Source organism: Achromobacter sp. 77 (genome assembly GCF_020541125.1).
Lineage (GTDB): Bacteria > Pseudomonadota > Gammaproteobacteria > Burkholderiales > Burkholderiaceae_B > Achromobacter > Achromobacter mucicolens.
In genome coordinates, this window is sequence record NZ_CP059848.1 from 3,902,425 (window position 1) to 4,016,724 (window position 114,300).

Consider the following 114,300-nt stretch of genomic DNA (forward strand, 5'->3'; position numbering starts at 1 on the left):
GGCCGATTTCGGCCAGGTCGCGGCACAGGAGGGTGAGGTGATGACGTTCGTCCAGTCCGCGAAGGCGGCGCAGCCCGTCGGCGGCGCTTTTGTCGTCCAGGCGGGCGACGACGGCGTAACTGGAGTCGGTGGGCACGGCCACCAGGCCCCCGTCATTGAGCCATTGCGCGGCTTGCTTGAGCAGCCGCGGCTGGGGATTTGCGGGGTGGACAGAGAAATACAAAGCCATGGGTTTATCCTAACATCCTTGAAGGCCGCCCAATAGCGCGGCGATGCAAAATGGCGGTAATGACGATCCGCCCGGAGAACCAGTATGCGCCTCGATAATTCGCGCCAGAGCGACAATGTGGAAGACCGCCGTTCCAGCGGCCCACGAATCGGCGGCCGCGGGACCATTGGCATAGGCACGATAGTACTTGCCTTGGTGGCGATGTACTTCGGCGTCGATCCGCGCGTGGTCCTGGACATGGCGGAAGGCCCGGCCGTGCAGGAGCAGGCGCCCGCCTCGGCCCCGCCAGCCAACGATCCCCAGGCGGTCTTCGTGTCCAAGGTCCTGGGCGAAACCGAAGACGTGTGGACCGGCATCTTCCAGAAGGAACTGAACCGCCAGTACGTCGAGCCCAAGCTGGTGCTGTTTCGCGGCGCCACGCCCACGGCCTGCGGCACCGGCCAATCCGCCATGGGCCCCTTCTACTGCCCGGGCGACAGCAAGGTCTATATAGACCTGTCGTTCTTCGACGAACTGCAGAACCGGTTCAAGGCCCCCGGCGATTTCGCGCAGGCGTACGTGATTGCGCATGAAGTCGGCCATCATGTGCAGCACCTGCTGGGCATCTCGGACCAGGTGGACCAACTGCGCCGGCGCAACCCCTCGCAGGCCAATGCGTTGTCGGTTCGGCTGGAACTGCAGGCGGATTGCTTTGCCGGCCTCTGGGCGCAGCGCGCGGATGCCGCGCGCAACATCCTGGAAGGCGGCGACGTCGAAGAAGCGCTGGCGGCCGCCACCGCGATCGGCGATGACCGCCTGCAGAAGCAGAGCCAGGGATACGTCGTGCCCGATGCCTTCACGCACGGCAGCTCCGCGCAGCGTGTGCGCTGGTTCAAGCGTGGCCTGGAAAGCGGCAGCATCAAGCAGTGCGACACGTTTGGCGCGACGTCTCTGTGACGCCCGGCGCTGCGCGGCTCTCGCCCGCTCCGGGCCGCACGGCGCCAACACCTGTATATCCATCCAGGCCACAGACCCCGGCCGTCTTCATCTTGTAAGATTACGCCCCCTCGCAATGCTGCGCGCGCGTGTTTTCACCGCGGCGCGGCGGGGCGCCGCGCATGCCGCATGCACGTTTTGCTTCGCGCGCCCCCAGACCCTAGATTCGTTTCCATGGCCAACAAGTTCGAACCGCTAATCACCGTTGATGAGGTGCAAGAGATTCTTGCCGAACCCAAGGAAACCGCCAAGCCGATCCTCTGGCTGCCGAAACCCGCCGCGGGCAATGCCCAGTGGATGGAGTTCAGCTGTCCATGCAAGATCAAGGGCGAGGTGCGCGAAGACGTGATCTTCCGCGTCATGTACCGGGGCGCGCGCACGGCGGTGCATGGGCAGGCCACCATCTTCCTGACCGAGGCGTTCTGCGCCAGTCTCTTCGTGGGCCCGCACCGGGTGTATGGCGTCGATACCGACGATTCGTTCCACACCAGCCTGGTGGGCGCGGACCGGCCGCAATACCGCAAGCCGCTTGCCGACCGCAGCCATGAACACATCTGGGTCGAGGAAGGCGAAGGCTATGCCGAGCCCATCGTGCCCGCGCTGGACACCATCGGCGCGCTGATGCAGTATTTCCTGCCGCGAGCGAACCTGACGCTGGCCGGCGGCTTTGCGCATCCCCTCAAAGGCCGCCAAATCGAACTGATCCTATGAGCAATTTTCTGGAAGCCTCCGGCTGGACCGTCCTGCCGGCGGGCGAACACGCCATTCGCGCCGTCTCTCCCATGACGTTGGGCCTGGACGGCCAGCACGCCGCCTTTTTCATCGCGCATCCCGATGAGTCGTCGTTCTACCTGACCGACGCCTGTGAGACCGCCATGCATGCGTCCAGCTTTGGCATCGACGTGGCGGCCAAGCGCATCGACATCCTGAACGAAACGCCGGGCGTCACGCTCGCCCATTTCGACCGGTCCGGCGCCATCGTGGCCGAAGGTCCGATCGAGCAGTTGCAGGAAGCGCTGTGGGACGCGGTGAAGCTGGCGATGGCCTTGTCGTTCCAATGCGCGAAATGGATGCCGCGGTTCAGCCAGCTGCGATTCCGCGCGCAGGTGGGCCGCGCGCTGGCCGAAGGCGTGGGCGTGAACCGCATGGTCAAGGGCGCGCGCGCCAAGGGCAGCAGCGGTCACACGGCGGACTTCGCGTACGCGGTGCGCGCGGCGGGCAGCACCGCCCTCACCTACATCGAGCCGATCGCCCTGAAGGCGGGCAAGAAGATGGACTGGACGCAGGTCTACCAGACCCACGGCAAGATGTCGGATGTGAAGATGGCCGATGCGCGCAACTCGCGCATGGTGATTCTGGAAGACGGCGCATCGGCCGAGGAATTCAAGAAGGCCGTGACGATCCTGGAGCAGTCCGCCACCGTGCAGACGCTGGCCAAGACCCGTGACTGGCGAGAGGTGTTTTCGGCCTAGCCGTCTCAGGACGGCGTGTTGGTCAGGCCGTCGACGATTTCGCGGCCGTGCACGATGGCCGCATGCACGGCCTCGCGCGGACTGTAGACGAAGCCGCCGCCCGCAAACTGGGGCACGGGGTATTCGTCGCCGCCTTCGAGTATGGCGCCTGCCTGGACAACCATCACCGAGGCAGTGAAGACAGGGCCGCTGGCTTCGGGCGGGGGCTCGATAGCGCCGCCGCCCCGGGACACCTTGGCCGTGAGGCGGTATCCCTTGTAGATCAAGTTGTTCTGATGCACTTCGGTAGTCCTCTATCTGCCGACGAGCATACTCCGTGATTTCATGACAATCCGGATAAGTTTTGTAACTCAAGCAGAAAATAGAAACACTGTTGCGCCAACGCAGGCATGTCCCCGTTTCTCAAATGTTGAGAAGCGCATCCGCTTTCATGCCTGAAAGGTAGCGCCGGCGCGGCTTGCGAGCCGGCGCCTGCGCTGCACGCAATGGCGCCCACCGCCAATTCCGGGGGATTACCCTAGGGTCTGTTGCGAAAGCGCATCCTCGGACATATTCATCCCTGTCACGCGCATGTAGTCGTCCAACCGCCAGCCCTTGCCAAGCAGGATCATGCGGGTATGCAGGTCATCGCGCACGCGGGGCGCCACCTCGCGCCCCAGATAGGTGAGCTGCTTGCAGCGCAGGTCCACGTAACCAAGCGCATAGTGGCGCGACAGTCCCATCCACAGGCGGTGCGCCCCGACGGACTGGCGGGCGCCGCTAAGAATGCACAGGCCCGCGTCCAGCGCCCACCGGTACACCGCGGTGGCCAGGCCCATGCCTTGGTAGGGCGCTGCGTACTTCGAATGCGGCGCGCGCACGTAGGGATCGGCGCGCCGGCCCACTTCGATCAGCCGGTTGAACACCGTATAGCCCGCCAGCCGGTCCCGCCGCACGTCCACCACATACACGTAATACTCGCCGTCGGCCTCGCGATAGCGAAGCACGATGCCAGGAATGTCGGTCTTTACCTCCGGCAATCCATGCAGGCGGTCCATCGGACGATTCATGCGGTTGTGGATGGCATCGAGCTCCTTGTCCACTTCTTGGGGACTATGATTAACGTCGATGCGCAATTCCGTCACGATCGACATGACGTGACGGAACGCGTGCAAGGCCAGCGTAGGCAAGGCCACCTCCTGTACAGGGTTGAAGAACGGTCCGCGAGGGACGGGAGACGTAAAAAAAGCCGCATCCGCGGCTTGAAAAGTTGTGTGCGGGTGCACCGCCGGTCAGGGCGGTGAATGGGGCCAGGCGAGGAATCGGTCACGCGGCTGCATGCGCGTCCCTTTGGGCTGCGGGCTGGTCGCCCGCCAAGCCAAAAAATGCCGGGAATTGCCGCTCGCCCTTGGCCGTGATGCGCAATGCGCGCGAGTCCAGGTCCTTTGCGACCCAGCCGCGCGCGAGCAGCGCGTCGAGCAGCGCCGCGCCCAAGGCGCCGCCCAGATGAGAACGCCGTTCGCTCCAGTCCAGGCACGCGCAAGCGAAGCGGCGGCGGCGCTGGCGCGCCGGGGCCACGTCGACGCCGACTTGCGCGAGCGACGCTTCGCCCAGCGGCGTGAGCACATAGTCGCGCCCGTCCGGCGTCAGCCAATGCCGGCCCAGCATCGCGTCGTGGATGCGCACGGCCAGCGTGCCGGCCATGTGGTCGTAGCAGGTGCGGCTGTCGCGCAGCGCGGACGGCGTGGTCGGCTTGAACGGCGCGCGCTCGGCGCCCGCCACCACCAGCAGCGCCTCCAGCGCGTGGCCGACCTCGCCGCTGGCCAGGCGGTAGTAGCGGTGCTTGCCCTGCACGGCCATTTCCACCAGGCCCTGATCGCGCAGGCGCTGGAAATGGCTGCTGGCCGTGGACGCGCCGATGTCGGCGGCCGCGGCCAGTTCCGTGGCGGTGCGCGCGCGGCCGTCCAGCAACAGGCACAGCATGCGTGCGCGCGCGGGATCGGCGATGGCGCCTGCCACGGCGGACAGGTTGATGTCGGCGAACTCGGAATCCATGATTCGATATCGGCCAAAGTGTTGTGTGTAGGCCGTAAGCATACTTCGCCGCATCGAAACTCGCATCAATCGCCCAGACCATGTCCGCCTCCCCTCCCTTTTTTGGCTGGAAAGTCCTTTGCGCCACCTTCGTGCTCGCCGTCTTCGGTTGGGGCGTGGGTTTTTACGGTCCGCCGGTATTCCTGCACGCCGTCGTCCAGCGCACCGGCTGGAGCGTCGCGCTGGTATCGGGCGCGGTCACGCTGCACTTTTTGGCCGGCACGGTGGTGGTGGCCAACCTGCCGCGCCTTTACCGCCGCATCGGCGTCGCCCGCACGACCGCCGGCGGCGCGGCGCTGCTGGCCGTGGGCGTGGCCGGATGGGCGGTGGCGCAGACGCCCGCGCAGCTGTACGCCGCCGCGGCGTGCAGCGGGATGGGCTGGGTGACGTTGGGCGCCGCCGCGGTCAACGCCCTGATCGCCCCCTGGTTCGTGCGGCGGCGTCCGGCCGCCCTGGGCATGGCCTACAACGGCGCCAGCGTCGGCGGCGTCGTCTTTTCGCCGCTATGGGTGTTCCTGATCGCGCATGCCGGCTTTGCGCACGCGGCGCTGTGGGTCGGGCTGGCGATGGTCGTTGTCATCGGCGTACTGTCGCGCAAGGTGTTTTCGGTGACGCCGCGACAGCTTGGCCAGGCCCCGGACGGCGACGCGGGGGGCAAGCCGCCCACCGCCACCCAGACCGCGCCGGCGGCCGCCGGCCCGCTGCGCCGCGACCGCGCGTTCGTGACGCTGGCCGCAGGCATGGCGCTGGGCCTGTTCGCCCAGATCGGCCTGATCGCGCACCTGCTGTCTCTGCTGGCGCCGCTGCTGGGCGCGCAGACGGCGGGACTGGCAATGGGACTTGCCACCGCCAGCGCCATCGCCGGACGCTCGCTCGTCGGCTGGCTGATGCCTCCGGCGGCCGACCGCCGCCGGATCGCCTGCGCGGCCTATGCCGTGCAGATCGCCGGGTCGCTGGTGCTGATGTTGGCCGGGGACCACGCGTGGGCGGTGTGGGCGGGCGTGGTGCTCTTCGGGTCGGGCATCGGCAATGCCACGTCCCTGCCGCCCCTGATCGCGCAGGCGGAGTTCGCGCGCGAGGACGCGGCCCGGGTGGTGCCCCTGATCGTGGCGCTGTCGCAAGGCGCCTATGCCTTTGCGCCGGCCGCCTTCGGGGCGCTGCGGACCCTGTTGCAGCCGACGGGGCTGGCGCTGCCGGGTTTCCTGGCCGCCGCCGCCGTATTGCAGTTGGCCGCCATCCTGTGCTTTGCCGCGGGTCGTGGCGCCCACGCCAGGCGCGGCGCGCTCTGACGCCTCAGGCGCCGCCGCGCCGCGCCACCAGGCCGGCCATGACCGCGTCGTCGCGTTCGTTGACCAGCCCCTCTGCCACGCCCTCGCGATCGGCCGCGTTGCGGTTCTGGCTGACCTTCCATTTGCCTTCGATGCGCGCGATGGGAATTTCCACGCCGATGATGGCGCGCATCTGCGCGGCGATGAAATCGGCGGGCGCCTCGTCCACGCGCCACGGCTGGGCGCGCGCACGCTCCTGGCTGTCGGTCAGGGCCTCCAGCTGGGCGCGCAGCCACGCCGGATCGTCCTGGATGACAGGCGTGCCCCACACGTGGACAGCCACGAAATTCCAGGTGGGCACCACCTTGTGCGTCTCCGCCTTGGTCGCGTACCAGGACGGCGTGATGTAGGCCTGCGCCCCGTGAAAGGCCACCAGGCACTCGCGTCCCGAAGCCAGCTCGGCAAGCTGCGGATTGGCGCGTGCCACGTGCAGGCGCAGGACGCCATGCGGGCCTTCGGGATAAAGCAGACAGGGAATGTGATTGGCCATCAGCCCGCCGTCGCCGCTGGTGCAGACGACGCCCAGCGGGTGGGCGCGGATGAACTCGTGCTGGATATCCAGCGAATCTTCGCGAAAGGCGGACGGCAGGTACATGATGGCGGCGCGATGAAAAGGTCGGGAAAGCGACAACATACCGCGCGCGTGGCCCCACTGAAAGAGCCACACCCTCCGGGTTTCATGGAGCCAAGCACCTCGTGCGCCAACTGGCGCCGCCAATGCGTCTCGCTGCTATCGTCGGGATCGCGCGTAGGCGGCGTTCATGCGTTCGCGGGCCTCGGTTTCATGCGCAAAGGCGCGATCGTAGTTTTCAAGGCAGCCGGGCGTGGGACTGGGCCATTGGATCGCGGCGATCGCTTCGGTCAGTTCATCGCGGGCCCGCTGCCATTCCTTGACGGCGGCATACCATTCGTTGGCGGTGTCCATAGATGTCTCCTTCTATGTGCACATGCCCATCGTAGCGCTGGCCACAGCCGGCAAGACAGCGTTTTCGCATGGCCAGAAGGATGATGCGGCCAGGCGCGCAGCCGATGCCCGCAGCCAAAAAAATAGCCGCGGCAGCGCGAGTTTCGGGCAGATAATTGCCAGCATGAATCGTGCCGGTCGTGAGTCCGCCGCCGCGGACGCCGTTGCCTGAAAAGGAAAGCCCCCATGAAGCCCAACCTCGCACTGTGCGCGGCCTGCTGCGCACTCATCGGACTGGCCGGTTGCACCAATCTGCCCAAGGCCAAGGACTATTCCACCGCGCTTGGCGAACCCCAGAGCCAGCTCCAGCAGGACCCAAACTGGAGCGGCGGCCGCATCTGGGTCCGGCCGGGGCCGCCGATCGGCAGCCAGTTCGACAAGAAGCTGCTCTTGGAGAATGTGACCTACATTCCCGGCGACCGGCCTGACGAGTTGGACTTTCGCGACAATGCCGAACTGCGGCAGCGCGTGCTGGACTACATGAACGCCGCCTTGCGCCGGGAGTTTTCGCAGGCCGGATATCAGTTGATATCGGCGCCCGCGCCGCGCTCGGTGCGGCTGCGGGCCGCCATCACGGGCACCTTCCGCAACGATCGCGATCCGCGCCCGGGCGAATACGTGCCGATCGGCTACGTACTGGGCCAGACGGCCAAGGCCGCGGGCCTGCGCGATCAATCGGCGCGGCTGTTGATCGAAGCCTCCGCGCGCGATGCCACCACCAACCAGCTGCTGATCGCCTCGATGGGCGCCGTCACGGGCAGCAACCTGCCCGAGAGCCGCAAGCCCACGGCGGCCGACGTGCAAGGCGCCATCGACGACTGGGCGCGCCGGGTTCGCGAGCAATTCGACCGCATCTGGGTCGCGGAAATTCCCAAAACGCCGTGATGCGCGGGTGACCATTTTCCGCTGCATATCACGATGTGATGAATATTGACGTCAACCCTCACTTACCCAGGGACCACGGCTAATGCTACTGTTCCGCCTGTGCAAGGAGTACATGCAATGGATCAGAAAACAAAGCCCTGGGCATTTCCCAAACCCCACCCCGAAAACACGCCACGCGGCGAGCGCAACAAACAAGAGTTCGACACGCCGCCCAAAGAAGAAAAGCCCGCGGCCAAACCGCGCGCCAAAAAGCAGACGCCTGCGACAGGACGGGCTCGCCCGTGAGGCTGGCGGCAAAGGTCTGTGCGTCCGCCGGGGCAGCGCTTTGCGCGCTGTCCATGGCCGCCGCCGCAACGCCCGACCTGCAGACGGGCGACATGGTTTTCCAGCAGTCGCGATCGGCGCAAAGCCTGGCCATCCAACAGGCCACGCATTCGCCCTATAGCCACATGGGCATGATCGTGACGCGCCAAGGCCAGGCCTACGTGCTCGAGGCCGCGGCGCGCGTCAGCTACACCCCCCTCTCGCAATGGATCGCGCAAGGCGAGGGCGGCCATTACGTCGTCAAGCGGCTGCGCGACGCATCGCAGCTCACGCCCGACGCGCGCGCCCGCCTGGCCAAGGCGGGCGCCGCCTATGTAGGCAAGCCCTACGATCTGGTGTTCGCCTGGTCGGACGACCAGATCTATTGCTCCGAACTGGTCTGGAAGATCTACGAGCGCGTCCTCGGCGTGCAGATTGGCGCGCTGGCCCCGCTGAAAAGCTTCGATCTGGCCTCGCCCGCCGTGCAGGCCAAGATGCAGGAACGCTACGGCAAGCGCATTCCCTGGGAAGAACCCATCATCTCGCCGGCCGCCATGTTCGCGTCGGACCAACTGGTGACCGTCGGCACCTTCTGACGGCGGCGCCGCGCCGATAACGGCGCGCGCCGTGGGGCATCATGCCTGCGCCGCCCGCCTGAAACGCTCAGCGTACCGGCACGGTGTCCTTGTAGAGCACCCCGTCCTTCATGATGACCAGGAAGTTTTTCTCCGGGTCACCGATCAGCGAGATGTCTTCAATGGGGTTGCCATCGACCAGCAGCAGATCGGCAAGCGCTCCCTCGCGCACCACGCCCAGGTCGCCGCGGTAAGGATTGCGCTTGCCCGACAGCTTGAGCAATTCGGCGTTCGTGCCGGTCGCCATCATGAGCGTCTGTGCCGGCGTGTACCACCGCGTGAGGCTGGCAAGGATCCTGCCCTGCTGCGCCGCCAGCTGGCTGGAAAAAAGGATGTCGGTGCCGAACGCCGTCTTCAGTTTGTACTTGATCGCCAGCTGATAGGTCCGGTCGGTGCCGGCAAAGACCTCCTGCGCTTTTTGCCATTGGTCCGAGCCGCGGGGAAAGGCGTCCGCCAGTTCGTCCGGGAAGGGCTGCGTGCTGAGCCATGCGCCCGATCGGGCCATCAGCTGCGCCGTTTCCTCGTCCATCATGCTGCCGTGCTCGATGCTCTGCACGCCCGCCTTGATGGCCCGCTGGATGGCGGTGGGCGTGTAGGCGTGCACCGCCACGTAGGTACCCCAATCCGTCGCGGCCTCCACCGCCGCGCGAAGTTCGGGCTCGGTGAACGTCACGACGTCCAGCGGGCTGTGCGGCGACGACACGCCTCCGCCGCCGGTCAGTTTGATCTGCGTCGCGCCCTGCATGAGTTGCTCGCGCGTGCGCAGGCGCACTTCGTCGGGGCTGTCGGCAATGGTGCTGTCGCCGGCCAGATCGTGCCGCGACGCTGGCGCCCCTAGCGTGCGCGGCAGGTCCGCCATCGAACGGAAATCGCCATGCCCGCTGGTCACGCTGATCATCGCGCCGGACGGGTAGATGCGTGGGCCCGGGATCACGCCCTGGTCCACCGCCTGCTTCAGGCTGAACGCCGAGCCGCCCAGGTCCCGCACCGTGGTAAAGCCGCGCATCAGCGCCTTGCCCGCCTCCACGCCCGCGACAATGTTCAGGTAGGTCGGATCCTGGGTCATCGCCACGGCCAGCGGCACGCCGACGAACATGCTGTGCCAGTGCATGTCGATCAGCCCCGGCATCAGCGTGCGCCCGCCGCCGTCGATGACCCGCGCGCCGTCGGCCGGCACCTTGTCGCGGGACACCTTCTCGATGACGTTGCCGTGGACCAGCACGCTGCTCGCCGGACTCAGCTCGCCCGACACGCCGTCGAAGATGCGCACATTTTCGAAGAGGATCCGGGAATCGGCCGCGGCCTGCGCGCCCGGCGGCGGCGCCGCTTGGGCCGCGGGCAAGGAATGGGAATGCGCCGACCCAGCCCCGAAAATCAGCAATGCCGCCGTGAATGCAATACCAGTCCTGACAACCATGATCGCGCCTCTGGGTAAGTCATCCGCCCTCAGGACGGAAACAGGATCGGGATCAGCATCACGCTGACCACCAGGGAAAACAAGGTCAATGGCGTTCCGATCTTCAGATAGTCGGCAAAGCCAAAGCCCCCCGCCACGCTGACCAGCGCATTGGACGGCGTGGACACCGGCGACATGAACGCCGCGGACGACGCGATGGCCACCGTCATCGCAAACGCGTAGGGCGAAGCATGCAGGCTTTCGGCGATGCTGATCGCCACCGGGCCCATCAGCACGGCAGTGGCCGTGCCCGACACCACCACGCCCAACGTGACGGTCGCCACGAACACCAGCGCCAGCTGTCCGTAGATGCCCCAGTCGCCCGAATAGTGCAGCAGGAACTGCGCGGCCATATCGACGCCGCCGCTGCGCTTGAGCGCCAGCGCAAAAGGCAGCATGCCGACGATCAGGATCAGCGCGCGCCAGTTGATCGACCGGTACGCCACGTCCAGCGTCACGCAGCCGAACAGGCCCATCATCAGGCCGCCGATCAGTCCCGCCATCACGTTGGGCACCCAGTCGGTCAGCATCAGGAACACGACCGTCGCCAGCGAGAACAGCGCGTGAAGGGCGCGATTGGGCACCGGCACCAGCGAATCGGCTTCGACCGGCATGGCCAGGCTGACCAGATCGTGCTCTTCGGCCTGCAGCGAGAAAATGCCTGCCCACGGGCCGACCACCAGCAGCGTGTCGCCCACGCGCATCTTTACATTCGGCAGGTCGCGCATGGCCTCCTTGCCGCGCCACAGACCGACAACAAAGAGCCCGTGCCGCGCCAGCACCACGGACTCGCGGGCATTCGCGCCCTCCAGCCGCGACTCCGAGGGGATGATGACCTCCACCATGCCCACGTCGCGCGCCTGATCGGTGAAGTACACCCCGGACATCGCCAGCCGCTTGACCTGATGCCGGGCGCAGAATCCGTCGATGTCGAAACCCTCGGCGTCCATGTCCAGCAACAGGATGTCGCCCGCTTCCAGCACGTCGTCCGCCGTGGGGCGCATCACGGCCCGGGCGAAGCGCGAATGGCGTTCGATCGCGATGACGAACGCCGCCTTGCCCAGTTCGCCCGCCCACATGCCAAGCTGACGTCCGGCCAGATCGGAGTCGTCCTGCACCAGCAGGCGGCAGGCCCGGTTCTGCAGGGAATACTTGGTGGCCCAGTCGCCGAAGCTGGGCCGGTTCGCGGCGCGCGGCCCCTGGCCCGCGTCGATCAGATTGCGCGCAAACAGCATGTAGGCGATGCCGCCGGCCAAGACGACAATGCCGATCGGCGTGAAGTCAAAGAAGCGAAAGCCCTCGTAGCCCGCATAGCCCAGCGCGCTGTTGAGCACCAGGTTCGGCGTGGTTGCCACCAGCGTCAGCATGCCGCTCATGGCTGCCGCCGCGCCCATGGGCATCAGGATCCGGCGGCTGGCCATGCCGGACTTGCGCGCGATCCGCAGGACGATGGGAATGAAGATGGCGACCACAGCCGTAGAGCTCATCACCGCGCCCATCGAGCCGACGGCCCCCATCACCAGCAGCACCAGCCATCCCTCGCTCTTGCCGCCATGCCGCAGCAGCAGGTCGCCCACGGCCTGCGCGACGCCCGTGCGCACCAGCCCCTCGCCCACGACGAACAGGCAGGCGATCAGGATGATGTTGGGATTGGAGAACCCGTCCAGCGCCTCGCGGTAGGTCACCGTGCCGCTCAGGGGCAGCAGCAGCATGACCAGCAGCGCCACGGCATCGGACCGGGGCCGCCCGATGACAAACAGCACGACAGCCGCGCAGAGGATGGTGAGTACGATTGCCAGTTCGCTGACCATTGCCGTGCGGCTCCTTCGCGCGTCCCTAGAACGCCGTGTTGCCCGTGCTGATCGCCCACACGCCAATGCCGCACGACACCAGCACCAGAATCAGGATCGGCCATTCATACGGGGCAAAGATGTTGCCGCGCTGCTCCCGGCGGGAGATCAGAAAAAGGATCGTGCCAGGCGCATAGATGACGCAAGACAGGACGAAATACCGGAAACCGCCCGCGTACACCAGCCCGGCCGCATAGACCGTAGCGGCCACCGCCAGCGCCAGCTCGACCTTGCGCCGCCCGCTCCAGCCGTTATAGGTTTCGCCGCGCACGGTCAGCATCAGCCCAAACGCGGCCACGAAGAAATACGGCATCAGGCTCATCGAGCTGGCCATGTTCTTGAGCAGCACGAAGGTGTCTTCGGTAAAGAGTGTGACGATCAGAAAGAGCTGCACGATGCCGTTGCTGAGCCAGAGCGCGGCCGCCGGCACGCCGTGCCGGTTTTCGCGGCCCAGGAACGACGGCATGATGCCCGCGCCGGCCGCGGCGCGCAGCACTTCGGCCGCCAGCAGGATCCACGCCAGATAGGCGCCCGCCACCGACACCATCAGCCCCACGCTGACCAGCATGCTGCCCCACGGCCCGACCACCGCGCGCAACACGCCCGCCATGGACGGATTGCGCAGCGCCGCGATCTCCGCGCGCGGCAGCACGCCGTACGACAGCATCGTCACCATCACCAACAGCGCCAGCACCAGCAGAAAACCCACAATGGTCGCAACCGCCACGTCCTCGCGCCGCTTGGCGTAGCGCGAATAGACGCTGGCGCCCTCCACCCCCAGGAACACGAACACCGTGACCAGCATCGTGTTGCGCACCTGCTCGAAAAGACTGCCCTTGCCTTCACCGCTGAGCCCCTCGGCGATGTTCGCGCGCAGCACGTCCAGGTCGACGGCAAAGGCGGCAAAGACGATGAAGATCGCGATCGGGACGACCTTGGCGATGGTGACGACCGTGTTCATGCCGGCGGCCTGACGGATGCCGCGCAGGATCAGGAAATGGGTGGACCACAACAGCACCGAAGACACCAGCACGGCCGGCACGGTATCGCCGTCGCCGAAGAATGGCAGCACGGCGCCTAGCGTGCCCTTGAAGATGACGAAGTAGCTGACGTTGCCCAGGCAGGCGGCCGTCCAGTAGCCCAGCGCCGCCAGAAACCCCAGATACAGCCCGAAGCCGGCCTTGGCGTACGCGAAGATGCCCGTGTCCAGATCGGGACGCCGGCGCGCCAGGAACTGGAAGACCATCGCCAGCGTCAACATGCCCGTGCCGGCAATGGCCCAGGCCACCAAGCCGCCCACCGGACCGGTATTGCGCGCAAACACGCTGGGCAGCGAAAAGATCCCCGCCCCCACCATCGAGCCCACCACCATGGCGGCAAGCGCCATGCGAGAAAGTTTGGCAGTTTCCCCGCTCACGATCTTCTCCTGAAAAAGACCCAGTGCTTGCCCTGCCCGCGCGGCCGTCCCCCGCCGGGACGGCCGCGCGCGCCGATCCCTCGCTAGGCGGCATCCCGCGAGATCGGGCACGTCATGCAATGCCCGCCGCCGCGGCCCCGGCCCAGTTCCGCGCCGACGAAGGTGATGACCTCGATGCCCGCCTTGCGCAGCAGCGTGTTGGTGTAGACGTTCCGGTCATAGGCCAGCACCACCCCGGGCGAGATGCAGACCAGGTTGGCGCCGCTGTCCCACTGCGTGCGCTCGCGGACATAAGCGTTGCCGCCCGTCTCGACCACGCGCATCTTCTTGACGCCCAACGCCTCGCCGATCACGTCCACCAGCGAGCCCTTGTCCTTGTGCAGCTCCAGCGAGCCCGGGGTGTTGCCCGGCCGGTACGAGAACGCCTGGACGTTGTTGACGATGTCGGGATACATCAGCACGCAGTCGCGGTCCGCGAAGGTCAGCACGGTATCCAGGTGCATGGCCGCCCGCAGCTTGGGCATGGCAGCCACGATCACCCGGTCGGCCGCGTTCTTGGCAAAGAGCGTGGCCGCCAGCTGGCTGATGGCCTGGCGCGACGTGCGTTCGCTCATGCCGATCATCACCGTGCGGTTGCCGATCGGCATGACGTCGCCGCCTTCCAGCGTGGCCAGCCCGTGGTCGGCCGTGGGATCGCCCCACCAGACGTTCACCTTGCCGGCAAAGCGCGGATGGAACTTGTAGATGGACGACGTCAGGATCGTCTCTTCGTGCCGCGCGGGCCAGTAAAGCGGATTGAGCGTCACGCCGCCGTAGATCCAGCAGGTCGTGTCGCGCGTGTACAGCGTGTTGGGCAGCGGCGGCAGCAGATATTCCGTGACGCCTGCGGCCTCCTTGATCAGCATGAGCTGTTCGCCGCCCACCGACTCGGGAAACTCGTCGGTCGACAGCCCCCCGATCAGCGTCTCGGCCAGCTTGCGCGGCGCCAGCCCGTCCAGGTAGCTGCGAATCTCATCGAGCAATCCCAGCCCGACCTGGTTCGCCACGACCTGGTTGTCCAGGATCCACTTCTTTGCTTCGGGTATCGCGACCGTTTCGGCCAGCAGGTTGTGCATTTCCAGCACGTCCACGCCGCGGTCCCGCATCTTGGTCATGAAGTCGAAATGGTCCCGCTTGGCGTTGTCGACCCACATGACGTCGTCGAACAGCAACGCATCGCAATTGGAGGGCGTCAATCTTTCGTGGGCGCGTCCTGGCGCGCAGACCATCACCGTGCGCAATTGCCCGACTTCTGAATGGACTCCAAATTCCTCGGTATCAGCCATGACTAGCTCCCAGACGTTAAATGGCGATCCAGCCGTAGATCAGGCCGACAATGGCGGCCAGAGCTCCGACGCATGCCACGATGAATACGACCAACTCCCAACCAGTGAAGAACGACCTGCCCTGCTCGCGCCGGGCCCAGAAGTACAGGACAGACCCGGGCGCGTACAACAGCGCCGACAGCAGCAGGAATTTCAATCCGCCGGCGAGAATCATGAACACCGTGTAGACGGCCGCGATGCTGGCAAGCGTCAGGTCGCGCTTGCGGTCCTTGCCGTCGACATACGTCTCGCCGCGCTTGGCAAGCTGCCAGCCGAAGCCGGCGACCAGCAGGTAGGGAATCAACGACATCGCGCTGGTCAGGCTCAGCATCAGCGCAAAGGCGTCGCGGGACCAGTACGTGCTGATGACGAACAGCTGCACGATGATGTTGGTCACCCACAGGGCCACGACCGGCACGCCGTTCTTGTTCTCGCGGGCGAACGCGCGCGGCATGTCTTCGTTCTTGGAAGCCGCGTGCATCACTTCCGCGCAGATCAGCGACCAGGCCAGATAGGCGCCCAGCACCGAGATCAACAGGCCCACGCTGACGAACACCGCGCCCCACGGACCCACCACCGATTCCAGCACGCCGGCCATCGACGGCTGGCGCAGTCCGGCGATGTCGCTCTGCTGCATGACCGCATAGGGCAGCAGCGACACCAGCACCATCAGCAGCAGCGCCGTCACAAAGCCGATCAGCGTGGCCACCCCCACGTCCGAGCGCTTGGACGCGAACCGCGAGTACACGCTTGCGCCCTCGATCCCCAGAAATACGAAGACGGTCACCAGCATGGTTCTTCGCACCTGCTCGAACAGGCTGTAGCCGCTCATTTCGCCCCAGAAGTTGATGCGGAACAGGTCGACCTTGAACGCCACGAACAGCACGACGATGAACACCAGGATCGGAATGATCTTGGCGACCGTTACGACCGCGTTGATGAACGCCGCCTGCTGCACGCCGCGCAGGATCATGAAGTGAAACAGCCAGATCCCCACCGATGCCACCGCGATGGCGATGACCGTATTGCCGTCGCCGAAAACGGGAAAGAAGGCGCCGAGCGTGGACTTGATCAGCACCCAGTACGACACGTTGCCGATGCAACTGCCGATCCAGTAGCCAAACGCGGACAGAAAGCCCATATAGTTGCCGAAGCCCGCCTTGGCGTACGCAAAGACGCCCGCGTCCATGTCGGGCTTGCGCTCGGCCAGCGCCTGGAACACGCGCGCCAGCGTGTACATGCCCGCCCCCGCAATGATCCACGCGATCACCGCGCCGACGACGCCCGTCGCCCCGCCAAAGGTCCTGGGCAGCGAGAAGATCCCGGCGCCGATCATCGACCCCACCACCATGCCGGTCAAGGCAAGCAATCCAAGCTTCTTGGGAGTACTGCTTTCCATCATGCACCTCCAGTAATGAGCAAAGACGTGAGCGGGTCGGCCGATTTTCCGGGTGTGGCCCGGACCGGCCGGCTCAGCTGCGGGCAACGCGTGAACTGCGGCCTGCGCCGTACACGGTGGTCATCGTGATAAGTAGGGGCACGCCAATGAACGTGCCCGGAATGCCCCACACAAACCCCCAGAAAAAAACAGCAAACATCACCATCAGCGGCGACAGCGCAAACGCGCTGCCGGCAAGCCTGGGTTCCAGATAGCAGCCGTAGACGATCTGGATGCAGTTCAGGACGACGAGCACCGCAATGCTGGTCTGCAGCGATCCCACCTGCACGAACGCGAAGAACGCGGGAAACACCGTCGCCACCAGCGGCCCGAGGAAGGGGATGTAATTGAGCAGGAAGGCGAGCCCGCCCCAGGCGGTCGCCAGTTCCAGGCCGGCATAGATCGCAAACAGCCAGACCGTCACGCCCGTCAGCACGCTTGCGATCGTGCGGATCACCATGTACCAGCGCAGCTTGGCGGCAACCTCGCGCCCGATCGCCATCCAGCGCTGCGCCCGGGCTTCTCCCAGCAGGCGGATCAGCCGCGCCGGCGCCTCGTCCAGCTCGAACAGCCCCAGCGCAATGAAAACAAAGGCGATGAAGATCATGCCCAGCATGCTGTTGATCCGCAGCGCCACCTCCTGGATCGCCCGCACCAGCCACGACACGTTGAAGCTGTCCTGGAACATCTGGATCGCCATCGCCCCATGCGGGTGCAGCGTTTCGGTCTCGAGCGTGAACAGACGCTGAAAGCGCGCGGCGTTGGCCATGACCCACTGCGCGACCAGGCTGAAGCCCCAGGCCGCCAGCGACAGGAACACCACCGACACGACCACCGTGACCACCAGCGCAAGGATCGCGGCCAGCGGCGCCGGCATCCTGCGGCCCAGGTACTGGCGCAGCGGCGCAACCAGGCAGATGACGAACAACGCAAACGCCAACGGCACGAAGATCGGGCTGGCCAGATACAGCAGGCCGAGTAGCAGGAGGGCAAAGATGCCGGACATTGCGAAGGACGTCATCGTGGTATCACCCCATCAACGCGCTTGACCAGATAGGCATAGAACGGATTGGAGGTCAGCCGGGTCAGCGTGTCCATGCCGATCACGAAGGCGCCGACTTCGCCGCGCATGGACATGGCGCCCAGGCTGATGCCAAATTCTTCGATGTTGTCCGGATGCGTGCCGTACAGCGCGTCGTCGGTCGGGAACGGCAGTGCCACGTGCGACAGCGAATAGACCTCGCGCGGATAGTCCATGCCGATGGCCCGTTCCACGACGGCAGTGGCGTTCGGCTCAATGACGCGCTCGATCATGGCGCTGGACGTGGGGCTGGCGTTGGTGACGAGCGTCAGGCGATAGTTGCGCTTTTCGCCGGGCAACGTGCCCGCCAGCTGCCAGGCCACACCGCGCCGGAACAGCGGCCCAAGCTTGGTGGCCCGGTTCAGGTCGAACAGCACCAGGTCGCTGCCGTTGGCCGGCAGCCGCGCATACAGCGCGTTGATCAGCGCGCGCGTGCTGACGGTGAAATCCAGCACGGAGTGGAACGTGATGATGGGCGGCAACCGTTCCAGGCCGCCCGCGCGCTGCTGCGCGACCAGCCTGTCCTGCAGCGTCTGCGTCAGCTCGAACGACTGGCGGGCCGCGTGGACCGGGAACGAGTTGTACTTGAAGGGATTGAACTCCGGCACGATGCTCAGCCACGCGGCCTTGGCAAACGCAGGCAGGATGGCCGGCAGGCCCGCCAAGCCCGCGAAGCGCGCGAACGACGTGATGCCGACCATCGGCGAGATCAGCACCAGGCGGTCGGGCTTGTCGAGCTTGGGGTTGTCCAGCGCATCCAGCGCGTGCATCAGCGCCAACGCCCCGCCGTTGGAAAAGCCCACCATGTGCAGCGGTTTGGGCGCCGGCACGCGGCGGCGGGCTTCGCGCACGGCCAGGCGCGTGGCCGCCGCCCAGTCTTCCCAATGCGCATCCGTCAGCCCGCCGGGCACCGTGCCGTGGCCCGGCATCCGGATGGCGATCGCCACGTAGCCGACGGATTGGTAATGGGCGGCGACGTGACGCAGGCTGTAGGGCGAATCGGTCAGGCCATGCAGCAGCACGGCCACGCCCCGCGGTTCACCCGCCGGCAGCAGCATGAACGACCGGTTCCAGTCATGCGCGAAATGCTCGGGGTACACCTTCGCGTCCGCGAAATAGCGGTTGCTGTCCACCTTGTCCTCGGGCAGCAGCTTGTCGCCCACGTTCTGCCTGACCAGCGCAAAAAGCTGATCCTCATGCGCCAGGTAATCGTCCCAGGTGCTGCGGTCCAGCCGCTCGGCGTCCAGTTCCTGCGGCACATACGTGTGCCACGCCGCCAGCGGCGGCCCCTGCTGGATGTCGTACAGGCGCACGCCCATGAGCGTGAAGACGATCAGCAACGCCACCCCGGCCACGATGAACAAGGCCTTGCGCAGCCGGCGCCACCGCGGGCGCTGGACGGCGTCGGTGGGCTTGCCGGTGTTCACTGCGCGGCTCCCGAGGGGGAAGAACCTGTCCCCGCCGGCAGTACGGGCGTGGACGTGGGGGCCGGCGATCCCGCGGCGGGATCGCCCGCCGCGGGCGGCGCGTCCGCCATGACCACTTCCGGCTGCTCGTCCCCGCCGCCCAGCGCCACGTACAGCGACACGCCGTTCTGCAATTGCGAGGCCCGCAGCGTCAGCATCTGCTGCTCCGCGTTGAACAGGCCGCGCCGCGCATCGACGACTTCCAGATAGATGGAGATGCCGTTCATGTAGCGCAACTCGGCGGTTTCAGCCAGCCGGCGCTGCGCCTGGATCGCCGTCTCCTGCGCGGTGACCTGTTCCTGGAATCGCTTGCGGTTTTCCAGCGCGGTCGCCACTTCGCTGAACGCGGTCTGCACCGTCTTGCGGTAGTTGGCGACCAGCTCGTCGCGCTGCGCCGTGGCCAGGTCCACCGCCGCCCGCCGCTGCCCGTAGTCGAAGATCGGCCACCCGATCCCCGCGCCGATGTTCCAGATCTGGCTGGGCGATGAGAACAGGTCCGACAGCTCGGTGGACGCGTAGCCCAGCGATCCGGTCAGCGCAATGCGCGGAAAGAGTGCCGCGCGCGCCGCGCCGATGTTGGCATTGGCGCTGCGCAGGCGGTTTTCCGCCTGCCGGATGTCCGGCCTGACCACCAGCAGCGAAGACGGCAATCCGGGGCTAAGCGCATCAAACTGCCCCGCGGCCTCGATGGGCTGGCCAGCGGCCATCTCGTGCTGCAGGTCTTCGCCGACCAGCACCCAAAGCCGGTTCCAATGCCCCGCCGTGGCGCGCTGCCATTCGGCTAGCTGGGTCTGCGCCTGGGTCAGCAGGATGGCGGACTGCTCGAAGTCGACGCGCGACGTGACGCCGGCGTCCAGGCGGTCCTTGGCCACGCGAAGCGCATAGCTGCGCGTCTCCACCGTGCGCTGCGCCAGCGCGATGCCCTCTTCGCCCGCCTGGGCGTCGTAATAGGTCGAGGCCACGTTCGCGATCAGCGACAGGCGGAACGCGCGCCGGCCTTCCACCGTCGCCAGGTATTGCTGCAATGCCGAGGCGGTCATATTGCGCACCCGCCCCCAGAAGTCCAGCTCAAACGACGAGACCATCACCTGCGCGTTGAACTGATTGAATTGCACGGTCTGCCTTGACCCGGCCAGCGCCGGGTCCAGCACGGTCAGCGGCTGCTGGTTGCGCGACGCCGCCGCGCCGGCGTCCAGTTGCGGCAGCTGATTGGCGCGCTCGATGCGGTAGAAAGCGCGGGCCTGCTCGATCCGGGCCGTGGCCGCTGCCAGGTCCTGGTTCAGCTCCAGCGACCGTGCAATCAGGCGCTTGAGCTGCGCATCGCCAAAGAACTGCTCCCAGGTCACGTCCTGCGCCGCCTTGGCATCCGGGGGGACCTCGCCCGGGAACATGGCGGGCGTGGCCACTTCGGGCCGGCGGTGCTCGGGCGCAAAATTGCACGCGGACAGCCCACCGATAAGCAGCGCGGCGGCGGCAATGCGGGCGGGGGTCATGGATTCTCTCCCCGCTCTTCGGCCTTGGCCGGACCGCTATCGCCAGGCTTGGGCGCAGGTTTCCGGGGCCCGGACCAGCGCCGCGCCACCATGTAGAAAAGTGGCGTGAAGAACACCCCGAACAGCGTGGCAGTCAGCATGCTGCCCATCACGCTGGTGCCCACCGCCTGCCGGCTGGCGGCGCCCGCGCCGGTCGCCAGCACCAGCGGCAGCATGCCCAGCACGAACGTGACGCTGGTCATGATGATGGGACGCAGGCGCTGGCGGGCCGCGTCGACCACCGCTTCCTTGCGGTCGCGGCCTTCAAGCTCCTCCTTCAGCGCGAACTCCACGATCAGGATGCCGTTCTTGGCGGCCAGCCCGATGATGGTCACCAGCCCGATGTTGAAGTAAATGTCCGCCGACATGCCGCGCCCCAACGTGAACGCGGCGGCGCCCAGGATGCCGAAGGGCAGGATCAGCAGCACCGACACCGGCACGGACCAGCTTTCGTATAGCGCGGACAGCAGCAGGAACACCACGACCAGCGACAGGGCCAGCAGCAACGCCACCTGGTTGCCCGCCTGCTGTTCCTCGTACGCCGTCCCCGTCCACTCGTAGGTGATCCCTTGCGGCAGGACCCGCGCGGCGATGGCCTCCATTTCGGCCAGTGCCACGCCGCTGGAGCGGCCGGCGGCGGCCTCGCCCGAGATCGTGATGGAGGGAAAGCCGTTGTAGCGTTCCAGCTGCTGCGGACCGTCGATCCAGCGCATTCGCGAAAACGCCGAGAACGGCACCATCTCGCCCCGGTTGTTCGGCAACTGCAAGGCGGCGATGTCCTGCGGCTGCATGCGCTGATCGGCCTCAGCCTGGATGAACACCCGCTGCACCGAGCCATCGTGCAGGAAGTCGTTGACGTAGTTCGAGCCGAACGCCAGCGTCAGCGCCTGGTTGACCTGCGCCACCTGCAACCCCAGCGCGCGGGCATGCACGCGGTCGATCTCGACATACAACCGCGGTCCCGGCGGCATGCCGTCCAGCCGCACGCCGGTCAGCAGCGGACTGGCGGCGGCGGCCGCGATCATCGCCGCGCCCGTGGCGGCAAGACCCGCGCCGCCCTGCGCCGTGCGGTCCTGCACTTTCATGGAAAAGCCCGACGCGTTGCCCATCGACGGGATCGGCGGCGGATTCAGCGCAAAGATCATCGCCTGGGGGATCTGGCGGAAGGCCAGGTTGCTGCGCCCGACCAGCGCATCGACCGCCTTGCTGCGATCCGTGCGCTCGCTCCACGGGTACAGGTCCACGAACGACAGCGCGGCCGTCTGCCCCTGGCCGAAGAAGTTGAACCCGACCACCGACGCCACGTTGCGCACGGCAGGCTGCTCACGCAGCAGGCTTTCGGCCTGTTGCACGGCCACCTCGGTCTGGTCGGCCGTGGTGCCGGGCGCGCCGGTGTACGACACGAAGAAATAGCCCTGGTCTTCCAGCGGCAGGTAGCCGCCCGGCAAGCGCGAGAACAGAAAGATCGTCAGGCCGCACACGCCCAGGAAGATCAGCATCCAGCGCAGCGGCCGCACCAGCATGTGCTCGACCGCCCGCACGTACTGGCGCGTCATGGCGTCAAAGCCCGCGTTGAACTTGTCGAACACCCATTGCTTGGCCTTGGACACCCGTCCCTTCGGCGGTTTGCCGTCCGGCAGCTTGAGCAGCGTTGCGCACAACGCGGCGCCCAGCGACAGCGCCAGCACGGTGGACACGACGATGGCGACCGACAGGGTGATGGAGAACTGGCGGTAGATCGCGCCGCTGGACCCGGGAAACATCGCCATCGGCACGAACACCGCCACCAGCACCAGCGTGCTGGCGATGATCGGCCCCCATACCTGGCCGACCGCCTTGCGCGTGGCTTCCGGCGCGGAGAGCTTTTCGTCCTGCATGATGCGGGCGACATTCTCGGACACCACGATCGCGTCGTCGTTCAACACCCCGATCGCCACCACCATGCCAAACAGCGACAGCAGGTTGATGGATGCGCCAAACAGGAACAGGCCCGCGCAGGTGCCGATCAGCGCAATCGGCACGATCAGCGTCGGGATCAGCGTGCTGCGCCAGCTTTGCAGGAACAGGAACACCATTGCCGTGACCAGCAGCAGCGCCTCCACCATGGTGACCAGCACCGAACTGATCGAGGTCGTGATGAAGGGCGTGGTGTCGAACGGCACCGTCCAGCCGACGCCCGCCGGAAAGACCGATTCCAGCTCCGTCATGCGCTGGCGGACCTGGCGCGCGACATCCAGCGCATTCGCGTCATTGGCCAGCTGGATGGCGATGCCGGCGGCCTCCTTGCCGTTGACGCTGAGGCGGAAGTTGTAGCTTTCGTTGCCCAGCTCCACCCGCGCCACGTCGCCCAACCGCACGAGCGAGCCGTCGTTGTTCACGCGCAAGATGACCTGGCGGAACTGCTCGGGCGTGGAGAAACGGCTCTGCGCGACGATCTGCGCGTTGAAGTCCGCGCCGCGCGCCAGCGGCAGGTCGCCCAGCGAACCGCCGATCGTCTGCGCGTTCTGCTCCTGCACCGCGCGCATCGCGTCGCTGGCCGACATCTGAAAACTCGCCAGCTTGCGCTCATCCAGCCAGATCCGCATGGCGTAAGACGAGCCAAACAGCTGCACATCGCCCACGCCACGGATGCGGCGCAGCTCATTCAGGATGTTGTTGGACGCGAAATTGCCCATCTCGACGGCGCTGACGTTGCCGCTTTCGGACTGCAATGCCAGCAGCATCAGGAAGCCGGATGACGCCTTGGTCACGGCCACGCCCAACTGGCGCACCTCTTGCGGCAGCCGCGGCTCGACCCGGCTCAGGCGGTCCTGCACCTGGCTGCGCGCCACGTCCAAATCCGTGCCGGGCTCCAGCGTCACCGTAATCTGCGCCGTGCCGTTGGCGCGGCTGACCGACGCCATGTACAGGAAGTTGTCGACCCCGTTCATTTCCTCCTCGATGATGGAGGTGACGGTGCGATCGATGGTGGTGGTATCGGCGCCCCGGAAGGTCGCCTGAATGGTGATCGACGGCGGCGCGATGTTCGGGTACTGCTCGACGGGCAGCAGCACCACCGAGATCAGGCCGAACAACAGGACGAAAAGCGCCACTACCCAGGCGAATACCGGCCGCAACACGAAGAATGAACCCATGGCCGGCTCCGTCAGGGTTTCGCGGCTTGCTGTTCGACTGGATCGACCTGCTGACCGGGCCTGATTCTGTGCCAGCCGTCCACCACCACCCGCTCTCCGGGTTCAAGGCCGCTACGCACCAGCCAGTTGCCGGCGACCTGCTCGCCGACCTGGATTTGTTTAGGCACCGCCGTGTCGCCCGGCCCGATGACGAACACGGTGGCCGTGTCGCCGTTCAACCGCGCGGCCCGCGCCGGGATCAGGATGCCCTCCTTGCGCACGCCCACCAGGATCTGCCCGGTCACGAACTGGCCCGGCAGCAGTTCCCGCTTGGCGTTGTCAAAGCGGGCACGTATGGTCTGAGCGCCGGTCGTCCGGTCCACGCTCAGGTCCGCAAAGTCGACGACGCCCGTCTCGCCGAACTCGCGGCCATTGGCCAGCATGAGACGCACCGGAAATGTGTTGCCCGCCGTGGCCAGCGCGCCCGAGCGCGCGTAGTCGGTCAGGTCCATGATGGCGGTGTTGGATTTGGTGAACGTGGCGCTGATCGGCGAAAGCTGGTTGACCTGCGCAAGCAGCGTTGCGCCCGATGCGCTGACCAGCGCCCCTTCCGTGACCAGCGCGCGTCCCACCCGCCCCGCGATGGGCGCCCTGACCGTGCAACGGTCCAGGCGCAACTGCGCCAGCGTGACCGCGGCCTGCGCATCGGCGACATTGGCCTGCGCCTGGCCCAGGGCGGCGAGCGCCGCCTCGTACTCCTGTGCGCTGACCGCCTGGCGCTGCACCAGCGGACGGAACCGGTCGGTGACCGAGCGCGCATTCTTCTGCACGGCCTGCGCGCGCTGCAGCATGGCATTGGCCTGCGCCAGCTGCGCCTTGTAGTCGCTCGGGTCGATCTGGAACAGCGGGTCGCCGGCCTCTACGTCGCTGCCCTCGGTGTACAGCAGCTTCTCAACGATGCCATCCACGCGCGCCCGCACTTCGGCCGTGCGGATGGGTTCGATCCGGCCCGGCAGATCCACGTTCAGATCGACCGGCTGGCTCCCCACGGTCATCACGAAAACCTTTACTGGCGCCAGGGGGACGGCAGCCGCATCGTTCCGGTCCCCACACCCCGCCAACACCATCGTCCAAGCACTCAACGCATACAACACGACACGACGGACATTGCTGCTCGCTTGCATCATCCCCTACTCCCAGGCGGTCGGACTCAAGGTCCCACTTCCCTCTCCCCCCACCGGTGGAAAGGGCCCAGCTCGGACAGCTCAATGGCGCGGCGGGTGCGCCGGTTCAGCGTATTTTTTGTGGATTACGGGCGCGACGCGGCGCAAAGGGAAGACGGCGCCGGAAAAGGGAGGAGGGCCCGATCGGGAAACATCCGATCCAGGAAGAACCTGCCCAACTGGGCAAGGCCGATACGTGCCAGGCGTGCGCCGGCCGCATCGTGATACCAACAAGACCATCGACTTTCGCACAAGGATCCTTTATGTCCGGGACAAGGGAAACTGGCTGACAAAGTGTTGCGTGGTCATTCTGCGGACATTGCGCTGCGATCCGCTTACCGGCGCTGGCACGTTACCTGCTGGGGCGCGGCGTTTCGGGACAGCTTAAGTAGCGGCGGCACTTAGCGCAAGCTTTTCTCGATGGTGTCAATCGACCGCATGGCAGCATTTTTCACGCCTTGCAGCGAAACCTTGGCGCATGCGTGCCCGGATTGGTGGTCGCAAATATGCGAATTTCCGCGGCCTGTTTTGCGCGCAGCCCAAAACAGGCGCAATCACGCCTTACGCCAATGCAAGGTAATTATTTCCAGAAGCGGAAAATTGGCACTAATTGAAACTTCGCGGCGGTGGGAGGCGCGGCAGCCGCTGCGCGCGGCCGCCGGCAACGTTCAGCTGCGCGGACGAATCTTGCGCACGACTTCCAGCAGATCGTCCAACGACACGGGCTTGCTGATGTGCGCCGAAAAGCCGGCACTGACGGCTTCTCGCATGTCTTCCTTGGCGCCAAACCCGGTAAGCGCGATGGACGGCAGAGCGACGCCGTCCTCCCGCTGGCGGATGGCCCGCATCAGCGCATAGCCGTCCATGTCGGGCATGCCGATGTCCGACAGCAGCAGATCGAACGGGGACTGATCCAGCCGTTCCAAGGCCTCGTGGCCGCTGGAGACGGCCGTCACGATGGCCCCTTCCAGATCCAGCAGTTCGCGCATGACCTGCAGGACGTCCTCGGAATCGTCGACCAGCAGGACATTCAACCCGTCGAGCGGCATGTCGCCATTGGTTTGGGGCGCGTCCTGTTCTTCGCGCGCGCCGGCCAGGTCCAGCCACACCGTGAACTGGGCGCCGGCGCCCAGGCCGTCCGAGTGCACCTCGATCGTGCCTCCATGGGCGCCGACCAGTTCACTGACGACCGCAAGTCCGATACCCAGCCCGGGGCTGGTGCCGGCCTTCTGACGCACGTCACCCTGGCTGAACATGTCGAAGACCCGGCCGACAAACATCGGGTCGATGCCCTGGCCCGTATCGGCCACGTCCAGCCTCAACCGGTTGTCTTGAACGGCGAGCTTGAGCGCGACCCGCCCTCCTTCCGGTGTGAACTTGATCCCGTTGTTCAGCAGATTCCAGATCACCTGCTCGATGCGCACGGGGTCGGCATCCAGGTAGATCGCCAGGGCGGGATCGAAGTCCGCGCGCAGGTCGACGCCGGCGGCGGCGGCGGCGGGCCTGAGCACATCGAGGATATTTTTCGCGATGGCCACGACGTCGATGATCGATTTGTTCAGCGCCAGCTTTCCCGTGCGCACGCGCGACAGGTCCAGCAGGTCGTCGATGATGCGGGCCTGGCCCCTGACCGACCGCTGGATCAGATCGATGGCACGCGCTGCCGGCGCCAGGTTGCGCACGGCTGGCGCGCGGGCCAGCAGCTCGGCATTGAGCTGAATCAGATTGAGCGGGTGCTTGAGTTCGTGCGACACGACCGCGAAGAATTCGTCCTTGAGCATGCTGTCGGCACGCGCGCGATCCAGCCGCGATTCCTGCTCGGCATCGCGCAGCTTCAGTTCCGTCACGTCGCGCACGATCTTCGCGAACCCTTGATAGACCGGGTCGTCCATGCGGTTCACGCCCCCGGTGCAGTACACCAGGCTGCCATCCTTGCGCTTGTGCCACCGCTCGTCCGGCGCGTAACCGATCTGCCGGGCACGATCGAGTTCGTATTCCGGCCGGCCGGCGGCAATGTCCTCGTCGGTGAAGATGATGGATATCGACTTGCCTTCGGCTTCGGCGCTGGTGTATCCGAACATCAGCTCGGCGCCGATGTTCCAGTTGGTGATGATGCCCTGGTTATCCAGCGTCATGATGCCGAAGTCGCGGGCGCTTTCCGTCATCAGCTTCAGGTGGGCTTCGCCCAGACGAACCCGGTCTTCCGCCTTGCGCCGGTCGGTGATGTCGATGAACGTCAGGACCGCGCCTTCGATGCGGTGTTCGGCACTGCGGTAGGGCAGCAGCCGCGCCAGATACCAACGGTCGGTGGCGCTGCGCACCTCACGCTCAAGCGGCCGCAGCGATTCGAACACGCCCGCGGCATCCTTGGCCAGGTCCGGATATTCCAGCCGATGCGTGATGTCCAGCACCGAACGGCCGGCGTCGCTGGGAATCACATTGAAGATATCGGAGGCGCGCGGCGTGAACCACTGAATGCGCATCATGCGGTCCACGAACACCGTGGCGATGTCGGTGGACGCGATCAGGTTCTGCAAGTCGTCATTGATCTTGGCGGTTTCGTCGACCTTGGTCTTGAGTTCCGCATTGACGGTAATAAGCTCTTCGTTGACGGACTGCAGTTCTTCCTTGCCGGTTTCCAGCTCTTCGGTGGTCGAACGCAGCTCTTCGTTGATGGCCTGCAGCTCCTCGTTGGAGGCCTTCAGTTCCTCCGTCGAGGTCTCGGCCTGCTCGATGGTGGCCTGCAACTGATCCTTGGTGCGCTGCAGCTCTGCCTCCAGCTGTGTCAGCACGGCGGCAGAGCCACTCGTCGGGCCCTGGCTGCCATCGGCGCTCATGACGTCTTCGACTTCGTCGAACAGCACCAGCATGTAGTCGCTGGCGGACTCCTCGTGCCGGAACGGCCGCACCACCATGTTGATGTAGGCCTGGCGGTCTCCGAAGGTCATCTTGACCCGTCGCGCCTCAACGCTCTTGCGCGAATGCAGCGCCTGGAACATTGCCGTGCGCAGTTCGGTGCGAAGTTCGGGATGCACCGACGCCGGGAGATTCCGGGAGGGCTCGCCGCCCGGATGGCGCAGGAAACGGCCTGCGCGGTCCGAGATATGCACGATGTCGCTGTTGGCATCGACGATGACGCTGGGTGGCGCGTACATTTCAAGCGCGCGCTGGTGCACCGCGGCGTACGACACCTTGGTCTCACGCACCGGCGCGGTGGAGGCGTGGATGGGCCGCACGTGACTGAAGCCGCCGTCCGTCAGTTCGGGCATGCCGCTCAGCTGCGCCGGGGTCTCGCGCGCGGCGTAGATGCGATAGCGCTTGTCCACCACCTGGAACAGCTGCGGGCACGCATCGGCCGATTCGGAGCTGCCCAGAAAAAGGAAGCCGCCCGGTTTCAACGCAAAATGGAACATGCGCAGCACATCGCGTTGCACCTCGCGATCCAGGTAGATCAGCAGATTGCGGCAGCTGACCAGATCCAGCCGCGAAAAAGGCGGGTCGCGCAGGATGTTGTGCACGGCAAACAGAACACGCTCGCGCACGTCTTTCTTGATGCGGTATTCGTCGTCCTTGCGGCTGAAGAAGCTTTGCAGCATTGCCTCGGGCACATCGGCCTTGATCGCCATGGGATATGCCGCCGCCCGGCCCACCGTCAGCGCCGTTTCGTCGATGTCGGTGGCAAAGATCTGGATCCTGGGCGGCTGAGGCATCGCCGCAGCCCGCGCGCTCATCAACATGGCGAGCGAATACGCCTCTTCGCCCGTCGAACAACCCGCCACCCATGCGCGCAACGCGGAATCCGGCGCATGACTGAGTGCCTTGAACAGCTTGGGCAGCACGAATTCATCCAGATTGGCGAAGGCGTCCCGGTCACGGAAGAACTGCGTCACGCCGATCAGCATGTCGGATAGCAGCTTGGGGGTTTCGTCGCTGCGTTCCTGAAGCAGCTTTCCATAGTCCGCCAGGGTCGCGGTGCCCGTGATCTGCATGCGGCGCTCGATCCGGCGCAGCACCGTGGCTTTCTTGTAGTGACGAAAGTCGTGCGCCGTGCGGGCGCGCAGCAAGGCAAGGATCTCGCGCAACGTGTTGCGATCGTGCTTGGACTCATCCGCCGCCTGCTCGGCGTCGGCCGCGCCCGCGGCTTCCTCCTCGGTCAGCGGCGGCAGGTGGATGCTGCCCATGTTCTCCGCGATTTTCCTGAGGCGATCCGGCATGATCGACACCGGCAGCACGATGTCCACCGCGCCCGTTGCGATCGCGCTTCGCGGCATGGTGTCGTGTTCGGCGTCCTGGGGCGACTGCGCGAACGTCACGCCGCCCTGCTCCTTGATACGGGCAAGGCCGACCGACCCGTCCGATCCGCCGCCGGACAGGACGATGCCGACCGCTCGCGTTGTGTGCACGTCGGCCAACGTCCGGAAAAACGTGTCGATGGCGATGTGGCGGCCTTCCGGTCTGGCCGTGCCAGCGGTCACGCGCAGATACCCGTCGTTCATCGCCAGCGTCGCGCCCGGGGGTATCACATAGATGTGATCACGCTGGATCGGGACCGGCTTGGTGACCTGCGCGACCGGGATGGCGGTGCTGGACTGCAAAATCCTGTCAAGGACGCTTTCGTGGTCCGCGGACAGGTGCACCACCACGACGAAGGCCATGCCGGGCTTGGCCGGCATATGCGAAAAAAATGTTTTAAGCGCGTCGATCCCCCCAGCTGAGGCGCCCAGGCCGACCACAGGAAAGCTGAGGTCACTACGGACGACGCCGGGCTTGTTGTTTGGAACGGACGGCGAATCGGACATTTTTTGCCTGTGGTGACGGGCTGAAGGGTATCGGCAATGATACAGGTCGCGAAAAGCGCGGCGGCCTCACGTCACGGTGCAGGCCCCGGAGGCAGTGCGCGCTTGTGCGCGGTGGCGTTGAACTGGCGCTCGATCACCGCCACGGCGTCCGGCGCAATTTCCTCTCCTTCCAGAAATCCATCGATCTGGGCATACGTGACGCCGTACGCGTCCTCATCCGGGCGCAACGGCCTCAAGGACTCGAGGTCGGCAGTGGGCACCTTTTGCACCAGCCGCTCCGGCGCCCCAAGCAACGTTCCCAACGCCCGGACCCGCCGCTTGGTCAGCCCACGCAGCGGCAGCACATCCGCCGCCCCATCCCCGTGTTTCGTGAAGAAACCCATCAACGCCTCGGCCGCCTGGTCCGTGCCGATGACCAGGCAATCCAGCGCACCGGCAATCGCGTACTGCGCGATCATGCGCTGCCGGGCCTTGATGTTGCCCGCGCCGAAGTCCTCGGCCGCCTCGTCCGCGTAGGCCAGGCCCGCCGCGCGAAGCGCCTCGCGCTGCGCGTCCACCGCCGGCTTGATGTCGATGCGCATGCGCCGGTCGGGTGCGATGAAGTCCAGCGCCTGCGCCGCATCTTCCTCGTCGCGCTGCTCGCCATAGGGCAGGCGCACCGCGATAAACGTGGCCGGCCTGCCGTGGGATCGCACCCGCTCGACGGCAAGCTGCGCCATTCGCGCCGCCACCGTGGAGTCCACCCCGCCGCTGATGCCCAGCACATAGCCCGCGCGCCCCGAGCGGACGAGGTAATCGGCCAGGAATGCGACCCGCGCTTCCAGTTCGACGGCCGCGTCAAAATCCTTGGTGACGCCCAGTTCGCGCGCGATGGGGTCCTGCGGGCGCAATGCCGTGTTTTGGGGTTGCATTTCACTCCTTTTGCTTCTGGCCGGTTCCCGCAGCAATCCGTGTGCCCGGCCGCCTGGACCGCAGCGCCCTCGCGCACGCGCGCGGGCACGCCATTTGCTCGCCCTTGCCGGGTGACTGCGTTTTGCTTTGGGAGGCGCCACGATGGCCCCGGATTGGTCGACGATGTTTACGTTTTCCGTCGCCCCGCTGGAAATCTTCATCCGCGGGACGATCGTCTATTGGTTCATCTTCGTGCTGCTCAGGCTCGCCGGGCGGCGTGATGTCGGATCGCTGGGCGTGGCCGACATGCTGGTGCTGGTGCTGATTGCCGATGCCGCGCAAAATGCGATGGCCGGTGAATACAAGTCCATCCTGGATGGGATGGTGCTGATTTCCACCATCCTCGGCTGGACGGTATTGGTGGATCGTGTCAGCTATTTTTGCAAGCCCCTTGGCCGCCTGCTGGAGTCGGATCGCGTGTGTCTCGTGCGGGATGGCGTGGTGTCCAAACGGGCACTTCGGCGTGAATACCTGACCGAAGACGAACTCATGAGCCAATTGCGGCTCAAGGGCGTGCTTGAGCTGTCCGAAGTGCGACGCGCCTACATGGAGCCGGATGGGGACATCAGCGTCATCAGGCGCCGGGCGCACAGCCGCTTTCGCCGGATGTAGACCGGCCGCGGCGAACGTCCGGCGCTCAGGGCATCGTATGCGCGTCCTCGGTCAGCACCTGCATCAGGGCTTCGACGGAATAAGGCTTTTGCATGACTGGAAAGCCCAGCGCCCGGGGCCCTGCCATCGCCTCGCTGTAACCGCTGGCCAGCACGATTCGGATGCCGGGCCAGCGCTCCCGGATCCGATAGGCCAGATCCATGCCGTTCATGCCGGGCAGCACCAGGTCAAGAATGGCCAGGTCGAACCCGCCGTCGCGCTGTTCAAGTTCCTTCAGGGCCTTTTCGGCGTCAACGGTCCAGGTGAGCTGTTGACCCAGCTCTTCCAGCCATGCCGATACCACTTCACCGACCATGCGGTTGTCTTCCACCAGCAGCACCTCGCGGCGCACCGGCACGTTGGCCAGCTCACCGGAGACGGGCGATTCGGCCGTGGCGCCCGACGCCTTGGCGGCCGGCAGGTAAAGCGTGAACGTCGTGCCCGTGCCTACCGTGCTGTCGACGGTCACGTCGCCGCCCGATTGCCGGACAAAGCCTTGCACCTGGCTTAGCCCCAGGCCGGAGTTTTCATGCTGGCCCTTGGTCGTGAAGAAGGGTTCGAAGACATGCGCCAGCACCTCCGGCTCGATCCCGGCGCCGGAATCCTGCACCGACAGCGCCACCTGCGGCCCATTGAGCCTCGCCAAGCCGCCCAGCGTCGCGGTGTCGGGCACGATCTGGGCCGATATCTTCAATTGGCCGCCCGAGGGCATCGCGTCCCGCGCGTTGATGACCAGGTTGAGCAGCGCCGACTCAAGCTGGGTGGGATCGGCGAAGATCGTACAGTCGCCCGGCCCGAACTCGTAGCTGACCGCCACGGACGACCCCACCGTGGTTTCGAAGAGCTGCCGCATCGAAGCCAGGCTATCGCGCACGTCGAACGCGTGCGGCTGCAGCGGCTGGCGCTTGGCGTAGGCAAGCAGCTGCCGGGTAAGCTGGGCCGCTTTTTCCGTCGTGTCGATGATGATGCCCACATAACGCATCAGCGAAGCAGGCAGGTCGGGATAGCGCTTGATGAATTCCGCGGAGAACCGGATCGCCGTCAGGAAATTGTTGAAGTCATGCGCCACGCCCCCCGTCAGCCGGCCAATGGCCTCGTTGCGCTGGGCATGGTGCATCGAATCGCGGGCTTCCTGGAGCTGCTCGTGCCGCTCTTTCTGCTCGGTAATGTCGCGCGTGATCTTCGCGAAGCCGACCAGTTCGCCGCGATCGTCAACGACCGGGTCGATCACCACGCTGCACCAGAACCTGCTGCCGTCCTTGCGCATGCGCCAGCCCTCGGCCTCGAAGCGCCCCTCGCGCCGTGCCGTTTCCAGCGCGCGCTCCGGTACGCCGGCATTCCGGTCCTCGGGCGTGTAAAAAACGGAGAAGTGCTGACCGATGATCTCGTCCGCGCCATAGCCCTTGAAACGTTCAGCGCCCGGATTCCAGCTGCTGACGCGGCCGTTGGCGTCCAAAAGGTAGATGGCGTAGTCCCGTACTGCCCCTACCAGCAGACGATAGCGATCCTCGGACGGAAAATCCGGTAAAGAAGTCATGCAATGTCCCCACCTGCGTGTCTATTCATGCTCAAGCCCCGTCAGCAAACGGCGTGCCATCCCGAAAACTCTGTTACAGCCGCCAGCCCGCGGGCACAAAATTTGCTCTAACAGCGATCAGTAGGCGGCGCATTCCTGGCGCCGTCCGGGCATAGAGGGCCTTAGCAATGCAACCCATTCGTAAAGCTGTATTTCCCGTCGCGGGCCTCGGCACGCGGTTTCTTCCCGCCACCAAGGCCATGCCCAAGGAGATGCTTCCCATCGTGGACCGGCCGCTAATCCAGTATGCCGTCGAGGAAGCGGTCGCCGCGGGCATCACGGAACTGATTTTCGTCACCGGCCGAAACAAGCGCGCCATCGAGGATCATTTCGACCGCGTGCCCGAACTGGAATACGACCTGGAATCGAAAAACAAGAACGCCCTGCTGGAAACCGTCCGCAACGTCATTCCGGACAACGTCAAATGCGTGTACACCCGCCAGCCGGCTGCCCTGGGGCTGGGCCATGCGGTGCTCTGCGCGGCGCCCATTGTAGGCAACGAACCGTTTGCCGTGCTGCTGGCGGACGACATGATAGACGCGGATGCCCCCGTCATCGGCGAAATGGCGAAGGTAGCCCGGGAGTTCGACGGCAGCGTCCTGGCGATCCAGCAGGTGCCCAAAGCCAACACCCACCAGTACGGGATCGTCTCCGGCAGCCGCAAGGCGCACGGCGTGATGAGTCTGACGGGCATCGTGGAAAAGCCCAAGCCCGAGGACGCGCCGACCGACCTGGCGGTCGTCGGGCGCTACATCCTGGAGCCCGAAATCTTCGCGCTGCTAGAGAGCACCCAGGCGGGCGTGGGCGGCGAAATCCAGCTGACCGACGGCATCGCCGCCCTGCTCAAGGCCCGAAACGTCTTCGGGTTCGAATACGAGGGCGTGCGCTACGACTGCGGCAGCAAGGAAGGCTTTTATCGCGCCACGATGGAAATCGGACGCAAGTATCACAACCTGGGTTGAAAGCGCGGCGCGCTCCAATCTTTACAAAGGAAGCTACCTCATGACCGATTCGAAACCCGCCCCGCCCCCCAATCCGCCGCCGTCGCCTCACGTGGATCGCGCAGAGACCGGCTACACGGGTCAACCAACCGAGGACGGTCCGCCCACAGGGGACGTCAATCAGAACCCCGACACCAATTCGGGGTACCCCGCCGGCGGGTCCCAGGCGCCCGCGGGCAAGGATCCGTACGGACGCCCCAAGAAATCCGAGTCCTGACCATACCTGACCGCCCTGCCCAGGAGACCACCGCGCATAGGCGCTGCGGTTTCTTGGGCCATCGCGACGCCATCTTCCTTCCGTTTCCGGCCGACGCAGACGCCTGATCTGCGCACAGTTGGCCAAAGTTCAGATGTTTCCTCTTTACGCCCAATTTCTCAAACGCGCCGCCGCCTATCGCGACGCGATCGGACAGGACAATGTCCGCCTACCCCTGCAAACCATTACCGCCGTCTTGCTGGCCTATGGCTGGATGCGGTGGCAGCAGATGCCGGATCTGGCATGGGGCGCCTTTTCCGCGCTATTTGTGGTGCGGGCCACGGTGGAGGGCACGGTCGGCGAAGCAGCCGCGCGCATCCTGGGCGCAATGATCGGGGTGGCGCTGGGCATTGCCCTCGTGCCACTTGCCGCGGTCACCAGCCTGCCGGCGCCATGGAGCATCGTCGTCGGTGTAGGCACCGCCGCTTGCCTGACGATACGCTGGCCCTCCTTGAACTACAGTCTCGTCACGGCGACCATCCTGACCGTGACCCCGGACGCCGACCTCGTTGCAGGCGCCGTCAACAAGACACTTGCGATCGTCGTGGGCTCGGCCGCCGGCATCCTGGCCGCCTTTGCCGTGCTGCCGCTATCGGCCCGTCACAGCATGCGGTACAACCTTGCCGCCTCGTTGCAGCTGTACGGGGAATTGCTGGTCGAATGGGCCGCCGCCCTGAACGAAGGCCGAGAACGCCCGCGGCCGCGCGACAAGCCCGCACTGGAACGCGCGCACTGGCGGGCGATCGACATGGCACGCCAGTCCCGATCGCTGCCGATCGATTTTGTGGGCCGCGACACGCAGGCGCAGCGACTGCAGGACCGGATCGAGGAGTTATGGCTTACCGTCCCGCTGATGGAGCGCGTTGGCGGCGTGCAAGTCACCGAGAACGTCTCACGCCGTCTGGGCCCTGCCCTGCATGCGGTTGCGCAGGCAGCGCAAAGGCAAATCGACGGCCTGGCGCGCGCCATTCGTGAACGGGGCGCCGACGCGCCCCTGTGCTGCACCCGTCAACAATTTGCTCAGCTGGACGCCGTGGTGCAGGAAGCCGCCAGCGGCGGCGGCTTCACGTGTGACGAACGGGTGGCGGTGGATCTGATCCGCTGGTCCTGGCACGAGGTCACGCGGGAATTGGATGCCCTGTGCGACACCGTGCAGCCTGCCGCGCAACAGACCCCATCCCAGGCCGGGGCCTGACGCGCGCCAGGCGTCAAGGCGTGAGCACCACCTTGATGCACCGATCCTCCTTGTCTCGGAAGGTCTTGTACATATCGGGTCCGGCCTCAAGCTTTGCGCGGTGCGTGATGACAAACGACGGATCGATCCTGCCCTGCACAATCAGGTCGAGCAGCTCGTCCGACCAGCGCCGCACGTGGGTCTGGCCCATGCGCCAAGTCAGTCCCTTGTTCATCGACGCGCCAAACGGAATCTTGTCGATCATTCCCCCGTAGACGCCGGGGACCGACAGGATGCCGGCGGGCCGGCACACATATATCATCTCGCGCAGCACGTGCGGCCGGTCGGTCTCGGCGCCCACTGCCTGCTTCACCCGGTCGTAAAGGTGCTCCATCGAGCTGCTGGCGTGAGACTCCATGCCGACCGCGTCGATGCATTTCTCCGGGCCCTTGCCGTGGGTCAGCTCCTTTAGCCGCTCAACCACATCCTCGTCCTGGAAGTTGATCGTGACCGCGCCGCAGTCGCGCGCCATCTTCAGCCGCTCCGGCACGGATTCGATGCAGATCACCTGGCGCGCGCCCAACAGGATCGCGCTCTGGATCGCCATCTGGCCCACGGGTCCGCCGCCCCACACGGCGACGGTGTCGGTCGGTTCGATGTCGCACTGCTTGGCCGCCTGCCACCCGGTGGGCAGGATGTCCCCGAGGAAAAGAACCTGTTCATCCGACAGCGCGTCGGGCACCTGCACATGCGTCGAATCGGCAAACGGCACGCGCACGTATTCCGCCTGGCCGCCGGCATAGCCGCCGGTCAGATGGGTGTAGCCGAACAGCCCCGCCGTCGTATGCCCGAACATCTTGGCCGCCTGGTCCGCGTTGCGGTTCGTGCGCTCGCAGACCGAAAAGTTGCCCTTCTTGCATTGGTCGCATTCGCCGCAGGTGATGGTGAACGGAATCACAACCCGGTCCCCCACCTTCAGGTTCTGCGCCTGCGCGCCGACGTCCACGACCTCACCCATGAACTCGTGACCCATCACGTCCCCGGACTTCATGCCGGGCATGAACCCATCGAACAGATGCAGGTCCGACCCGCATATCGCGCACGCGCTCACCTTGATGATCGCGTCGCGCGGATGCTCGAGGATCGGATCGGGCACCGTGTCGTAGCGGATGTCGTGTTTGCCGTGCCAGCAAAGTGCTTTCATTGGAATCTCCTTTGACGTGACCGCAACACGCGATCAGGCCTGGCGCAGCAACTGCCATGCCGTCGCCGATCCACACCCCGGCAGCCGCCCCTGCGCCGACCAACTCCGTGCGGATCTTCGCCTTGGCGCAGATGGGAACAGGACATGCGGACCGCGCCGCGACGGCGCGCTTGCGATGCCATTCAAGGAAAACGCCATGGAACTCGTCCGCACACCTGTTGACCCTGCCGCCCCTCGCCGTCTGCGGCGCGCCAGCTTTCTGCTGGGTTTCGCCATGGGCGGCTTCTTTGACGGCATCCTGCTGCATCAGATCTTGCAATGGCACCACCTGCTATCGAACGTGCAGGTTGGACCGCTGGGGTCGCTGGGCGCCCAGGTCGCGGCCGATGGCGTCTTTCACGCCATCATGTACGTCATCGCCGCCGCCGGGCTCATCGAGTTGTTCCGCGCCCGGTCGGCCGCGTCGCCGGGCACGCCGATCCGCCCGCGCTGGGGCCACTTCTGGATCGGCTTCGGCAGCTGGCACATCATCGATGCGCTGCTCTCGCACTGGATCACCGGCATTCACCGCATCAAGATGGACGCGGAACAGCCGCTCATCTGGGACATCGCGTGGTTTGTCGTATTCGGCCTGGCGCCGCTGCTGGCCGGCTGGAAGACCCGCAATCATCGCCGCCCGCCGCCCACCGGCCGCACCGGCAAAACGCTCGTCGGCCTGCTCGCGGCAGCGGTGCTGGCGGGCGGGATGCTGAACCTTTTTCCCTTGCGTGCCGACGCGGACACCACGGTGGTCGCGCTGCGCCCGAGCGCGTCCCCCGCCGAGATGTTCCAGGCGCTGGCCGCAACCGATGCCCGCATCGTCTGGTCGGATCCGCAAGGATCCGTCTGGGTCATGACCGCCGTCCCCACCGCGCAAAAATTGCGCCTATTTGCAGCCGGCGCGATGTACGTCAGCGGGTCGGTTGCGCCGGCGGGGTGTTCGGCATGGCTGAAGGCCGGAGCCTCGAGCTGACGCGTCCGGTTGACCCAGCCGGCCGGTCAGCAATGCCCCCTCATTGCCGTCAGCGGCGCGCGCGCAATAGCCAGCACGCCGCCCCGCCGATCACCACCGCGGCCGCCACAAGCGACGTGCTGGGTTGGTTCATGGCGACCTTCGTATACACGCTGCGGCGGCCTGCCTGCTGCTCCGCGGGATGCGACCCGCCGCCTTCGTAGAGCGAATCCGATCCGCCCCCAGCTGGCGTGCCGCCGCGTTGCTGGCGAAACAGCCACCCGGCCATGCGATCGGCCAGGGACGGCATGTTCTGGCCCAACGTCGAGATGGCGCGCGACGCGCTTCCGACATACAGGTCGCGAGCCGGATGCTCGGCCGCGTGCAAGATGGCGTCGGCGACCGCTTCGGGCGCATACACCGGCGGCGGCAGCGTCGGCTGCACGTCCATGTAATTGCGCGCATGCGACGTAAAGCCGGTGGCAATCGACGCGGGCTTGATAAGCGTGACGGAAACCGGAGCGCCTTCTTCGCGCAATTCCATGCGCAGCGCATCGGTAAAGCCCTTGACCGCATGTTTGGCTGCGGAATAAGCGCCCTGCAACGGCACGGCGCGCTCCGACACTTCACTGCCCACGTTGATCAGGGCGCCCCCGGATTTTTTCAGGTGCCGCACCGCCACCATCGATCCGTAGACCACGCCCCAGTAATCCGTGTCGAACAGTTTTCGCTGATCTTCCAGCGGCACCGATTCGAGCTTTCCGAAGATCGACACGCCCGCATTGTTGACCCACGTATCGACGCGGCCATAGCTCTGGATCGCGCGCTCCAGGATGCGATCGTGATCGTCCTGCACGCCCACGTCCGCGGCCACGCTGATGGCGGACCCGCCGCCACGCACAATGTCGTCCAGCACGGCCTTCAGCGCCTCTTCCTGGCGTGCGACCAGCACCACCTTGGCGCCGCGCTCGGCGGCCATCCTGGCCGTTGCGGCGCCAATGCCGCTGCTCGCGCCCGTGATGACCATCACCTGGTCGCGTAGCGGTTTCAGTTTGAGTTTCATTGAGTGCTCCCGATTGGCAACGCGAGAATCGCGCTGGCGGCGGGGCCAGCAATCTCCATTCCTGATTCGCGCCGCATATGCGGCGCCGTCGGCCCCAGCCGGGCGCCGTTGCTCCTGAGCGCGCCACGCCAGCGATCCCAGCGCCATCCCCAGCCCGAACGCCCCATACACCAGCGCAAGCGCCCACGTACCAAGCCGGTGCTCGAAACCGGGCGTCAGGCGTTGCGGCGTCGCCCGGTAATCCACCAGGCATGCAATTGCCGCCGCAGTCAACCCGGCCACGACGCCCGGTCCCGGCCGATACGTGGCGGGCATCGCCTGCGTGGCCCGCGCATGCAGCACGCCCCAGAACACCGCCGCCGTATGGTGGATTGCATAGCCGGTGGCGGTATGCCGCCAGCTGGGCGCATCGGCATGCAGCGCCGGGCTTCCCCACACCCAATGGCTTGTCGAATTCGTCGGTGCAGTCCAACTTGCGGCCTGCCTGCGTCCCGCGGCAGCCAGGACAAGTGTTGAAAGCACGCTGGCGGCAGAGCCGCTGACTGCGCCCTCGCGCAAAGCGGTGAGCCATGGGTTCATGAGCATTCCTTATCCAGGTGAATGGGAACGCAGCTTGCGGCCCCGGGCAATGAAAGGCGGCGCGCGAGCGCGTCCGCCAGGGAGATTTGGCTTGAAGATCTTGTTGACAGGCGCCAATGGCTTCATAGGCAGCCGCCTCGTTCATGCCTTGCTGGCCGAGGGACACACACTGGTCTGCCCCGTGCGCCGCCCGCCGTCAGGGCACAATGCGCCCGACGCAACTTTCGTACCCATGGATTTCAGCGGGGCGCTGTCGGAAGACGCCTGGATGCCGCTGCTGAAAAACGTGGACGCCGTCATCAACACGGTGGGCCTCTTTCGCAAACGGCGCGCGGGCGACTTCGCCGCGGTGCACGTGCGCGCTCCGCAGGCCCTGTTTCGCGCCGCCCAGCGGCAGGGCGTCCGGTGCGTGATCCAGTTTTCCGCGCTTGGGGCCGACGCGGGCGCGGCCAGCGGCTTTCATCTGAGCAAGCGCGCCGCCGACGACGACTTGCGCATGTCCGGCATGCCCGCCGCAATTGTGCAGCCATCGCTGGTGTATGGTCCGGGCGGCGCGAGCGCGGCGCTTTTCAACCGGCTGGCCGTGCTGCCGTTGCTGCCGCTCGCTGGCGGCGGGCGCCAGCCGGTGCAGCCGGTCCATCTGGACGACGTGGTGGACGGCGTGCTGGCGTTGCTGAAAACCCCGCCGCAGACGCCTGTGACGATCGCGTTCTGCGGCCCCGCCCCAATCACCTTGCGCGGGTACCTGGCCACGCTGCGCCGCGCGCTGGGCCTGGACACGCCGCTACGCGTCGTCTCCATTCCCATGACGATGGCGACGGGCCTGGCTGCCGCCGCCTCGCTGCTGCCGGGCAGTCTGATCGATCCCACGGCGCTATCGATGCTGGAGCGCGGCAACACCGCCGACCCCACCCCATTTTCTGCCTTGCTCGGGCGTGCGGCGCGCGCACCCGACCGCTTCATCGTCCCGCAGGCACGCGACAGTCAGCGTGCCAGCGCACTGCTCGACGTCACGTTGCCTCTGCTGCGGTTCAGTATCGCGCTGGTGTGGTTGTGGACGGCCGCGGTGTCCTTCGGCCTGTACCCGGTTGCAGCCAGCCTGGACCTGTTGCGCCGCACCGGCGTGCCAGACCTCCTCGCGCCGTTCGCGCTGTATGGCGCGGCCACGCTGGACGTGGCCTTTGGCGTACTGACGCTCGCGCTGCGCGGCCGCGCCCGACAGTGGCTGTGGATCGCACAGGCGGTTCTCATCGTGGGCTATACCGCGATCATCACTGTGCGCCTACCGGAATTCTGGATGCACCCGTTCGGACCCTTGTCGAAAAATTTACCGATGCTTGCAGCGTTGGCACTGCTTTACCTGCATGAACCCGCCACGGCCAGGAAACGCCAATGGAATACCTGATCCTCAAGCTCGTCCACGTGATCTCGGCCACGCTGCTGTTCGGCACCGGCATCGGGTCGGCCTTCTATCTGCTGTGCGTGGTGCTGCGGCGCGATGTCCATGTGATCGCCGGCGTGGCGCGGCTGGTGGTCATCGCCGACTGGCTGTTCACGGCGTCCACCGCCGTTCTGCAACCGCTCACCGGCCTCTATTTGGTTCATCTCATGCAATTGCCGCTGGCCACGCCGTGGATCGGCTGGTCGCTCGCGCTGTACGGCGTGGCCATCGCCTGCTGGTTGCCCGTGGTGTGGCTGCAGATGCGGATGCGCGATGCTGCCGCGGCGGCGGATCGCTCCGGCGAACCCCTTTCCTCCGGGTTCTGGCGCAGCTTTGCGTGGTGGGTCGCGTTGGGGGTGGTCGCCTTCGTCGCGTTCCTGGCGATCTTCTATCTGATGATCTTCAAGCCTGCTTGAAAAGGCGCACCCGGCCGCCCGCCGGGAACGCTTGTTGCGGCACCGGCGCACCGGATCGAATGGGGCATGTCATCGCCGCCCGCATGGCGTCCGAATCCCGCGCGCCGGCTTTCGATGCTACCGCGCACCACAAATCCCGAAAGGTACTCGGGAACAGGAGATCACTATGTTTGCCCATAACAAACGGCTGCAATACACGGTTCGTGTCAGCGAGACCAATCCAGGTCTGGCCAACCTGCTGCTGGAACAGTTTGGCGGCCCGCAAGGCGAGCTTGCGGCGGCCTGTCGTTATTTCACTCAGGCGCTGGCCGAGGATGATCCCGGCCGCAAGGACATGCTGCTGGACATCGCCACCGAAGAACTCAGCCATCTGGAAGTCATCGGCACGATGGTCGCCATGCTGAACAAGGGCGCCAAGGGCGTGCTGGCCGAGGCCACAGAATCCGAGGCGGAAATCTACCGGCGGCTGAACGGACCTGGCAACGATTCGCACGTCACGCAGGTGCTTTACGGCGGAGGCCCCGCGCTGGTCAACTCCGGAGGCCAGCTGTGGAATGCCGGCTACATCGACACCATCGGCGATCCATCCGCCGACCTGCGGTCCAACATCGCCGCCGAGGCGCGCGCCAAGATCATCTACGAGCGGCTCATCAACGCGACGGACGATCCCGGCGTCAAGGACGCCCTGGGCTTTCTGATGACCCGTGAAGTGTCGCACCAGCGCTCCTTCGAAAAAGCGCTGTACTCGATGGAGCCGAACTTCCCGCCCGGAAAGCTGCCGGGCGATCCGCGGTTTGCCTCGGTCTACTTCAACATGTCGCAGGGCGAAGGCGACACGCGCGGGCCCTGGAACAGCGACGCGAATTTCGAATACGTGTCCGACCGGGAGCAACAGGGAGCCATCGATGGCGACGGCATGCCCAACGTGAACCTGACCGAAGAGGAAGCGTTGGCCTTGCAGGCAATGGCGGCACGGACCGCCTCCGACCCCGGCAGCGACCCGGTGACAGGCACCGAACTGGGGCAGGTGAACTCGCCCGACGAGTTCAAGCAACCGTAAACCGCTGCGTGAGACTATCCCCGCCACTGCCCTTGCGGCACGGCGGGGTTTATTGGAGGCGTGAATCGACGGAATGTGAACGCGAGCGCGTGCGTGCCGCAGCACATCTCGCGCCAGCAAGCGCTGTGCCGCCGAGCCCGGACGGCCGTCCGGTCAAGGATGCGTTTGCGGCACTGCCCAGGCATTCGGCCGTGGCACCCGGCCCTCACGCCGCGCGCGGTCGCGGTCGGCGCAGAAGTAGGCGACCGTCCGCGCAATGCCGTCGACGGGATGCACGCGCGGCAACCACCCCAGGCTGCGCTTGGCAAGCGAGATGTCCGGACACCGATGAGTCGGGTCGTCCACCGGCAAGGCACGGTGAACGACGGGCACGCGCGAGCCAGTCAGTTCGCGCACCATGTCTGCCATTTCCAGCATCGTCAGCTCCACCGGATTGCCCAGGTTCACCGGCGTGTCCACCTCGATCGGGCTTTCCATCAGACGAACCAGCCCGTCGATCAAGTCGTCCACATAGCAGAAAGACCGCGTCTGCGTGCCGTCCCCGTAGACGGTGAGCGGCTCGCCAGCCAAGGCCTGCACGATGAAGTTGGACACCACGCGGCCATCGTCGGGCGACATGTGCGGCCCGTAGGTATTGAAAATGCGCGCGATCTTCACCACCACGCCCTCGTGACGGGCGTATTCCATGAATATCGTCTCGGCGCAGCGCTTGCCCTCGTCATAACAGGAGCGAGGGCCCACGGGGTTGACGTGGCCCCAGTAGCCTTCGCATTGGGGATGCTCCAGCGGATCGCCGTAGACTTCGCTGGTCGACGCCTGCAACACGCGCGCGCCGGTGCGTCGCGCCAGCTCCAGCAACTGCATCGCGCCAAGCACGCAGGTGCGCAGCGTCTTGAGCGGATCCGCCTGGTAATGCACGGGCGATGCCGGGCAAGCCAGGTTGTAGATCCGGTCCACCGCCATGTCGCCCAGGGGCTCGACCACGTCGTGGCGAATCACCGTGAAGCGCGGATGCGACGCCAACGCCGCGACATTGCATGCCCTGCCGGTCTGAAAATTGTCCAGGCACACCACCTGCCAACCGTCGTTGAGCAGCCGCGCGCAGAGGTTCGAGCCGAGAAAGCCGGCGCCGCCGGCGACCAGCGCGCGGCCGGTACGGGGGATTGCATCCATCATGCTGCCTCCATCAACGTCTCGAACACGCCAAGCCAATCCGACACAAAACGGTCCATGCCGAAGCGCTGCCGCGCCATGTCGCGGCCTGCAGAGCCCCAGGCCCGCGCAAGCTCCGGCTCGGCCAGCAACTGGCGCCCCACTTCCACCAGCCGGTCCAGCCGGTTGTCCACGTAGCCGTTCTCGCCGTTGCGTATCAGCACCGGCAGTTCCGTGCCGCCAAATCCCACTACCGGCACACCGCAGAGCATCGCCTCCACCAGCGAGAGGCCCAGACTGGCGTATCGGATGGGGCTGAAGAAATACCGGTAGCGCGACATGAACGCCGCCACTTCCATGTTGGGCACCTCGCCCAGTCCGCCCAGCCGCTCGGAATCCATGCCGATCAGATCCAGCGGCGTGCGGGCCCGCACATGTTCGAATACATCGACGCCGATGCGCCGGCCACGGCGCGCCAGGTGGTTGACCACGACGATGCCTTTTTCGATGCCGCCGTCATATGTCACGGATGGCTCGGGCACGCCATGCTCGACCACGCGGCTGGGCATGTCCGCGCAATCCCACATCACGGCGTTGTACGGCGTCACGTGCACGATCATGCCCTTGTCATGTCGGAACAGGTGGCGCGTCTCCGTGGGATGCGGCATGGGCGGATCGTGTTCCAGATACGCGGATGGCAAGGCGCGCTGCGCGTCGCTGAGCAACAGCCGCGCGTCCTCCAGATTCTGGCGCGACTGATACAGCACGCAGTCGAACTCCATATCCCGCAAGTTGAAGGCGGGCGCCTCGGTGAGGCCCGCGCCCCACGGGATGCGGTTGCCCAGCGCCCCGTAGCCGGGCGCGCGGCCGGGCAGAACCGGCACGATGAAGTCATGCGGCACCTGACTGAGCGCATACAGATAATTCCCATGCACGTGCCAGGTCAGAATGCGCAGGCGGCGCTGCGGGTGGACGGCAGGCGTCATTGTCTTCCCCTTGCAAGCTGGTGGTTCGCTTCACGAAGCACCTGAGGCACCGTGACAGCCAGCGCGCACGGGTGGCCGATCGGACAATGCTCGTAGGCGCAGGGCCGGCACGGCGCATCGCCGGCCAGCACCACATGCAGATCGTGGTTGGTGGGCGCCCACCGCCGCGCGTCGCTTCCGCTGGCGATGACGACGCTGGGCGTGCGCACTGCCGCGGCGATGTGCGACACCCCAGTGTCGTTGCACAGCAGGAGCCGACTCGACTCGACCAGCGCGGCCAGGCTACCCAGCGTGGTCTTGCCGCATAGGTCCGGCAGATTGCGTCCCGACAGGCGTCTCAGCTCATCCGCGAGTGACCGCTCAGCCGCCGTTCCGGTCAGCGCCACCTGCCACCCCTGAAGCAGCAAGGCTGTCGCCGTGCGGCCATAGCGCTCCAGCGGCCACCGGCGCGATGGCAGGCGCGCGCCGACGTGCATGAGCACCAGGCGGGCAGCATCCAGCGAATGGACCTTCAGCAGGTCTTCGGCAGCGCGCCGGTCTTCCACCGTGCACGGGAATTCGAGCTTGTCGTCGTCAGCCGGCACGCCAAGATGCCGGAGCAGCGCCAGGTATCGATGCGGCTCGGGCAAGTCGTCCGGCCAGGGCATCCACTGTCCCGGAACGCCCTCTTCTGCCTGCGACACAAAGCCGCCGCAGCGCCTGGCGCCCAGTTGCCCGACGATGGGATTGCTTTGCGCGCCGCTGCCGTGCATCTGCAGCGCCACGTCAAACTGCGCGTCGCGCACCCGCGCATAGAAATCCGGCAGCCCCTCTTCGCGGGCAGGCTGCTCGGGAAACGCCTCGATGCCCGGAAACTCGATCAGCTCGTCCACGTAGCAGGCAAACCTGCCGACGAACTCGCGCGCGTTGGCCAGGCCGATCAGGGCGATGTGCGCGTCGGGAAACGCCTTGCGCAACGCGCGAAGCGCCGGGACCGCGCAGAGCATGTCGCCCAGTTGCAGCGCCCGAAAGACCGCAATACGCGCCGGCGCGGGGGCAGATCCGAGCAGCAGGCTATTCATGCGGCGCTCCTCGCAAAGCGCAGCAACCCGACCGTGCGCCAGAAAATCGACAGGAGCGGAATGCATGCCGACGTGATCGCCAGGTCGGCAACGTTGCGCAATGACATGCTTGTTCCCCGGATACGGCGCATGAAAAAGTACAGGGTCAGCGCGGCCCATGCGACAGCTGGCGCGATGGCCGCTGCCGCATGGCCAGTTGCGAACAAACCAGCCGCCAGCAAAAAGGCGCCCGTAACGCTCAGGTAAAAGCGCGGGCCATGCCGGCGGATGCGTTCCTGATACAGCGCGGGGTACTTGCGGCGCAGCAGCATGTCGAACATCACCTTTTTCTGCATGCCCAGCCCAGCCGCGAAACTCACCGGCCGCACCGGGTGCTGCACGCGCGCGTGCTCGCATCGCGCGATGCGCAAGCCGGCATCGAGCAACGCAAATTGCAGGTCCGAGTCCTCACGCCAGGCCATCGTGTAGCGCGTGTCGAATCCGCCGACCGCCAGCAACGCCGACCGCCGCACGAAGCAATTCGCGGTGATGAATTCGGCGCGCGTCAAGCCCGAAGCATCACGCTCGTAGTCGCTGGGCGGGTCCGGGATGGGCATTTCCGTGACGCCGGTCACCGCCGCCACGTCCGGCGCGAAGCCGCGCAGTCCCTGCGCAAGCCAGTCCCGATGCGGAATCGTGTCGTCGTCGGTGAAAGCGATGATCTCGGCCTTGGCACTGCGCCAACCCAGGTTGCGGGCGCCCGACGGCCCGCGGGTGCCGGACACAGGCAGGTAGCGCACCGCCGGCGCATCGCCCCAACGGGCCGCATAGGCCGCAACCTGCCGGTGCGTGGCCTCGCTGGCGGCGTCGTCGCACACCAGGATCTCGTACGGCACGGAGAGCCGCTGCCGGCAGAGCGCCTCAAGGCACCGCGCCAGCAGGTCTGGCCGCTTGTAGGTCGGCACCACCACGGATACCGCGACCGTTGCGCCCGGGGCCGTCATCGCGGCTTCTCGACAAGGTAGGAGCCGATCACCAGCGCATCCAGCGGCGAGGTCCAGAAGCATTCAACGGCATCGCGCGGCGTGCAGACCACCGGTTCGCCACGCGTATTGAACGACGTATTGACCAGGACCGGCACGCCGGTCAGGTGTTCGAACGCGGCCAGCAGGTCGTAATACCGTGCATTCTGATCCCGCCGGATGGTCTGCACCCGCGCCGTGCCGTCGATGTGCCGCACCGCCGGAATCTGCTTGGCGCGATGCGGCAGCACGTCATAGACGAACAGCATGAACGGCGCGCAGATCGAGGCCGTGCCGCGTCCGTCGAACCACTGAGCAGCCCGCTCCTCCATCACGACGGGCGCCACGGGGCGAAAGTCCTCGCGGTCCTTCAGACCGTTTAACCGGGCCTGCATCGCGCTGTCCCGGGGCGACGCCAGGATGGAGCGTGCGCCCAGCGCGCGAGGGCCGAACTCCATGCGGCCCTGGAACCAGCCCAGCACCTTTTCCTGCGCGAGCAACGCCGCAGCCTCGCCCGACACATCGCTCAACTTGCGATAGGACAGGTGCGCCTTGTCCAGGAAGCGCTCGATCTCCTCGTCCGAGTATGACGGCCCCAGATAGGCGTGTTCCATGGTCCACGCGCGCTTGCCGCCGCGCCGATGGTAGTCCACGTACAGCGCCGCGCCCAGCGACGTGCCGGCATCGCCCGCGGCCGGTTGCACCCACACCTCATCGAAGGGGCCATCCCGGGCGATGCGCGCATTCATCACGCAATTGAGCGCCACCCCGCCGGCCATGCACAGGCTCTTCGCGCCCGTCTTCTCGTGCAGCCACTGCGCCATGTGCAGCGCGGTTTCCTCCAGCACGTACTGCAATGAACTGGCCACATTCTTGTGGCGGTCTTCAAAGGGCGCGCCGCGGCGTCTGGCCGGGCCGAAGCGCTCGGTAAGGCGTGCGGGTTGCAGCGAATAGCCGCCCTCTTCCTCCAGGCGAAGGATCTCGCGGAATTCCTTGCGGTACTCGGGCTTGCCAAACGAAGCCAGGGCCATCACCTTGTACTCGTCCGACGAATGCAGAAAGCCCAGCCAGGTGGTGACTTCCTCGTACAACAGGCCGAGCGAGTGCGGCAGGTCGATCTGCTTGAGCCGCGCGTACTCGCCGCCAGCGAAGTGCCCATAGCTCGTCGTCGTGCGTTCACCCCGGCCGTCCATCGTCAGCACCGCGCATTCCGCGCACGGGGCCGCCAGGAACGCGCTGCTCTCGTGCGAGAGGTGATGGTCCAGATAGATCCATCGATCCGTGATGTGCTTGAGCGTCAGATCGTCAAAGCGTGGCGACTTCAAATGCAGCGGGGCGCCATCCAGAAGCTGGCGCGGCGCGTTCACCAGATACGAGAGAAACAGCGCGTCCCACGGCGACGCGCCTTCCGCGCCAGCGCCGGCCCGCGATGGCTCCAGGGGCAGCGTGATCTCCTGCGGCAGCGCCGCGCCGCCGGCCAGCAGCGCCGGGTCGTAGGAATAAACGATGTGATCGACGTCGCGCAGTCGAATGTCCGCCGCGGATAGACAATAGTCGATCGCGTAATACGGCAACTGCCAGGTGGTGAACGGGACGGGTCGCTTGCCGTGCTTGACGCGGGTAAAGCGTTCTTCCTCGGCGGCTGCCACCACGACGCCGTCATGAACCAGTGTGGCGGAGCAGTCGTGATACGCCGCATTGATGCCGAGAGTGAACATGAAATCGTCTCCTAGACGGCGCGCGGGCCCGTCTGAAACCGTGGGTGATGCCCAAGCAGCTCGCGGGCCGCAATCGCGACTTCCCCGGGCGGTACGCCCGCCAGGCACGCATGGTGTCCCTGCGGGCACACGCTGCGATAGCAGTACTTGCAGGGCACATCGTTACTTAGCACCCGGGCGTCGGTGCGCCAGGGCGTATGCTGCGGATTGGTCAGCGCGTACAGGTCCACGATCGGCGCACCGACCGCGGCGGCGATGTGCGCCGGGCCGCTGTTGTTGCAGATGACCACCGCCGCGCCTTCGAGCGCGGCGCCCAGTTCGCCCAGGGTCAGGCCATTCGACAGGTCGATCAGCCCCGGCAGCCAGCGCCTCCCCTCAGCCAGCGCTGCGGCCAACGCGGGATCCTCGTGGCCGCCGAGCAGCAGAATGCGGCGGCCGTCGCCGCGCAACGCGATCAGCGCCTGCACCATCAGCGCGGCCGGATACCGGCGCGACGCCGCCGTCGCACCCGCATGCACGCAGATCCATCCGTCGGTTTCGGTGACGCCCGCGTGGTGCAGCTTGTCACGCAGCGACGCGCGGTCGCGCTCGCGCACCCTGAACGACATGCAATCGTCTTTGCTGCGGGCGCCCACGGTGGCCACGAGGTCGAGCTGACGCTGCACCTCGTGCCGGATACCGTCTTGCGGCTCGACCTCGCGCACCCAGTCGCTGATGAGCCGATACGGGTTCTCGCGGCAATGCGCCAGCACGCGCGGCACGCCAGCCAGGTGACAAAGCAGCGCCGCCGGCAGGGGACTTTGGCTGAACGTCGTGAAGACTACCGCCGCGTCAGGCCGCAGCGCGCGCAGCCGGCCGATGGCACCCACGTCTGCCTCGCGGCCCTGCGATGCGTTCTTGACCCAAGCGGCGTCATAGGCCATGACGGTGTCCACTTCCGGCATGAAAGGCGCGAGGGCCGCGCCCGATGGCGAGGTCAGGAGGGTGATGCGGCGAGCGCCTTGCTGGCGCAGCGCGCGCATGGCCGGGGTGCACATCAGCACATCGCCCATGTTGTCCAGCCGGATGCAAAGGACATGCGCGTCGCGCGGCCACGGCGCATTCCCGTTCATGCTTGCGCTCCCGGACGCACGGTGGCGTCTTCGGCAACAATTCGCGCCGCCGCATCCAGGTCCGGGGCGCGGCAATACGGCTCCCGGTCTGGGCCCGTGCGCCACTCGGTTTCGTTGCCCACGTCAAGCAGGATGCTGCGGCATCCGGCCCGATTGCCGGCTTCCACGTCATCCAGGATGTCGCCGATGAACCAGGACTCGGCCAGGTCCAGCCCAAGCTCCTGCGCGGCCCGCAGCAGCAGCCCTGGCTTGGGCTTGCGGCAGTCGCACGCCATTGCGTAAGGCTGCACCACGCCCTCGGGATGATGTGGACACCAATAGAACCCGTCCAAATGCGCGCCTGCCGCGTGGAACATTGCAGCCAGTTTTACGCCCACCGCGTTCAGGGCATCGGCCGCGAAGAGGCCCCGCGCGACCCCCGGCTGGTTGCTGATGACCACCAGGCGCAGGTCCGTCTGAGCAAGCCGGGACAGGCCCGCCAGCGCCATGGGCGCATATGCCATGCGCTCGGGCGCCACGTTGTAGGGCACATCCGCGAGCACGGTCCCGTCCTTGTCCAGAAACACGGCTGCCCTCAAGGCCATGACGTTTCCTTCATCGGCAACACCATGACTTCAGGCACCACCGTTTCCGGAGGTTGCGTCAATACGAAGCGCACGGCGCGCGCCACGTTGGCGGGATCCTGCAGCGTGCCGGTGTCGATATCGGGAAAGCGGTCCAGGAGAAACGGCGTGCGCATCCCGCCCGCGATCACGGCGCTGACTTTGATGCCCATGCCGCGCAGTTCCGCGTGCAGCGCATGCGACAAGCCCATCAACCCCCATTTGCTGGCATGGTAGGCAGACGCGTTCGGCCAGGCCCGCCGTGCTGCGGTGGAGGCCACGTTGACGATATGCCCGCCGGGGCTCAGACGGTTCTTGCCCAGCTTGGCCATCAGGAAGGGTCCGGTCAGATTGGTGCGCAGCACGCGCTCCCAGACGTCCGCCTCCAGCTGGTCGATGGGGGCCGTCACGTCAACGCCGGCGCTATTGACGATGGCGTCCAGCTTGCCGAACTGCCGCACGACGGCATCCATGCATTCGGCCACGTCCGCTGCAACGCCGACGTCCATGATGCAGGCCATGACGTCCGCGCCGCTTTCCTTCAGCTTGGTGGCGACCGCATGGGCGCGCTGCTCGTCGATGTCGCTGACAGCGACGCGGGCGCCTTCGGCCGCCAGCTGCTCGCAAAGCGCCGCGCCCAGGCCGCTGCCGCCGCCAGTGACCAGGATTACCCGCCCGTCCAGGCTCTCGAATTCGTGCATGGTTCCGCTCCTTTAAGCCGCAATGCGCGCGGCGATACGATCTTCCCGAGGCGTCTCGGCCGCCATGCGCTCATAGACGGACTGCAAATCCTGGCCCACGCGCTTCCACGTATAGAGGCGGCGCGCGCGCATGCGTCCCGCCTCGCCCATCCGCTCGCACAAGGCCCGGTTCCCCGCCAGTTCCGCAAGCCTGTCGGCCAGGCTGTCCGGGTCCTTGGGCGGCACGAGAAACCCCGTTCTACCGTGCACCACGGTGTTGCGTATTCCGCCCGTGTCCGCGCCGATCACGGGCCGCGCGCACGCCATCGCCTCGACGGGCGTAATGCCAAACGGCTCGTACCAGGGGGTTGTCACAAACACGTCGCTCGCGCTGTAGTAGGCGGCCAGTTCCTCGCGCCGCCGCCGCCCCGCGAACTCGACCCACTCCGCCACGCCCTCTTCGCGCGCAATACCGCGCAATCGGCCGATCTCGGGGGTGGCCAGTTCGCTGGCATCCTCCGTGTTGCCGCCAACCACGCACAGCCGTGCCTGGACACCATGGCGGTGGCGCAGCCGCGCAAGGGCACGAATGACGTTATCCACGCCTTTGCGCGGCACCATTCTTCCCAGCTGCAGCACGGTGAACACGCCGTCGTCCCAGCCCAACGCCTTGCGAGCAAGCGCCATGGGCTGCGCGGTCATTTCCGCGGCGTCGTAGCCGCAGGGAACGATATCGATGCGGCGCGGATCGGCCCCGTACAGCTCGATGAGATCGCGCCGGTCTTGCGGACACTCAGCGATGAGACGGTCCGCGCGCCGCGCGATGTCGTCCTCGATGTCGAAGCGCGAATCCGGAAACAGATCAGCCGACTGCTGATACTGGCGCCGCACCTTGCCCAATGCGTGGAACGTGACGGCCAGCGGCACGCCATAATGCTGTGCCACCGGCAGCGCCGCCATCGCCGACATGAAAAAGTTGGCATGGATGACGTCATACCCCGCGGGCTGACGGCCGACGTACCGCATCAGATACGCGGAGAAGTCGTCCATGTAGGGCAGCATCTGCTCTTTCGGAAGAAAGCTGGCGGGCCCTGCGGGAACATGAATCACCTTGACGTTGCGCATCCACCGGAACTCCGTATCCAGCGCCGCGTTGTCCCTGCGCGTAAATACATCGACCTCCATGCCTGCGCGCGCCAGTTCACGCGCCACGTTTGCGACGTACACGTTCTGTCCACCGCTATCCACGCTGCCCGCCAGCGCAAGAGGCGAGGCGTGTTCGCTGATGATGGCAATCTTCTTCATGAGGGCAACTCCGTTATTCGAGCCGGAACCGTGCCGGCATCGCGTCTCGCAACGCAGAAACGCATGCCGGTGACAACGGCCGCTCGCATTCGTGGACGAGGGTTGCGCACCTCATTTTTTGGGGGATTCCGCGCGATTCGTCCGCATCGGGCATACGCTGGGGCAAGAGCAAGTCGTGTGCCGATACGCTTTCACGCGCGTCGAATGGAAGCACCGCTTTTATCCGGCACTTCTTACAAGCGCGCGTAAGAAGTGCCGGGGTCCGCGAGCCGTCAGGACTCGCGCCGTTGCTGAGCCCGCGCCGCCGGCAGCAACGCGCCCACCGTGGCCAGCAATTCGTGCGGATCGACGGGTTTGGACAGGTGCACCTGAAAGCCCGCCAGCAACGTGCGCAGGCGGTACTCCTGGCTGACGTGGCCCGACAGCGCGATGGCAGGCAGGCGGTGCGAGAGCGCCGCCCCCCGCTCCGCTTCCATCGCTCGCACCCGCGCCACGACCTCGTAGCCGTCCACGTCGCCCAGCGAAAGATCGCAGATGAGCACTTGCGGCCACGTTGCCGCGGGCATGGACTCGAACGCGGCCATGGCAGTTTCACCATCCGCATACGTCGTTACGTTGGCACCGTTGTCCTTCAGGATTTCGGCCACCATCTCGCGTGCCTCGGCCTGATCGTCCACCAGCATGATTTGCGCGCCGCTCAGATTTGGCACGCTGACGTCCGCGCGCAGCGGTGCTGGCTCCATGGCGCGCACGGGAAAATCGACGGAGTAGCAGCGTCCGCCCGAGGGTGCGGCCGTACTGTGGAACGTGCCGCCCTGGCGCTGCGCCCGCACGGCCAATTCCGCCGGATCCAGCGCTGCCGCGACGCGCAGGCCGTCCGTCGGGTTCTGCATGCCATCGATGGGCAACAGCGCGGGATCCGCGTCCTGCTCAGTGCGGCCGTCCGTGACCGACAGCCGCGTCAGCGGACCCTCGCGGCGCAGGCTGATCTCGATGCGCCCGCCCGGCGGCGTGACCGCTATCGCGTGCAGGCACAAGTCCCACACCAGCTGCTGCAACGCGCTGGGGTCGCCGGTAATGCGCGCCGCCTCGTTGCCGATCAGCGTGTAGACGTTCACGCCTTTGTCCTGCGCGACTTCCCGCGAGCCATCCAGCACGCCAGCCACCACGGCAACCAGGTTGACAGGCTGCCGGGTATCCCTTCCCATTGCCTCTTCCAAGGCGGACTGCTGCCGCTGCAAGGTCCACATCTGCGCGTAGATGCCCTGGCGCGCCAGCAGATCGTCGTGGCGTCCCTGCTCGACAACCCTGCCCCGGTCCAGGACCGCGATGTTGTCGGCATGCACAATGGTCGATAGCCGGTGCGCAATGATGAGCGTCGTGCGGCCGCGCGACAGCCGCTCCAGTTCCGCTTGGATCGCCCGCTCGGTACGCGTGTCCAGCGCCGAGGTCGCCTCGTCGAACACCATGATCGTCGGATCCTTCAAGATCGCGCGGGCGATGCCCACGCGCTGGCGCTCGCCACCCGAGAGCTTCACGCCGCGTTCGCCCACAGGCGTTTCGTATCCACCCGGCAGGCTTTCGATGAAATCGTGGATGCGCGCGCCGCGTGCGGCCTGCACGATCTGATCGCGCGTCGCATCCGGCCGGCTGTACGCAATGTTGTAGGCGATGGTCTCGTTGAACAGCATGGTGTCCTGCGGCACGATGCCCACCACGCGCCTCACGCTGCGCACATTGACGGCGCGCAGATCGTGTCCATTGATCAGGATGCGCCCGGCATCCGGGTCATAGAAGCGCAACAGCAGGCGGCCGAGCGTCGATTTTCCCGAGCCGCTACCGCCCACCACAGCCAGCGTCGTCCCCGCAGGCACCGTCAGGTCCACGCCCCACAGGATCTGCCGTCCCGGTTCATAGCCGAAATCCACGCCTTCGAAGCGCACTTCGCCAGTTCCCGCCTGCAATGACGGCAGCGCGGCGTCGTCCCCCGTTTCCGGCGGGTATCTCAAGAGGTCGCAGACGCGCTCGGCATTGACGAACGCTTCCTTGGCCTGGCGGAAAATGAGACCCAGCGTATTCAAAGGCAGGCAAATCTGGATGATGTAGGCGTTGACCAGCACCAGATCGCCCACCGTCATTTCGCGTCCCACCACCTGCTGCCCGGCCAATAGCATGACTGCCGCCACGCCGCAGGCGATGATGCCGCTCTGGCCGACGTGCAGGCGCGACAGCGAACGCTGGTTGCGCTCGCCGACGCGCGTCCACTCCTCCAGCACGCGCGACAGGCGGTCCGATTCCAGCGCTTCGTTGGCATTGAGCTTGACGGCCTCATAGTTGAGCAGGCTGTCGACCATCTGCCCGCTTGCGCGCGAGTCCAGCTCGTTCAATCGGCGCTGATAGGCCACGCGCTTGCGCAGCAGCACCGTGGTGTAGGAAAAATAGGCGATAAAGGTGACGGTCACGATCACGGCGAACCAGATGCTGTATCCCATGACCAGGATCAGCACGACCGACACGATCTCCACCAGCGTCGGCAGCAAGGTGAATAGCCCCGTGCCAAGCAAGAACCCCACGCCCGCAGTGCCGCGCTCCACGTCGCGCGCCAGCGCCCCAGTCGGCCTGCCGCCGTGAAACCGGGCGCCAAGCTGCTGTAATCGCGAAAACACGCTGACCGTAAAGTCCGCCACGGTGCGCAGCGCAACCCGCGCGAACACGACATCGCGCAACTCGGTGAAGACACCGCCCCCAAATCGCATGAGCGCGTAGCCCAGCAGCAGAAAAACCGGCAACACCAAAGGTCCTGGCGCGCTGAACAGATCGACGATGGCCTTCAGCACTGCCGGCACGGCCACCATCAGCAGCTTTGCCGCCACAAGCAGCGTTACGGCCGCAGCAGTGCGCCCCCGGTATTTCCATAGCGCCCGCAGGATGGTGCGATTGACCTCCTTGCGGGAAAAATCACTGGTGCTGCTGTCCGGCTCGCTCATCGTTCGCGCCCTCCTGAGGAGCCCGGCGGGCCAGCAACTGGCGTTCCGAGGCGCCCCTCACGCAGCAGACCAGCCTCGCGCTATCGCACCTGCAGCGCTTCCCGCCGACCCTGCACGGCCGCCTTGAACAGCGAAGCGACCGCGGCGGCAAACGCCTCATCGAACCACGGGTTCGCGCCGCTGACCGCCACCACGATCCCGTCCAGGCACACGCTGCCCCAGACCTGCGTATCCCGGGCGCGAAGCAGATGGGGCCTGAGCGCCATCACCTCGTGCGTTCCCAAGCCCGTGCGCCAGCTCACGCGCGCCTTGCCGCGGGCGTAGGCGCCATAGTCCGCGTCCCACTCCGCGGGATCGCCGATGCTTTCCTCGTACAGGATCGCGTCCGCGAACTCGCAGCTGCCCGGATGGGCCAGCGGATTCATGACCACCACGTGCAGGAATCCGCTTTCGCCAACGCGGGTATTCGAGAGGGCGGCCTCCAACATGGGCCGGGCGAGCTGCACCGCCTCTTGCGCGGCATCGCGCTCCCAGTAGGCGGCCAAGGGAATTGCGGGCATGTGGAATCCTCCTGTTCGAAGCGTGCGTGCAGCAAAACCCGTACCTGTGAACCACTCGGGACGGAACGACGCTTGCTGACCACGTGACCGATGCTGCGATGCGTATTGACCCCGTACCGGCAGCATGCCCCAATACTCCGGCCGGATGAACAGGAGACAGCAATGTCAAACCAAACCTACAAGCGTGTCATGGAAGTGGTTGCCGCCGCCGCCGACGGCAATACCTACCGCATCGACAGATATTCTTCGCAGCCCCTCGGCGACGGAAAAGCCCGCTCGTACTGCTGCCTTCCCGATGGCCAGCTCGTGACCTGGGAAGGTGACGGACACTACAAGCTTCCGGATGGCACCGTCGTCACCATGGTGGCGTCAAGGCTGTGCCAATAATTGCCGGGCCGCTACATTCCGCGGATCAATACGCCGACCAGAAACAAGACGGCGACGGCGCCTATCCAGAAGGCAAGCATCAACCAGGGCCCGCGGCCGGTCCTGGCCCCGCGCCGCGCGGGCCGGCCGCGCGAAGGTGACTCGTCTGCAGGTTTCATGATGCTCTCCTGGGCGCCCCATTTCAGCGCATAGTACGAATTACGGCCCTGCACGCGCAAGTGCCGCGCAGGGCCGTCGTCGCCGCAGCAGGTACGCTGCCGCGCCTCCCACTACTTTGCCTTGCCTGCCTTGGCGGCCTCGGCGTTGGTCTGCTGGAGCGCCAGCATGCTCAGCTTCTCGTCGGTGGCCTTTTCTTCGGCCAGTGTCTCCTTCAACAGCTTCAGCGCTTCGGTCTCGCCCAGTTGCTTGGCAAACGTGCACAGCGTGCCGTAGCTGGCGATCTCGTAGTGCTCGACCTTCTGCGCCGCCGCGATCAGCGCGGCATCGCGCACCGGGCCTTCTTCGACATCTTCAATCACGTCGCGGCCTTCTTCCACCAGCCCTTCCATCGCGGCGCACTTGATGCGCTTCAAACGGAAGTCCGCGCCTTCAACGATCTTGTCGATGCGTTCGATCTGACCACGGGTTTCTTCTAGGTGGGCGGTGAATGCGTCGGCCAACGCAGGGTCGCTGGCAGCGCGGGCCATCTTCGGCAAGGCTCGCGTCAATTGCTTTTCGGCGCTGTAGATGTCGGACAGCTCGTGCACGAACAGTTCCTTCAAGGTCTTTTGGCTCATGATCACTCCTGTAGGTGGATCGATTGGAAAGCGGGCCTGGCCCAGCCCCTGTACAGCAAGGCGCATGCCGGTGGGCCTTGATGCAACGAGTGGCGGGCAGGCCCGCTTGAACGGCCCGGCGCCGGACAGGGCGCCGGCGCACGCGTGTGCGCTACTTCTTGGCGGACACGCTTTGCTGCAGCGCCTTGGCGGCCTGCAGATGCTGCTGAAGACTGGGCAGCGTTTCGATCGCAAATTGCTTGACCTCGGGGTCCTTCACTTCCTTCGAAGCCTTTTCGAACAGCTTGACGGCGTCCTCGTGCGCATCCACGCCGATCTCGTCCGCGTAAGCCTTGTCGAAGCCTTCGTCGCGCAAGCCCATCGCCTTGAGCTTGGCGGACTGCATCATCGACGGATCCTTCGGGGGTTCGAAACCCTTGCTCTTGGCCAACGCCTCGAGCTTCTGGCCCACCTTCGTGTGATCGTCGATCATCATCTGCGCGAACTTCTTGACCTCGGCGTTCTGCGACTTTTCCAGCGCCATCTTGCTGCCAGCAATCTCGAGATGACCGGACTCGGCCGCGTCGCTCAAAAAGCCACGAGCCTCGCTGTCCAGCTTGTTCGTTGCGGCGGGCACCTGCCCGCCAGGGGCGGCGGGCGTCTGCGCCAGCGCAACCGAACCCATGCTGAGGACAATTGCAGCGCCAAGCCCTGCCTTCAAAAGACGGTTTTTCATTCGGACCTCCAGTAGATGTAGCGTCGCCGGATGACGGCGCGATGCCGTCTGACGAACGGCCACGTTCCAGCAAACGTCATTCCCAATGGCGAGCTTCGCTTCGCGCCCGGCGAGCATCGCCGGGCTTATTCAACCGAAATCGCCTTCGCCCACCGCTATCGGCCCATCGGTCGGAACCCATTGCGTACGATGCGCCAGGTCGCGCAACGCGTCCTCGCTGCGCTCGAAAGCGCGCAGCAATTCCGGCGCCGTATCGTCCGCGGCGCCAAAACGGCGCCGCAGCACATCACCGGATATTTCGAACTGCCGCGTGACGCCGGCGGTTTCCATCTCGAACACAATGGCGTCGCCTTGCGCTTTGGCGTTGGTGGCTTTGGTGAACTTCATGCGGTCCTCCTGTCGTGTGGTCGATACGCGATGCCCGAGCGCCGCAAGTCGCGGGCCTGACCGAACCGCGCCAATGGGCGGTGCCGCGAGCTGTTCACGCACGCGCCGCGACGCCAGTCATTTTTTCCGGTCGTGTAGAAATCCCCTCACCCCGAACGCGTCACGAGGCGGGCGTCACGCAGAGCGCAATCGCTTTGCAATCAGAAGACCGCGCGCGTGCGCGATGGGAACGCCAGTTGCGGGCATCAAGGTGTCACAGCGACACAGTTATCGGATTCTGGTTGGGGAACCCGATGGCTGGCACGGCCTCGCCACGTCGCTGTGGCCTTGCGTTTTGTTTGAACCGTGAGTCTTTGCCCCGCATGGCGGGGCACTTTTTTGAGGATCGACGGACAGGTCTTACGGCGATGTAACAGAGAAACGCGAAGTTACACGCCCTTCGTTGCGCGAGCGTTTTGCGCTGGGCAAACTAGGCGCTCGCATCTTTTGGGAGAGTTGCCATGCAAGTGGATATCCAGAAGCTGGGAGCAGACGCCGCGCGCCAGGGGTTGACCCTTTTGGATTGCCCCTACCTTCGCACCGCAGCCATGCCTGCGCACACCGGCGAATCCGTCAATGAATGGCGCAGCCGCGTCGAGATGTGGAAAGCCGGCTGGAAAGACGGCGTCAAGTCTCGGGCAGTGAGCCGCGCCCCTTCGTCCCCCTTCATGAGCACGCGCAGGTAGTCTCTGCCTGCTGTGCATGTCCCGCCGGGCCCTGGACCTCGTCCAGGGCCCGAGTTGCTTGGGGCGCTGAATGCCCGGCCAGCTGACTACTGGTCGGTCGCTCAAGGCGATCTGAGGTTAGTCGGGAATTATTGCACTTTGTTGCACCCCGGCGGAGGCAGTTTTTGGAAAATCCCGTTGCAGCACGATTCTCATACCCCACACTCTCTGGAGCGCACGATGAATACTGAACAAGGTATTTGCGTAGATGGATTCAAAGTCCACTGCGACGTCATTGAGTTGCCCACCGGCAAGTATCGGTTGGACGTCACGACCCGGCGTGACGGCGACCTTGAGGACCAGCAGGCTGTCTGGCCCATTCCGAGCGGCAAGCTGTTTTCGGCTCAGCATGAGGCCGAGCGGCACGCGAAGTGGATTCTCAAGGGCATCCGGCGCGTCGACCCTAGCGGCACGCCGCAGTTCTGCCTGACCTGACGCGCGCCGCGCGGGGTCCGCTGGAGCGCCTTCGGGCGCTCTTTTCATGTGACGTACCGGCCGCCCGGGCACGCGCATTGCTAGGCCTCGACGGCCACACCCGGCCGGCAGCTTCGCGAACCACGCTCCGGTCTTTTACCCTCGGGAGCATCCATGGATCGGCCTTGCCACGGCTCACAACCGGATTCAACGTTCACGGCCTCTGCGCTTGCGCGTCTTCCGGCAGCGCGCGGCCTCTTTTCGGGATCGTATTAAGTGCCCCGCCAGACCTCCCCAGCCGGCCAGGCGCTGCCGGACCCGCGGACCTCGATGCTGAGGGGTCTGATGGGAACGGGTCTGCTCATCGTGTGCGGGCTGGGCGTGTTCGCGTTATGGCGATACCTGGACGCCGGCCATCCCGCTGTTGGCGCCGCGTTGTTGGGCGGCTTGCTCGCGGCGGGCGCGACCGCGCTGGGCGCGTTGCCGGTCGCGTTCTCGCAACGCGTGCCCGAGCGGGTGCAGGACACCCTGCTGGGATTCGGCGCGGGCATCATGCTGGCCGCCTGCGCGTTCTCGTTGATCATTCCGGGCCTGGACGCGGCCCGGCAACTCGGGAGCGGCCCCTGGGGCGCGGGTCTGACCATCGCGGGCGCCATCCTGCTCGGGGCACTGGCGCTGCTGCTCTTGGACCGCGTGCTGCCCCACGAGCATTTCATCAAGGGCAAGGAAGGCAAGCCGGCACGCAACCTGCGCCGCACCTGGCTGTTTGTGTTCGCCATCACGCTGCACAACTTTCCGGAAGGCCTGGCGATCGGCGTCGGCTACGCCGGCGCCGATCCCGTGCAGGCGGGTTCGCTCGCCATGGGCATTTCAATCCAGGACGTTCCCGAGGGACTGGTGGTGGCCATTGCCCTGCTCGCCGCGGGCTATCGGCGCGCATTCGCCGTTGGCTTCGGGATGGCATCGGGTCTGGTGGAACCGCTGGGCGCCGTGCTTGGCGCGGCCATTGTGGGCTGGTCGGCCTCGCTCTTGCCCTGGGGATTGGGCTTTGCGGCTGGCGCCATGCTGTTCGTCATCAGCCACGAAATCATTCCCGAGACTCATCGAAAAGGCCACGAGGTTCCCGCGACCTGCGGCCTCATGCTGGGATTCGTGCTCATGATGCTGCTGGACACGGCGCTGCAATGATGTCGCCGGACGTTGCGGCGTGACCGGTATAAGCGGATCCCCCTACACCGTTGGATGTCGGCCGCGTTGACGACGCCCATCCGATTTCAGTAATGTAAATCGGTGAGCCTGCCGGCTCACTTTTCCCCTGTAAGCCATTCCATCTGCAAGCCAACCCCAGGAGCTCGAACATGAAGAAGCACCTACTGATGATTGGTCTCATTGGCTCGCTGACCTTTTCGGTCACCGGCCAGGCAGCTGATGCGAAAAAGCCTCTCGGCATGTGGCAATGCCAGGACTTCCTCGACGTCCAAGAGAGCTTTCGTCCCGTCGTCGTCAGCTATGCAGAAGCGCTGAACAACAAAGGCAAGCCCGAAGAGGCCGTGGTCGACGTAGAGGGCATCAGCACCCGCACGCCGATGCTGGTCAAGCAGTGCAACGAAAACCCCAAGCTCATGCTGCGCGACGCCTTGGCGGGTCTGAAAAAGTAAATGTCTCGACGCCCCTGAGGCTCAGGCTTCGGGGGCTTACCTCGGCTTCCCTAACGCACGAGGAACAACATTTGCTGCGGTCGGCGCTCCGTGCATGGGAGGCCCCGTAATGAATTCATGGATATTTGGAGATTGGCTCAACGCGCACCCGATGGCGCTTTGGATCATCGCACTCGGCGTGGGCGCGGTGCTTTTCATGGTGCTTGCGACCGTGCTGAAGGTGGTGCGCGCGCGGCTGGAGGCGCGGGCGCAATTGCCTGGCCATGGTTTTGCCAGCGCCATGTCGCAGATACTGCGGCGGACCAACTGGGTCGTGCTGGCGCTGCTGTGCCTGATGGCCGGCATCGACGTCAGCGATGCGCCCCTGCCCTGGAGCGGCGCCACCATCAGCCATCTGTGGTTCGTGCTGCTGGCGCTGCAGGGCGCCTTGTGGCTGGAGCGCGCCGTCGACGTGCTGGTGCGCCGCGCGGTGCTTGCACGTGGCGACGCGAGCCGCGTGACCGCCACCCTGCTCGGCCTGCTGCTACGCACCTTCGTCTGGGCCGTGGCGCTGCTGGCCATGCTGGACAATCTGGGTGTGAACATCACGGCGCTGGTCGCCAGCCTGGGCATCGGCGGGGTCGCCGTGGCCCTGGCCGTGCAGACCATCCTGAGCGACCTCTTCGCCTCCATTTCCATCGGCCTGGACAAGCCGTTTGAAGTAGGCGATTTCATCGTGTTCGGCGCGGTGGCCGGCAGCATCGAGCACATCGGCCTGAAGACCACGCGCATCCGCAGCCTGGGCGGCGAACAGATCGTGTGCTCGAATACCGAACTGCTCAAGCAGACGATCCAGAACTACAAGCGCATGCAGCAACGGCGCATCGTCTTCTCGGTACGCATCAGCTATAAGACCGACGTCGAACGTGCCGCGGCAGTGCCCGGCATCCTGCGCGACCGGATCAACGAGCAGAGCGATGTGCGATTCGACCGCGCCCACCTGGCGCGATTCGGCGACAGCGCGCTGGAGTACGAGGCCGTCTACTACCTGATGAGCGCGGATTACAACCGCTACATGGATACGCAGCAGTCCATCAACCTGGGCATCATGCGGTCGCTCGAGGCGGCAGGCATCGCGCTGGCGCTGCCCGAACGCATCGTCCACGTCAGCGCCGCCGAGGGCGAGTCCGAGGCGGAGCCCGTGATGGCCTCCGAGCGTGGGTAAGCGCGAGACGCGCATCCCGGGCGTAAATCAACAGTGCTGCGAATGATGGGCGCGGCTTGCGCGAGGGCAGGCACGGCACTTGCCGCCCAGGGACGTTTTCAAGGAGAGCACCATGAACGCACACCCTTCCCGCAGCCTCGATGCACCCGGCGCCCGCGATCCGCGGCACGCAGGCGCGAACGCGGATGGCAATCCCGCCCCGGAACCGTCAACCGAAGACCAGGTGGACATCGCGGACCGTGTCCAGAAGGGCCTGGGCAAGGCCAATGACCGCGAACGCGCACGCGAGGGCGAGTCCGTCGGCAAGGCGCCGGCCATCGATGGCAATCCCGCTCCGGAAGCGGACACCGACGGCGGGGTGTTCAAGCCCGCTGACGACACCCCTGCCGTGCTGCCCAAGAAATCTGGCCCGAAGGCATAGCCCTTACCACCCGAGAAGCGGCGTAGCCATGACCGGGCGAGCGCTTGCACCTGGCCCGCCCGCTACAACCCCAGCGACAGCAGCATCAGGAATGCGCCAAACAGCACAAAGTGCGTCAGGCCCTCGATGGCGTTCGTCTGCCCGTCGTTCAGGTTGATGGCCGCGACAACCAACGTGACCAGCATCATCAGCGTCTGCAGCGGCGTCATCGCCATGTTGATCCGCTGACCGGTGATCAACGCCATCGCCTCCATCGCCGGCACGGTCAGGATCACCGTGGACAGGGACGCGCCCAGTGCAATATTGACCACCGACTGCATGCGATTGGCCAACGCCGCGCGAAACGCCGTCAACATCTCGGGCGCCGCCGAGATGCCCGCCACAACCAGCGCGATCAGGCCGACGGGTACGTCCATCCCTTTCAGGCCGCGGTTCAGCGAGTGCGACATCAGTTCGGCCAGCGCGCCCACCGCCACAATGCCCACCGCCATCACGACTGCCGACTGGCGCCAATTTGGCTGCGCGCCCGCCGGCGCGGGCTTGCGCGTCTTCTTGTCCGGATAGCTGTAGCTGAAAAAATAGCTGTGGGGCCCGGTCTGCATGCGCACGAACACGCCGTACATTAGCAGCATCGACACCACCGTGAAAGCGCTGTACGCCCGCCAGCTTGGCTGCGGAACGAACTCGGGGATGATCATCGACACCGTGACGGCGGTCAGGATCATCACGCTGTACGTGCGCGCCGAATCGTCGTTGTAGGCTTGCTCGCCGTGCTTGAAGCCGCCGATCAGCGCGGCCACGCCAAGGATCCCGTTGATGTCCAGCATCACGGCCGAATAGATGCTGTCGCGCACCAGCGTCGGCGAGCCCGCCTTGGCCGACACGATCACCAGCACGATCACTTCGACCAGCACGGCCGACAAGGTCAGGATCATGCTGCCGTAGGGGTCGCCCAGCTTCTGCGCGATTCGTTCCGCATGGCGCGCAACACTGAGCGACGCGGCAAGAATCGCGGCGATCAGCACGACCGTTTCAACAAGGCTGCCGGCCTGGCCTAGCCCTTCCAGATGCGGCTCAACAAAGAGCCCCGCGACCGCGAGCCCGCAGGCCAGCAGCAGGAACATTTCAGACTGCAGTAGAGATTTCATTGCAATGTGACGGGGCGAAAAACACCGTGAGCCTAGCACGTGCCATGCCGCGTGGAGCGCAAGCGTTCGGGCATGCAGCTTGCTGTCATTGAAAGTCCGCGCATATAAGGATGGAGTGCCATGCCGAAGAGGAACGCAGCAAAGCCGCGCGCAAAGTGCAAACCGCGATCCAGCCCAGGGAAGACCGGCAAAGCCAACGCGATTTCCCATTTTTTCGACCGCTTCGCGTCGCAGGTGACGAAGTGGGCAGGATCACCTGTCGCGTTCGGCATCGCCCTGATCGCGGTCGTGGTGTGGGGGATATCCGGCCCTGCCTTCGGGTTTTCGGAGACGTGGCAGCTCGTCATCAATACCGGCACCACCATCATCACGTTCCTGATGGTGTTTCTGATTCAGCAAAGCCAGAATAAAGACAGCGAGGCGCTGCACCTGAAGCTGGACGAACTGCTGATTGCAGTGGAAGGCGCGGACGAGCAATTGGTGGATGCCGAACGCCTGGACGAGGACAAGCTACTTGCCCTGGCGTCCGCGCTGACGAGCCGGGCGCGCAAGCAGCATCGGCAACGCGCACGCAGTCGCCGCCGGCGATGAAGGCGAGCGGGTCAGGCGCTCGCCTAGCCCCGCGAGTGTCGGCCCGTGCAGCAAGCACGGGCGCGTCGCACTGTTGCCTTCCGCTATGGAATCGATGAAACGTCCCGGCCCGCCGGCGCGGCCGGCACGGGCGGGCTCTGCCGGTTTCGCTGCGTGGGCGGAATGGTCTGCATGACTGGAGACTGCTGAACGCCCCGGGCGGAATGATTTTGCTGCACACGCAATTTGCGCAGCCGCGCCACTTGAATATCCAAAAGCGCCCGAAGCCGCTCGATCTCCGCGTCGTCGGCCGACCTGGCGGCAGCGGCGCGCACGTCCGCCATCATCTTCTCCAACCGGGCCAGTTCCGGATCCGACATCGGATCGCTGACGCGCCGCACCTGCATGCGGCCCATCAGTTCGGCAACCCGGTCGCGCATGGCCACCGCTGCCATGGCGCGCAGCGGCTGGCGCAAAAAGCGCGGCCATCCCAGCGTCGCACCGGCGGCCAGCGCGACCGTCCGGGCCCACGCCCCGCCCGCTCTGTTGAGCGGCAAGCGTCGCGGCATGGGGACATCGAGCGCCTGGCGGTCGCGCTCCATCTTGGCCAGCAGGGCCTCTTTATCAGCCAGCGTGGTCGTCTTGGGCATAATGGCTCCGTGCAGCAGCGGTATCCAGGCGCACCTGATGACTCAGTTCCGCGAAGGGCGACGCTTTCGGCGCGCTCCGTGTCGAAATGGCCAGCGAAATCAGCGTGATCAGCAGCCAGGCGCCGGCCACCAGCCAGGCGGCCAGCTTGCGATGCTCGGTATCCCAAAAGCTCACAATCGCAGCCACCGAGATAAAGCCCAGCGTGCCCAACCCGCAAAACACAAGGGCCACGCTGCTGATGACGGTAGCAACCAGCGCCGACCGGTACAGGGATAACTCGATCCCCACCAGCTCCACATAGTCCCCCGACCGTTCGGCGGCAAAAGCCGCGATGCGGCGCAATCTACGCAATCGTTCTGCAATCATGGCGTCTCCTTGGCGCGTGGCTGTCAAGCCTGGCGGTCAAGGCTCGCGCAGCAATTGCCATTCCCGCGCCAGGACGACTACGTCCGCCCCGAGGCGCGCCCGCCAGTCAAACGGATCAACAGGCCCGCCAGTTGCTCGAGCCGGTAAGGCTTGGGCAGAAGCGGGATGCCGTCCTGTCCGGCCTTTTTCACTTCCTCGCCCATGAACCCGGTCATCAGCGCCACTGGAAGCCCCGGGTTCCGGATACGCACTTCGCGAGCCAATTGGATGCCGCTCTTGCCGCCCGGCATCATGGCATCCGTCAACATGACATCCACGCGCTCATGGCCGTTCAGCACTTCCAACGCCTCGGCGGCACTGGAAGCGGGCGTGACCGCATAACCCAGCTCTTGCAGCATGCTGGCGGTCAGCGCGGCGACTTCGGCGTCATCTTCCACCAGCAAGACATTCAACGTCGAGGCGCGTTCCCGAACCGCACGCACATCGGCCGGGCGGCCGCGCGTGGCGGCCTGTTTTGCCGACCGGGGCAGACACACCGAGACGGTGGTGCCCATGTCCGGCTGTGTGGAAAGCTCGATGGCGCCGCCCGACTGCTTGGCAAACCCATACGCTTGCGGCAGCCCCAGGCCCGATCCCTTGCCAACATCCTTGGTGGTGAAGAATGGCTCGAACACGCGCGCCGCCACCTCGTCAATCATGCCCGTGCCGGTATCCGTCACGCGCAACGCGACGTGGTCGACCGTCAACTCGCCCTGCCCCGGCGCGGCCACGTTTTCGGTCCGGATCTCGATCACGCCACCGTTGGGCATCGCATCGCGGGCATTGACCGCCAGGTTCAGGATGACGAGTTCCAGCTCGCCGGGATCGACCTCCACCGGCCACAGGCCATCGGCCAACGCCAGCGAAACGACGATGTCGCCGCGCAGGCTGCGCTCCAGCATGTCGAGCATGTCGCGAACGACCGTGTTCAAGTCCACGACCTGCGGACGCAAGGCCTGGCGGCGGGCAAACGTCAGCAACTGCCGCGACAACGAGGCGCCCCGGTCCACCGCCTGCCGCATCGACGCATACAGGCGTGTGCGCCGCGCATCGTCGATGGGACGCTGCAGCATTTGCAGTCCCCCCGAAATGACCATCAGCAGGTTATTGAAATCGTGGGCCACGCCACCCGTCAGTTGTCCCAGCGCCTCAAGCTTCTGGGCCTGGCGCAGCGACTCTTCAATCCGGCTGCGCTCGAGCATCTGTTGCTGAAGTGCGGCATTGGCCATTTCCAGCTCCCGGGTCCGGCTTGCCACCATGGACTCGAGCGCCTGGGCCGCCTGCTTTTCGGCCAACAACAGAGAACGGATCTCATACTGGCGCATCCTTGCGCGCGCCGCCGTCTGCACCATTGTCGTCAGGGCAAGGCTTTGGGTCGGCCGCTCCAGCAGCGACACGTTGCCCAGCAGTTCCGTCATCTTCTTGCGCCACCGCACGACGGGTCCGCTCTGCGACTTGCCGGTCAGCACGACAAACGGCAGTCCGGACCAGGCCGGCTGCGCCTTCAGCCATTCGCTCACCAAGTCCAGATTCTTGCCGAACAGCCCTTCCTCGGTGATGCAAGCCGTCAGGGCGCCGGTTTCCGCCTGCATCAGCAGGTCTTCCGCATCCTTGCACACGTAAGTGGAGAAGCCGGCGCGCTGCAGCAGCCGAGCGCCCGCCGAGCCATCGCGACCGATCGGGGCATATACCAGAACACGCGCTTCGGCATCCTCAGGACGAAGCATCGGGTACGCTCAATAGTCGCAGGTCTTCACCCGTGTACTGCGGGGTGCCCGAAAACAGTCCATGGAAGGCGGTCAAGGGCGGCCCCAGGGTCAGACCTGCCGACGACATGGTGAATTCGCGCATCACGTGTTCATGCGCGCCGCTGCGTTTCTTGACGACCGAAATTGCACGACGCACGCGTCCGCCGTATTCGAAGTAGCGCAACATGATCACCGTATCGCTGAGATAGCTGATGTCCAGCGGCGTTTCCATCGGGCCCACCAGACCATGCTCGGCAAGCACCATCACGGTCGTCACCCCTTGCTGGCCAAGGTAGCTGAGCAGTTCGTGCATCTGCAGAATCAGAAACCGTCCGTCGGGCATGGCGTTCATATACCCGTTCAGGCTGTCGAAAATCACGATGCGCGCCTCGCCCTGCTCGACAGCGCGCCGCACCAACGCCGTGAATTCGCCCGGGGACATTTCGGCGGGATCGATTTGCTTGAAGTTCAGCAACCCGGCATCCAGCGCGGTATCCAGTTCCATCCCCAGCGCGCGGGCACGCGCAAAAAATGTGGACCGCGATTCGTCAAACGCAAAAATTGCCGCACGCTCGCCTCGCTGCGTTGCGGATGCCGCGTAGGTGGCCGCCAACGAGGACTTGCCCACGCCGGCCGCGCCAATCAGCAGCGCGTTGGTGCCACGGTCCAGGCCACCGCCCAACAGGCTGTCCAGCTCCGCGTTGCCGCTGGGGGTGGGCGTCGGATGAAACTCCTTGTGATGCTCGGCCGCGACGAGCCGCGGATAGACCTCCAGCCCGCCCCGCTTGATCGTGAAGTCGTGATAACCGCCCCGAAAGTCCACGCCGCGCATTTTGAGAATGCGCAGCCGCCGCCGCTGGGCACCGAAATCGACGGCCACCTGCTCAATGGCGATGACGCCGTGCGAGATGGAGTGCAACTGCAGGTCGTCGTCTTTGGCCGCCTGGTCGTCCAACAGAATCACGGTGCATTGGCGATTCGCGAAAAAGTGCTTCAATGCCAGGATCTGGCGGCGATAGCGCAGCGACCCCTGCGCCAGCAGTCGAAGTTCAGAGAGGCTGTCAACGACGACCCGCGACGGATTCAGCGATTCCACCTTGTCCAGAATGAGCCGCGTGGTTTCGGTCAGCTCCATCTCGGCGGGGTGCAAGACCGTGAGCTCCCGCTCGGGGTCCAGCACGTCTTCCGACACGATTTCCAGGATCTCGACGCCATCCAACGACCATCCATGACGATGCGCGACGAGGTCGAGCTCAGCCGGACTTTCCGACAGCGCGACATACAGCGCGCCCTCGCCCTGGCGGACACCCTCCAGCAGAAACTGCATGCCCATGGTGGTCTTGCCAGTCCCTGGCCGCCCTTCGCAGAGATACATCCTGTTGGGATCCAAACCGCCGCCCAGAATATCGTCGATCCCGGGATTACCGGTCGAAATGCGGGGGTCAGGCTTGAAAGCCGCAGTCTGTTCTTCAATCGATGCGCTCATGGCTTTCCCGTGAATACGAGTGAAGCACCAAGCATATCGCCATCGTCAAATGGGATCAGCCGCTTAGACGGAAAGAGATGTTACGTACTGAATCGCTGCGCCGGGCCACAAGCGGCTGTGCAATAAAAGGAAAACCCAGGGCGCAGCGCCGCCGGACGAGGGCCCAATATGTCCCCAAAAAATAAAAACCCGCCTTCCAGAATGTGGAAGGCGGGTTTTTTATTTTTACTTAATACTTCGATTTACTCGAACGAAATCTGAAGCTGGGGATTGATCTTCCATTCGAAGCGGGCACTTGCCTCGCCGCCACCGGCGTCTTGGGCCAGCACCACGTAACGGCCCTCTTGCGGCGTGGGCGGCACCAGACCGCGCAGCGTGCCGGTGGCCTCGTCAAACTTCAGGCCTTCGGGAAGTCGGGCAGGCGTCGTGCCGTCCTTGTCGAAGAGCGCGTAGCGCACCGCGCCGCTACCGCCCGTGGCGTTCACCACCGGCAATGCCGTCGGCATCGTGGCGCCGGCCGTAAGTTCGATCGGGTTGGTCGAGATTTCGAGCGCGGGCGCCAGGTTGAAGTCGACCGGAATCGAAACGCGGGCGCCGCCTTCGTCGCTGATGGTGGCGGTCAGGCCGGCCATTTTTTCCAGAGACTTGGGCACCGCGCCACTGACGCGGCCGCTGCCGTCGAGCACCAAGCCGGACGGGATACGCATGGCGCTGCCATCAGCGTTTGAATAGGACACGGCGTAGTTCCCGGTGCCGCCGCTGACGTTGATGAACTTGACGGGGCTCTTGATCCGGCCGCCCGCCGTCGCTTGAATGGAACCGCCTTCGACATTCAAAGGCGGGTTGATAGTCAGTTGCACCGCCCGGCTGGCCTTGCCGCCACCGCTATCTTCGACTTGGATCAGATAGGTCAGCGTCTTGGGGCTGGCGACGGAGGGTGCGGCGCCCGAGAGCGAGCCGTCGGATCCGAACACCAGGCCGGCGGGCAGTTCGGCGGGCTTGCCGCTGGTGTCGAGCAACCGGAAGTTCAAGGTGCCGGTTCCGCCGGAGGTACGCACACGGATCAACTGGGAATTAAGCGTTGCGCCCGACGTGATGGACAGCCCCTTGTCGGGAGCAATGGCCGTGCCGCGGGACCGGGCAATTTCCTGACCGCCCGTGGACGTCGGGGAGGCGGCAGGCGTGCCCTTGACGGGCGCGGCGCGTTGCGAGATTTTGCCCACGGGCGGTTTGAAGTCTTCGGCAGCGATGGCTTGGCCTGGCTTGACTGCGATCAGTCCAACAGCGACTCCCAAGCACGCGAATCGGGAGATTATTTTTTTATTCATAACAGTCCTTGTGACTCAATCAACGATGCGCTCTGCGCGTTAAATATCACTCAACAGGCCGAGCGTAAAAACGCTCGGCCTGCGAGACCCAATAACCGCGTGCGCCTCAGACAAACTTGACGCTCCGCCATGTCTCTTTGCATTTGCATCGCAGAACCGCGCAAGGCTGCAGGCCACGATCAGCACTGACGTATCGGAAGACTGGGCGAGACATTATTTCAAGAACAAGAGGCTGGAATGGAGAGTAAAACTACCCTTTTGCCAGCACATAATCGGATTACCCCTCGCTCGAGCGCCAGTCAGTGCCGGGCTTTATCAGACCGATGAACAGCCGGGCCAACGCAAGCGAAGAATTGATATTCAGCTTGGAATAAACACGCGCCTTGTGGTTGTCGACGGTTCGCACGGAGATATGCAGATGTTCCGCGATTTCCTTGCTGGAATGCCCCGCAATCACACCTTGGACGATCACAAGCTCACGTTGCGTCAGCAGCGCCTTTCGCGCTTCTTCCTGTTCCGCCCGCACGCGATTCAAATGCGCGCGGCGGCTCAGGCGCAGCGCAAAGTGAATGGCATGGGATAGACGGCTGGAATTGAGCGGCTTGGCAAAGAAGTCCACCGCACCACGCCGCATGGCCTCGACGGCGTCGCCGAATTCAGGCTCGGACTTGATGAAGATCATCGGCAGGGCGGCGTTTGCCTGAGCCAAATCGCGATCGACAGCCCTATCTGCGGTCAATTTTCCAAAGTCCATGATCAGGCAGTCGCACTCGCCCTCGGAATAAATGGACAGGAAATCACGCACTGTCCGGCTCTGTATGACGTCGATGGAAAAATTGGCCAGAATCCGTCGAACGGCCCATTCCGATGACTCGTCCTCGTCGACGATGTAGGCCTTGGCGCCGATGGGAAATGGGTCCGCGTGGGCCGCCCGCACCGCCACCCCGCGCGGCGCATGGAACGCGTCATGGATAAACCGAGGGTGATACTGCCCCCAGTGCAGCGACTGTTCGGAATACGGCATCGTCTGTTATGGCAAGAACGCAAAATCGCGCATCCCGGCAATCTGGGCAGCACTGCGCGCAAGTGACGAAGTATAGGAACGCGTCCACAAGCATTCCCATCAGAAATCTTCGATTCTTTGGACCGTCCGTCTCGCAGGCGCCTCGCGTGGCCACGGCATTCACTGCTGCCGGCGTTTTCATGATGGAAGTCAACATCGACGCTGGCCTAATCCGCAATTCTGTCCGGATGGTCGTCATGCCGGATAAATCGTGCGAAACGAGCCTCGCGCCCACGCTCGCCGGTGAAGCGCGACTCAACGATGCGGTGAGCGTGGGAGACACAAATGGCCCGCAGACTCAAGTCGTTCATCCTGGCCGCCGTGTTGTTGGCGCCCCTGCTCGCGTTCGGGGCCGCTGGCGACGAGGCGCGTTCCACGGCCCCTGCCCTTGAATTGACGCTGGAGACAGCCCCCGTCGAGATCGACGGCCAGGTTCTGTTCTGTTCACGGTTCGTGGGTTGTCATCGTTTCCGGCCGAGAAACGGGCGCAATCCATTGGGCGAAGAATCGAGGAAGCGGCCGGCGATGCCGCCTTCGCGAGCGCCGGGCTGAAAGTGGACACCCTCGAAACCGGCGCGGTCATCCTGGCAGGCAAGACGGCATTGATGGTCGTCACGGATGCGGACGCCCAGCTCGAGCAAACCACGCGCGAAAACCTCGCGGCCTTGCACCTGGCGCGCATTCGCCAGGCCATCCTTGAATACCGGCTGACCCGCAGCACGGACTACCTGATCAAGGCGGCGCTTCATGCTGCCGGGGCCACCATCCTGCTGGCGGCCGGCATTGCGGTCTTGCTTCTGCTCAACCGCTGGCTGGACAAGGCCGTCTCCAGGGTTCTGAAGCGTCGCGTTCACGACGTGGACATCCAGTCGTTCGAGGTCGTGCGGTCGGACACGATCTGGAAAGCGTTGCATGGCGTAATCCTGGCGGTCGGGATCATGACCATCGTCGTGTCGATCTACGTATACCTGCAATATGTGCTTGCGCTCTTTCCCTGGACCCGTTCCGTCTCGAACGACCTGCTCGACCTGTCGACCCGTGCTGCCCGCAGACTTGGGAAGTCCACCGCCGAGATCATTCCCGACGTCCTGATCCTGACCCTCATCTATTTCCTGACCCGCTTTACGCTAGCCCGGGCCCGGAAATTCTTCGCCGCCGTGGAACAAAAGCGCGTCGTCTTCACGCAGTTCGAACCGGATTGGGCCATGCCGACCTACAAGCTGCTCCGGGTGCTGATCCTGGCGTTTGCGATTGTCGTTGCATACCCCTACATTCCGGGCTCCGAAACCGCAGCCTTCAAGGGCATCTCGATCTTCATCGGGCTCGTGCTGTCGTTAGGCTCTTCAACGGCAATATCCAACCTTATCGCGGGCTACCTGATGACCTACCGGCGGGTTTTCAAGGTTGGGGATCGGGTGAAAGTGGGCGATGTCGTCGGCGAAGTTGTGGCCGTCCGCCTTCAGGTGACGCATTTGCGTACGAATAAAAACGAAGAGGTGACCATACCGAACTCCCAGATTCTGAACAGCGACGTCACGAATTACAGTTCCCTTGCCGGCACCAAAGGTTTGATTCTTCGCACCACGGTCGGGATTGGCTACGAGGTGCCGTGGCGGCAGGTCGAGGCGATGATGCTCACCGCCGCCGCGCGCACCGCCGGTGTGCTTTCAGATCCGAGCCCCTTCATTCTCCTGACCAAACTGGGAGATTTTTCGGTTTCATACGAACTGAACGTTTATGTGCGCGACACAGAGATGATCGGCAAACGCTACGCCGAACTGCACCGCCACATCATTGATGTCTTCAACGAATACCAGGTGCAAATCATGACGCCTGCCTACGAGGGAGACCCCGAACAGCCCAAGGTCGTCCCGCCGGAACATTGGTACTCCGCGCCTGCGTCTCCGGACGTAAGACCCAAGCCCTGACACGCGCGACGCCGCCCGCGATCTATTTGCCGGGTGAATCAACGGTCGGCAAAGCGAAGCCCGGCGGCGAATGGGTCCACGGGAAGCCCTTCAACGCCATGTCATAGGCGGTGTCGTAGAGCGATCGCATGTATTCCGTGTCGAACTCCTCTCGATGCGGCGCCCGAAAGCTCGAGGGAATGAACGCAAGGTTGAACTGGACGCCATCACGGTGCGCTGTCGTGTAGATGCGGTAAAGATCGCCGATACCCTGGCTTTGAATCATGGACGCCACCGCGGGGCACGGTGATCGTCTGGCTGTTGTTTTGAGCTTGTATTTACCCTACCAGGGTCAGGACGGCAGACCGGTCCATGATCCAGATCACGACAGCCGCAACCGAGGCAACTACCAAAAAGGCGCGCCGGGCATTCCGAAGTCCCGCCGATGGCAACGAAACCGCCTTTTTCCCCTTCAACCGCCCTTTCTCCCAAACCTTCAGGACCAACAGGTAGCCGGCATAAACGAGGGGATACGCAATCAACAGATTCAAAAAGGTGCGATGCGGCAGCAGATCGTCGTGCGCCGTCAGCGCCAGCGCGCAGGCGGAACTGACCAGCAACATGCCGCTTTCGATGTAATCCTGGATCGACGCGATGGCCAGCTCTGCTTTGGGTGTTCCCCGCTGATGCCGGACAACGCCACGGCCCGCAGTCAACCCAGCCATGGCGGCAAGCCAGAACGAGCAATAGGAAAGAAAGTACGCCCTTCCGTCCGAGGAAGTGAAAAACGAAGCAGCGTCGCCGTCGTTCAGAAACATGATCACCACCACCGGAGGGGCCAGCAACAGAAGCGCCAGCCCAAACAGCGCCCAATCGGCGCCGGTCAACTTTTCCATGTGGTTCATCTACTTGCGCTCCGACAAGGCATCGTCATATTCAGATAACGGCAGCGGGCGGCCGAACTGAAATACCGTTCCGGTGGAATGCACGGCAATCAGGGTACGCGGCCGCCACGCACGACTCATTCGGCTCTGGCAAATTCACGCAGTGTGTTGTTTCTGAAAAGGATCGGGCCAAGATAGCGCGCACCGCCTTCTGTCAGATGGATGCGATCGTAAGAAATCAGCTCATCGTCCGGGGTGACAGCAGGGCAGCCATTATCTGCGCATACCGCGTTGAAGAAGTCCACGTATGTCCCAAAGCCCGCAACGCCCTCTTGCAGCGTTCGGCCGACTTCCAGTTGGTCGGCGTTGGGGAAAGACCGCACCTCGGCCCGCTGCTTCGCCGTCATTCTCATCATGTTGCGAATGTCCGGTGGCGCAAACTCCTTCGTGCCGACCACGAACAAGCGCTGATCCGAACGCAAATTCATGTGTTGAATTGTCTCTCGCAGTCTGGATGCGGACCATAGATGCCAGTTTGCGACCAGGAAAATCACGTCAGCCTTCGCAACCTGAGCCGTGGACTTCTTCAAGGAGCGGGCGTTCGCACACATGTGCCGCTCGGCTGCCGGAATGTGCGCCGACACATCGTCATCCGTCCAGACAATCTGACATTGCGCAGGCACGTAAATAGTCCGGACCTCGTCGGCCTTCCAGGCGCCGGCCTCGGCAGCCATATTCACGAAATCCTGCGCCTGGCTGTCTCCGATCACCAGCACGCGGCGCTTGCCGACTTCGTCGAAGTCCTTCTCAAGCGCGTTGAAGCGAGTGATGACGTAGGGCGTCTGCGCCTGAACGTTGTCGTACTCCTGCCAGCGCTTCTGTTCCTCGTTGTGACGAACAATGGCGCCCTGCCAGACCCACAGCGCCATGCCGATTCCAAAGACGGCCAACGATCCAAGTCCTAGGGTCCACATGGCCGGCCGGGTCTTGAATTTGGCGCGGTCCCGAAATGGCATTTCGACCACACGCCAACTGATCCAGCCCAACACCAGCGCCAGTCCGGTCAGGATCAAGCTGCCCCGAATCCCGAAGCCGGGCCGGATAATGTGCGCGAACGTGAATAGAGGCTGGTGGACCAGATAAGCGCTGTAGGAGATTAGCCCTACCCACACCAACGGCCGCACCGACAGAATCCGCCCCAGCGAATTGGTCCGCGTGGCGCCCAAGAGAACGAACGCCGATCCCACGGCGGGAATCAGTGCGGACAGGCCCGGGAAGAACACGGCGCTGTCGAAAGTCAGGATGGCGCCAAACACGCCGGCAGCCCCCAGCCAGCCGACGACGCCGCGAATATTCGGACGGGTTGCCAGGAATGTCCCCAGGGGGGACAGGGCGGCGAGGGAGCCGATCAACAGCTCATAAGCGCGGGTCGGAAGCCAATAGAACGCGGCGAGAGAACGCCCAGTTTGTACCGCCGCCTCGCTCACCGCCAACGATGCAAGCGCGCAAAGCAACAAGACCCAGACAACGGATCTGCGCGCAAAACGCCAAATGGCGATCATAAGCAGCGGGAATAGCACATAGAACTGCTCTTCGACGCTGAGGCTCCATGTGTGAAGTAGCGGGTTATCCAGACCTGCGGTGAAGTAGTTCGTCGTGTTCCAAAAGAAGATATTGGAGACGAAAGTGGTCACCGCGACCAGCCCCTGTCCAAGACGAACCAGTGCATACGGCCCCTGCAAAAACCAGGCGGCAATGGTGGTGCCGATCAGGACGGCCAAGAGCGCGGGAAGAATACGCCGCGCGCGCCGTTCATAAAAGCTGCCGAACGAAAACGACCCGGCATCCAGTTCACGCGCGATGATCGTCGTGATCAGGTAGCCGCTTATGACGAAGAAAATATCAACGCCGACAAAACCACCCGCCATCCCGGGAATTTTCGCGTGAAACAGAATGACCGCCAACACTGCAATAGCGCGTAGTCCGTCGATTTCAGGCCGGTATTTCAGATGCACGTCTGACATTCGTAATGTTCTTCTAATCTGCTTGATGTGATAATCGGGCGGCCGCCGCTGTCGGCCCCGGGCGATTATAGACACCGATTTTCTGCCAGCCCTGTTACGGGCGGGATTCTGCAGGAGCTTTCAGGCGTCTCTCTAGCTCGGTCAGAATATCTCGTGCCAGCATTGCATATTCCTCGGTGCAGGCATTGAGAACATCCCGGGCTCGGCTAGCAGCCCGATCGAATGAACGGCGGCACTGCGCCAACTGTTTGCCGACCTTGCTCAGTGAGACCAAATAACGCGGGGCGTTAAATTGGCCATTCAGGAATCCGTGTACCTGTTCAATACCCGGAACGGCCAGCAGCTATGCACCGAACAAAGCGTCGGGGCGCTGTGTTCCAAAATCAGGGGGGATTGGGTTAAGACGCCTGGCCGCGAGCGGTTCACCTTTCACGGCCTGCACGCCTACTTTGCGACGGTGCTGGTGGGCAGGGACGAGAACCCAGAAACGCACGCGACGCCGGCAACGACGCGCCGCGTTGATGGCGGGCGCCGGGTGGCCGAAATCGAGGGCAGCACTTAATGCGTGCCACCATTTTGCATGTCACCATTCTTGATTCATGCCACCATTTTGCAGAACGCAGAAAAGAAAAAAGCCGCTCTAGGCGGCTGATTTCTAAGGAATTCTTGGGGTGGCTGATGGGACTCGAACCCACGACAACCGGAATCACAATCCGGGACTCTACCAACTGAGCTACAGCCACCACTGGTACTGCTAAGCACTGCTGAACTTCTACAGCGCTTTCGCCGCAAACTTCTCTGAAACGTGTTTCGAAGGAAGCTCAACAACGAAGAGGCCGAATTCTAGCACGTTTTTTTAAAGCGTGTGAAATCACTCCCAAGCAGCACGTTTGCCACCCGCGGCAGCCTTGCTATCCTTGCGCTTGGTTAACCAATGGAGGCCGCGTCTCAAGCCCTCGCCATGGATCGCATACACGCATTTTTGATCGAATATTGGCCTCATATTGCCTTTGCCATCAGCATCGTGGCGGGCACGGGTGCGGCGGTGCATGCCGCGATGACCAAGCAGGATGTGCGGGCGGCCATCGGCTGGGTGGGGGTGGCGATGTTCTCGCCGATCCTTGGGGCGCTCTTCTATTTCGTCGCCGGGATCAACCGTATCCGCAAGACGCGGGTGTCGCAGCAGCGCGACGACGCCATGCTGGAAGATGCCGAGCAGGTCGAGACTGCGCCGGTCGATGTGGTGGCGATCTCGGGCGAGCAGTTCGCGTCGCTGAAGGTGCTGGGTGACCGGGTCAGCCGGTTTCAGCTGCTGGCCGGCAACGAGGTCCGGCCGCTGGCCGGTGGCGACGAGACGTATCCGGCCATGCTGCAGGCCATTCGCGAGGCCCGTCACACGGTGGCGATGCAGAGCTATATCTTCGACAACGATCCGATCGGGCGGGAAGTGGCCGAGGCGCTGATCGAGGCGCAGGCGCGGGGCGTGCAGGTGCGGGTGCTGATCGACGCGGTGGGGTCCAAGTACTCCCGTCCGCCGATCGTGCGCATGCTGGCGCGGGCGGGCGTGCCGGTGGCGCGGTTCATGACCAATCCGATGGGAGTGCTGCGCATGCCCTATGCCAATCTTCGCAGCCACCGCAAGGTGCTGGTGGTGGACGGCCGGGTGGGCTTTACGGGCGGCATGAACGTGCGGGCGGCGTTTGTCAGCGCGCTGGCGGGCGACGCCACCAACCACGATACGCATTTCCGCGTGGAAGGACCGATCGTGACGCAACTGATGTCGGTGTTTGCGCATGACTGGAATTTCACGACGCACGAGTCGCTGCCCGCCAAGCCGTGGTTCGATCCCGACTTCATGCCGCCGTCGGGCCGCGTGCCGATCCGCTGCGTGCCGTCCGGGCCCGACCGCGCGCTGGGCAGCACGCACAACATGCTGCTGGGCGCCTTGGCCGTGGCGCGGCATCACGTGCGGATCCAGTCGCCGTACTTCCTGCCGGACCAGACGCTGATCGGGGCGCTGGCCACGGCGGCGCGCCGCGGGATCATTGTGGACATCGTGATCCCGGGCAAGAACAACCTGCGGCTGGTCGATTACGCGATGACGGCGCAGTTGGACCAGGTGGTGCGCACGGGCTGCCGCGTCTGGCGCTCGAGCGGCGCGTTCGACCACTCAAAGCTGATGACGGTGGACGGGGCCTGGACGTATGCCGGCTCGTCGAATCTGGATCCGCGCAGCCTGCGATTGAATTTCGAGCTGGACACCGAGATCTACGACCGCGACGTGGCGCGGTGGCTCGATGCGCGCTTCGATGCGCTGGTCGCCAACGCGCACCGCGTGACGCTCGAGGACCTGCTGCAAGCGCCCTTTGCCAAGCGCCTGCGCAACAAGGTGATCTGGCTGGCCACACCCTATCTGTAGCGCCCCCCTGCCCCGCGTTGATCATCCGCATTGATCACGCACACAGCTCGCCGTGGCTAGCCGTCCGAGGCGGGCACGGCGGCGTGGCGGACCGCGAACACGGCGCTGGCCTTGAGCATGGCGCGGCCATCCACCTGCAGGCGGCAAGTCGCATAGATCAGGCGCTTGCCCTGCTTGTCGATCTGCACGTGCGCCTCAAGCCAGTCGCCGGGGTTCACGGCGTTCAGGAATTCAACGGACATCTGCGCCGTGACGACGGAGACGTGGGCGTCTTCCGAGATGACAAGCCCCAGCGCGCTGTCGGCAAACGTTGCCAGGAATCCCCCGTGCGCCATGCCGTGCATGTTGCCGTGCGCCGTGGTGACACGCAGCCCCAGCACGTTGTCGGCCTTGCGGCGGTAGAACGGGCCAAGATCGTTCAGGTGGCGCATGAACTGGCTGCTGGGATACCAGGGCGTGAAACCGGCGGGGATGGAGTCTGTCATGGCTGCCGCTGCAAGAGTCCCGAGGGACGATCCCCGAAAGTATTGCAGACGTGCCCGCCCCGGCATAGCGGGGTGATCGGCGCGCGGACGCCAGATCAGCGGACGCGGGTGCCCGTTGGCCCCGCTTGCGGCTTCTGCGGGTAAGATTTACGGCACAACAATCACCCTACATGGCAGGAGCAGTGGAAGATGGCAAAAGTCGGCATGGTTGGAATCGGCCTCATGGGCCACGGTATTGCAAGCAACCTGGTCAAGCACGGTCACACTCTGACCGTGCTTGAGCATCCGGGCAATCAGCCCCTGGACTCGCTCAAGGCTGCGGGTGCGGTCAGCGTGGCCAGCGGCGCCGAGCTTGCCGCGCAGTCGGATGTGATCATCCTGTGCGTGACCGGCAGCCCGCAGGTCGAAGCCGTGCTGCTGTCGCCGGGCGGCGTGCTCGAGGGACTGCGTCCGGGCACCGTCATCATCGACTGCTCGACCGCCATCCCCTCGTCCACCGTGAAGGTCGCTCAGGCGGTCACCGAGAGCGGCGGGCGCTTCCTGGACGCGCCCATGACGCGCACGCCCAAGGAAGCCGCCGAAGGCCGGCTGAACCTGCTGGTGGGCGGCGATGCCGCGCTGTTCGAGGAATGCAAGCCGCTGCTGGCCTGCTTTGCCGAAAACATCACCCATGCCGGGCCGGTGGGCGCGGGCCACCGGATGAAGCTGCTGCACAACTATGTGTCGCTGGGCGTGGTGGCGCTGCTGTCCGAAGCCGCGGCGTGCGCGCTGCGTTCGGACATCGACCCGGCCGTCTTCACCGAGGTCCTGGCAAAGGGCGGCGGCGGCGGCGTGGCGCTGGAGCGCATCAAGCCGTATCTGCTGGAACAGGATCCGTCGTCGCTGCGCTTTTTCATGTCGAATGCGCAGAAGGACCTTTCGTACTACAACACCATGGCCGCCGAAACCGGCGCCGTGCGCGAGATCGGCGCCGCCGTGCAGCACACGTTCGACCAGGCCGTCACGCAAGGCGGCGGCGAGCGTTATGTGCCCGAACTGGTGTCGCTGCTGAAAGACCGCTAGCCGTCCCGCTCGCCAGGGATGCGCCGCATCCCTGGCGGGTTGCCGCAACGCGGCGGGTTCAGCGCCCGGCAGCGGCCGCCACGCGCGGCGCCCGCAGGACGCCGCGCGGCGGCAGGCGCAGCGAAATCAGCGCCGCCAGCAACAGCAGCACCCCGGCCGACCCGAACGCGACCCAGTGGGTGCCGAAGGTTTCGAAGGCCCAGCCGCCCAGCCACGAGCTGATCATGCCGCCCACCTGGTGGCCCAGATACGTCAGCCCATACAGCACGCCGACCAGCCGGATGCCGTACACGTCGGCCAGAATGGCCGAGGACAGCGCGATGCTGCCGGCCCAAACGATGCCGCCGATGGTCGCGGCCAGATACAGCTCCCAATGCGCGCCCACCATGACGAGCGCAAAGAATCCCAGGCCTCGCACCAGATAAATGGTGGCGAGAATGTTGCGGCGTTCGACCTGATCGGACATGCGGCCCAGCACCAGCGTGCTGAAGATGGCGACCAGGCCGATCAGACCGATGCCCAGCGAGCTGGTGGTGGGGTCAAAGCCGTGATCCATCAGCATGGGCATGCCATGCGTGCCCAGCAGGTTCATGCTGAAGCCGCAGGCAAACAGACCCAGCGCGACCTGCCAGAACGGCAAGGTGCGCAGCGCCTCGCCCAGCCGCGGCGCGGGCGTCTTGGCGGCCGGCTTGGCCGAACTGGATTTCTCGATGATCTGATGCGGCAGCAGGTCGGTGTGCTCGGGCGCCTCGTCGCGCATCACGAAAAGCGCAATGGGGATGGTCAGCACGGCAAACAGCACGGCAAAGCCCAGCAGCGTTTCCTGCCAGCCCACCGCGGAAATGGCGTAGGTGAGTGTCGGTGTCATCAGCGCGATGCCGGCCATCGAGCCCGTGGACAGGAAGAAGAGCGCCATGCCACGCTGGCGCGTGAACCAGCGGCTGATCACCGGCGTTAGCGCGACGGGGCTGGTGAAGGCAAGGCCGATGGACAGCGCGACACCGAAGGCAAGCAGGAATTCGAGGGGGCTGCGCGCGAAGACGGTCCAGATGGAGGCGGCGACGACGATGGCCGTGCCGGTCAGGAGCACGAAGCGCGTGCCGCGGATGCTGACCAGATAGCCGGCGAGCGGCATGCCCAGGCCATAGCACAGCATGCCGATGGCCACGATGCCCGACAGCAGGCTACGCGAAAAACCCAAGCCTTCGGCCATGGGCAGAAAGAACGGCCCGATCCCCATGCGCAGGCCGACCGTAAACAGCGTGAGTACCGTGGCGGCGCCAACGATGTTCCAGCCGAAATACCAGCCGCCCGACTCTTGCTTGTCCAATTCCTCTTCTCCTCGGTGTCTTTTTTATGGCCGGTTGCGCGCCAGGACTTGCAGACACCGAGGGCAGGCACGGAGGGGGCTCCGCTGTCGACAGGGGGTGGGAAGGACCAGGCGTGATGCGGCTTGCTTGCGCCGGCGGACGTGCGCCGCCGGACGCGTCACATATTACTCCTGGCTATATGCGAGCGGGACGGGGAAATGGAAATCCTGTCCGGTGAGCGGTCAGCGGATTGAAGCCGTTTGGCGGGTGCGGATGGCGCCGTGGCGGCCGGGTGTCGGACAACTGCCGCGGCGGCGCGGATCAGCCCGCCTGTTCAAGGAACGCCTGCAGCGCCGGGACGGTATTCAGGACGTGTTGGCGCATGGCGGCCTCGCAGCGGGCGGCGTCGCGGGTTTGCAGGGCGTCGATCAATTCCTGATGCGATTCGCGTACGCGCAGCACGCGGCCGGGTTGGGCGGCCCACAGGCGCATGTAGGGCTCGACGACAGAGTGCAGTTCCGAGATCTGGTTCAACAGGCGCGGCTGCTTGCAGAAGCTGCACAGGTATTCGTGGAATTCGCGGTGGGCGGCGGTCCAGTCCAGGTCTTCGTTCGCGCCCTGGTCCAGCTGCGCCAGCATGTTGACCAGCCGGCGGATGTGTTCGGGCCCCATGTTGGCCACGGCGTTGCGCGTCGCCAGCCCTTCCAGCACCGAGCGCATTTCAAAGACCTCCAGCATTTCCTGCTGGTTCAGGCCGCGCACCACGGCGCCGCGGTTGGCGCGGATCTCGACCAGGCCCTCGGAGGCCAGGCGGCGCAGGGCGCCGCGCACCGGCATGCGGCTGGTGCCGATTTCAGCCGCCACGACGTCCGGCACCAACCGCTGGCCGGGCGCATAGTGGCCCAGGCGGATTTCACGCTGCAAATGCAGGTACGCCTCGTCTTCGGCGCTGATGGCTGTCTTCTGGAATTGCAGCACTTTCGTCCCCGGGCTTGGAAAGCCGCCATGATAGATAACGGCGAAAATAACACAAATTGGATCCAATGATCCATGAATACAAATCCTAATGGCCGGATGCGCGCCGCTTGCGTTTAATCCAGGGCAGGACGCGGCATGCCGCGCCCGCTCGGCCGGAAGGGGCAAGAGACCCGCCCGGCCCATACGCTTTCCATAACGCGATCAAGGGGAATCCATGAAATTTCGTCTCATCCGGGCGCTGGCAGGCGCTGCCGCCGTGGCCTTCGCGGCGCAGGCCGGCGCGCAAGCCACGGACTGGCCGCAACATCCCGTGCGCATCGTCGTGCCCTTCCAGGCCGGTTCCGCCACGGACCTGATCTCGCGCCAGCTGGGCGCGGCGCTGTCCGCCGAACTGGGTCAGCCCTTCGTCATCGAAGCCCGTCCCGGCGCCGCGGCCGCCATCGGCAGCGCATCGGTCGCGCGGTCCGCGGCGGACGGCTACACGCTGCTGATGGGCGGCCCGGCCGCCGTCGTCACCAACCGTTTCCTGCAAAAGCGCCTGGCCTACGATCCTGACGCGTTCGAGTTGGTCTCGATGGTGGCCTACACCCCGAACATCCTGCTGGCCAACCCCAAGCAACCCTTCAAGACGCTGCCCGAAATGGTCGCCTATGCGCGCGCCAACCCCGGCAAGCTGACCTATGCCTCGTTCGGCACGGGCACGACCTCGCACATGGCGGGCGAAATGCTCAAATCGGTCGCCGGCATCGACATCCTGCACGTGCCGTACAAGGGCGCAGGCGAAGCCATCCCCGCCCTGCTGAGCGGCCAGGTGTCGATGTACTTCGACACCATCATGACCGGCCTGCCCCAGGCCAAGAGCGGCGCGCTGCTGGCGCTGGGCATGTCCAACTCGCAGCGCTCGGCGCTGGCGCCGGACATTCCCACGATCGCCGAGCAGGGTTTTTCGGGCTACGACATCGCGCCGTGGTACGGCCTTGTCGCGCCGCAGGGCACGCCCGCACCGATCCTCGACAAGCTCAACCGCGCCGTCAACAAAGTGCTCGCCGATCCCGCATTGCGCGGTAAGCTCGCCGAAGCCGGCGCCGAGCCGCGTGGCGGCAGCCGCGAGGAATTCGCCGCCTTCATCAAGGCCGAGATTCCGCGCACCAAGCAGCTGATCGACCAGGCCGGCATCACCCCGCAGTAATTTTTCCAACGAGTTCCAGCATCCATGTCCTCCCCCTTCGATTGGTCTTTTCCGTACGCTTCCCGAAAAATGCCGGTCCTGGCCGCCAACGCGGTCGCGACCAGCCAGCCACTGGCTGCGCAGGCGGGACTACGCATGCTGCTGGCCGGTGGCAATGCCGTTGACAGCGCCATTGCCACCGCGATCGCCCTGACCGTCGTCGAACCCGTGATGAACGGGATCGGCGGCGACATGTTCGCCCTGGTCTGGCACGACGGCCAGCTCCACGGCTTGAATTCCAGCGGCTGCGCGCCGGCCGCGTGGACACCCGAATACTTCAACGGCCGCGACGCGATGCCGGGCACCGGCTGGGGCACGGTCACCGTGCCGGGCCAGGTCGCCGGCTGGAAGGCCCTGTCCGACCGCTTTGGCAAGCTGCCCTTCGCCAAGCTGTTCGAACCGGCCATCGCCTACGCCGAAGAAGGCTTCGCGGTGTCGCCCACCATTGCGCGCCAATGGGCCAACCAGGCGCCCAAGCTCGCCGCCGAACCCGGCTTTGCCGACGCCTTCCTGCCGCAAGGCCGCGCGCCGCAAGCCGGCGAATGGTGGCGCTTTCCGGACCAGGCCAAGACGCTGCGCGACATCGCCGAGACCGGTGGTGAAAGCTTCTACCGCGGCGAACTGGCCCGCAAGATCGCGGACTTCGCCAGCAAGACGGGCGGCGCCCTGAGCGCGGTGGACCTCGCCGAGCACCGGCCGGAATGGGTCAAGCCCATCTCGCAATCGTTCCGCGACTACGAGCTGCACGAGATCCCGCCCAATGGCCAGGGCATCTCGGCGCTGATGGCGCTGGGCATGCTTGAGCAATTCGACCTGGAAGGCATGGGCCGCGACAGCGCCGACTACTACCACGTCAGCATCGAAGCCATGAAGCTGGCGTTTGCGGACCTGCACCACCACGTTGCCGATCCGCGCCACATGCGCACCGACGCGCGTGCCCTGCTCGACCGCGCCTATCTTGCCGAACGGGCCCGCCTGATTTCGATGGACCGCGCCAGCGTGCCCACCGCAGGCACGCCGGCTACCGGCGGCACGGTCTACCTGACCGCCGCCGACGCCAGCGGCACGATGGTGTCCTTCATCCAGTCCAACTATCACGGCTTTGGCTCGGGCGTGGTCGTGCCCGGCACCGGCATCAGCCTGCACAATCGCGGCCTGAACTTCGTGCTGAAGCCGGGTCACGCCAACCAGGTTGCGCCGCGCAAGAAGCCGATGCACACCATCATCCCGGCGTTCGTGACGCGCCGCGGCCAACCTCTCATGTCGTTCGGCGTGATGGGCGGGTCGATGCAGGCGCAAGGCCATCTGCAGATGGTCACGCGTCTGGCGGCGTTCGGCCAGAACCCGCAGGCCATGAGCGACGCGCCGCGTTTCCGCGTCGAGAACGGCCCTGTCGTGAACGTGGAGTCGCACCTGCCGGCCGACGTGGTCGATACGCTGCGCGCGCGTGGCCACAACGTGGCGGTCGCGCCGGTGGACAGCCTGGAGTTCGGCTCGGCCCAGCTCATCTGCCGCCTGCCGCAGGGTGGCTACGTCGCCGCGTCCGACTCGCGGCGCGACGGCCAGGCCGTCGGATTCTGACCACGCGGGGCACGCCGGACCGGGCGCCAAAGTTCGGCGACAATCCGTGACCGCTCGCGCGCCGGCCGCAAGCCGCGCGCGTCGTCACACGCGTGCAGCGGGGACGGTGAATACTGCCGCCTCGTTGCCGGAAGGATCGATATGCCCCGCCTGGCCTTGCCGCCTCTTGAACCCCGTTGTGTCGCGCGTAGCGCATTGCGCCGCGCGCGACGCCTACCCGCATTCCTTGCCACGGGCTGCTGCGCCCTGCTGCTGGCCGCGCCGCTACCGCCGGCGCGCGCCGCGCTTCCGCTGGCCGTCGACGGACAGCCCTTGCCCTCGCTGGCCCCCATGCTCGAGCGCGTCACGCCCGCAGTCGTGAACATCTCGGCGCAATCGGACGGACAAGCGGCCAACCCGGCGCGCGCGCCCGGCGGCATGCGCCAGAACGTCGGATCGGGCGTCATCGTGGACGCCAGCCAAGGCAACGTGCTGACCAACCACCACGTGATTCGCGGCGCCGCCACCATCCGCGTGTCGTTGCAGGACGGCCGCAGTTTCAACGCCACCGTCGTGGGCAGCGATCCGGACACGGATCTGGCGGTGCTGCGCATCCCCGCGCAAGACCTGCAAGCGCTGGCGTTGTCCGATTCCAGCGATTTGCGCGTGGGCGACTTCGTGGTCGCCATCGGCGATCCCTACGGCTTGGGCCAATCTGCATCGTCGGGCATCGTGTCGGCGCTGGACCGGTCCAGCCTGCGCGCCGCCGGCTACCAGAACTTCATCCAGACCGACGCCTCCATCAATCCGGGCAACTCGGGCGGCGCGCTGGTCAATCTGAACGGCGAACTGGTGGGCATCAACACGATGATCTACACGCCGTCGGGCGGCAACGTGGGCATCGGCTTTGCCATTCCGTCCAACCTGGCGGGCGAGGTCATGCGGCAGTTGCTGCAGCACGGGCAGGTGCAACGCGGGGGGCTGGGTCTGGACACGCTGGACATCACGCCACGCAATGCGCGCCAGCTTGGCCTGGCGCCGGGATCGACGGGCGTGGCCGTTGCCCGCGTGGCGGATGGGTCTCCCGCGCAGAAGGCCGGCATCCAGGCCCGCGATCAGATCCTCTCGATCGACGGCAAGGCCATCGGCTCCAGCGCGCAGTTGCGCAACGCCGAAGGCCTGCTGCCGGTGGGCCGCCAGGTGCGCCTGGGGCTGTCGCGCGCGGGCGCAAAGCGGGACGTCGTGTTGCGCATCGAACCCGAACAAAACGAGCGCCTGCATGGCGGCTCGCTGGACGCGCGCTTCAATGGCGTCGAGTTCACCGAGGTGGGACGCGCGCAGCGCGTACAGGGCAATGACGGCGCGGCCGTCAGCGCCACCTATCCGGACCGGGGTCCGGTGGCCGCGCGCCTGCAGCGCGGCGACATCGTCATCGGCGTGAACCAGCGCCCCGTCAGCAAGCTGGCGGACCTGCGCGACCTCTTGAGCGGCGCGGGCGCGCAGCCGCTGGTGTTGACGCTGCTGCGCGGCAAAGCCGCCTACACGCTGCAAGTCAATTGAGACCAGCGCCGGCGGGGAATCGTGGCAGAATGGCCCGATTCCGGCTCAGCCGGACCTTGGGCCAAGCGCGCCCGCAACTGCCACCGCGGGCACCCTGCCCGCCCGAAGGAGCATGGATGAACCGCATTCCGACTCACCCTCGCCCGGCGTTGGCCGGACTGTTCCTGGCGGCCAGCTTGGCCGCCTCGGCCGCGGCGGCGCAGGACAACGTGCCGCAGATCATGCAGGTGCCGGCAGACAATAGCGTCGCATGGCGCGCGCCGGCTGAAGGCGTCATCACCTACGAATGCCGGATGATCCAGACCGACGGCGCGCGCTACGCCTGGGTCATCGCGGGCGCCAGCGCCACGCTGGGCGCAGGCCAGGCGGGTTCATCGGAGCCGCGCGGCACGTACAAGAGTCCGCCTGAAAGCTGGCGGGCCGCCGACGGCTCGACATTGACGGGGATGGAAACCGTACGCGCATATGCCGGACCGGATCGGCTGTACGACCAGCTCGTGCTGGCCAACCCATCAGCAGGCGTGGGCGTGCTGACCGGCGTCACGTACATTCAGCGGCTGGTTCGCGCAGGCGGCGGCGTGCCGCAAACGCCCTGCTCGCCGGACAACAAGGGCCGGAAAACGCAGGTGGCATACCAGGCCGATTACGTGTTCTGGAAGCCGAACTGATTCCCGCCGGCGTGACGGGCGATCTGGCCTGTCGCGCCTATTACGGCGTTACCGACATGCCCTTTTTCAGTGCTTCGACCAGCCCGGGATGCCGGGCTTTTTCTTGCGCCAACGTATAGACCGAAAAGGTCACGACCTTTTTGCCCGACGCCGCGAACAGCGCTGTCAGTTCGGCGGGACGGCCGGACAGCCTGCTGGTCGCATCAAGTTGAAAGACGCCGATGCTGCCGACCTTGAACGCGCCGTCGCCCGTCTTCTTGAACGTGGGCACCGCGGCCTGCTGCTGCGATTGGAAGCCTGCGGCCATCGCCCCCAGCGTGAATGCGTCGTCATCGCCAACAGCCTGTTCAACCGGCACATCGATCACGATGATGGCCTGCATGGCCGCGCGGTTCAGGTAGATCTTGCCCGAGACCTCGGGCGTGGCCGGATCGGACGGAAACTCGGTTTCGGTGAAACCCGCCGGGATGGCGACGTGGAGCTTGCCGTCCAGGACCTGAAGCGGCGGTGGCGGCGGCGGCGGCGCCACCGCGGCGTCCACGGGCGCGCCATTCGGATCCTGCGCAGCGGCGGGGTCGCCGGACGCTTTGGCATCGGCGGGCTTGGCATCGGCGGGCTTCGCTTCTGCTGGCTTCGCTTCTGCTGGCTTCGCTTCTGCTGGCTTCGCTTCTGCTGGCTTCGCTTCTGCTGGCTTCGCTTCGGCCGGCTTGGTTTGCGCGGGCTTCGCCTCGGGCGGTTTGACCTCCGCCGGCTTAGCGTCTGCTGGCTTAGCGTCTGCTGGTTTGGCTTCTGCTGGCTTAGCGTCTGCAGGCTTGGCTTCGGCAGGCTTGGCTTCGGCAGGCTTGGCTTCGGCAGGCTTCGCTTCAGTCGGCTTGGCGCCACCCGTCGAGGCATCCTGGGTCTGCGCAGGCGCGGCCGTTGCGGTCAGGGCCAGCGCCAACGCCAAAGTCATTTCTGCGAGCCGAGCGTTGTGCGTTTGCATAGCTATCCGATGTTTAGGCTGAGCTTCCAATACTACAACGCCCGCGCGGCCCTTTTGGGTCGCGGCCGCGCAATGAGGGATTGTGGGAAGGTGTGGCCGGTGGTCAGCCAGACATGGCAAAGCCCGCGCCAGAATGCGCGGGCCTTCGGTTTGCCATGATCGAAGTTCGGGTGAGCGGACTGAGAGTGGAGCTAGGGAGGTGGCCGCTTTTTTCGCGTCTGTGGCCGGGTAAGACGCCCAATCCGCTCAGTGCAACCGCGGTGCAGGGCGCAAGCGGCGCGCGCCAGGCGCGCCGCTCATCACGTCTGCCGCTTAGAAGCGATGACGGATACCAACCATGCCGACCGTGCTCTTGACGCCGTCGATGAACGCGAAGTCCGTGGCGTAGGAACCCAGCGCGTACACGTTCGTACGCTTGGACAGGTTGTACGTGTAGCCGATGCTGTACACGTTCATGGCCGAATCGCCACCGGTCAGCAGATCGCTGTCCGGATCGGCACGTTGCCACGAAGCCAGGATCGAGCTGGCGCCGAGCGGCACGGTCAGGCCGACCATGTACGAGTTGGCCTTGAAGTCTTCGACGCCAACGTTCGAACGGAAGCCATCGGCGATGGTTTCGGTGCTGCCGAAGGCGTTGATGCTCTGGCCGGTGAACCAGCCGTCACGCGTCTGACCGAAGGCGGCCGCCAGCTTGACGACTTCGAAGTCGTACGAGGCGCCGACGTTCCACGACTTGGGCGTGGCATCGTTGCCAAGCTGGTTGGCGGGGTTCAGCTGGTCGTACGTCAGGGCGACGTTCAGGGGGCCATTCACGTAGCGCACGCCGGCCGTGATGGCGCGGGTGTTGTTCGCGGTGCGAAAGCCCGTCTGCGCCGCGGTCGTGTCAGCGACGTTGAACGAGTAGCCGATGCCAGCCTGGAAGCCGCCGAACGACGGGGTCGCGTACTGGACCATGTTGTCGTAACGGACGGTGTTGGCTGCGCTGAACGCGTTGCCGATGTTGGCCTGGCCGTAGCTGGCGCCGAACGGATCGATCGCGCCCAGGTACTTGGAGGCGATGTTGGTCTGACGACCGAATTCCAACAGGCCCCAGGACGAGCTCTTCAGGCCGATGGTGGCTTGGCGGCCGAACAGGCGGCTGCTCTGGCCCGATTGGCCGTTGGCCGAATTGAAGCCGCTTTCAAGCGTGAACACGGCGGACAGGCCGTCGCCCAGATCTTCCGAACCACGCAGGCCCCAACGCGAGCCGCTGGAAACGCCATTGCTCATGCCGACCTTGGATTCGTGGAAGCCATCGCCCTTGATCCGCTGATAGCCCACGCCCGTATCGATCAGGCCATACAGCGTCACCGAGGTTTCCGCCTGCGCCATGCCGGACAGCGCGGCGAAGATGGCGGTGGCGAACAGAGTCTTTTTCATTACAGATTCCCATTGATGTGAACAGACATGCGCAGGTAGCCAGACCCGCGTTGCGGGCGGCACAGTGATGCACACGGCGCATGGCAGGAACGAATTCTAGGGACGCAATATGTCAGTTCTGGGGACGCAAGGGATGCGGCGCAAAGAAGCGGAAACCAATCGTCTTTTTGTGGCGCGAGACCGACAGCGGCGCACGCGCGCGCCACACCGGCAGGCGTGTCACGCGCGTGTGATATGAAGGCAGGAAGCCGCTATTTGAAGCTGCAATTTGAAGTGGCTACGCGATTCGGCTAGGCGAAGCGCCGCGCAAAGGTGCGCAGCAGTTGGCGCGCATCGTGCGTGGGTCCCAGCCCGGCGACCATCGCCGCTACGTCGTAGCCCTCTGCCTCGAAGACCGGCGCGCGGCGCGCCAGGCAGGCCGACATCAAGGTGGAAGAGAACTCGGGGTGGAACTGGACGGACCATGCGTTCGGTCCATAGCGCAAGACCTGGTGCGGATCGTGCCGCGACCGCGCCAGCACCTCGGCGCCCGGCGGCGGCGTCAGCACGCTCTGCTCATGCGTGAGATTGGCAAGAAAGCGCGGCGGCAGCGCGCCAAACAACGCATCGCCGGCGACGTCCGCGCAAAAATCGATGGCATGTTGGCCGATCTCGCGGCCTTGGGGATGGAAATCGACCACGCCGCCCAGCGCGTGCGCCATCAACTGATGGCCGTAGCAGATGCCCAGCAGCGGCAACTGCGCGCGATGCGCGCCGCGCAACCATTCGGCAGTGCGTTCGCTCCAGGGTTCGCGATCCGTCACCATGGACCAGGAGCCGGTCAGCACGGCCCCGGCCAGCGCGTCCCACGCGGGCAGCGCCTCATCATCGTGGGGTTTGCAAATGCGTACCGGCAGGTCCGGGTCGTCCAGCGCGGCCAGCATCCAGTCGGCCTGTTCGCCTTGCGCCCGCCGCAGGTCTTCGGGCGGGCGGCCCATCTGGATGATGGCGAGGGGTTTCCGGGTCATCGACGACGGTTCTACGGCGTTGGGCAAGGCATTAACGGTGGACTATTTATCGAACAGGCGGCGCAGGCGCTGGGACTCGGCCAGGTTCAGGCGCTTGGCCTCGTCTTCCGCGTATGCCCGCTCGCCGACATCGTAAGAGCCTTCGTGCAGGCACTGCTTGCGATTGGACTTGCACTCGTTGCTGGCCCGAGCGGGCGTGGTAGTGGTCGCGCTGGCCTTTTCCTCTGCCGTCGGCTTGGTGGACGAGCAACCCGCCACCAGCGCGACGAAGAACAAGGCCGCGCCGCAGCGGCTGATCGTAAGCATCGACATTTTCCCGGCCCTACAGAAATGCTGTAGGCGCTTTTATAGCAAAGCCTGGCCGGAAAAGACGTGTTAAGTCGTAGCAAAAGCGGGGTAAGGCGGCCGCCCTCCCCGCTTTGCCACGCAATGCCTACTCGATTTCGATGCCGGCTTCGTCAATCAGCGCCGTCCACTGCGCGGTGTCGCGCCGCACCGTGTCGGCAAGCTGCTGCGGCGTGCTGGAGACGAACTCCACGCCCTGCGACTCGAATTTCTGGTTCAGCTCGGGATTCTTCAGGGTGTCGACCACCGCCGCGTTCAGCTCGGCCAGCACCTCGGGCGGCGTGCCCGCCTTGGCAAAGAGCGCGTACCAGGTTGTGTACGACACGCCTGGCAGGGTCTGCGAAATCAGGGGCAGCTTCGCCGTGTCCGCGCCCTTGCTCGGCGCGCTCATCGCCAGCGCCTTCACGGACCCCTTGTCGATCATGGGCTTGAGCGACGGCATGCTGCTGAACAGCGCCTGAACCTGCCCCGATGCCAGGTCGGTCAGCACCTGCGAGGTGCCCCGGTACGGCACGTGCACCACGTCCACCTTGGCCTTGCTCTTGAAGAGCTCCATGCCCAGATGCGCCACGCCCCCGACGCCTGCCGACCCGAAATTGACCTTGCCGGGATGGGCGCGCGCGTAATCGACGAGTTCCGGCACCGAATTCACCGGCAACTGCGCGTTCACCACCAGGACGTGCGGGCTTTCGGTCAAGAGGCTAATCGGCGCCAGCACTTCCAGCACCTTCTTGCCCTGCATGGCCTTGGACGGCACCGTCATGTTGCCCGAGGCAGGCATGAGCAGCGTATAGCCGTCCGCTTCGGCCCCCAGCACCTGGTTCAACGCCGGCACGCCGTGACCGCCCCCCGCATTCACAACCACCACGGGCTGCCCCAGCTTTTCGCCAAACAGCTTGGCGAATTCGCGTCCGACCATGTCCGCGGGGCCGCCTGCCGCGAACGGCACGATCATGCGTATCGGCCTTTCGGGATAGTCGGCGTTGGCCGCGGCAAAGGGCGCCAGGCCCGCCATCAGGGCGATCGCGCCGAGCGTGTGCTTGAAGTTCATTGTCTTCCTCCTGTTGTATTGAATAGCTGTTATTCGGACGCAGGCAGCGACGGCCCAATGTCCAGCGTGGCCTTGGCCAGCGCGTCGTCAAGCCACACGGGCCGCAGTTCGCCGCGCGCGATGGCGGCCATGCGGCGGGCTTCGGCGCCGGCCTTGGCCAGGGCTGCCGCCACCATCGTGTCCACTTCCGCCGGGGCGACCACGACCAACCCGTCGTCATCGCCCAGGATCCAGTCGCCCGGATCGACGCGCACACCGCCGCACTGGATCTGGCGGTTCACACTGCCGCCGCCGGCCTTGGCGGGCCCCGCTGGCGATATCGCAGCGGCGAACACGGGTAGCGGGCCCTGGCGCAGCTCTGCCGCGTCGCGCACCGCCCCGTCGATCACCACGCCGGCGATGCCGCTTGCGGCGGCCTGCGCGCACATGATTCCGCCCATCACCGCGCGTTCGGTGTAGCCCTGCGCATCCACCACCAGCACATCGCCGGGTTGCGCAAGCGCGAGCGCCGCGTGGATTGCCAGGTTGTCGCCCGCCGGGACCGACACCGTCACCGCGCGGCCGCGCACGGTCCATCCCGTCCGCAGGGGTTTGATCGCCGCGCGCAGATGGCGCGCGCCGGCGTCCGCCAGCAGTGTGCTGGTCAAGCCGGATTCGTGGATGTCGCGCATGGGGTCACTCCATCAAGGCCGAAACCACGGCCGGGAAAATGCTTTGATAAGCCTCGCCATAGCGCGTGCCCGCCGTCTTGCCTCGGCGCCCGGCCTGCGCGCCGCGTTGCAGCGCGACACGCTCGTAGTACGCCCACAGGTTGCTTTGCGTCGGCATGGCCTGCATGGCCTGCCACTTGCGTTCCCACACCTCCGTGATGTCCAGCAGCACATTGGGCTTGAAGCCGCACAACTCGGTCTGATGGGGCTCAAAGCACAACACTTGCGGCGGCACCACGAAGTCGGCCCCATGCCCCGGCGCCATCGCCTGCATGCGGGCGCGCAGCGTCATGTCGAACGTGCGGCAGTGATCGAGGTTGGAAGGATCGTGCTCGGGGTGGGTGAGCACCACCGACGGCTTCGTGCGGCGCAGCGTCTCCGAGATGCGGCGCACGGCGTCCGGCGAGTCGGGCAGCGGATAGTCGCCCAGGTCGTGAAAATCCACGCTGCTCACGCCCAGGATCTGGGCGGCGGCTTGCGCTTCGGCGTGACGCTCGGCCTTGACCGCCTCGCGCTGCGTGTCGCCTTTCCACGCCGAGTTGGACTCTCCGTTTTCGCCATAGCTCAGGCAGACCAGATGCACCGGTACGCCACGCTGCGCGTGCAGGGCCATCGCGCCACCACAGCGCCAGACAAAATCGCCCACATGGGCAGTTACCACCACCATCGAATTTGCCATCCCGGCCTCCCGAATCAACAGACTGGGTGCATTTTAAATTTACGAAACGATGTTGTATTACGTACAATCAGCAAGCAAAAATGCACCTCTTGGAGAATTCATGAGCAATGATGGCGTCGTGGCCGTTGAACGCGCGCTCAGCGTGCTGGACTGCTTTCGTCCCGGCGCGGAGCACCTGTCGCTGGCCGATTTCGCATCCCGCCTTCCCTTGCACAAGACAACGATCTTTCGTCTGCTCAATTCGCTGGCGCGATGCGGCTATGTGGTGCGAGAGCCCGACGGCCGCTATGGGCTGGGCCCGCGCGTGCTGTTCCTGGCGCGGGTCTACGAGCGCGGCTTCGACCTGGAGGCCGTCGTCATGCCGGTGCTGGAGCGGCTGTCGGCAGACACCGGTGAAAGCGCGGCGTATTACGTCGAAGGCGGAGAACCGGGCCAGCGCCTGTGCCTTTTCCGGCATCAACCGCACGAAGGCCTGCACAGCCAGGTCATTGCCGGCAGCGTGATGCCGCCCGACAAATCATCCACGGGCCAGGTCTTTGCGATCTGGGCGCAAGGCGAACGGCGCGATCAGGTCCGCCTGCCGATCTTCTCGTGCGGCGCGCGCGATCCGTATACGTCGTCCTGGTCTGTTCCGGTCATCGGCCAGGAAGATCGCTTCGTCGGCGCGCTGACCATTGCCGGCCCCTCGGCACGGCTCAAGACCGTGGACGCCAAGGCATTCGAGGCCATGATCCTGGAACGCGCCGACGACCTGTCGCGCAGGTTGGGGGCCTCATCCGACATGCGCGCCGTGCTTTACCGGCCGGAGGCGTCGTAGCGCAACCCGGGAGCCGGTTTCCGCACAGGCATAACCGGCCCTTAACAGGCCTATTAGTAAGGCTAATGAATAAAACCGGGATTTTTTCGGCAAAATTCCGGACTCAAGAAGTCATCCCCCCACCCGAGGCAAGGCGACTGCGCCGTGCCTCTCAGGAACTGCCCCCATGACGCAACTGCAAATCAACGGTCAGACCCAGGACGTCAACGTCCCGGACGACATGCCGATCCTATGGGTTCTGCGAGACGAGCTGGGCATGACCGGCACCAAGTTCGGTTGCGGCATGGCGCTGTGCGGCGCCTGTACGGTGCATATCGACGGCACGCCCGTGCGCGCCTGCCTTACTCCCGTCTCGGTGGCTTCCGGCCGCCAGCTGTCGACCATTGAAGGCATGGATGCCGATCCGGTCGGCCGGGCGGTGCAGACGGCCTGGGTCGACAACAACGTCGCGCAATGCGGCTACTGCCAGGCGGGCCAGATCATGACGGCGGTGAGCCTGCTGAAGGCCAACCCTACTCCCACCGAACAGGAGATTGCGGACGCCATGAGTGGCAACATCTGCCGCTGCGGCACCTACCCGCGCATCCTGGCCGCCATTCAACAGGCCGCCAACCGCCTCGCCCAAGGAGGCAAGCAATGACGGCCGCCGCTCAACTTTCGCGCCGCGCTTTCCTGCAGGGCAGCCTGGGCGTCTTGACGCTTGCCGTCACGGCCAAGGGATGGGTCACGACCGCGGTGGCCGCCGAGCAGGCCGCCAAGGCGTATGGCGCCGACAGCATGCCTGGCGGCACCGTGGACGATCCGCTGGTCTTTGTCAGCATCGCCGCCGACGGCGCGGTCACCATCGTGGCGCACCGCGCGGAAATGGGCACGGGCGTGCGCACCAGCCTGCCGATGGTGGTGGCCGACGAGATGGAAGCCCGCTGGGAACGCGTGAAGGTCGTGCAGGCGCCCGGCGACGAGGCGCGCTACGGCAATCAGAACGTGGACGGCTCGCGCAGCATGCGGCACTTCCTGATGCCGATGCGGCGCGTGGGCGCCGCAGCCAGGCAGATGCTGGAAGCCGCCGCCGCAGCACGCTGGGCCGTGCCCGTTGCCGAGGTCAAGGCAGAACAGCATGAAGTGCTGCATGTGCCCACCGGCCGTCGTCTGTCCTATGGCGACCTGGCGGCGGACGCGGCCAAGCAGCCCGTGCCGGCCAGCGACGCGCTCAAGCTCAAGGACCGGTCCGAATTCCGGTACATCGGCAAGGACCAGGTTCGCCTGGTGGACCTCGAAGCCATCGGCAAAGGGCAAGCCACCTACGGCATGGACATGCGCCTGCCCGGCATGGTCTATGCCGTCGTCGCGCGGCCTCCCGTCGTCGGCGGCCGGCTGCGGCGTTTCGACAGCGCCAAGGCGCTGGCCGTGCCCGGCGTGCTGAAGGTCGTCGAGATTCCCCCCATGCAGGGGGCCCCCGCATTCCAGCCGCTGGGCGGCGTGGCCGTCGTGGCGCGCAACACCTGGGCCGCTCGCCTGGGACGCGACGCGTTGGAGATCGAATGGGACGATGGCCCGAACGGCAGCTATGACTCGGCCGCCTACCGGCAAACCCTGCAGGCGGCGGCGCGCGCACCCGGCAAGACGATGCGCAGCCAAGGCGACGCCGCCAATGCCTGGGCCAAGGCGCCCGAAGCCGAGCGCGTAGCCGCGGAATACTACGTGCCGCATCTGGCGCACGCATCGATGGAACCGCCAGTCGCCACCGTGCAGATCAAGGGCGACAGCGCCGAGGTCTGGACGTCCGTGCAGAATCCGGCCGCCGCTAAAAACGCAGTCGCCACGCGACTGAAGCTGGAACCGGCCAACGTCAAGGTCAACGTGTTGCTGCTGGGCGGCGGCTTCGGGCGCAAGTCCAAGCCCGACTTCGTGGACGAAGCCACCATCGTGGCCCGCGCCATGCCCGACGGCACGCCGGTCAAGCTGGTCTGGACGCGCGAGGACGATATTCATCACGACTATCTGCATACCGTGTCGGTCGAGCGCCTGGAAGCCGTCATGGACGCGCAGGGGCAAGTCCAGTCCTGGCTGCACCGCAGCGCCGCCCCCACCATCGCCTCGCTGTTCGCGCAAGGCGCCAAGGGACAGCAGATGTTCGAATCGGCCATGTCGGCGATCAACATGCCCTACCGCATTCCGAACGTGCGCGTGGAGACCGCCGAAGTCGACGCCCACGCCCGCATCGGCTGGTTCCGGTCCGTCGCCAACATTCCCCATGCCTTCGCGGCCCAGTGCTTCATCGACGAACTGGCCCACCGCGCGGGCAAGGATCCGAAAGCCTTCGCGCTGGACCTCATCGGCCCGGCCCGCCAGATCGACCCCGGCACGATGGCCGACACGTGGAACTACACCGAGTCGCCCGAACGCTACCCCTACGACACCGGCCGCCTGCGCGGCGTGATCGAGGCCGCCTGCAAGGGCGCGGGCTGGGGCCGCACCTTGCCCAAGGGCCATGGCCTGGGTTTGGCCTTTTGCTACAGCTTCATGAGCTACACGGCCACGGTCGTCGAGGTGGCCGTGGACGACAAGGGCGAGGTCCGCATCGTCGCCGTGGACATGGCGATGGACTGCGGCCCCCAGATCAACCCCGAACGCATCCGCGCGCAAATGGAAGGCGGCGCCATCATGGGCCTTGGCCTGGCGCTGACCAGCGAAATCACGTTCGAAAAAGGCCGCGTGAAGCAAAGCAACTTCCATGACTACGAAGTCCTGCGCCATAACGCCTCGCCGCGCGTGATCCGCACGCACCTGGTCAATGACGATCACGCGTTGCCGCCGGGCGGCGTAGGCGAGCCGCCGGTGCCGCCCGTAGCCCCCGCCCTGTGCAACGCCATCTTCGCCGCGACCGGCAAGCGGATCCGCAGCCTGCCAGTGCGCAAGGTGGCATGATGGAAAGCGTTGATGTGCGCGTGCTGCGCGCGGCGCGCGATTGGCAGGTGGACGGTCATCGCCTGATGCTGGCCACCGTCGTCAAGACGTGGGGGTCATCGCCGCGGCCCGTCGGCGCGATGATGGTGCTGCGCGAGGACGGCCGCTGCATCGGATCGGTCTCGGGCGGCTGCATCGAGGACGACCTGATCCACCGGTACACGCGGGCCTACGGCGACGGGGTCATCCCGCAGTCGGCGCCCGAACTCGTGCGCTATGGCGTCACGGCCGACGAGGCGCACCGCTTCGGGCTGCCTTGCGGCGGCACGCTTGAGCTGCTGCTTGAATTCGAACCCGACGGCGCGGCGCTTGACGCATTGGTCCGCCGGCTAGAGGCGGGCCACCTCGTGCAGCGGACCGTGGATTGCGCGTCCGGGGCCGTGACGCTTGGCGACGCATCGGCGCCCGAGGCCCTGCATTTCGATGGCGTCACGCTGTCCAGCACGCTTGGCCCCCAATACCGGCTGCTCCTCATCGGTGCCGGATCGCTGGCCGAATACGTCGCCACCATGGCGCTTTTCAATGACTTCGCGGTGACCGTATGCGACCCGCGCATCGAGCACCTGGGCACATGGTCCGTGGACGGCGTGGCCTTCACCACCGAAATGCCCGACGACGCCGTGCGCGCGCTCGCCCCCGATTCCCGAACCTGCATCGTGGCGCTCAGCCATGACCCCAAGCTAGACGACATGGCCTTGCTGGAAGCGCTGCACAGCCCCGCCTTCTACGTGGGCGCCATCGGCTCACGCCGCAACGCCGCCAGCCGCCGCGAGCGGTTCATGGAACACTTCGATGAAACGGAAGCGTCGCTGCAACGGCTGCACTCGCCGGTCGGACTGCACATCGGCAGCAAGACGCCCGCCGAGATCGCGGTGAGCGTCATGGCGCACATTCTGGCGGTCAAGAATGGGGTCACGGCCCGGTAAGACCCGGCGCCGCTCGCAGGCGCCGCCCGCCGTCAGTCCGGATTTGCGCTTGTCTTTGCCCGAATCCCCGCAAACGGCCGAGCCGAAAGCTCGCTGATCAATCCTCAAAAGCTCTATAAGATCAGCGAATCAATTTACCCATTCGTCCCATGGCCCGTCGCAACCTCAATGACCTCCTTTATTTCGTGACGGTCGCGCGCGAAGGCAGTTTCACCCGTGCGGCGTCGCTGCTGGGCGTGACGCAATCGGCGCTCAGCCAGTCCGTCAGCGGCCTGGAAACGCGCCTGCAGATCCGCCTGCTCAGGCGCACCACGCGCAGTGTTTCCCCCACTGCGGCGGGCGAACGGTTGCTCAACGCCATCGGCAACCGCTTCGACGAGATCGAGGCAGAGCTGGACGAGTTGACCGAACTGCGCGACAAGCCGGCGGGAACCGTGCGCATCACCTGTGGCGACTACGTGCTGCACAGTATCCTGCTGCCCAAGCTGACGCCGCTGATGCGCGAGTATCCGGATATCAAGCTGGAGTTCGACGTGAACTACGGATTCCGCGACATCGTGGCGGACCGGTTCGACGCCGGTGTGCGCATGGGCAAGACCATCGACAAGGACATGATCGCCGTGCCCATTGGTCCGCAAATGCGCCTGGCCGTGGTGGGATCGCCCGGCTATTTCGAATCGCGCCCCGTCCCGAAGGTGCCCCAGGATCTGATGCAGCACGCCTGCATCAATCAGCGCATGCAAAGTTCAGGCGGCCTGTATGTGTGGGACTTCGAGCGCCGCGGCCGCCAGGTCAACGTCCGCGTGGACGGCCCGCTGATCTTCAACACCACCAAGCCCCAGATCGACGCGGCGCTGGCGGGACTTGGCCTGTCGCTGTTGCCGGAGGACGAATTGATGCCCTATCTGGAATCCGGCCAGCTGGTCCGGGTGCTGGAGGACTGGTGCCCCAGCTTCGAGGGATACCATCTTTACTACCCCAGCCGGCGGCAACCGTCGCCGGCGTTTTCGCTGGTGGTCGCCGCGCTGCGGGTCAGCAGGCCGGCGCGAGGCTGAGGCCAGGCCTCCCGCGCGCGATGTGTACCTGTCTATACTAGAGCCCGCATTTTCACCGCTCACACGTTGCATACCCAGGATCCCTCGTGGCTGCCTCCCCTCCCCGATTGCCTGTCCCAGCCAATGCCCCGCCCGCTCCGCTGTACGCGCAGGTCAAGCAGATGATTGCGCAGCAGATCCGCAGCGGCGCCTGGCCCGCGCATTACCGCGTGCCGTCGGAAGCCGAACTGGTCGAGGAACTGGGATTCAGCCGCATGACGATCAACCGCGCACTGCGCGAATTGACATCGGAAGGCCTGCTTGTGCGGATGCAAGGCGTCGGCACCTTTGTCGCGCAGCCCAAGGCGCGCTCGGCCCTGTTTGCCGTGAACAACATCGCAGACGAGATCGCGGCGCGGAACCACCGGCACCACAGCCGCGTGGTGCGGCTGGCTGAAGAGCCGGCCAGCGCCGAACAAGCCCAGGCGCTGGAAATCCGCGCGGGGCAGCCGGTCTTTCATTCGGTCATCGTCCACTACGAGGACGACGTGCCGATCCAGCTGGAAGACCGCTACGTCAATGTTCGCCTTGCGCCCGACTACCTGAAGCAGGACTTCACGCAAAGCACGCCCTATGAATACCTGACCCGCGTGGCGCCGCTGAGCGCGGGCGAGCACGTGGTCGAGGCGATCCTGGCCAAGCCGCGCGAGTGCCAATTGCTGCAGATCGAACGCGATGAGCCATGCCTGCTCATCAGCCGGCGCACCTGGTCCGGCGACCGCGCGGTGACGCTGGCCCGCCTGATCCACCCCGGCTCGCGCCACCGCCTGGAAGGCAAGTTCACGACGTGACGTCCGCGCCATTGCGGCGCCCCCTGCTTCTTTCGCCAATGCCGAATCCCCACGGGTTTCGGCATTTTTCATTGGGGTAATCCCTGATTCGAAAACAAGTCATCTACTCTTGTCTATACAACCATAGGCGTCATAAGATTCGATGACCTTGGCGCTGGATCACCGCGCGCCTCGACCCGATCCAGGAGACACACTTGAAGCCTTCGACACGATTCCGCGACGCCCTCATTCGCGCACCGCGCGGCAGCCAACTCACGGCCAAGAGCTGGCTGACCGAAGCGCCCTTGCGCATGCTCATGAACAACCTCGACCCCGACGTGGCCGAGAACCCGAACGAGCTCGTCGTCTACGGCGGCATCGGCCGCGCAGCCCGCGACTGGGATTGCTACGACAAGATCGTTGAATCCCTCACGGCCCTGAACGACGACGAAACGCTGCTGGTGCAATCGGGCAAGCCGGTGGGCGTGTTCAAGACGCACGCCAACGCGCCCCGCGTGCTGATCGCCAACTCGAACCTCGTCCCGCATTGGGCCACGTGGGAACACTTCAACGAGCTGGACGCCAAGGGCCTGGCCATGTATGGCCAGATGACCGCCGGCAGCTGGATCTACATCGGCAGCCAGGGCATCGTGCAGGGCACGTACGAAACCTTCGTCGAAGCGGGCCGCCAGCACTACGGCGGCAACCTCGCCGGGCGCTGGGTCCTGACCGCCGGCCTGGGCGGCATGGGCGGCGCGCAGCCCCTGGCGGCCACGCTGGCCGGCGCGTGCTCGCTCAACATCGAATGCCAGCAAAGCCGGATCGACTTCCGCCTGCGCACGCGCTATGTGGACGAACAGGCCGCCAACCTGGACGACGCGCTGGCCCGCATCGCCAAACACACGCAAGCAGGCCGCGCGGTGTCCGTCGCGCTCTGCGGCAACGCGGCCGAAATTCTGCCCGAGCTCGTGCGCCGGGGCGTCAGGCCCGACATGGTCACCGACCAGACCAGTGCGCACGACCCCTTGAACGGCTACCTGCCCGCCGGCTGGACCTGGCAGGAATACCGCGATCGCGCTGAGCGCGAGCCGGCGGCGGTCATCAAGGCCGCCAAGCAGTCGATGGCCGTGCATGTGCAGGCCATGCTGGCATTCCAGCGGCAGGGCATTCCCACCTTCGACTACGGCAACAACATCCGGCAGATGGCCAAGGAAGAAGGCGTTGCCGACGCGTTCGACTTCCCCGGCTTTGTGCCGGCCTACATCCGGCCGCTGTTCTGCCGGGGCGTGGGGCCGTTCCGCTGGGCCGCGCTGTCCGGCGACCCCCAGGACATCTACAAGACCGACGCCAAGGTCAAGGAACTGATTCCCGACGACGCCCACCTGCACCGCTGGCTCAGCATGGCGCGCGAACGCATCAGCTTCCAGGGGCTGCCCGCCCGTATCTGCTGGGTGGGCCTGGGCGCGCGCGCCAAGCTGGGCCTGGCATTCAACGAGATGGTCCGGTCGGGCGAGCTGTCGGCGCCCATCGTCATTGGCCGGGACCACCTGGATTCCGGCTCCGTCGCCAGCCCCAACCGCGAAACCGAGTCCATGCGCGACGGCTCGGACGCCGTGTCCGACTGGCCGCTGCTCAACGCCCTGCTCAACACCGCCAGCGGCGCGACCTGGGTTTCGCTGCATCACGGCGGCGGCGTCGGCATGGGCTTCTCGCAGCATTCCGGCATGGTCATCGTGTGCGACGGCACCGACGCCGCCGCCGAACGCATCGCCCGGGTGCTGACCAACGATCCGGCCACGGGCGTGATGCGGCACGCCGACGCCGGGTATCAGATCGCCATCGATTGCGCCCGCGAGCAGGGCTTGAACCTGCCCATGGTGACCGGCAAGCGCGACTGACCGAACAACAATGATCGCAAGCAGCCGGGCAACCGGCGTGGGAGAAGTGGAAATGGAATTGCATGTGAAACCGGGCCACCTGACGCTGGCCGACCTGCGGCGCGCCTTCCGGCAGCCCGTCAGCCTGACGCTGGATCCCGGCGCCGCGCAGGGCATCGACGCCAGCGTGGCCACGGTTGAACGCATCATCGCCGAAGGCCGCACGGTCTACGGCATCAATACCGGCTTTGGCCTGTTGGCTTCCACCAAGATCGCGCGCGAGGATCTACAGGCGCTGCAGACGTCCCTGGTGCGTTCGCATGCCGCCGGCGTGGGCGAGGCGCTGGACGACGCGATGGTGCGCCTCATCATGGTGCTGAAGATCAACAGCCTGGCCCGGGGCTATTCCGGTGTGCGCCGCAAAGTCATCGACAGCCTGATTGCGCTGGTCAACGCGGGCGTCTATCCCCACATTCCGCTCAAGGGTTCGGTGGGCGCCTCGGGCGACCTCGCCCCGCTTGCCCACATGTCGATGGTGCTGCTGGGCGAAAGCCAGGCGCGCCATCAGGGCGAATGGCTGCCCGCGCGCGACGCCCTGGCGCGCGCCGGCCTGACGCCGCTGACGCTTGCCGCCAAGGAAGGCCTGGCGCTTTTGAACGGCACCCAGGTGTCCACCGCGTTTGCCCTGCGCGGTCTGTTCGAAGCCGAAGACATGATGGCGGCCGGCCTCGTTTGCGGCAGCCTCAGCGTCGAAGCCATGCTGGGCTCGCGCACGCCGTTCGATGCCCGCATTCACGCCGCGCGCGGCCAGACCGGCCAGATCGACGTGGCCGCCGTCTACCGCAGCCTGCTGGGCGAGGACAGCGAAGTCGGCCATTCCCATGCCGACTGCGGCAAGGTGCAAGACCCCTACTCCCTGCGTTGCCAGCCCCAGGTCATGGGCGCCTGCCTCACGCAGATCCGCCAAGCGGCGCAGGTGCTCCAGATCGAAGCCAACGCCGTGTCCGACAATCCCCTCGTGTTCGTCGAACAAGGCGACGTCATCTCGGGCGGCAACTTCCATGCGGAGCCCGTGGCCCTGGTCGCCGACAACCTGGCGCTGGCGCTGGCCGAGATCGGCGCCCTGTCGGAACGGCGCATCGCGCTGATGATGGACAAGCACATGTCGCAATTGCCGCCGTTCCTGGTCCACAAGGGCGGCGTGAACTCCGGCTTCATGATCGCCCAGGTGACGGCCGCGGCACTGGCCAGCGACAACAAGGCCTTGGCGCATCCGGCCAGCGTGGACAGCATGCCCACGTCAGCCAACCAGGAAGACCACGTCTCGATGGCGCCCAACGCGGGCAAGCGTCTGTGGGCCATGGCCGACAACGTGCGCGACATTCTGGCCATCGAATGGCTGGGCGCGTGCCAGGGGCTGGATTTCCGCGAGGGGCTCAAGACCTCTCCGCAACTGGAACAGGCGCGCCGCGCCCTGCGCGACAAAGTGCCCCACTACGAAGAAGACCGCTTCTTCGCGCCCGACATCGCTGCGGCCAGCGGCCTGCTCGCCGCGCAGGTCATGAACGGCCTGATGCCCCCGGGCCTTTTGCCCAGCCTGTGATGCCGTCCGTGGCGGCCGGATGACGCCGGCCGCCATTGCCACGCCGCGTGCACGCGCCCACCAGAAGGCGCCCCTCGCGGCGGCTGATGCCGAACGTCCAAGGGAACACGAGAGAGACACAATGCAAGCAACCAAGCAGTCCGACGCACCGCCCCCCGCGCAGGCGCTCACACGGGGCCTGAATGCCCGGCACATCCGCTTCATGGCATTGGGATCGGCCATCGGCACGGGGCTCTTCTACGGATCGGCCAAGGCGATCCAGGCAGCCGGACCGTCAGTGCTGCTGGCGTACCTGATCGCCGGCGCCGCCGTGTACATGGTGATGCGCGCCCTCGGCGAAATGGCGGTCCGCAATCCGGTATCCGGCTCGTTCGGCCACTACGCCACGCAATACCTGGGCCCGCTCGCGGGCTTTCTCACCGGCTGGACCTATGCGTTCGAGATGATCATCGTCTGTCTGGCCGACATCACCGCGTTCGGGCTGTACATGGGCTTCTGGTATCCCGACGTGCCGCGCTGGATCTGGGTGCTTTCCATCGTCTGCTTCATCGGCGCCATCAACCTGCTGTCCGTCAAGGTATTCGGCGAACTGGAGTTCTGGCTGTCGCTGCTGAAAGTCAGCGCCATCGTCGCGATGATTGCGGGCGGCCTGGGCATCATGCTGTTTGGCCTGGGACTGGGCGCGGACAGCGCTGCGACCGGCGTGCACAACCTCTGGGCGCACGGCGGCTTCATGCCCAACGGCGTGGGCGGGCTGATTGCGTCGCTGGCCGTGGTGGTGTTCGCGTTTGGCGGCATCGAGATCATCGGCATCACCGCCGGCGAAGCCAAGGACCCGGGCCGCACCATTCCCCGCGCCATCAACGCCGTCCCGATGCGCATTCTGCTCTTCTACGTGCTGACGCTTTTCGTGCTGATGTCCATCTTCCCGTGGACGCAGATCGGCAGCAAAGGCAGTCCGTTCGTGCAGATCTTCGACAGCCTGGGCATCGACTCGGCGGCCACCATCCTGAATATCGTCGTCATCTCCGCGGCCGTGTCGGCCATCAACAGCGACATCTTCGGCGCGGGCCGCATGCTGTATGGCATGGCGCAGCAAGGTCAGGCGCCGCACGGCTTTGCCTCGGTCTCTGGCAACGGCGTGCCGTGGATGACGGTGGTGGTCATGTCCGTGGCGTTGCTGGTCGGCGTGTTGCTGAACTATCTGATCCCGGAGAATGTATTCCTGCTCATCGCCTCCATCGCCACCTTCGCCACCGTATGGGTGTGGCTGATGATTCTGCTCTCGCAAGTGGCGATGCGCCGCAAGATGCACGCCGAAGACGTCGCCGCATTGAAGTTCCCGGTTCCGTTCTGGCCGCTGGGTCCCTTGCTGGCCATTGCCTTCATGGCGTTCGTGATCGCCGTGCTGGGTTATTTCCCCGGCACGCAGATGGCGCTGGGCGTGGGCGCGGTGTGGATCGCGCTGCTATGCGTGGCGTACCGCTTGTGGGTGCGTCCCAAACGCCCCGGCGGCGGCGCCCCCGTGCTGGTGACGCAGGGCTCGGATTGATCGACGCGGCGCCGGTCAGGGCAATCCCCTGGCCGGCAGCTGCCGGAAGGAGAAGTGCATGAGACAAGTCTGGCGACATTGCCACGCGGCCACGATGGCGGGTGGCGCGTATTCCCTCATCGAACACGCAGCCATCGTGACCCGCGCCGATCGCATCGAATGGATCGGTCCAGAAGCCCAATTGCCAAACGTGGACGCCGCGCACGTGCATGACCTGGGCGGCGCGTGGGTCACGCCAGGCCTCATCGACTGCCACACTCATCTGGTGTTCGGCGGCGACCGCAGCCGGGAGTTCGAGCAACGCCTGCAAGGTGTCGACTACGCCACCATCGCCGCCCAGGGCGGAGGCATCGCCAGCACCGTGCGCGCCACGCGCGCGGCCACCGAAGACGAGCTCTACGCCAGCGCCCGCCGCCGCGCCCTGCAACTGCTGCGCGATGGCGTCACCACGCTGGAGATCAAATCCGGCTACGGGCTCGATCTGGAAAACGAACGCAAGATGCTGCGCGTGGCCCGTCACCTGGGCCAGATGCTGCCCCTGACCGTGCAGGCAACCTGCCTGGCCGCGCACGCGCTGCCCCCCGAGTTCCAAGGCCGCCCCGACGACTACATTGATGAAGTCACTCAGCGCATGCTGCCCGCCCTGGCGGCCGAGGGCCTGGTCGATGCCGTCGACGCCTTCTGCGAACATCTGGCGTTCACGCCCGCTCAGGTGGAGCGCGTGTTTCAGGCGGCGGCACGGCTGAACCTGCCCGTGAAGCTGCATGCCGAGCAACTGTCTTCGCTGCACGGCGCTAGCCTCGCCGCGCGCCATGGGGCGCTGTCAGCGGATCATCTCGAATACCTGACCGAATCGGATGTGCGGGCGATGGCCAAAGCGGGGACGGTGGCGGTGCTGTTGCCTGGAGCCTTCTACGCGCTGCGCGAGACACAACTGCCGCCGCTGGATCTGCTGCGCCAACACGGTGTACCCATCGCCATTTCGACGGATCTGAATCCCGGGACGTCGCCCGTGCTGTCGCTGCGCTTGATGCTGAGCATGGCGTGCACGTTGTTCCGGATGACGCCGGAGGAAGCGCTGGCGGGCGTGACGGCGAATGGGGCCCGGGCGTTGGGCTTGTCAGCGACGCGCGGGACGCTGGAGGCGGGCAAGGTGGCGGATTTTGTCGTTTGGGATATTGCGCATCCGGCAGAGCTGGCTTACTGGGTGGGCGGGGATTTGGCCAAGCGCGTGGTTCGGCATGGGGCGACGGTGAATTTGACGGGCTGACGTTGCGATTTAGTTGATTAAATCAACGACTTGTCCGAGAATGGTTGCTTTCGGACGAGACGCCATCATGACCTTGCAAACCCCGCTGACCCATCTTCTGGGTATCCGATACCCCATCATTCAAGCCGGCATGAGCTGGGCGTCTTCCAACGCGGAACTGGCTGCCGCCGTGTCGGCCGCCGGCGGCCTGGGCGTGGTGGCATCCGGCCCGATGTACCCGGAGGCGTTGCAAGCCGCGCTGCGCAAGCTGCGCACCCTGACCGACGCGCCCTACGCGGTCAACATCCCGCTGTACAACAAGCGGGCGCGCGAACATCTGGACATCGCCATCGCCGAAGGTGCTCCGATCATTATTGCCTCGCAAGGCGGGCCCCGAGAGCATCTGGCCCGCGTGCACGATGCCGGGATGAAATGGCTGCAGGTCATTGCCAGCCCCGTCCACGCCGAGAAAGCCCAAGCGGCGGGCGTGGATGGCGTGATCGCGGTGGGCCTGGAAGCCGGCGGACATCCTGGCCCTGACGAGATCACCACACAGGTGCTGCTGCGTGCAACGGTGCAGCGCGTGGACTTGCCGGTCGTCGCCGCAGGCGGCATCGCGGATGGCGCCGGCATTGCGGCGGCGTTGTGCCTGGGCGCGGCTGGCGCGCAACTGGGAACGCGCTTCCTGCTGACGCCCGAGGCGAGCGTGCACGCCGATTACAAGGCGGCCGTGATGGCCGCCGGCATCAGCGACACCACCTTGGTCGGCCGCGGCCGCTCGCCGGTACGCATGCTGCGCAACGCTTTTGCCCAGCAGTACCTGAACGCCGAACGCACCAGCAGCGACGAAGCACTGGACGGCTTGTTCGCGCAAAGCACGTTGAAGCAGGCCGCGCTGGAAGGCAATGTCGACCTCGGCAAGGTGGAAGCCGGTCAAAGCGCGGGACTGATCGGCGACTTGGTGCCGGCCGCCGAATTGATGCAGCGCCTGGTTCAAGAGACGCTGGTTGCGATCCGGCGGCTTAGCGCGCTGGGGTGAAGCGCAACTCCGCCGCCCCCCCGCGCGCCTTACTTCTTCGTCAGACCAGCACTGTCCACCAGCTTGCGCATCGCAAGCTGGTCTTTTTCCACGCATTGGGTGGCTTCCTGCGGCGTCAGGGTCCAGAGCTCTACACCCTGAGCGTCCATCAGCTTGCGATACTCCGGCGACTGGTTCACGGCCTGCACGGCCTTGTTCAGTTTCTCAAGCACCGCTTGCGGCGTGCCCTTGGGCGCGGCCAGGCTGTACCACGACGCCGATTCAGCGCCGCTTACCCCTGCTTCAGCCAAGGTGGGCACATCGGGAAACAGGGCCGATCGTTTGGGGTTGGCATACGCCAGGGCCTTCAGTTTGCCGCTGCGGATGAACTGCACGCTGGCCGCCAGGTTCAGGACGGCCATATCGACCTGCCCGCCCACCAGATCATTGATGGCCGGCGCGGCGCCGCTATAGGGGATGTGCATGATGTCGACCTTGGCCTGCTGACGGAACAGCTCGCCGCCCAGATGCGGAGAACTACCGGGCCCGGCCGACGCGTAGTTGATCTTGCCCGGCTCCTTGCGTGCCAGCGCGATCAGTTCGGGCAACGTGGACACCGGCAAGGACGAACGTACGACCAGCATATTCGGCTGGTTGGCCACGATGGTCACAAAGGCGAAATCCTTGATGCCGTCGTAGGCCGTCCGCTGCATCAGGGGCGTCACGACATGCGCGGCCGACGTCCCCAGCAGCAGGGTGTAGCCATCCGGCTTGGCCCGCGCCACGAAATTTGCGCCGATCGCCGCACCGCCCCCGGCCTTGTTCTCCACGATGACCGGCTTGCCCAACTGTTTTTCCAGCTCGCGCGCCAGCGCGCGTCCCAGCACATCGGCGGGGCCGCCGGCGGCATAAGGATTGACCAGCGTGATCGGCTGGGTTGGGTAGGCGTCCGCCGCCAGGCTCGCACCGCTGCAAATCATGCTGACACCCAGGCCGCACAGCAATCGCTTCAAGGTCTTCATCGTTGTCTCCTGATCCTCATCGGGATGCTTTTTTTGTATTGCTAAATGGCGCCAAGCTGCCTTAACGCCGTGATTTCCTCGGCCGACAGCCCCAGCCTTGCGCGCAATACCTCGTCGGTATGCTCGCCCAGCAATGGCGGACGTTCGACCTGCGGATCTTCATAACCCTCGAACTTGAAGGGCACCGGCACCGCGCCAAAACGGCCGATGCGGGGATGGTCATAGCTCGAGACCATGCCGCGCGCGCGGACATGCTCGTTATTCAGGATTTCGCCGACATCCAGAATCGGCCCGGCCGGCACGCCTGCCGCATCGCAACGGCGGCAAAGCTCGTCGCGATCCAGCCGGGCCACGGCAGCCCGCAAACCGGCCATGACTTCCTCCCGGCGGGCTACCCGCACGGCATTGCGCGCCAACTCGGCATCCGCGCCCCATTGCGGTAGATCCAGAAGGTCACACAGCGGTTTCCAGTGTTGATCACTGCCGGTGATCTGCACCCATTTGCCATCGCGGCATTCAAATGCCGCCGACGGCACGCGGCCTGGGTGTTCCGTGCCCATGCGCGGCGGCACCTCTCCCAAGGCGAAATAGCGCGCCGCCGCCAGCGACAACAGACCCACCTGCCCGTCCAGCATCGAGAAATCGATATGGCACCCGCGCCCGCTACGCTCGCGGCCGACAAGGGCGGACAAGATGCCGATCGCCGCCCACAGGCCCGAGGTCAGGTCGGCCACCGGCAATCCCGGCTTCACCGGTCCGCCATCGCGCTCGCCGGTCAGACTCATGATCCCGCCCATCGCCTGGAACACCGTGTCATAGCCCTTGCGCGGCGCGTAGGGCCCGGTCATCCCAAAGCCGGTGCACGAGAAATAGATCAGGTCCGGGTTTCCCGGCGCGATGTGGGCCTTATCCAGGCCGTAACGCGCCAGGGTGCCCACCGGAAAATTCTCGACCACCACATCGGCATCCTGCGCCAACCGGCGTATCACCTCCTGGCCCTCGGGCTTGCGGAAATTGACGGTGATCGATTGCTTGCTGCGGTTGAAGGCCAGGTAATAGGCCGACTCGTCCCCGTCCTCGCCGCGCACCTTGGGTTCGAATCCGCGCGTCTCGTCGCCGCCATCGGGCTGCTCGACCTTGATTACCGTGGCGCCCAACTCGGCCAGGATCATTGACGCAAAAGGGCAAGCCAGCACCCGCGACAAATCCAGGATGGTGATGCCATCAAGCGGCTTCATCGCGACGCCCCCTGACGAAAACCGCGCATGATGACATTGGCATCGCGGCCCACCCCCAGCGCGTCTTCCAGCCCCAGGTCCGCGCACCGATGGAACGCGCGCTTGGTCAGGCCCATGGCCGCCGCTTCCCACCCGGCAAGACGCTCGGCAAAGGCCAGCGCCTGCGGCATGACGTCGGCGGCGGGCACGGCCCGGTTGGCCAATCCCAACGCCACCGCCCGATGGCCGTCGATGGGCTCGGCCATGGCCACCAGCTCGAAGGCCTGCTTGCGGCCCAACTGCCGCACCAGATTGGCCATCACCACGGCCGCCACGATGCCGTGACGCAGTTCGGGATAGCCAAAGCGCGTGTCCTCGGCCATCACCACCATGTCGCACGCCAGCGCAAGTCCTGCGCCGCCGCCCAGCGCATTGCCATGCACGGCGGCAATGACAGGTTTGCTCATGCGCGAGAAAACCAGATGCAGATCGGTGGTCAGGCTGGCGCGCGCCAGCACGGCCTCGGGATGCTCGGGCGTCAGCGCCGAAAACTCCGTCGTATCCGCGCCGGCGCAAAAGGACTTGCCGTTGCCGGTCAGCACGATGGCGCGCACCGCGGGATCCTGGTCGGCCTCGCGCAGCGCGGCCAGCAACCCGGCGGTCAAGGCGGTGTTCAGCGCATTGTGCTTCTCCGGGCGGTTCAGCCGAAGCACGCGCACCGCGCCTTGGTTCTCGACAATCAATTCAGCCATCGATTTGCCTCTATTTAATTGATTTAATCAACTTTATGAATAAAAGAAAGCCTGTCTTGGACAGGCAATCGTCTCAGCGCGGCTGGACGCCGCGGCCGCGGCGGGCCGGCACTTCGGCCTTCAAGTCATTGAGCATGTCCAGCATGTGCGTCGTCATCTTTTCCAGGGCTCGCTCCAGCACTTCGCGTTCGTCTTCGCTCAGCACCGCCAGCATTTCCTCGTTACGCTCAACGGCAGCGGGAAACATCTCTTGATAGAGCTTTTTCCCGGCACGCGTCAGGTCCAGGTTGACCCCGCGCGCATCCTGGGCATCCGCGCAGCGCTCGATCAGGCCGCGCTCGATCAGGTCGGACACCGTGCGGCTCGCCTGGCTTTTGTCGATGTTGGCTTCCCGAGCCAGCGCGTTCAACGACATATTGGGCGCGGCGCCCAGCAAGGCCAGGATCCGCCACTCACGCGGGCCCACGCCATAGCGGCTTTCGTTCAGGCCCGCCGCAATGCGGCTGGACACGTAGGCCAGCCGGTTCAAGCGATAGGAAAACAGCTCCTTGAGCGCGGCGGGCGCGGTACGGCCCGAGGAAAGCTTGCTTCGAGTTGCCATGGAGTTCTCTTGGAGCGGTTGCGGTGACGAGGGCATGATATACAAACGCCGCTCAAGCGCCGGCGCGGATCAGCGGATTGAAGCCGCTGTCGGCCACGCGGCTGTGCAGGTCGCGTCCCAGCACCGCGCGGCAGCGCTGTGACACGACAGCCAGTGCGTCCAGGTCCAGACCCGTGCGCACCCCCATGGATTCAAACAGATTGACCAGGTCTTCGGTCGCCACATTGCCGGTATGTCCCCCGCCATACTTCACCTTGGCCGGATGGCCGCCCACGCCGCCCACGGCGCAATCGAACCAGCGTACGCCGGCGTCCAACGCCGCCACATAATTCACCAGGCCGGTTGCGCGGGTGTCATGAAAATGCGCCACCAGCGTGAGTTGCGGGAATTCGCGTTGCAGGGCGCCATACAACTGGCGCACGGTTTGCGGCGTGGCCATGCCGGTGGTGTCGCCCAGCGTGACGATGTCCACCCCCAGCGCGGCGTAACGCTCGGCGCCGCGCAGCACGCTATCGGCCGAGACCGCGCCCTCGAAGGGGCATCCGAACGCCACCGAGATCGTGCCGATCATGCGAAATCGGCCGCTGGCCAACGCGGCCATGCCAGCGATGTTGTCCCATTGATCCGCACGGCTGCGCTTCAGGTTGCGCTCGGAATGCGACTCGCTGGCCGATACCAGCAAGCTGATCTCGTTGGCGCCCTGCCCCTGCTCCAGATCGGCCAGCGCCCGCTGCACGGCGCGCTCATTGGCGCAGGTCGCCTTGTACCAGACGCCGTCCCGCCGCGGCAGCGCGGCCAGCATCTCGCTGGCGTCGGCAAACTGCGGCACCACCTTCGGATTGGAATACGAGGTTGCCTCCACGCGCTCAAAGCCCAGCGCCGCAAATGCGTCGACCAATTCGGTCTTGACGCCTGTCGCAATGAAATCCGGCTCATGCTGCAAGCCATCGCGGGCAAAACACTCGCACAGCACCACGTCGCGCGTCATGCCTTTTCTCCCAGGCCGAACAGGCTGACCGCGTGGGCGCGCAACTTGTTCTTCTGCACCTTGGAGCTCCCGGTCATGCCGATGTTCTCAAAGGTATCGACGATTTCCAGATAGCGCGGCACCTTGAAATTGGCGCAACGGCTTTTGCACCAGGCGATGAGCTCGGCGGTTTCGGCCTGCTGGTCTTCACGTAGCAGCACAAAGGCGGCCGGCACTTCGCCCAGCCGCGCATCCGGCACGCCCACCACCTGCGCCATGCGCACGGCCGGATGACCGTGCAGCACCTCTTCAACCTCGGCGGGCGCCACGTTTTCGCCCCCGACCCGGAACATGTCCTTCAAGCGTCCCACCATGCGCAAGCGGCCCTCAGCATTCATTTCTCCCAGGTCGCCGGTGTTAAGCCAACCATCCGCGCTCAGTGCGCGAGCGGTTGCCTCGGGCATCTTGTAATAGCCCTTCATCACGCTCCAGCCACGCGCCTGGATCTCGCCTTGCCCGCCCGGCGCCACCACCGCGCCGGTCGCCGGATCGACCAGACGGATTTCCATGCCGGAATGCGGCAAGGCCCAGCCCTGCGCGCGCAGCGCAAACGCATCATCCCAGGCCGACATGACGATATTGGGCGAGGCCTCTGATTGCCCATAGGCGTTGCACACCGAGGGCACGCCCATGACATCGCGGATCTTCTGCATCACCTCGGGACCTGCCGCGGCCCAACCGCCCCGCAAATGGATACGCCGGCGGTCAAAATCCGGGTGGCCCATCAGCATCAAGAAGATGGTGTCGTTGCCAGACGTCAGCGTGCAGCGCTCTTCGTCCAGCATGCGCAAGGCGTCGCCCACTTCAAAACGCGGCATGGTCAGCAGGCAGCACCCCGTCACCAGGCTCACTAGAATGGACAGCGTGGTGCCGGCCACGTGGAAGTACGGCCGGATACTGAAATAGCGATCTTCCGGCTGCACGCCCATGCGCTGCGCCACTGCCGCCGCGTTACCCAGCATATTGGCATGGGTGAGCATGACGCCCTTCGGAAAGGACGTCGTGCCCGACGTGTATTGAATCAGCAGCACATCGTCGCTGCTGACGGCGCGCATGGCGGTATCAAAGCCGGCCGCATCAGCACGGGTTGCGCCTTCGATGAAGTCTGCCCAGGCGGTCGTGCCCGGCAGACTGCGATCACCCAGCACCACCACTTTCTCCAGCCTCGGCAGCACCGCGCCTGGCAGGCGTTCAGCCAGGGCGGGCTCCACCGTTTGCAGCAGATCCAGGAAGTCGATGCCCAGAAACGTATCGGCCGTCAGCAACAGCTTGACGTCTGCCTGTTGCAGGCAGAACGCCAGCTCTTCCGTCTTGAACCGGGTATTGACCGGTACCGTCACCGCGCCTATCAGGGCGCACGCGTAAAACAGCTGCAGCCAGCCGCCGCCATTGCCGAGAAAGATGCCGACATGGTCGCCTCGGCGCACACCGGCCGCATACAGCGCCTGCGCGCGCAGCCGCGCCCCGGCGGCCAGTTCATCCCAGCTGAAACGTTCGCCCGGGGCGACAAAGGCCTCTTGCTGGCCTCGCGCCGCCACCGTCTGTGCCAATACGGCCGCCAGCGTCATCGTCTTCATGCCTGCGGCTCCTTGCCAAAGCCGGCAATGGCGCCTTGCCAATCCGTGCCGCGCAGGTTTTCCTCGATGGCCAGCAGTTCGATGGCCATCGCGCCTTCGCGCGTCGTGGCAAGGCCCTGGTCGATGCTGCGTTTGGTCAGCCGCATCGTCAGCGGCTGGGCCCGGGCCATGGCCGCCGCCATCGCCAGCGCTTCCGGGCGCAGCGCATCGGGCGCATACACATGGTTGACCAGCCCGATCTCGCGCGCCTCGGAGGCGTCGAACCGGCGGCCGGTAAACAACAGCTCTTTGGCCTTGCGAGGGCCGGCAATACGCGGCAGACGCTGCGTCGCGCCCACCGTCCCCCAGCCCACTTCGGGGTAGCAGAACACGGCCTCGCTGGAGGCCAACACAAAGTCGCAAGCGCCCGCAATCTCGCACCCCGAACCAAACGCCGGACCATGGACCACCGCCACCACAGGCTGCGGCAGGCGTTCAATGGCGGCATAGGCGGCAAAACCCTGCACCCGCCGCGCCGTCATCTCCTGGCTGTTCATGGTCTTGCGCTCTTTAAGGTCAGCGCCCGCGCAAAAGGCCGTTCCGTTGCCCATGATCAGCGCCACATGCACGCCGGGGTCCGCCGCAATCGCCTCCATGACATGCACCAGCTCGGCGCACATCTGCGAACTGAGCGCGTTACGACTCTCGGGCCGGTTCAACGTCACCGTGGCGACATGGTCCTGCACGTCAAACAGAATCGTGTGATAAGTCCGGGTCATGCCTGCTCCTGATCGGTCGGTTGCTGTCACCGCAAGAAGCCGCGGCCACGGAGCGACTATAGGCTTATTAGTTGATTTAATCCACCATATTTTTGTGAGGCGGCCGTGTTGGGTTGGGCTGTCACTGAGGCATCGATAGAGGGGGACGGGTCGAGTCGAATCGTTCGCGGGGGGCGGGGCGAAGATCAAACGTGACTGAGCAATGGCCAAGGCTCGCAAAAGCCCTTTGAACAGGCATGCCCGGCGCGGGGAGGTCACTTCACGTTATCGGTCGAGAGATGAAAGTGGGAGTCTGTCGGCTCGATGGCCGTTCCCCGGTCCGCGATGCGGCGTCGTCAGAGGCGCGATTATTCTGATGATTGCCTCGTTTACGACTCACACAGCACCCAATCGGCTGATTTGATTGGGCTATTCTGGCGCGGCAGGAGGGGCTCGAACCCCCGACCTCAGGCTTAGAAGGCCCGTGCGAAATCAGGCTAACACCTTGATTTTGCGCGGGTCTTTTTTATTCGTGTTGGAACAACTTTGGTTTTTGCGCTACGATTTCATGCGGCTTTGCCGCCTTCTGTTCTAACGCAAAATGTCCTACTTCATCCCCCCATCCCAGGGCCCCGGTGACTGCTGGACCTGTACCCACTGGCACTGAATGCTTGTCGAGCTTTAGACTCACCCTTCGGCTACCGAGGGACAATAATGAACCAGGACGCAGAAGTTACGGAGGTGAATGAGGCGCGACGTATCGCCCGAGCTTGGGCAGTTCGCAACGGTCAGAATGCCGATCGATGCGAAGTGCTAGCCAACGGGTGGTTCGAGGCGGGGCATGATGTTTGCACTGGCCGCGCGCTGGAAGCTTATTTGTCTAGCCGGCTCAAGTATTAACCGAGTCCGATATGTGCAGCCACTACCAGACTCTGAAAGACGCTGAGCTGCTGCTCAAGAA

General features: G+C 65.4%; 104 protein-coding genes and 1 tRNA gene (2 of these 105 cut by a window edge). 42 read left to right on the forward strand and 63 right to left on the reverse strand.

Going from position 1 to position 114,300, the window contains the following annotated elements:
- A protein-coding gene (locus tag H4P35_RS17995; protein ID WP_056323394.1) for an L-threonylcarbamoyladenylate synthase crosses the window boundary here: on the reverse strand, positions 1-229 show its beginning. It extends 398 nt beyond the left edge of the window; the window shows 229 of its 627 coding nt (coding positions 1-229); its start codon is at positions 227-229; the stop codon falls past the left edge of the window.
- An 84-nt stretch (positions 230-313) separates the two neighbouring features.
- Between H4P35_RS17995 and H4P35_RS18000 the strand changes: the two genes are divergently transcribed.
- The 3 genes from H4P35_RS18000 to H4P35_RS18010 all read left to right on the forward strand — a co-directional run bounded on the left by H4P35_RS18000 (position 314) and on the right by H4P35_RS18010 (position 2,676).
- Entirely contained in the window at positions 314-1,165 is an 852-nt protein-coding gene (locus H4P35_RS18000) for a neutral zinc metallopeptidase (protein ID WP_128828751.1), read from the forward strand.
- A gap of 213 nt (positions 1,166-1,378) precedes the next feature.
- On the forward strand, positions 1,379-1,915 hold the full coding sequence (locus H4P35_RS18005) for a hypothetical protein (protein ID WP_056323388.1): 537 nt from the start codon (positions 1,379-1,381) through the stop codon (positions 1,913-1,915).
- A complete protein-coding gene (locus tag H4P35_RS18010) occupies positions 1,912-2,676 on the forward strand; it encodes a DUF1828 domain-containing protein (RefSeq protein ID WP_142054209.1) in 765 nt (254 codons plus the stop codon). The genes H4P35_RS18005 and H4P35_RS18010 overlap by 4 nt, the downstream gene beginning before the upstream one ends.
- 5 nt (positions 2,677-2,681) lie before the next feature.
- Here H4P35_RS18010 and H4P35_RS18015 read toward each other — a convergent pair whose 3' ends face one another.
- The 3 genes from H4P35_RS18015 to H4P35_RS18025 form a co-directional block, all read right to left on the reverse strand.
- Positions 2,682-2,957, reverse strand: coding sequence for a hypothetical protein (locus tag H4P35_RS18015; RefSeq protein ID WP_062842113.1), 276 nt, complete (start codon positions 2,955-2,957; stop codon positions 2,682-2,684).
- Between the two features lie 231 nt (positions 2,958-3,188).
- Complete coding sequence (locus tag H4P35_RS18020; protein WP_226846409.1) at positions 3,189-3,845, reverse strand: N-acetyltransferase; 657 nt, start codon at positions 3,843-3,845, stop codon at positions 3,189-3,191.
- Between the two features lie 136 nt (positions 3,846-3,981).
- A complete protein-coding gene (locus H4P35_RS18025; protein WP_180100509.1) occupies positions 3,982-4,710 on the reverse strand; it encodes a helix-turn-helix transcriptional regulator in 729 nt (242 codons plus the stop codon).
- A gap of 80 nt (positions 4,711-4,790) precedes the next feature.
- Between H4P35_RS18025 and H4P35_RS18030 the strand changes: the two genes are divergently transcribed.
- The gene (locus tag H4P35_RS18030; protein ID WP_226846410.1) at positions 4,791-6,038 is read left to right on the forward strand and encodes an MFS transporter; all 1,248 of its coding nucleotides are present in this window, start codon (positions 4,791-4,793) and stop codon (positions 6,036-6,038) included.
- A 4-nt stretch (positions 6,039-6,042) separates the two neighbouring features.
- Here the strand turns inward: H4P35_RS18030 and H4P35_RS18035 are convergent, their stop codons facing one another.
- Together H4P35_RS18035 and H4P35_RS18040 are read right to left on the reverse strand one after the other, a co-directional pair.
- Positions 6,043-6,672: an FMN-binding negative transcriptional regulator gene (locus H4P35_RS18035; RefSeq protein WP_226849493.1), complete on the reverse strand. Its 630-nt coding sequence runs from the start codon at positions 6,670-6,672 to the stop codon at positions 6,043-6,045.
- Positions 6,673-6,807: 135 nt separating this feature from the next.
- Complete coding sequence (locus H4P35_RS18040; protein ID WP_056323375.1) at positions 6,808-7,002, reverse strand: hypothetical protein; 195 nt, start codon at positions 7,000-7,002, stop codon at positions 6,808-6,810.
- Between the two features lie 225 nt (positions 7,003-7,227).
- Here H4P35_RS18040 and H4P35_RS18045 point away from each other — a divergent pair, with 225 nt between their 5' ends.
- Complete coding sequence (locus tag H4P35_RS18045) at positions 7,228-7,926, forward strand: DUF3313 domain-containing protein (protein WP_180100511.1); 699 nt, start codon at positions 7,228-7,230, stop codon at positions 7,924-7,926.
- 338 nt (positions 7,927-8,264) lie between these two features.
- Positions 8,265-8,825: a YiiX family permuted papain-like enzyme gene (locus tag H4P35_RS18050; RefSeq protein ID WP_226846411.1), complete on the forward strand. Its 561-nt coding sequence runs from the start codon at positions 8,265-8,267 to the stop codon at positions 8,823-8,825.
- A 67-nt stretch (positions 8,826-8,892) separates the two neighbouring features.
- On the opposite strand, the gene H4P35_RS18055 is transcribed toward H4P35_RS18050, so the two are convergent.
- The 12 genes from H4P35_RS18055 to nadE all read right to left on the reverse strand — a co-directional run bounded on the left by H4P35_RS18055 (position 8,893) and on the right by nadE (position 30,514).
- Positions 8,893-10,281, reverse strand: coding sequence for an amidohydrolase family protein (locus H4P35_RS18055; protein WP_226846412.1), 1,389 nt, complete (start codon positions 10,279-10,281; stop codon positions 8,893-8,895).
- Positions 10,282-10,310: 29 nt separating this feature from the next.
- A complete protein-coding gene (locus H4P35_RS18060) occupies positions 10,311-12,131 on the reverse strand; it encodes an SLC13 family permease (protein WP_226846413.1) in 1,821 nt (606 codons plus the stop codon).
- Between the two features lie 25 nt (positions 12,132-12,156).
- Positions 12,157-13,587 (reverse strand): basic amino acid/polyamine antiporter, encoded by a 1,431-nt coding sequence (locus H4P35_RS18065; RefSeq protein WP_223576324.1) that lies wholly within the window; start codon positions 13,585-13,587, stop codon positions 12,157-12,159.
- A gap of 83 nt (positions 13,588-13,670) precedes the next feature.
- Positions 13,671-14,912 (reverse strand): arginine deiminase, encoded by a 1,242-nt coding sequence (gene arcA, locus H4P35_RS18070; RefSeq protein ID WP_056323362.1) that lies wholly within the window; start codon positions 14,910-14,912, stop codon positions 13,671-13,673.
- Between the two features lie 16 nt (positions 14,913-14,928).
- Positions 14,929-16,350: a basic amino acid/polyamine antiporter gene (locus H4P35_RS18075; RefSeq protein ID WP_226846414.1), complete on the reverse strand. Its 1,422-nt coding sequence runs from the start codon at positions 16,348-16,350 to the stop codon at positions 14,929-14,931.
- Positions 16,351-16,423: 73 nt separating this feature from the next.
- On the reverse strand, positions 16,424-17,410 hold the full coding sequence (locus H4P35_RS18080; protein WP_056323357.1) for an AI-2E family transporter: 987 nt from the start codon (positions 17,408-17,410) through the stop codon (positions 16,424-16,426).
- Complete coding sequence (locus tag H4P35_RS18085) at positions 17,407-18,897, reverse strand: carboxylesterase (RefSeq protein ID WP_056323354.1); 1,491 nt, start codon at positions 18,895-18,897, stop codon at positions 17,407-17,409. The genes H4P35_RS18080 and H4P35_RS18085 overlap by 4 nt, the downstream gene beginning before the upstream one ends.
- Positions 18,894-20,429, reverse strand: coding sequence for an efflux transporter outer membrane subunit (locus tag H4P35_RS18090; protein ID WP_226846415.1), 1,536 nt, complete (start codon positions 20,427-20,429; stop codon positions 18,894-18,896). The genes H4P35_RS18085 and H4P35_RS18090 overlap by 4 nt, the downstream gene beginning before the upstream one ends.
- Positions 20,426-23,602: a multidrug efflux RND transporter permease subunit gene (locus H4P35_RS18095; protein WP_226846416.1), complete on the reverse strand. Its 3,177-nt coding sequence runs from the start codon at positions 23,600-23,602 to the stop codon at positions 20,426-20,428. Before H4P35_RS18095 ends, H4P35_RS18090 begins: the two co-directional genes overlap by 4 nt.
- An 11-nt stretch (positions 23,603-23,613) precedes the next feature.
- Positions 23,614-24,636, reverse strand: a complete 1,023-nt coding sequence (locus H4P35_RS18100; RefSeq protein WP_233462084.1) for an efflux RND transporter periplasmic adaptor subunit — start codon at positions 24,634-24,636, stop codon at positions 23,614-23,616.
- Between the two features lie 836 nt (positions 24,637-25,472).
- Positions 25,473-29,603: a CheR family methyltransferase gene (locus H4P35_RS18105; RefSeq protein WP_226846417.1), complete on the reverse strand. Its 4,131-nt coding sequence runs from the start codon at positions 29,601-29,603 to the stop codon at positions 25,473-25,475.
- Between the two features lie 71 nt (positions 29,604-29,674).
- Positions 29,675-30,514, reverse strand: a complete 840-nt coding sequence (gene nadE, locus H4P35_RS18110) for an ammonia-dependent NAD(+) synthetase (RefSeq protein ID WP_226846418.1) — start codon at positions 30,512-30,514, stop codon at positions 29,675-29,677.
- Between the two features lie 142 nt (positions 30,515-30,656).
- On the opposite strand from nadE, the gene H4P35_RS18115 reads away from it, so the two are divergent.
- Positions 30,657-31,166 carry a DUF421 domain-containing protein gene (locus H4P35_RS18115; protein ID WP_226846419.1) on the forward strand — a complete coding sequence of 170 codons (510 nt, stop codon included), beginning with the start codon at positions 30,657-30,659 and terminating at the stop codon, positions 31,164-31,166.
- A 25-nt stretch (positions 31,167-31,191) separates the two neighbouring features.
- Here the strand turns inward: H4P35_RS18115 and H4P35_RS18120 are convergent, their stop codons facing one another.
- On the reverse strand, positions 31,192-32,742 hold the full coding sequence (locus H4P35_RS18120) for a PAS domain-containing sensor histidine kinase (RefSeq protein WP_226846420.1): 1,551 nt from the start codon (positions 32,740-32,742) through the stop codon (positions 31,192-31,194).
- 167 nt (positions 32,743-32,909) lie between these two features.
- On the opposite strand from H4P35_RS18120, the gene galU reads away from it, so the two are divergent.
- The 3 genes from galU (at position 32,910) to H4P35_RS18135 (ending at position 35,233) form a co-directional block, all read left to right on the forward strand.
- Positions 32,910-33,743, forward strand: coding sequence for a UTP--glucose-1-phosphate uridylyltransferase GalU (gene galU / locus H4P35_RS18125; protein WP_226846421.1), 834 nt, complete (start codon positions 32,910-32,912; stop codon positions 33,741-33,743).
- Positions 33,744-33,783: 40 nt separating this feature from the next.
- Positions 33,784-33,999 (forward strand): hypothetical protein, encoded by a 216-nt coding sequence (locus H4P35_RS18130; RefSeq protein ID WP_062842130.1) that lies wholly within the window; start codon positions 33,784-33,786, stop codon positions 33,997-33,999.
- Between the two features lie 133 nt (positions 34,000-34,132).
- Positions 34,133-35,233, forward strand: a complete 1,101-nt coding sequence (locus H4P35_RS18135) for an aromatic acid exporter family protein (protein ID WP_226846422.1) — start codon at positions 34,133-34,135, stop codon at positions 35,231-35,233.
- A 13-nt stretch (positions 35,234-35,246) separates the two neighbouring features.
- Here H4P35_RS18135 and H4P35_RS18140 read toward each other — a convergent pair whose 3' ends face one another.
- Complete coding sequence (locus H4P35_RS18140) at positions 35,247-36,416, reverse strand: zinc-dependent alcohol dehydrogenase (protein WP_226846423.1); 1,170 nt, start codon at positions 36,414-36,416, stop codon at positions 35,247-35,249.
- A 196-nt stretch (positions 36,417-36,612) separates the two neighbouring features.
- On the opposite strand from H4P35_RS18140, the gene H4P35_RS18145 reads away from it, so the two are divergent.
- On the forward strand, positions 36,613-37,428 hold the full coding sequence (locus H4P35_RS18145; RefSeq protein ID WP_226846424.1) for a DUF2243 domain-containing protein: 816 nt from the start codon (positions 36,613-36,615) through the stop codon (positions 37,426-37,428).
- A 49-nt stretch (positions 37,429-37,477) separates the two neighbouring features.
- On the opposite strand, the gene H4P35_RS27275 is transcribed toward H4P35_RS18145, so the two are convergent.
- A complete protein-coding gene (locus H4P35_RS27275; RefSeq protein ID WP_338129384.1) occupies positions 37,478-39,049 on the reverse strand; it encodes an SDR family oxidoreductase in 1,572 nt (523 codons plus the stop codon).
- Between the two features lie 91 nt (positions 39,050-39,140).
- Here H4P35_RS27275 and H4P35_RS18155 point away from each other — a divergent pair, with 91 nt between their 5' ends.
- The 3 genes from H4P35_RS18155 (at position 39,141) to H4P35_RS18165 (ending at position 41,966) form a co-directional block, all read left to right on the forward strand.
- Positions 39,141-40,454, forward strand: coding sequence for an SDR family oxidoreductase (locus H4P35_RS18155; protein WP_226846425.1), 1,314 nt, complete (start codon positions 39,141-39,143; stop codon positions 40,452-40,454).
- On the forward strand, positions 40,442-40,906 hold the full coding sequence (locus H4P35_RS18160; RefSeq protein ID WP_056323312.1) for a DUF2269 domain-containing protein: 465 nt from the start codon (positions 40,442-40,444) through the stop codon (positions 40,904-40,906). Before H4P35_RS18155 ends, H4P35_RS18160 begins: the two co-directional genes overlap by 13 nt.
- A gap of 166 nt (positions 40,907-41,072) precedes the next feature.
- Positions 41,073-41,966, forward strand: coding sequence for a manganese catalase family protein (locus H4P35_RS18165; protein WP_063954683.1), 894 nt, complete (start codon positions 41,073-41,075; stop codon positions 41,964-41,966).
- A 153-nt stretch (positions 41,967-42,119) separates the two neighbouring features.
- On the opposite strand, the gene H4P35_RS18170 is transcribed toward H4P35_RS18165, so the two are convergent.
- The 11 genes from H4P35_RS18170 to H4P35_RS18220 all read right to left on the reverse strand — a co-directional run bounded on the left by H4P35_RS18170 (position 42,120) and on the right by H4P35_RS18220 (position 55,130).
- Positions 42,120-43,142 carry a UDP-glucuronic acid decarboxylase family protein gene (locus H4P35_RS18170; protein ID WP_370638933.1) on the reverse strand — a complete coding sequence of 341 codons (1,023 nt, stop codon included), beginning with the start codon at positions 43,140-43,142 and terminating at the stop codon, positions 42,120-42,122.
- A complete protein-coding gene (locus tag H4P35_RS18175) occupies positions 43,139-44,104 on the reverse strand; it encodes a glycosyltransferase (protein WP_226846426.1) in 966 nt (321 codons plus the stop codon). The genes H4P35_RS18170 and H4P35_RS18175 overlap by 4 nt, the downstream gene beginning before the upstream one ends.
- Positions 44,101-45,165, reverse strand: coding sequence for a glycosyltransferase family 9 protein (locus H4P35_RS18180; RefSeq protein WP_226846427.1), 1,065 nt, complete (start codon positions 45,163-45,165; stop codon positions 44,101-44,103). The genes H4P35_RS18175 and H4P35_RS18180 overlap by 4 nt, the downstream gene beginning before the upstream one ends.
- The gene (locus H4P35_RS18185; RefSeq protein ID WP_226846428.1) at positions 45,162-46,148 is read right to left on the reverse strand and encodes a glycosyltransferase family 2 protein; all 987 of its coding nucleotides are present in this window, start codon (positions 46,146-46,148) and stop codon (positions 45,162-45,164) included. Before H4P35_RS18185 ends, H4P35_RS18180 begins: the two co-directional genes overlap by 4 nt.
- Positions 46,145-47,884 (reverse strand): carbamoyltransferase C-terminal domain-containing protein, encoded by a 1,740-nt coding sequence (locus H4P35_RS18190; RefSeq protein WP_226846429.1) that lies wholly within the window; start codon positions 47,882-47,884, stop codon positions 46,145-46,147. Before H4P35_RS18190 ends, H4P35_RS18185 begins: the two co-directional genes overlap by 4 nt.
- Positions 47,885-47,895: 11 nt before the next feature.
- Positions 47,896-48,996: a glycosyltransferase family 9 protein gene (locus H4P35_RS18195; RefSeq protein ID WP_226846430.1), complete on the reverse strand. Its 1,101-nt coding sequence runs from the start codon at positions 48,994-48,996 to the stop codon at positions 47,896-47,898.
- A complete protein-coding gene (locus tag H4P35_RS18200) occupies positions 48,993-49,580 on the reverse strand; it encodes an HAD-IIIA family hydrolase (protein WP_226846431.1) in 588 nt (195 codons plus the stop codon). The genes H4P35_RS18195 and H4P35_RS18200 overlap by 4 nt, the downstream gene beginning before the upstream one ends.
- A complete protein-coding gene (locus H4P35_RS18205) occupies positions 49,571-50,299 on the reverse strand; it encodes an SDR family oxidoreductase (protein WP_056323292.1) in 729 nt (242 codons plus the stop codon). The genes H4P35_RS18200 and H4P35_RS18205 overlap by 10 nt, the downstream gene beginning before the upstream one ends.
- Positions 50,300-50,311: 12 nt before the next feature.
- Positions 50,312-51,583 carry a glycosyltransferase gene (locus H4P35_RS18210; protein WP_226846432.1) on the reverse strand — a complete coding sequence of 424 codons (1,272 nt, stop codon included), beginning with the start codon at positions 51,581-51,583 and terminating at the stop codon, positions 50,312-50,314.
- Between the two features lie 272 nt (positions 51,584-51,855).
- Positions 51,856-54,570, reverse strand: coding sequence for an ATP-binding cassette domain-containing protein (locus tag H4P35_RS18215; protein ID WP_226846433.1), 2,715 nt, complete (start codon positions 54,568-54,570; stop codon positions 51,856-51,858).
- A gap of 80 nt (positions 54,571-54,650) precedes the next feature.
- Complete coding sequence (locus H4P35_RS18220) at positions 54,651-55,130, reverse strand: hypothetical protein (RefSeq protein ID WP_056323286.1); 480 nt, start codon at positions 55,128-55,130, stop codon at positions 54,651-54,653.
- Positions 55,131-55,292: 162 nt separating this feature from the next.
- Between H4P35_RS18220 and H4P35_RS18225 the strand changes: the two genes are divergently transcribed.
- A complete protein-coding gene (locus tag H4P35_RS18225; RefSeq protein WP_226846434.1) occupies positions 55,293-55,517 on the forward strand; it encodes a hypothetical protein in 225 nt (74 codons plus the stop codon).
- 269 nt (positions 55,518-55,786) lie between these two features.
- Here H4P35_RS18225 and H4P35_RS18230 read toward each other — a convergent pair whose 3' ends face one another.
- The 3 genes from H4P35_RS18230 to H4P35_RS18240 all read right to left on the reverse strand — a co-directional run bounded on the left by H4P35_RS18230 (position 55,787) and on the right by H4P35_RS18240 (position 57,395).
- Positions 55,787-56,293: a ferritin-like domain-containing protein gene (locus tag H4P35_RS18230; protein ID WP_063954693.1), complete on the reverse strand. Its 507-nt coding sequence runs from the start codon at positions 56,291-56,293 to the stop codon at positions 55,787-55,789.
- 151 nt (positions 56,294-56,444) lie between these two features.
- Complete coding sequence (locus H4P35_RS18235; RefSeq protein WP_062842148.1) at positions 56,445-57,008, reverse strand: DUF4142 domain-containing protein; 564 nt, start codon at positions 57,006-57,008, stop codon at positions 56,445-56,447.
- A gap of 129 nt (positions 57,009-57,137) precedes the next feature.
- On the reverse strand, positions 57,138-57,395 hold the full coding sequence (locus H4P35_RS18240) for a DUF1488 family protein (RefSeq protein WP_056323276.1): 258 nt from the start codon (positions 57,393-57,395) through the stop codon (positions 57,138-57,140).
- A gap of 500 nt (positions 57,396-57,895) precedes the next feature.
- Between H4P35_RS18240 and H4P35_RS18245 the strand changes: the two genes are divergently transcribed.
- The 6 genes from H4P35_RS18245 to H4P35_RS18270 all read left to right on the forward strand — a co-directional run bounded on the left by H4P35_RS18245 (position 57,896) and on the right by H4P35_RS18270 (position 61,856).
- A complete protein-coding gene (locus tag H4P35_RS18245; RefSeq protein WP_056323273.1) occupies positions 57,896-58,120 on the forward strand; it encodes a CrpP-related protein in 225 nt (74 codons plus the stop codon).
- A 219-nt stretch (positions 58,121-58,339) separates the two neighbouring features.
- Positions 58,340-58,594, forward strand: a complete 255-nt coding sequence (locus H4P35_RS18250) for a hypothetical protein (protein WP_152385046.1) — start codon at positions 58,340-58,342, stop codon at positions 58,592-58,594.
- A 309-nt stretch (positions 58,595-58,903) separates the two neighbouring features.
- Positions 58,904-59,761: a ZIP family metal transporter gene (locus tag H4P35_RS18255; RefSeq protein WP_180100696.1), complete on the forward strand. Its 858-nt coding sequence runs from the start codon at positions 58,904-58,906 to the stop codon at positions 59,759-59,761.
- Positions 59,762-59,931: 170 nt separating this feature from the next.
- Entirely contained in the window at positions 59,932-60,231 is a 300-nt protein-coding gene (gene hdeA / locus H4P35_RS18260; RefSeq protein ID WP_056323268.1) for an acid-activated periplasmic chaperone HdeA, read from the forward strand.
- A gap of 109 nt (positions 60,232-60,340) precedes the next feature.
- Entirely contained in the window at positions 60,341-61,435 is a 1,095-nt protein-coding gene (locus H4P35_RS18265; RefSeq protein WP_226846435.1) for a mechanosensitive ion channel family protein, read from the forward strand.
- Between the two features lie 112 nt (positions 61,436-61,547).
- Entirely contained in the window at positions 61,548-61,856 is a 309-nt protein-coding gene (locus H4P35_RS18270) for a hypothetical protein (protein WP_226846436.1), read from the forward strand.
- A 62-nt stretch (positions 61,857-61,918) separates the two neighbouring features.
- Here the strand turns inward: H4P35_RS18270 and H4P35_RS18275 are convergent, their stop codons facing one another.
- Positions 61,919-63,004, reverse strand: coding sequence for a calcium:proton antiporter (locus H4P35_RS18275; RefSeq protein ID WP_056323262.1), 1,086 nt, complete (start codon positions 63,002-63,004; stop codon positions 61,919-61,921).
- A gap of 120 nt (positions 63,005-63,124) precedes the next feature.
- Here H4P35_RS18275 and H4P35_RS18280 point away from each other — a divergent pair, with 120 nt between their 5' ends.
- Entirely contained in the window at positions 63,125-63,595 is a 471-nt protein-coding gene (locus tag H4P35_RS18280) for a low affinity iron permease family protein (RefSeq protein ID WP_226846437.1), read from the forward strand.
- Positions 63,596-63,678: 83 nt separating this feature from the next.
- Here the strand turns inward: H4P35_RS18280 and H4P35_RS18285 are convergent, their stop codons facing one another.
- From H4P35_RS18285 to H4P35_RS18310, 6 genes are all read right to left on the reverse strand, one after another.
- Complete coding sequence (locus H4P35_RS18285) at positions 63,679-64,224, reverse strand: hypothetical protein (RefSeq protein WP_226846438.1); 546 nt, start codon at positions 64,222-64,224, stop codon at positions 63,679-63,681.
- Entirely contained in the window at positions 64,199-64,591 is a 393-nt protein-coding gene (locus H4P35_RS18290; protein ID WP_226846439.1) for a phage holin family protein, read from the reverse strand. The genes H4P35_RS18285 and H4P35_RS18290 overlap by 26 nt, the downstream gene beginning before the upstream one ends.
- Before the next feature lie 77 nt (positions 64,592-64,668).
- On the reverse strand, positions 64,669-66,357 hold the full coding sequence (locus H4P35_RS18295) for an ATP-binding protein (RefSeq protein ID WP_226846440.1): 1,689 nt from the start codon (positions 66,355-66,357) through the stop codon (positions 64,669-64,671).
- Positions 66,344-67,864 (reverse strand): ATPase domain-containing protein, encoded by a 1,521-nt coding sequence (locus H4P35_RS18300; RefSeq protein ID WP_226846441.1) that lies wholly within the window; start codon positions 67,862-67,864, stop codon positions 66,344-66,346. The genes H4P35_RS18295 and H4P35_RS18300 overlap by 14 nt, the downstream gene beginning before the upstream one ends.
- A gap of 242 nt (positions 67,865-68,106) precedes the next feature.
- Positions 68,107-69,159: an Ig domain-containing protein gene (locus tag H4P35_RS18305; protein WP_056323250.1), complete on the reverse strand. Its 1,053-nt coding sequence runs from the start codon at positions 69,157-69,159 to the stop codon at positions 68,107-68,109.
- A gap of 310 nt (positions 69,160-69,469) precedes the next feature.
- A complete protein-coding gene (locus tag H4P35_RS18310) occupies positions 69,470-70,216 on the reverse strand; it encodes a response regulator transcription factor (RefSeq protein WP_226846442.1) in 747 nt (248 codons plus the stop codon).
- A gap of 497 nt (positions 70,217-70,713) precedes the next feature.
- On the opposite strand from H4P35_RS18310, the gene H4P35_RS18315 reads away from it, so the two are divergent.
- Positions 70,714-72,183, forward strand: coding sequence for a mechanosensitive ion channel family protein (locus H4P35_RS18315; protein ID WP_226846443.1), 1,470 nt, complete (start codon positions 70,714-70,716; stop codon positions 72,181-72,183).
- Positions 72,184-72,205: 22 nt separating this feature from the next.
- Here H4P35_RS18315 and H4P35_RS18320 read toward each other — a convergent pair whose 3' ends face one another.
- The 3 genes from H4P35_RS18320 to H4P35_RS18330 form a co-directional block, all read right to left on the reverse strand.
- Positions 72,206-72,448, reverse strand: a complete 243-nt coding sequence (locus tag H4P35_RS18320; RefSeq protein WP_226846444.1) for a hypothetical protein — start codon at positions 72,446-72,448, stop codon at positions 72,206-72,208.
- Between the two features lie 52 nt (positions 72,449-72,500).
- Positions 72,501-73,067, reverse strand: coding sequence for a hypothetical protein (locus H4P35_RS18325; RefSeq protein ID WP_226846445.1), 567 nt, complete (start codon positions 73,065-73,067; stop codon positions 72,501-72,503).
- A gap of 116 nt (positions 73,068-73,183) precedes the next feature.
- The gene (locus H4P35_RS18330; RefSeq protein ID WP_226846446.1) at positions 73,184-75,070 is read right to left on the reverse strand and encodes an acyltransferase family protein; all 1,887 of its coding nucleotides are present in this window, start codon (positions 75,068-75,070) and stop codon (positions 73,184-73,186) included.
- Positions 75,071-75,380: 310 nt separating this feature from the next.
- Between H4P35_RS18330 and H4P35_RS18335 the strand changes: the two genes are divergently transcribed.
- Positions 75,381-75,632: a hypothetical protein gene (locus H4P35_RS18335; RefSeq protein ID WP_226846447.1), complete on the forward strand. Its 252-nt coding sequence runs from the start codon at positions 75,381-75,383 to the stop codon at positions 75,630-75,632.
- Positions 75,633-75,737: 105 nt separating this feature from the next.
- Here the strand turns inward: H4P35_RS18335 and H4P35_RS18340 are convergent.
- Positions 75,738-75,813 (reverse strand) — tRNA-His (locus tag H4P35_RS18340).
- 218 nt (positions 75,814-76,031) lie between these two features.
- Here H4P35_RS18340 and cls point away from each other — a divergent pair.
- Positions 76,032-77,489, forward strand: a complete 1,458-nt coding sequence (gene cls, locus H4P35_RS18345) for a cardiolipin synthase (protein ID WP_142054144.1) — start codon at positions 76,032-76,034, stop codon at positions 77,487-77,489.
- Positions 77,490-77,545: 56 nt separating this feature from the next.
- On the opposite strand, the gene H4P35_RS18350 is transcribed toward cls, so the two are convergent.
- Positions 77,546-77,974 carry a PaaI family thioesterase gene (locus tag H4P35_RS18350; RefSeq protein WP_152385058.1) on the reverse strand — a complete coding sequence of 143 codons (429 nt, stop codon included), beginning with the start codon at positions 77,972-77,974 and terminating at the stop codon, positions 77,546-77,548.
- Positions 77,975-78,163: 189 nt separating this feature from the next.
- Between H4P35_RS18350 and H4P35_RS18355 the strand changes: the two genes are divergently transcribed.
- On the forward strand, positions 78,164-79,036 hold the full coding sequence (locus H4P35_RS18355; protein WP_226846448.1) for an NAD(P)-dependent oxidoreductase: 873 nt from the start codon (positions 78,164-78,166) through the stop codon (positions 79,034-79,036).
- A 58-nt stretch (positions 79,037-79,094) separates the two neighbouring features.
- Here the strand turns inward: H4P35_RS18355 and H4P35_RS18360 are convergent, their stop codons facing one another.
- Both H4P35_RS18360 and H4P35_RS18365 read right to left on the reverse strand, forming a co-directional pair.
- A complete protein-coding gene (locus H4P35_RS18360) occupies positions 79,095-80,366 on the reverse strand; it encodes an MFS transporter (protein WP_226846449.1) in 1,272 nt (423 codons plus the stop codon).
- 301 nt (positions 80,367-80,667) lie between these two features.
- Entirely contained in the window at positions 80,668-81,324 is a 657-nt protein-coding gene (locus H4P35_RS18365) for a GntR family transcriptional regulator (RefSeq protein ID WP_063954363.1), read from the reverse strand.
- A 214-nt stretch (positions 81,325-81,538) separates the two neighbouring features.
- On the opposite strand from H4P35_RS18365, the gene H4P35_RS18370 reads away from it, so the two are divergent.
- From H4P35_RS18370 to H4P35_RS18385, 4 genes are all read left to right on the forward strand, one after another.
- Positions 81,539-82,513 (forward strand): tripartite tricarboxylate transporter substrate binding protein, encoded by a 975-nt coding sequence (locus H4P35_RS18370; protein ID WP_063954364.1) that lies wholly within the window; start codon positions 81,539-81,541, stop codon positions 82,511-82,513.
- Between the two features lie 24 nt (positions 82,514-82,537).
- Entirely contained in the window at positions 82,538-84,133 is a 1,596-nt protein-coding gene (gene ggt, locus H4P35_RS18375; protein ID WP_062842170.1) for a gamma-glutamyltransferase, read from the forward strand.
- 141 nt (positions 84,134-84,274) lie between these two features.
- A complete protein-coding gene (locus H4P35_RS18380) occupies positions 84,275-85,672 on the forward strand; it encodes a trypsin-like peptidase domain-containing protein (protein ID WP_226846450.1) in 1,398 nt (465 codons plus the stop codon).
- Between the two features lie 116 nt (positions 85,673-85,788).
- On the forward strand, positions 85,789-86,340 hold the full coding sequence (locus H4P35_RS18385; protein ID WP_152385062.1) for a DUF3455 domain-containing protein: 552 nt from the start codon (positions 85,789-85,791) through the stop codon (positions 86,338-86,340).
- A gap of 40 nt (positions 86,341-86,380) precedes the next feature.
- On the opposite strand, the gene H4P35_RS27175 is transcribed toward H4P35_RS18385, so the two are convergent.
- From H4P35_RS27175 to H4P35_RS18425, 7 genes are all read right to left on the reverse strand, one after another.
- Positions 86,381-87,322, reverse strand: a complete 942-nt coding sequence (locus H4P35_RS27175; RefSeq protein WP_255616062.1) for a hypothetical protein — start codon at positions 87,320-87,322, stop codon at positions 86,381-86,383.
- Between the two features lie 312 nt (positions 87,323-87,634).
- On the reverse strand, positions 87,635-88,741 hold the full coding sequence (locus H4P35_RS18400) for a porin (RefSeq protein ID WP_062842174.1): 1,107 nt from the start codon (positions 88,739-88,741) through the stop codon (positions 87,635-87,637).
- A gap of 290 nt (positions 88,742-89,031) precedes the next feature.
- Complete coding sequence (locus tag H4P35_RS18405) at positions 89,032-89,748, reverse strand: glutamine amidotransferase (RefSeq protein ID WP_152385064.1); 717 nt, start codon at positions 89,746-89,748, stop codon at positions 89,032-89,034.
- Positions 89,749-89,790: 42 nt separating this feature from the next.
- Positions 89,791-90,054, reverse strand: coding sequence for a hypothetical protein (locus H4P35_RS18410; RefSeq protein ID WP_370638934.1), 264 nt, complete (start codon positions 90,052-90,054; stop codon positions 89,791-89,793).
- A gap of 127 nt (positions 90,055-90,181) precedes the next feature.
- Positions 90,182-91,144, reverse strand: coding sequence for a tripartite tricarboxylate transporter substrate binding protein (locus H4P35_RS18415; RefSeq protein ID WP_226846453.1), 963 nt, complete (start codon positions 91,142-91,144; stop codon positions 90,182-90,184).
- A 29-nt stretch (positions 91,145-91,173) separates the two neighbouring features.
- Positions 91,174-91,815, reverse strand: a complete 642-nt coding sequence (locus H4P35_RS18420) for an RraA family protein (protein WP_226846454.1) — start codon at positions 91,813-91,815, stop codon at positions 91,174-91,176.
- A gap of 4 nt (positions 91,816-91,819) precedes the next feature.
- On the reverse strand, positions 91,820-92,533 hold the full coding sequence (locus tag H4P35_RS18425; protein WP_226846455.1) for a PIG-L deacetylase family protein: 714 nt from the start codon (positions 92,531-92,533) through the stop codon (positions 91,820-91,822).
- 100 nt (positions 92,534-92,633) lie between these two features.
- Between H4P35_RS18425 and H4P35_RS18430 the strand changes: the two genes are divergently transcribed.
- The 11 genes from H4P35_RS18430 (at position 92,634) to H4P35_RS18480 (ending at position 106,427) form a co-directional block, all read left to right on the forward strand.
- The gene (locus H4P35_RS18430; protein WP_226846456.1) at positions 92,634-93,350 is read left to right on the forward strand and encodes an IclR family transcriptional regulator; all 717 of its coding nucleotides are present in this window, start codon (positions 92,634-92,636) and stop codon (positions 93,348-93,350) included.
- A 166-nt stretch (positions 93,351-93,516) separates the two neighbouring features.
- Complete coding sequence (locus H4P35_RS18435; protein ID WP_226846457.1) at positions 93,517-93,990, forward strand: (2Fe-2S)-binding protein; 474 nt, start codon at positions 93,517-93,519, stop codon at positions 93,988-93,990.
- A complete protein-coding gene (locus tag H4P35_RS18440; protein ID WP_226846458.1) occupies positions 93,987-96,278 on the forward strand; it encodes a xanthine dehydrogenase family protein molybdopterin-binding subunit in 2,292 nt (763 codons plus the stop codon). Before H4P35_RS18435 ends, H4P35_RS18440 begins: the two co-directional genes overlap by 4 nt.
- A complete protein-coding gene (locus H4P35_RS18445) occupies positions 96,278-97,243 on the forward strand; it encodes an XdhC family protein (RefSeq protein ID WP_226849497.1) in 966 nt (321 codons plus the stop codon). Before H4P35_RS18440 ends, H4P35_RS18445 begins: the two co-directional genes overlap by 1 nt.
- A 149-nt stretch (positions 97,244-97,392) precedes the next feature.
- Complete coding sequence (locus tag H4P35_RS18450) at positions 97,393-98,298, forward strand: LysR family transcriptional regulator (RefSeq protein WP_226846459.1); 906 nt, start codon at positions 97,393-97,395, stop codon at positions 98,296-98,298.
- A gap of 86 nt (positions 98,299-98,384) precedes the next feature.
- A complete protein-coding gene (gene hutC / locus H4P35_RS18455; protein WP_193725309.1) occupies positions 98,385-99,128 on the forward strand; it encodes a histidine utilization repressor in 744 nt (247 codons plus the stop codon).
- Positions 99,129-99,322: 194 nt separating this feature from the next.
- The gene (hutU, locus tag H4P35_RS18460; RefSeq protein ID WP_226846460.1) at positions 99,323-101,005 is read left to right on the forward strand and encodes a urocanate hydratase; all 1,683 of its coding nucleotides are present in this window, start codon (positions 99,323-99,325) and stop codon (positions 101,003-101,005) included.
- Positions 101,006-101,057: 52 nt separating this feature from the next.
- On the forward strand, positions 101,058-102,587 hold the full coding sequence (hutH, locus tag H4P35_RS18465) for a histidine ammonia-lyase (RefSeq protein ID WP_226846461.1): 1,530 nt from the start codon (positions 101,058-101,060) through the stop codon (positions 102,585-102,587).
- A gap of 121 nt (positions 102,588-102,708) precedes the next feature.
- Positions 102,709-104,139 carry an amino acid permease gene (locus H4P35_RS18470; RefSeq protein ID WP_226846462.1) on the forward strand — a complete coding sequence of 477 codons (1,431 nt, stop codon included), beginning with the start codon at positions 102,709-102,711 and terminating at the stop codon, positions 104,137-104,139.
- 58 nt (positions 104,140-104,197) lie between these two features.
- A complete protein-coding gene (gene hutI / locus H4P35_RS18475; protein ID WP_226846463.1) occupies positions 104,198-105,409 on the forward strand; it encodes an imidazolonepropionase in 1,212 nt (403 codons plus the stop codon).
- A 67-nt stretch (positions 105,410-105,476) separates the two neighbouring features.
- Entirely contained in the window at positions 105,477-106,427 is a 951-nt protein-coding gene (locus H4P35_RS18480; RefSeq protein ID WP_180100584.1) for a nitronate monooxygenase family protein, read from the forward strand.
- A 29-nt stretch (positions 106,428-106,456) separates the two neighbouring features.
- On the opposite strand, the gene H4P35_RS18485 is transcribed toward H4P35_RS18480, so the two are convergent.
- The 7 genes from H4P35_RS18485 to H4P35_RS18515 form a co-directional block, all read right to left on the reverse strand.
- Positions 106,457-107,428, reverse strand: a complete 972-nt coding sequence (locus tag H4P35_RS18485) for a tripartite tricarboxylate transporter substrate binding protein (RefSeq protein ID WP_226846464.1) — start codon at positions 107,426-107,428, stop codon at positions 106,457-106,459.
- A 41-nt stretch (positions 107,429-107,469) separates the two neighbouring features.
- Positions 107,470-108,666 carry a CaiB/BaiF CoA-transferase family protein gene (locus H4P35_RS18490; RefSeq protein ID WP_226846465.1) on the reverse strand — a complete coding sequence of 399 codons (1,197 nt, stop codon included), beginning with the start codon at positions 108,664-108,666 and terminating at the stop codon, positions 107,470-107,472.
- Complete coding sequence (locus H4P35_RS18495) at positions 108,663-109,397, reverse strand: enoyl-CoA hydratase/isomerase family protein (protein WP_062842191.1); 735 nt, start codon at positions 109,395-109,397, stop codon at positions 108,663-108,665. The genes H4P35_RS18490 and H4P35_RS18495 overlap by 4 nt, the downstream gene beginning before the upstream one ends.
- A 73-nt stretch (positions 109,398-109,470) precedes the next feature.
- Positions 109,471-109,998 (reverse strand): MarR family winged helix-turn-helix transcriptional regulator, encoded by a 528-nt coding sequence (locus H4P35_RS18500; protein ID WP_063954389.1) that lies wholly within the window; start codon positions 109,996-109,998, stop codon positions 109,471-109,473.
- A 52-nt stretch (positions 109,999-110,050) separates the two neighbouring features.
- Positions 110,051-110,986: a hydroxymethylglutaryl-CoA lyase gene (locus tag H4P35_RS18505; RefSeq protein WP_226846466.1), complete on the reverse strand. Its 936-nt coding sequence runs from the start codon at positions 110,984-110,986 to the stop codon at positions 110,051-110,053.
- The gene (locus tag H4P35_RS18510; RefSeq protein WP_226846467.1) at positions 110,983-112,602 is read right to left on the reverse strand and encodes an AMP-binding protein; all 1,620 of its coding nucleotides are present in this window, start codon (positions 112,600-112,602) and stop codon (positions 110,983-110,985) included. The genes H4P35_RS18505 and H4P35_RS18510 overlap by 4 nt, the downstream gene beginning before the upstream one ends.
- Positions 112,599-113,360 (reverse strand): enoyl-CoA hydratase/isomerase family protein, encoded by a 762-nt coding sequence (locus H4P35_RS18515; protein ID WP_226846468.1) that lies wholly within the window; start codon positions 113,358-113,360, stop codon positions 112,599-112,601. The genes H4P35_RS18510 and H4P35_RS18515 overlap by 4 nt, the downstream gene beginning before the upstream one ends.
- 890 nt (positions 113,361-114,250) lie before the next feature.
- Here H4P35_RS18515 and H4P35_RS18520 point away from each other — a divergent pair.
- Positions 114,251-114,300 carry the beginning of a hypothetical protein gene (locus H4P35_RS18520; RefSeq protein ID WP_226846469.1) on the forward strand. It continues 355 nt past the right edge of the window, so only the first 50 of its 405 coding nucleotides appear in the window; the start codon lies at positions 114,251-114,253; its stop codon lies beyond the right edge, outside the window.

Coding starts and splice junctions, on each gene's coding strand:
- H4P35_RS18000 (WP_128828751.1), top strand. CDS start 314: ATGCGCCTCGATAATTCGCGCCAGAGCGACAATGTGGAAGACCGCCGT.
- H4P35_RS18005 (WP_056323388.1), top strand. CDS start 1,379: ATGGCCAACAAGTTCGAACCGCTAATCACCGTTGATGAGGTGCAAGAG.
- H4P35_RS18010 (WP_142054209.1), top strand. CDS start 1,912: ATGAGCAATTTTCTGGAAGCCTCCGGCTGGACCGTCCTGCCGGCGGGC.
- H4P35_RS18025 (WP_180100509.1), bottom strand. CDS start 4,710: ATGGATTCCGAGTTCGCCGACATCAACCTGTCCGCCGTGGCAGGCGCC.
- H4P35_RS18030 (WP_226846410.1), top strand. CDS start 4,791: ATGTCCGCCTCCCCTCCCTTTTTTGGCTGGAAAGTCCTTTGCGCCACC.
- H4P35_RS18035 (WP_226849493.1), bottom strand. CDS start 6,672: ATGTACCTGCCGTCCGCCTTTCGCGAAGATTCGCTGGATATCCAGCAC.
- H4P35_RS18040 (WP_056323375.1), bottom strand. CDS start 7,002: ATGGACACCGCCAACGAATGGTATGCCGCCGTCAAGGAATGGCAGCGG.
- H4P35_RS18045 (WP_180100511.1), top strand. CDS start 7,228: ATGAAGCCCAACCTCGCACTGTGCGCGGCCTGCTGCGCACTCATCGGA.
- H4P35_RS18050 (WP_226846411.1), top strand. CDS start 8,265: ATGGCCGCCGCCGCAACGCCCGACCTGCAGACGGGCGACATGGTTTTC.
- H4P35_RS18055 (WP_226846412.1), bottom strand. CDS start 10,281: ATGGTTGTCAGGACTGGTATTGCATTCACGGCGGCATTGCTGATTTTC.
- H4P35_RS18060 (WP_226846413.1), bottom strand. CDS start 12,131: ATGGTCAGCGAACTGGCAATCGTACTCACCATCCTCTGCGCGGCTGTC.
- arcA (WP_056323362.1), bottom strand. CDS start 14,912: ATGGCTGATACCGAGGAATTTGGAGTCCATTCAGAAGTCGGGCAATTG.
- H4P35_RS18075 (WP_226846414.1), bottom strand. CDS start 16,350: ATGGAAAGCAGTACTCCCAAGAAGCTTGGATTGCTTGCCTTGACCGGC.
- H4P35_RS18080 (WP_056323357.1), bottom strand. CDS start 17,410: ATGACGTCCTTCGCAATGTCCGGCATCTTTGCCCTCCTGCTACTCGGC.
- H4P35_RS18090 (WP_226846415.1), bottom strand. CDS start 20,429: ATGACCCCCGCCCGCATTGCCGCCGCCGCGCTGCTTATCGGTGGGCTG.
- H4P35_RS18095 (WP_226846416.1), bottom strand. CDS start 23,602: ATGGGTTCATTCTTCGTGTTGCGGCCGGTATTCGCCTGGGTAGTGGCG.
- H4P35_RS18100 (WP_233462084.1), bottom strand. CDS start 24,636: ATGACCGTGGGGAGCCAGCCGGTCGATCTGAACGTGGATCTGCCGGGC.
- H4P35_RS18105 (WP_226846417.1), bottom strand. CDS start 29,603: ATGTCCGATTCGCCGTCCGTTCCAAACAACAAGCCCGGCGTCGTCCGT.
- nadE (WP_226846418.1), bottom strand. CDS start 30,514: ATGCAACCCCAAAACACGGCATTGCGCCCGCAGGACCCCATCGCGCGC.
- H4P35_RS18115 (WP_226846419.1), top strand. CDS start 30,657: ATGGCCCCGGATTGGTCGACGATGTTTACGTTTTCCGTCGCCCCGCTG.
- H4P35_RS18120 (WP_226846420.1), bottom strand. CDS start 32,742: ATGACTTCTTTACCGGATTTTCCGTCCGAGGATCGCTATCGTCTGCTG.
- galU (WP_226846421.1), top strand. CDS start 32,910: ATGCAACCCATTCGTAAAGCTGTATTTCCCGTCGCGGGCCTCGGCACG.
- H4P35_RS18130 (WP_062842130.1), top strand. CDS start 33,784: ATGACCGATTCGAAACCCGCCCCGCCCCCCAATCCGCCGCCGTCGCCT.
- H4P35_RS18135 (WP_226846422.1), top strand. CDS start 34,133: ATGTTTCCTCTTTACGCCCAATTTCTCAAACGCGCCGCCGCCTATCGC.
- H4P35_RS18140 (WP_226846423.1), bottom strand. CDS start 36,416: ATGAAAGCACTTTGCTGGCACGGCAAACACGACATCCGCTACGACACG.
- H4P35_RS18145 (WP_226846424.1), top strand. CDS start 36,613: ATGGAACTCGTCCGCACACCTGTTGACCCTGCCGCCCCTCGCCGTCTG.
- H4P35_RS27275 (WP_338129384.1), bottom strand. CDS start 39,049: ATGAACCCATGGCTCACCGCTTTGCGCGAGGGCGCAGTCAGCGGCTCT.
- H4P35_RS18160 (WP_056323312.1), top strand. CDS start 40,442: ATGGAATACCTGATCCTCAAGCTCGTCCACGTGATCTCGGCCACGCTG.
- H4P35_RS18165 (WP_063954683.1), top strand. CDS start 41,073: ATGTTTGCCCATAACAAACGGCTGCAATACACGGTTCGTGTCAGCGAG.
- H4P35_RS18170 (WP_370638933.1), bottom strand. CDS start 43,142: ATGATGGATGCAATCCCCCGTACCGGCCGCGCGCTGGTCGCCGGCGGC.
- H4P35_RS18175 (WP_226846426.1), bottom strand. CDS start 44,104: ATGACGCCTGCCGTCCACCCGCAGCGCCGCCTGCGCATTCTGACCTGG.
- H4P35_RS18180 (WP_226846427.1), bottom strand. CDS start 45,165: ATGAATAGCCTGCTGCTCGGATCTGCCCCCGCGCCGGCGCGTATTGCG.
- H4P35_RS18185 (WP_226846428.1), bottom strand. CDS start 46,148: ATGACGGCCCCGGGCGCAACGGTCGCGGTATCCGTGGTGGTGCCGACC.
- H4P35_RS18190 (WP_226846429.1), bottom strand. CDS start 47,884: ATGTTCACTCTCGGCATCAATGCGGCGTATCACGACTGCTCCGCCACA.
- H4P35_RS18195 (WP_226846430.1), bottom strand. CDS start 48,996: ATGAACGGGAATGCGCCGTGGCCGCGCGACGCGCATGTCCTTTGCATC.
- H4P35_RS18200 (WP_226846431.1), bottom strand. CDS start 49,580: ATGGCCTTGAGGGCAGCCGTGTTTCTGGACAAGGACGGGACCGTGCTC.
- H4P35_RS18205 (WP_056323292.1), bottom strand. CDS start 50,299: ATGCACGAATTCGAGAGCCTGGACGGGCGGGTAATCCTGGTCACTGGC.
- H4P35_RS18210 (WP_226846432.1), bottom strand. CDS start 51,583: ATGAAGAAGATTGCCATCATCAGCGAACACGCCTCGCCTCTTGCGCTG.
- H4P35_RS18215 (WP_226846433.1), bottom strand. CDS start 54,570: ATGAGCGAGCCGGACAGCAGCACCAGTGATTTTTCCCGCAAGGAGGTC.
- H4P35_RS18220 (WP_056323286.1), bottom strand. CDS start 55,130: ATGCCCGCAATTCCCTTGGCCGCCTACTGGGAGCGCGATGCCGCGCAA.
- H4P35_RS18225 (WP_226846434.1), top strand. CDS start 55,293: ATGTCAAACCAAACCTACAAGCGTGTCATGGAAGTGGTTGCCGCCGCC.
- H4P35_RS18230 (WP_063954693.1), bottom strand. CDS start 56,293: ATGAGCCAAAAGACCTTGAAGGAACTGTTCGTGCACGAGCTGTCCGAC.
- H4P35_RS18235 (WP_062842148.1), bottom strand. CDS start 57,008: ATGAAAAACCGTCTTTTGAAGGCAGGGCTTGGCGCTGCAATTGTCCTC.
- H4P35_RS18240 (WP_056323276.1), bottom strand. CDS start 57,395: ATGAAGTTCACCAAAGCCACCAACGCCAAAGCGCAAGGCGACGCCATT.
- H4P35_RS18245 (WP_056323273.1), top strand. CDS start 57,896: ATGCAAGTGGATATCCAGAAGCTGGGAGCAGACGCCGCGCGCCAGGGG.
- H4P35_RS18250 (WP_152385046.1), top strand. CDS start 58,340: ATGAATACTGAACAAGGTATTTGCGTAGATGGATTCAAAGTCCACTGC.
- H4P35_RS18255 (WP_180100696.1), top strand. CDS start 58,904: ATGCTGAGGGGTCTGATGGGAACGGGTCTGCTCATCGTGTGCGGGCTG.
- hdeA (WP_056323268.1), top strand. CDS start 59,932: ATGAAGAAGCACCTACTGATGATTGGTCTCATTGGCTCGCTGACCTTT.
- H4P35_RS18265 (WP_226846435.1), top strand. CDS start 60,341: ATGAATTCATGGATATTTGGAGATTGGCTCAACGCGCACCCGATGGCG.
- H4P35_RS18270 (WP_226846436.1), top strand. CDS start 61,548: ATGAACGCACACCCTTCCCGCAGCCTCGATGCACCCGGCGCCCGCGAT.
- H4P35_RS18275 (WP_056323262.1), bottom strand. CDS start 63,004: ATGAAATCTCTACTGCAGTCTGAAATGTTCCTGCTGCTGGCCTGCGGG.
- H4P35_RS18280 (WP_226846437.1), top strand. CDS start 63,125: ATGCCGAAGAGGAACGCAGCAAAGCCGCGCGCAAAGTGCAAACCGCGA.
- H4P35_RS18285 (WP_226846438.1), bottom strand. CDS start 64,224: ATGCCCAAGACGACCACGCTGGCTGATAAAGAGGCCCTGCTGGCCAAG.
- H4P35_RS18290 (WP_226846439.1), bottom strand. CDS start 64,591: ATGATTGCAGAACGATTGCGTAGATTGCGCCGCATCGCGGCTTTTGCC.
- H4P35_RS18295 (WP_226846440.1), bottom strand. CDS start 66,357: ATGCTTCGTCCTGAGGATGCCGAAGCGCGTGTTCTGGTATATGCCCCG.
- H4P35_RS18300 (WP_226846441.1), bottom strand. CDS start 67,864: ATGAGCGCATCGATTGAAGAACAGACTGCGGCTTTCAAGCCTGACCCC.
- H4P35_RS18310 (WP_226846442.1), bottom strand. CDS start 70,216: ATGCCGTATTCCGAACAGTCGCTGCACTGGGGGCAGTATCACCCTCGG.
- H4P35_RS18320 (WP_226846444.1), bottom strand. CDS start 72,448: ATGATTCAAAGCCAGGGTATCGGCGATCTTTACCGCATCTACACGACA.
- H4P35_RS18325 (WP_226846445.1), bottom strand. CDS start 73,067: ATGAACCACATGGAAAAGTTGACCGGCGCCGATTGGGCGCTGTTTGGG.
- H4P35_RS18330 (WP_226846446.1), bottom strand. CDS start 75,070: ATGTCAGACGTGCATCTGAAATACCGGCCTGAAATCGACGGACTACGC.
- cls (WP_142054144.1), top strand. CDS start 76,032: ATGGATCGCATACACGCATTTTTGATCGAATATTGGCCTCATATTGCC.
- H4P35_RS18350 (WP_152385058.1), bottom strand. CDS start 77,974: ATGACAGACTCCATCCCCGCCGGTTTCACGCCCTGGTATCCCAGCAGC.
- H4P35_RS18355 (WP_226846448.1), top strand. CDS start 78,164: ATGGCAAAAGTCGGCATGGTTGGAATCGGCCTCATGGGCCACGGTATT.
- H4P35_RS18370 (WP_063954364.1), top strand. CDS start 81,539: ATGAAATTTCGTCTCATCCGGGCGCTGGCAGGCGCTGCCGCCGTGGCC.
- ggt (WP_062842170.1), top strand. CDS start 82,538: ATGTCCTCCCCCTTCGATTGGTCTTTTCCGTACGCTTCCCGAAAAATG.
- H4P35_RS18380 (WP_226846450.1), top strand. CDS start 84,275: ATGCCCCGCCTGGCCTTGCCGCCTCTTGAACCCCGTTGTGTCGCGCGT.
- H4P35_RS18385 (WP_152385062.1), top strand. CDS start 85,789: ATGAACCGCATTCCGACTCACCCTCGCCCGGCGTTGGCCGGACTGTTC.
- H4P35_RS27175 (WP_255616062.1), bottom strand. CDS start 87,322: ATGCAAACGCACAACGCTCGGCTCGCAGAAATGACTTTGGCGTTGGCG.
- H4P35_RS18400 (WP_062842174.1), bottom strand. CDS start 88,741: ATGAAAAAGACTCTGTTCGCCACCGCCATCTTCGCCGCGCTGTCCGGC.
- H4P35_RS18405 (WP_152385064.1), bottom strand. CDS start 89,748: ATGACCCGGAAACCCCTCGCCATCATCCAGATGGGCCGCCCGCCCGAA.
- H4P35_RS18410 (WP_370638934.1), bottom strand. CDS start 90,054: ATGCTTACGATCAGCCGCTGCGGCGCGGCCTTGTTCTTCGTCGCGCTG.
- H4P35_RS18415 (WP_226846453.1), bottom strand. CDS start 91,144: ATGAACTTCAAGCACACGCTCGGCGCGATCGCCCTGATGGCGGGCCTG.
- H4P35_RS18420 (WP_226846454.1), bottom strand. CDS start 91,815: ATGCGCGACATCCACGAATCCGGCTTGACCAGCACACTGCTGGCGGAC.
- H4P35_RS18425 (WP_226846455.1), bottom strand. CDS start 92,533: ATGGCAAATTCGATGGTGGTGGTAACTGCCCATGTGGGCGATTTTGTC.
- H4P35_RS18430 (WP_226846456.1), top strand. CDS start 92,634: ATGAGCAATGATGGCGTCGTGGCCGTTGAACGCGCGCTCAGCGTGCTG.
- H4P35_RS18435 (WP_226846457.1), top strand. CDS start 93,517: ATGACGCAACTGCAAATCAACGGTCAGACCCAGGACGTCAACGTCCCG.
- H4P35_RS18440 (WP_226846458.1), top strand. CDS start 93,987: ATGACGGCCGCCGCTCAACTTTCGCGCCGCGCTTTCCTGCAGGGCAGC.
- H4P35_RS18445 (WP_226849497.1), top strand. CDS start 96,278: ATGGAAAGCGTTGATGTGCGCGTGCTGCGCGCGGCGCGCGATTGGCAG.
- H4P35_RS18450 (WP_226846459.1), top strand. CDS start 97,393: ATGGCCCGTCGCAACCTCAATGACCTCCTTTATTTCGTGACGGTCGCG.
- hutH (WP_226846461.1), top strand. CDS start 101,058: ATGGAATTGCATGTGAAACCGGGCCACCTGACGCTGGCCGACCTGCGG.
- H4P35_RS18470 (WP_226846462.1), top strand. CDS start 102,709: ATGCAAGCAACCAAGCAGTCCGACGCACCGCCCCCCGCGCAGGCGCTC.
- hutI (WP_226846463.1), top strand. CDS start 104,198: ATGAGACAAGTCTGGCGACATTGCCACGCGGCCACGATGGCGGGTGGC.
- H4P35_RS18480 (WP_180100584.1), top strand. CDS start 105,477: ATGACCTTGCAAACCCCGCTGACCCATCTTCTGGGTATCCGATACCCC.
- H4P35_RS18485 (WP_226846464.1), bottom strand. CDS start 107,428: ATGAAGACCTTGAAGCGATTGCTGTGCGGCCTGGGTGTCAGCATGATT.
- H4P35_RS18490 (WP_226846465.1), bottom strand. CDS start 108,666: ATGAAGCCGCTTGATGGCATCACCATCCTGGATTTGTCGCGGGTGCTG.
- H4P35_RS18495 (WP_062842191.1), bottom strand. CDS start 109,397: ATGGCTGAATTGATTGTCGAGAACCAAGGCGCGGTGCGCGTGCTTCGG.
- H4P35_RS18500 (WP_063954389.1), bottom strand. CDS start 109,998: ATGGCAACTCGAAGCAAGCTTTCCTCGGGCCGTACCGCGCCCGCCGCG.
- H4P35_RS18505 (WP_226846466.1), bottom strand. CDS start 110,986: ATGACGCGCGACGTGGTGCTGTGCGAGTGTTTTGCCCGCGATGGCTTG.
- H4P35_RS18510 (WP_226846467.1), bottom strand. CDS start 112,602: ATGAAGACGATGACGCTGGCGGCCGTATTGGCACAGACGGTGGCGGCG.
- H4P35_RS18515 (WP_226846468.1), bottom strand. CDS start 113,360: ATGACCCGGACTTATCACACGATTCTGTTTGACGTGCAGGACCATGTC.